This window comes from Nitrosospira multiformis, from assembly GCF_900110185.1.
Classification (GTDB): Bacteria; Pseudomonadota; Gammaproteobacteria; order Burkholderiales; family Nitrosomonadaceae; genus Nitrosospira; species Nitrosospira multiformis_A.
This window is the reverse complement of the sequence record NZ_FOCT01000007.1, coordinates 1-115,343: the sequence shown is the minus strand read 5'-3', so window position 1 is coordinate 115,343 and position 115,343 is coordinate 1. Positions and strand designations below refer to the sequence as shown.

The 115,343-nt window shown below is 53.8% G+C and carries 90 protein-coding genes (1 of these 90 running past the window's edge); 32 read left to right on the top strand and 58 right to left on the bottom strand.

Going from position 1 to position 115,343, the window contains the following annotated elements:
- Positions 1-523, bottom strand: partial view of a glucose-1-phosphate adenylyltransferase gene (glgC, locus tag BMY01_RS09685; RefSeq protein ID WP_074746654.1) — the 5' end (the start) only. It extends 755 nt beyond the left edge of the window; 523 of the gene's 1,278 nt are visible here — the first part of the coding sequence; its start codon is at positions 521-523; the stop codon falls past the left edge of the window.
- A 379-nt stretch (positions 524-902) separates the two neighbouring features.
- Between glgC and BMY01_RS09675 the strand changes: the two genes are divergently transcribed.
- From BMY01_RS09675 to glgA, 3 genes are all read left to right on the top strand, one after another.
- Positions 903-1,124, top strand: coding sequence for a hypothetical protein (locus BMY01_RS09675; protein WP_074746650.1), 222 nt, complete (start codon positions 903-905; stop codon positions 1,122-1,124).
- Positions 1,125-1,509: 385 nt separating this feature from the next.
- Complete coding sequence (glgB, locus tag BMY01_RS09670; RefSeq protein WP_074746648.1) at positions 1,510-3,750, top strand: 1,4-alpha-glucan branching protein GlgB; 2,241 nt, start codon at positions 1,510-1,512, stop codon at positions 3,748-3,750.
- 222 nt (positions 3,751-3,972) lie between these two features.
- Positions 3,973-5,463 (top strand): glycogen synthase GlgA, encoded by a 1,491-nt coding sequence (glgA, locus tag BMY01_RS09665; protein ID WP_074746645.1) that lies wholly within the window; start codon positions 3,973-3,975, stop codon positions 5,461-5,463.
- A gap of 77 nt (positions 5,464-5,540) precedes the next feature.
- Here glgA and glgP read toward each other — a convergent pair whose 3' ends face one another.
- A complete protein-coding gene (glgP, locus tag BMY01_RS09660) occupies positions 5,541-8,099 on the bottom strand; it encodes an alpha-glucan family phosphorylase (RefSeq protein WP_074746643.1) in 2,559 nt (852 codons plus the stop codon).
- An 81-nt stretch (positions 8,100-8,180) separates the two neighbouring features.
- Positions 8,181-8,735 (bottom strand): oligoribonuclease, encoded by a 555-nt coding sequence (gene orn, locus BMY01_RS09655; RefSeq protein WP_074746804.1) that lies wholly within the window; start codon positions 8,733-8,735, stop codon positions 8,181-8,183.
- A 107-nt stretch (positions 8,736-8,842) separates the two neighbouring features.
- Between orn and BMY01_RS09650 the strand changes: the two genes are divergently transcribed.
- The 3 genes from BMY01_RS09650 to rsgA are packed head-to-tail and all read left to right on the top strand — an operon-like array spanning position 8,843 to position 11,410.
- Entirely contained in the window at positions 8,843-10,099 is a 1,257-nt protein-coding gene (locus BMY01_RS09650) for a M48 family metallopeptidase (protein ID WP_074746641.1), read from the top strand.
- Positions 10,100-10,130: 31 nt separating this feature from the next.
- Entirely contained in the window at positions 10,131-10,472 is a 342-nt protein-coding gene (locus tag BMY01_RS09645; protein ID WP_074746639.1) for a 4a-hydroxytetrahydrobiopterin dehydratase, read from the top strand.
- Positions 10,469-11,410: a ribosome small subunit-dependent GTPase A gene (gene rsgA, locus BMY01_RS09640; protein ID WP_074746637.1), complete on the top strand. Its 942-nt coding sequence runs from the start codon at positions 10,469-10,471 to the stop codon at positions 11,408-11,410. The genes BMY01_RS09645 and rsgA overlap by 4 nt, the downstream gene beginning before the upstream one ends.
- A gap of 171 nt (positions 11,411-11,581) precedes the next feature.
- Here the strand turns inward: rsgA and BMY01_RS09635 are convergent, their stop codons facing one another.
- The 18 genes from BMY01_RS09635 to BMY01_RS09550 all read right to left on the bottom strand — a co-directional run bounded on the left by BMY01_RS09635 (position 11,582) and on the right by BMY01_RS09550 (position 33,153).
- The gene (locus tag BMY01_RS09635; RefSeq protein ID WP_074746636.1) at positions 11,582-13,243 is read right to left on the bottom strand and encodes a SulP family inorganic anion transporter; all 1,662 of its coding nucleotides are present in this window, start codon (positions 13,241-13,243) and stop codon (positions 11,582-11,584) included.
- Positions 13,244-13,898: 655 nt separating this feature from the next.
- Positions 13,899-15,791 carry a proton-conducting transporter transmembrane domain-containing protein gene (locus BMY01_RS09630; protein ID WP_074746634.1) on the bottom strand — a complete coding sequence of 631 codons (1,893 nt, stop codon included), beginning with the start codon at positions 15,789-15,791 and terminating at the stop codon, positions 13,899-13,901.
- Entirely contained in the window at positions 15,788-18,529 is a 2,742-nt protein-coding gene (locus BMY01_RS09625) for a YbcC family protein (RefSeq protein WP_074746631.1), read from the bottom strand. Before BMY01_RS09625 ends, BMY01_RS09630 begins: the two co-directional genes overlap by 4 nt.
- A 389-nt stretch (positions 18,530-18,918) precedes the next feature.
- Positions 18,919-20,235 (bottom strand): sensor histidine kinase, encoded by a 1,317-nt coding sequence (locus BMY01_RS09620; protein WP_254772687.1) that lies wholly within the window; start codon positions 20,233-20,235, stop codon positions 18,919-18,921.
- Positions 20,174-20,857 (bottom strand): response regulator transcription factor, encoded by a 684-nt coding sequence (locus BMY01_RS09615; protein WP_041352815.1) that lies wholly within the window; start codon positions 20,855-20,857, stop codon positions 20,174-20,176. The genes BMY01_RS09620 and BMY01_RS09615 overlap by 62 nt, the downstream gene beginning before the upstream one ends.
- Positions 20,858-20,929: 72 nt before the next feature.
- Complete coding sequence (gene hemE, locus BMY01_RS09610; protein ID WP_074746627.1) at positions 20,930-22,027, bottom strand: uroporphyrinogen decarboxylase; 1,098 nt, start codon at positions 22,025-22,027, stop codon at positions 20,930-20,932.
- Between the two features lie 187 nt (positions 22,028-22,214).
- Positions 22,215-23,336, bottom strand: a complete 1,122-nt coding sequence (locus BMY01_RS09605; protein WP_074746625.1) for a deoxyguanosinetriphosphate triphosphohydrolase — start codon at positions 23,334-23,336, stop codon at positions 22,215-22,217.
- Positions 23,329-24,429, bottom strand: coding sequence for a 3-dehydroquinate synthase (aroB, locus tag BMY01_RS09600; protein ID WP_074746623.1), 1,101 nt, complete (start codon positions 24,427-24,429; stop codon positions 23,329-23,331). The genes BMY01_RS09605 and aroB overlap by 8 nt, the downstream gene beginning before the upstream one ends.
- A 101-nt stretch (positions 24,430-24,530) precedes the next feature.
- Positions 24,531-24,944 carry a protoporphyrinogen oxidase HemJ gene (gene hemJ / locus BMY01_RS09595; RefSeq protein WP_074746802.1) on the bottom strand — a complete coding sequence of 138 codons (414 nt, stop codon included), beginning with the start codon at positions 24,942-24,944 and terminating at the stop codon, positions 24,531-24,533.
- Between the two features lie 234 nt (positions 24,945-25,178).
- Positions 25,179-25,739, bottom strand: coding sequence for a NifU family protein (locus BMY01_RS09590; RefSeq protein ID WP_074746800.1), 561 nt, complete (start codon positions 25,737-25,739; stop codon positions 25,179-25,181).
- A 19-nt stretch (positions 25,740-25,758) separates the two neighbouring features.
- Positions 25,759-26,241, bottom strand: a complete 483-nt coding sequence (gene sufU, locus BMY01_RS09585) for a Fe-S cluster assembly sulfur transfer protein SufU (protein WP_074708172.1) — start codon at positions 26,239-26,241, stop codon at positions 25,759-25,761.
- Complete coding sequence (locus BMY01_RS09580; protein WP_074746621.1) at positions 26,241-27,500, bottom strand: cysteine desulfurase; 1,260 nt, start codon at positions 27,498-27,500, stop codon at positions 26,241-26,243. The genes sufU and BMY01_RS09580 overlap by 1 nt, the downstream gene beginning before the upstream one ends.
- Positions 27,497-28,813, bottom strand: a complete 1,317-nt coding sequence (sufD, locus tag BMY01_RS09575) for a Fe-S cluster assembly protein SufD (protein ID WP_074746619.1) — start codon at positions 28,811-28,813, stop codon at positions 27,497-27,499. Before sufD ends, BMY01_RS09580 begins: the two co-directional genes overlap by 4 nt.
- Before the next feature lie 2 nt (positions 28,814-28,815).
- The gene (gene sufC, locus BMY01_RS09570; RefSeq protein WP_074746617.1) at positions 28,816-29,604 is read right to left on the bottom strand and encodes a Fe-S cluster assembly ATPase SufC; all 789 of its coding nucleotides are present in this window, start codon (positions 29,602-29,604) and stop codon (positions 28,816-28,818) included.
- On the bottom strand, positions 29,601-31,037 hold the full coding sequence (sufB, locus tag BMY01_RS09565; RefSeq protein ID WP_074746615.1) for a Fe-S cluster assembly protein SufB: 1,437 nt from the start codon (positions 31,035-31,037) through the stop codon (positions 29,601-29,603). Before sufB ends, sufC begins: the two co-directional genes overlap by 4 nt.
- Before the next feature lie 112 nt (positions 31,038-31,149).
- Positions 31,150-31,494, bottom strand: a complete 345-nt coding sequence (locus BMY01_RS09560; protein WP_074746613.1) for a HesB/IscA family protein — start codon at positions 31,492-31,494, stop codon at positions 31,150-31,152.
- A gap of 67 nt (positions 31,495-31,561) precedes the next feature.
- On the bottom strand, positions 31,562-32,080 hold the full coding sequence (locus tag BMY01_RS09555) for an Rrf2 family transcriptional regulator (protein ID WP_074746611.1): 519 nt from the start codon (positions 32,078-32,080) through the stop codon (positions 31,562-31,564).
- Positions 32,081-32,529: 449 nt separating this feature from the next.
- The gene (locus BMY01_RS09550) at positions 32,530-33,153 is read right to left on the bottom strand and encodes a TetR family transcriptional regulator (protein WP_074746798.1); all 624 of its coding nucleotides are present in this window, start codon (positions 33,151-33,153) and stop codon (positions 32,530-32,532) included.
- A gap of 95 nt (positions 33,154-33,248) precedes the next feature.
- Between BMY01_RS09550 and BMY01_RS09545 the strand changes: the two genes are divergently transcribed.
- The 5 genes from BMY01_RS09545 (at position 33,249) to BMY01_RS09525 (ending at position 43,601) form a co-directional block, all read left to right on the top strand.
- On the top strand, positions 33,249-34,496 hold the full coding sequence (locus tag BMY01_RS09545; protein WP_074746608.1) for an efflux RND transporter periplasmic adaptor subunit: 1,248 nt from the start codon (positions 33,249-33,251) through the stop codon (positions 34,494-34,496).
- Positions 34,497-34,530: 34 nt separating this feature from the next.
- Complete coding sequence (locus BMY01_RS09540) at positions 34,531-37,647, top strand: efflux RND transporter permease subunit (RefSeq protein ID WP_074746606.1); 3,117 nt, start codon at positions 34,531-34,533, stop codon at positions 37,645-37,647.
- On the top strand, positions 37,644-39,068 hold the full coding sequence (locus BMY01_RS09535; RefSeq protein ID WP_081353867.1) for an efflux transporter outer membrane subunit: 1,425 nt from the start codon (positions 37,644-37,646) through the stop codon (positions 39,066-39,068). Before BMY01_RS09540 ends, BMY01_RS09535 begins: the two co-directional genes overlap by 4 nt.
- Before the next feature lie 127 nt (positions 39,069-39,195).
- Positions 39,196-40,431 carry an efflux RND transporter periplasmic adaptor subunit gene (locus BMY01_RS09530; RefSeq protein WP_074746604.1) on the top strand — a complete coding sequence of 412 codons (1,236 nt, stop codon included), beginning with the start codon at positions 39,196-39,198 and terminating at the stop codon, positions 40,429-40,431.
- Positions 40,428-43,601, top strand: a complete 3,174-nt coding sequence (locus tag BMY01_RS09525; RefSeq protein WP_074746602.1) for a multidrug efflux RND transporter permease subunit — start codon at positions 40,428-40,430, stop codon at positions 43,599-43,601. Before BMY01_RS09530 ends, BMY01_RS09525 begins: the two co-directional genes overlap by 4 nt.
- A 52-nt stretch (positions 43,602-43,653) precedes the next feature.
- Here the strand turns inward: BMY01_RS09525 and BMY01_RS09520 are convergent, their stop codons facing one another.
- Entirely contained in the window at positions 43,654-44,583 is a 930-nt protein-coding gene (locus tag BMY01_RS09520; RefSeq protein WP_074746600.1) for a LysR family transcriptional regulator, read from the bottom strand.
- A gap of 142 nt (positions 44,584-44,725) precedes the next feature.
- On the opposite strand from BMY01_RS09520, the gene BMY01_RS09515 reads away from it, so the two are divergent.
- The 3 genes from BMY01_RS09515 (at position 44,726) to cbbX (ending at position 47,796) form a co-directional block, all read left to right on the top strand.
- Entirely contained in the window at positions 44,726-46,195 is a 1,470-nt protein-coding gene (locus tag BMY01_RS09515) for a ribulose-bisphosphate carboxylase large subunit (RefSeq protein ID WP_074746598.1), read from the top strand.
- A 23-nt stretch (positions 46,196-46,218) separates the two neighbouring features.
- Complete coding sequence (locus BMY01_RS09510) at positions 46,219-46,653, top strand: ribulose bisphosphate carboxylase small subunit (RefSeq protein WP_074746596.1); 435 nt, start codon at positions 46,219-46,221, stop codon at positions 46,651-46,653.
- Between the two features lie 180 nt (positions 46,654-46,833).
- The gene (gene cbbX, locus BMY01_RS09505) at positions 46,834-47,796 is read left to right on the top strand and encodes a CbbX protein (protein ID WP_074746593.1); all 963 of its coding nucleotides are present in this window, start codon (positions 46,834-46,836) and stop codon (positions 47,794-47,796) included.
- 114 nt (positions 47,797-47,910) lie between these two features.
- Here cbbX and BMY01_RS09500 read toward each other — a convergent pair whose 3' ends face one another.
- Entirely contained in the window at positions 47,911-48,165 is a 255-nt protein-coding gene (locus BMY01_RS09500; RefSeq protein WP_139176841.1) for a hypothetical protein, read from the bottom strand.
- Between the two features lie 49 nt (positions 48,166-48,214).
- On the opposite strand from BMY01_RS09500, the gene BMY01_RS09495 reads away from it, so the two are divergent.
- Together BMY01_RS09495 and asd are read left to right on the top strand one after the other, a co-directional pair.
- Positions 48,215-50,035: an ABCB family ABC transporter ATP-binding protein/permease gene (locus BMY01_RS09495; protein ID WP_074746588.1), complete on the top strand. Its 1,821-nt coding sequence runs from the start codon at positions 48,215-48,217 to the stop codon at positions 50,033-50,035.
- Positions 50,036-50,167: 132 nt separating this feature from the next.
- Complete coding sequence (gene asd / locus BMY01_RS09490) at positions 50,168-51,037, top strand: archaetidylserine decarboxylase (RefSeq protein ID WP_074746586.1); 870 nt, start codon at positions 50,168-50,170, stop codon at positions 51,035-51,037.
- 225 nt (positions 51,038-51,262) lie between these two features.
- Here the strand turns inward: asd and galU (BMY01_RS09485) are convergent, their stop codons facing one another.
- The 8 genes from galU (BMY01_RS09485) to BMY01_RS09445 form a co-directional block, all read right to left on the bottom strand.
- Positions 51,263-52,297, bottom strand: a complete 1,035-nt coding sequence (galU, locus tag BMY01_RS09485; RefSeq protein WP_074746584.1) for a UTP--glucose-1-phosphate uridylyltransferase GalU — start codon at positions 52,295-52,297, stop codon at positions 51,263-51,265.
- Between the two features lie 102 nt (positions 52,298-52,399).
- On the bottom strand, positions 52,400-53,944 hold the full coding sequence (locus BMY01_RS09480; protein WP_074746582.1) for a cytochrome B6: 1,545 nt from the start codon (positions 53,942-53,944) through the stop codon (positions 52,400-52,402).
- A gap of 208 nt (positions 53,945-54,152) precedes the next feature.
- Entirely contained in the window at positions 54,153-54,932 is a 780-nt protein-coding gene (locus tag BMY01_RS09475; protein ID WP_074746580.1) for a Crp/Fnr family transcriptional regulator, read from the bottom strand.
- Positions 54,933-55,315: 383 nt separating this feature from the next.
- Positions 55,316-55,720 (bottom strand): DUF4870 family protein, encoded by a 405-nt coding sequence (locus BMY01_RS09470; RefSeq protein ID WP_074746578.1) that lies wholly within the window; start codon positions 55,718-55,720, stop codon positions 55,316-55,318.
- Between the two features lie 190 nt (positions 55,721-55,910).
- Positions 55,911-56,699 (bottom strand): MlaA family lipoprotein, encoded by a 789-nt coding sequence (locus tag BMY01_RS09465; RefSeq protein WP_254772686.1) that lies wholly within the window; start codon positions 56,697-56,699, stop codon positions 55,911-55,913.
- A gap of 691 nt (positions 56,700-57,390) precedes the next feature.
- Complete coding sequence (locus tag BMY01_RS09455) at positions 57,391-58,548, bottom strand: cysteine desulfurase family protein (protein ID WP_074746574.1); 1,158 nt, start codon at positions 58,546-58,548, stop codon at positions 57,391-57,393.
- Positions 58,549-58,612: 64 nt separating this feature from the next.
- A complete protein-coding gene (gene iscR, locus BMY01_RS09450) occupies positions 58,613-59,086 on the bottom strand; it encodes a Fe-S cluster assembly transcriptional regulator IscR (protein WP_074746572.1) in 474 nt (157 codons plus the stop codon).
- Between the two features lie 296 nt (positions 59,087-59,382).
- Positions 59,383-60,210: an RNA methyltransferase gene (locus tag BMY01_RS09445; RefSeq protein WP_254772685.1), complete on the bottom strand. Its 828-nt coding sequence runs from the start codon at positions 60,208-60,210 to the stop codon at positions 59,383-59,385.
- 229 nt (positions 60,211-60,439) lie between these two features.
- On the opposite strand from BMY01_RS09445, the gene BMY01_RS09440 reads away from it, so the two are divergent.
- From BMY01_RS09440 to mutS, 3 genes are all read left to right on the top strand, one after another.
- Complete coding sequence (locus BMY01_RS09440; RefSeq protein ID WP_074746570.1) at positions 60,440-61,261, top strand: inositol monophosphatase family protein; 822 nt, start codon at positions 60,440-60,442, stop codon at positions 61,259-61,261.
- Between the two features lie 124 nt (positions 61,262-61,385).
- Positions 61,386-64,082 (top strand): MGH1-like glycoside hydrolase domain-containing protein, encoded by a 2,697-nt coding sequence (locus BMY01_RS09435; RefSeq protein WP_074746567.1) that lies wholly within the window; start codon positions 61,386-61,388, stop codon positions 64,080-64,082.
- 109 nt (positions 64,083-64,191) lie between these two features.
- A complete protein-coding gene (mutS, locus tag BMY01_RS09430) occupies positions 64,192-66,834 on the top strand; it encodes a DNA mismatch repair protein MutS (RefSeq protein WP_074746792.1) in 2,643 nt (880 codons plus the stop codon).
- 44 nt (positions 66,835-66,878) lie between these two features.
- On the opposite strand, the gene BMY01_RS09425 is transcribed toward mutS, so the two are convergent.
- From BMY01_RS09425 to rpsB, 13 genes are all read right to left on the bottom strand, one after another.
- Positions 66,879-67,373: an FKBP-type peptidyl-prolyl cis-trans isomerase gene (locus tag BMY01_RS09425; RefSeq protein ID WP_074746565.1), complete on the bottom strand. Its 495-nt coding sequence runs from the start codon at positions 67,371-67,373 to the stop codon at positions 66,879-66,881.
- 215 nt (positions 67,374-67,588) lie between these two features.
- Complete coding sequence (gene rnhB, locus BMY01_RS09420) at positions 67,589-68,188, bottom strand: ribonuclease HII (protein WP_074746563.1); 600 nt, start codon at positions 68,186-68,188, stop codon at positions 67,589-67,591.
- 31 nt (positions 68,189-68,219) lie between these two features.
- The gene (fabZ, locus tag BMY01_RS09415; RefSeq protein ID WP_074746561.1) at positions 68,220-68,660 is read right to left on the bottom strand and encodes a 3-hydroxyacyl-ACP dehydratase FabZ; all 441 of its coding nucleotides are present in this window, start codon (positions 68,658-68,660) and stop codon (positions 68,220-68,222) included.
- A gap of 112 nt (positions 68,661-68,772) precedes the next feature.
- Positions 68,773-69,300 carry an OmpH/Skp family outer membrane protein gene (locus tag BMY01_RS09410; protein ID WP_074746559.1) on the bottom strand — a complete coding sequence of 176 codons (528 nt, stop codon included), beginning with the start codon at positions 69,298-69,300 and terminating at the stop codon, positions 68,773-68,775.
- Positions 69,301-69,314: 14 nt separating this feature from the next.
- Positions 69,315-71,597, bottom strand: a complete 2,283-nt coding sequence (gene bamA / locus BMY01_RS09405) for an outer membrane protein assembly factor BamA (protein ID WP_074746557.1) — start codon at positions 71,595-71,597, stop codon at positions 69,315-69,317.
- Between the two features lie 3 nt (positions 71,598-71,600).
- Complete coding sequence (rseP, locus tag BMY01_RS09400; RefSeq protein ID WP_074746555.1) at positions 71,601-72,968, bottom strand: RIP metalloprotease RseP; 1,368 nt, start codon at positions 72,966-72,968, stop codon at positions 71,601-71,603.
- A 306-nt stretch (positions 72,969-73,274) separates the two neighbouring features.
- Complete coding sequence (ispC, locus tag BMY01_RS09395; protein ID WP_074746553.1) at positions 73,275-74,462, bottom strand: 1-deoxy-D-xylulose-5-phosphate reductoisomerase; 1,188 nt, start codon at positions 74,460-74,462, stop codon at positions 73,275-73,277.
- A gap of 2 nt (positions 74,463-74,464) precedes the next feature.
- Positions 74,465-75,277: a phosphatidate cytidylyltransferase gene (locus BMY01_RS09390; RefSeq protein ID WP_074746551.1), complete on the bottom strand. Its 813-nt coding sequence runs from the start codon at positions 75,275-75,277 to the stop codon at positions 74,465-74,467.
- A gap of 44 nt (positions 75,278-75,321) precedes the next feature.
- Positions 75,322-76,119: a polyprenyl diphosphate synthase gene (gene uppS, locus BMY01_RS09385; RefSeq protein WP_074746549.1), complete on the bottom strand. Its 798-nt coding sequence runs from the start codon at positions 76,117-76,119 to the stop codon at positions 75,322-75,324.
- A gap of 115 nt (positions 76,120-76,234) precedes the next feature.
- Positions 76,235-76,792 carry a ribosome recycling factor gene (gene frr / locus BMY01_RS09380; protein WP_074746547.1) on the bottom strand — a complete coding sequence of 186 codons (558 nt, stop codon included), beginning with the start codon at positions 76,790-76,792 and terminating at the stop codon, positions 76,235-76,237.
- 135 nt (positions 76,793-76,927) lie between these two features.
- A complete protein-coding gene (gene pyrH, locus BMY01_RS09375) occupies positions 76,928-77,644 on the bottom strand; it encodes a UMP kinase (protein WP_074708077.1) in 717 nt (238 codons plus the stop codon).
- A 14-nt stretch (positions 77,645-77,658) separates the two neighbouring features.
- Positions 77,659-78,567: a translation elongation factor Ts gene (gene tsf, locus BMY01_RS09370; protein WP_074746545.1), complete on the bottom strand. Its 909-nt coding sequence runs from the start codon at positions 78,565-78,567 to the stop codon at positions 77,659-77,661.
- Between the two features lie 83 nt (positions 78,568-78,650).
- Positions 78,651-79,397 carry a 30S ribosomal protein S2 gene (gene rpsB / locus BMY01_RS09365; protein WP_074746543.1) on the bottom strand — a complete coding sequence of 249 codons (747 nt, stop codon included), beginning with the start codon at positions 79,395-79,397 and terminating at the stop codon, positions 78,651-78,653.
- Positions 79,398-79,914: 517 nt separating this feature from the next.
- On the opposite strand from rpsB, the gene BMY01_RS09360 reads away from it, so the two are divergent.
- The 5 genes from BMY01_RS09360 (at position 79,915) to BMY01_RS09340 (ending at position 82,345) form a co-directional block, all read left to right on the top strand.
- Positions 79,915-80,340, top strand: coding sequence for a DUF883 family protein (locus BMY01_RS09360; protein WP_074746541.1), 426 nt, complete (start codon positions 79,915-79,917; stop codon positions 80,338-80,340).
- A 37-nt stretch (positions 80,341-80,377) separates the two neighbouring features.
- Positions 80,378-80,746, top strand: coding sequence for a hypothetical protein (locus BMY01_RS09355; RefSeq protein WP_074746539.1), 369 nt, complete (start codon positions 80,378-80,380; stop codon positions 80,744-80,746).
- The gene (locus BMY01_RS09350) at positions 80,743-81,090 is read left to right on the top strand and encodes a hypothetical protein (protein WP_074746537.1); all 348 of its coding nucleotides are present in this window, start codon (positions 80,743-80,745) and stop codon (positions 81,088-81,090) included. Before BMY01_RS09355 ends, BMY01_RS09350 begins: the two co-directional genes overlap by 4 nt.
- A gap of 274 nt (positions 81,091-81,364) precedes the next feature.
- Entirely contained in the window at positions 81,365-81,655 is a 291-nt protein-coding gene (locus tag BMY01_RS09345; RefSeq protein WP_175463240.1) for an EF-hand domain-containing protein, read from the top strand.
- Positions 81,656-81,757: 102 nt separating this feature from the next.
- Entirely contained in the window at positions 81,758-82,345 is a 588-nt protein-coding gene (locus BMY01_RS09340) for a shikimate kinase (protein ID WP_175463239.1), read from the top strand.
- 57 nt (positions 82,346-82,402) lie between these two features.
- Here BMY01_RS09340 and def read toward each other — a convergent pair whose 3' ends face one another.
- From def to smc, 7 genes are all read right to left on the bottom strand, one after another.
- On the bottom strand, positions 82,403-82,936 hold the full coding sequence (def, locus tag BMY01_RS09335) for a peptide deformylase (RefSeq protein WP_074746532.1): 534 nt from the start codon (positions 82,934-82,936) through the stop codon (positions 82,403-82,405).
- The gene (locus BMY01_RS09330) at positions 82,926-83,672 is read right to left on the bottom strand and encodes an S-methyl-5'-thioinosine phosphorylase (RefSeq protein WP_074746530.1); all 747 of its coding nucleotides are present in this window, start codon (positions 83,670-83,672) and stop codon (positions 82,926-82,928) included. Before BMY01_RS09330 ends, def begins: the two co-directional genes overlap by 11 nt.
- 16 nt (positions 83,673-83,688) lie before the next feature.
- Positions 83,689-84,234, bottom strand: a complete 546-nt coding sequence (locus BMY01_RS09325) for a hypoxanthine-guanine phosphoribosyltransferase (RefSeq protein WP_074746528.1) — start codon at positions 84,232-84,234, stop codon at positions 83,689-83,691.
- 64 nt (positions 84,235-84,298) lie between these two features.
- Positions 84,299-85,183, bottom strand: coding sequence for a UTP--glucose-1-phosphate uridylyltransferase GalU (gene galU, locus BMY01_RS09320; RefSeq protein ID WP_074746526.1), 885 nt, complete (start codon positions 85,181-85,183; stop codon positions 84,299-84,301).
- Between the two features lie 12 nt (positions 85,184-85,195).
- Positions 85,196-87,274 (bottom strand): NAD-dependent DNA ligase LigA, encoded by a 2,079-nt coding sequence (ligA, locus tag BMY01_RS09315; RefSeq protein ID WP_074746790.1) that lies wholly within the window; start codon positions 87,272-87,274, stop codon positions 85,196-85,198.
- Positions 87,275-87,303: 29 nt separating this feature from the next.
- Positions 87,304-88,629, bottom strand: a complete 1,326-nt coding sequence (locus tag BMY01_RS09310) for a cell division protein ZipA C-terminal FtsZ-binding domain-containing protein (RefSeq protein ID WP_074746523.1) — start codon at positions 88,627-88,629, stop codon at positions 87,304-87,306.
- Between the two features lie 7 nt (positions 88,630-88,636).
- Positions 88,637-92,203: a chromosome segregation protein SMC gene (gene smc / locus BMY01_RS09305; RefSeq protein ID WP_074746521.1), complete on the bottom strand. Its 3,567-nt coding sequence runs from the start codon at positions 92,201-92,203 to the stop codon at positions 88,637-88,639.
- 143 nt (positions 92,204-92,346) lie between these two features.
- Between smc and queF the strand changes: the two genes are divergently transcribed.
- Positions 92,347-92,766, top strand: coding sequence for a preQ(1) synthase (gene queF, locus BMY01_RS09300; RefSeq protein WP_074746519.1), 420 nt, complete (start codon positions 92,347-92,349; stop codon positions 92,764-92,766).
- A 380-nt stretch (positions 92,767-93,146) separates the two neighbouring features.
- Here queF and BMY01_RS17395 read toward each other — a convergent pair whose 3' ends face one another.
- On the bottom strand, positions 93,147-94,262 hold the full coding sequence (locus BMY01_RS17395; protein WP_074746517.1) for a PEP-CTERM sorting domain-containing protein: 1,116 nt from the start codon (positions 94,260-94,262) through the stop codon (positions 93,147-93,149).
- Between the two features lie 258 nt (positions 94,263-94,520).
- Complete coding sequence (locus tag BMY01_RS09290) at positions 94,521-94,844, bottom strand: SMR family transporter (protein WP_074746515.1); 324 nt, start codon at positions 94,842-94,844, stop codon at positions 94,521-94,523.
- Between the two features lie 342 nt (positions 94,845-95,186).
- Here BMY01_RS09290 and BMY01_RS09280 point away from each other — a divergent pair, with 342 nt between their 5' ends.
- The 4 genes from BMY01_RS09280 to BMY01_RS09265 all read left to right on the top strand — a co-directional run bounded on the left by BMY01_RS09280 (position 95,187) and on the right by BMY01_RS09265 (position 103,851).
- Positions 95,187-96,350 (top strand): DUF1207 domain-containing protein, encoded by a 1,164-nt coding sequence (locus BMY01_RS09280; RefSeq protein ID WP_081353870.1) that lies wholly within the window; start codon positions 95,187-95,189, stop codon positions 96,348-96,350.
- Between the two features lie 72 nt (positions 96,351-96,422).
- Positions 96,423-98,264, top strand: coding sequence for a single-stranded-DNA-specific exonuclease RecJ (gene recJ / locus BMY01_RS09275; RefSeq protein ID WP_074746511.1), 1,842 nt, complete (start codon positions 96,423-96,425; stop codon positions 98,262-98,264).
- 226 nt (positions 98,265-98,490) lie between these two features.
- Entirely contained in the window at positions 98,491-101,955 is a 3,465-nt protein-coding gene (gene mfd / locus BMY01_RS09270; protein WP_074746508.1) for a transcription-repair coupling factor, read from the top strand.
- A gap of 189 nt (positions 101,956-102,144) precedes the next feature.
- A complete protein-coding gene (locus BMY01_RS09265) occupies positions 102,145-103,851 on the top strand; it encodes a sensor domain-containing diguanylate cyclase (RefSeq protein ID WP_081353863.1) in 1,707 nt (568 codons plus the stop codon).
- A gap of 3 nt (positions 103,852-103,854) precedes the next feature.
- Here BMY01_RS09265 and BMY01_RS09260 read toward each other — a convergent pair whose 3' ends face one another.
- Positions 103,855-104,718, bottom strand: coding sequence for an SH3 domain-containing protein (locus BMY01_RS09260; RefSeq protein WP_074746506.1), 864 nt, complete (start codon positions 104,716-104,718; stop codon positions 103,855-103,857).
- Between the two features lie 505 nt (positions 104,719-105,223).
- On the opposite strand from BMY01_RS09260, the gene serB reads away from it, so the two are divergent.
- Positions 105,224-106,054, top strand: a complete 831-nt coding sequence (gene serB / locus BMY01_RS09255; RefSeq protein WP_074746784.1) for a phosphoserine phosphatase SerB — start codon at positions 105,224-105,226, stop codon at positions 106,052-106,054.
- A gap of 46 nt (positions 106,055-106,100) precedes the next feature.
- Here serB and BMY01_RS09250 read toward each other — a convergent pair whose 3' ends face one another.
- The 3 genes from BMY01_RS09250 to BMY01_RS09240 form a co-directional block, all read right to left on the bottom strand.
- The gene (locus BMY01_RS09250; protein WP_074746504.1) at positions 106,101-108,758 is read right to left on the bottom strand and encodes a TonB-dependent receptor; all 2,658 of its coding nucleotides are present in this window, start codon (positions 108,756-108,758) and stop codon (positions 106,101-106,103) included.
- A 120-nt stretch (positions 108,759-108,878) separates the two neighbouring features.
- Complete coding sequence (locus BMY01_RS09245; RefSeq protein WP_074746502.1) at positions 108,879-110,102, bottom strand: sialidase/neuraminidase family protein; 1,224 nt, start codon at positions 110,100-110,102, stop codon at positions 108,879-108,881.
- Between the two features lie 342 nt (positions 110,103-110,444).
- Complete coding sequence (locus tag BMY01_RS09240; protein ID WP_074746500.1) at positions 110,445-111,713, bottom strand: dicarboxylate/amino acid:cation symporter; 1,269 nt, start codon at positions 111,711-111,713, stop codon at positions 110,445-110,447.
- Between the two features lie 410 nt (positions 111,714-112,123).
- On the opposite strand from BMY01_RS09240, the gene BMY01_RS09235 reads away from it, so the two are divergent.
- The gene (locus BMY01_RS09235) at positions 112,124-112,945 is read left to right on the top strand and encodes an MraY family glycosyltransferase (protein ID WP_254772684.1); all 822 of its coding nucleotides are present in this window, start codon (positions 112,124-112,126) and stop codon (positions 112,943-112,945) included.
- Position 112,946: 1 nt separating this feature from the next.
- A complete protein-coding gene (locus tag BMY01_RS09230; RefSeq protein ID WP_074746498.1) occupies positions 112,947-114,959 on the top strand; it encodes a polysaccharide biosynthesis protein in 2,013 nt (670 codons plus the stop codon).
- A gap of 91 nt (positions 114,960-115,050) precedes the next feature.
- Here BMY01_RS09230 and BMY01_RS09225 read toward each other — a convergent pair.
- A partial coding sequence (locus tag BMY01_RS09225; protein WP_139176839.1) for an EAL domain-containing protein occupies positions 115,051-115,343 on the bottom strand: 293 nt, incomplete at its 5' end.

Sequence of the window (115,343 nt, the reverse complement as noted above, 5' to 3'; positions counted from 1 at the left end):
CGAAAGCACTCGCCTCCTCCAGAGGAAGATCGATACAGGCAATGGTCATCTCGGCGGATTTTGCAATGTGATCGGCCAGTAATTTGGCATAATCCATTTTGTAGACGTGATCGCCACCCAGGATCAGCACGTAATCTGGATTATGACTCCGCAGGATGTCGATATTCTGATATACGGCATCCGCTGTTCCCTGGTACCAGCTTTCTTCGGTTCTCTGTTGTGCCGGCAACAGTTCGATGAATTCCTGAAACCGTCCGTCAAGAAATCCCCATCCCTGCTGGATATGGCTGATCAGGCTTTGCGCCTTGTATTGCGTTGCGACACCAATGCGGCGAATACCGGAATTCACGCAATTTGAAAGAGGGAAATCGATGATGCGGAACTTCCCCCCGAAAGGAACCGCAGGTTTCGCCCGCCAGTCGGTCAACTGCCGCAGCCGGGTGCCGCGGCCGCCCGCCAGTATCATTGCTATCGAATTACGTGTGATCTGGCTATAAGAGCGCAAGTCAGCCGGCAATTTCATTCAGGACCTCCCTTGAATTGTCGCATGGGCGACTCTTTTACCATTATATTACTGCAGTTGCAGCAGTTTTCTGCAGCTAAATTGAAGGAAGCGCAGACGCCTTGTCTCGCCGGAGCTGTTTCTTCCCTGCCTGCTCCTCTTATGGGCTGCCCGCCCCAAGCCAAGCCTGAGGTTGCCAAAGTCATGGCGGAACGGGCTAAAATAGCGAAAAAAAATTATTGTGCGGGAACGCGCGATAAGCTGCTAGCGCGAGGATTTTGGACATCTCTCCGCTCCTAAAAATATCCCTCTTTCCCTCTTGGGAACAGGAACAATGTTCCTGTGTAGTGTGAATCATGCAGCAACCGATTAACCAAGCCAAATCAAGAGGAGAAGCAAAGTGGCCAAAAGCTACAAAATCATCTTCGCCAACAATCAGAAGTCGTTTGCAGTAAACGCGCTCGCCCTTGCGTGCGACGGCTCGTGGCGAGATGCAGTCCAGCGCTACAACGGTAAGCATGATCTGGCGTTTATCGACGTGGAAGAAGAGAACGCGGCACACCTGGAAGAAATGCTAGATCAGGACGACAATGTTCTCTCCTACTTATGTACTGATCATTAAAAAGAGACGATCCCAAATCCGGGAAGCCCGGCAATTGCTCGCACTGACGCAGTCCCGGTTTGGGAAACTCCTGCAGCCACGGAACGCACGGTATGCATATGGGGATAACGGGCAACGAAATGTGGCGCCAGCACGCAAGACCTGCTCCAGCCCATCATGACTGAGCGCAAACTTGAACATACTCTCTCTGCCCTTTGCCATATGACAGGCAATGTTGCGGTCGACCTTCCTGACGATGCCCCGCGAAAACTGCAGCGTTGCTTCCGGCTCCACCCTCTGCTCTCGCAGTTTCTTGGCAAAAATCTCGCGTCCATCGTGTAAATCGGTCCTGCTCGTATGCAGTTGCCGCCCTCGCTACCCGGACTATCCACGTTATAATCGATACATGCGAGCGTACCCTACAATACAGCGCCCCTCCATCAAGCGAGACCCTCGGCTGCATGCCCTGCTGGCCGGACGCCTGCACGATCCTTTCAGCTTCCTTGGCACCCATGCGGAACACGGGCATTGGGTCGTGCGCGCCTTCCATCCTCATGCTGCGAGCATCTGGATCAATACAGATGGCGGTTTCGAAAGCATGACAAGAGCCCATCCCGCGGGAGTTTTTGAATGGTGGGGACTTATACCGCTGCCGGGGCCTTATCAGCTACGCATCGAAGAGGCTTCCTTCGAAGCACCAGCATATGTATATGATACTTATGACGCCTATGCGTTCCCTCCACAAGTTTCGGAACATGACCTGTATCTGTTCAACGAGGGCCGCTTGCATCAGGCTTACAGTATGCTCGGTTCCCATTTGATGGAAATGGAAGGGGTTGCCGGAGTTCGTTTTTCCGTCTGGGCACCGAATGCGGAACGCGTCAGTGTGGTGGGAAGCTTTAACCGCTGGGATGGACGTATCCATCCCATGGTCTCCCATGGTCCGAGCGGAGTATGGGAATTGTTTATCCCCGGCGTGCCGACGGATTCATTTTATAAATATGAAATCCGGAATCGGAATACCGGCGCGATCCTTCTCAAAACGGATCCGTATGCGCGCCATTATGAAGTACGTCCTGGCACTGCTGCCCGTACCCCACCCGGCAGCAAGATGACGTGGGGCGACGCGCGGTGGATGGCCGAGCGCGCAGTATGGGATTGGCTTGCCACTCCGCTCAATATTTATGAAGTTCATGCCGGGTCATGGAAACGGCACGCGAATGGAAGTTTTTATTCATACCGGGAACTTGCCGATCACCTGATCCCGTATGTACGGGAAATGGGATACACGCATATCGAGTTGCTCCCTATTTCAGAGCATCCCCTGGATGAATCCTGGGGTTATCAGACGACGGGTTATTTTGCCGCAACCAGCCGCTACGGCACATCGGACGATCTGAAATTTTTCATCAACGCCTGTCATCAGGAGGGAATCGGCGTAATCCTGGATTGGGTTCCCGCACACTTTCCGCAGGATGCTTTCGCCCTAGCCCGATTCGATGGGAGTGCTCTATATGAACACGAGGATCCGCGCATGGGCCTGCATCAGGACTGGGGCACGCACATTTTCAACTACGGGCGCAATGAGGTGAAATCGTTTCTCCTTTCCAGCGCCCATTACTGGCTATCGGAATTTCATCTTGACGGGCTGCGTGTTGATGCTGTCGCTTCCATGCTCTATCTCGACTATTCGCGGCTTCCGGGCGAATGGCTGCCGAACAGATATGGTGGCAGGGAGAATCTGGAAGCCATCGATTTTCTGCGTGAACTGAATATCATGGTGCATCAGGAATTTCCGGGAGCACTGACACTTGCCGAGGAATCCACTGCATGGCCGGGTGTCTCCCGTCCGACTTACGTCGGCGGGCTGGGTTTTTCCATGAAGTGGAACATGGGCTGGATGAACGATACCTTGGTGTATATGCGCCATGACCCGGTCTACCGGCGTTTCCATCATGAGCAGTTGACGTTCGGCCAGTTATACGCATACAGCGAAAACTTTGTGCTGCCGTTCTCCCATGATGAAGTCGTTCACGGCAAAGGTTCGCTCCTGGGCAAGATGCCGGGAGATGCATGGCAACAATTCGCCAACCTGCGCCTGCTGTTTACCTATCAGATGACATATCCCGGGAAAAAACTCAATTTCATGGGGAATGAATTTGCCCAGGGACGGGAGTGGAATTCATCGCGCGAACTCGACTGGTATCAGTTGGGCGATGGCTGGCATCAGGGAGTAAAAATGGCAGTGCGTGACCTCAACCAACTGTACAGTGCCGTTGCCGCACTGCATCAACGTGATTTTGAGCCGGAGGGCTTTTCGTGGGTGGATTGTCATGATGCGGACAACTCCGTGATCAGTTATCTGCGTTTTGCACGGAACGGTTCGTTTGCTCTGGTGGTACTCAATTTTACGCCGGTTCCACGCAGCCGTTACCGCATCGGTGTGCCCGCGGCGGGGAGCTATCAGGAAATCTTCAACAGCGATTCTCGTTACTATGGCGGCAGCGATCTCGGTAACATGGGAAGTATCCGCACAACCGGCCAGCCTTCCATGGAACGAGCGGATTCAATTGTTATCACCCTGCCCCCGCTTGCTGGGCTCATTTTCGTTCATACTGATCTGCCTGCAACCAGCACCGATGGATAAGGGAGCAGGTTGATCCTCCGGAACAAGTCCATAGCCTTGGGAACCACTGAACAAATCTCTTCGCAGGCGCGACGGAGGCTTTGTTTAGGATTTCCCTGGTAATGCTGCGGCAATAATCAATAATGGTCCTCAGCATGCGGGCACCACATAGCGTTATGCCTATGCTCCCCGCCCAAGTTACTCCAGCTCCCATATGACAATGAACAGTAAACGGAAAAAGTCATGACTCCTGCACAATCATATCCGCACCTCGACGTTCTATTCATCACACCCGAGATTCACCCTCTTAACAAAACCGGAGGGCTGGGTGAAGTGAGCGCTGCCTTGCCCACTGCCTTGAGTGAGTTCGGAGTGAACGTGCGCATCCTCATTCCGGGTTATCCCCAAATACTCAACGGATTGAAAAACAAGCAGAAGGTAGCGGAGTTTGCCGCTCAATCCTCATTTCCGGCAGCGACACTGCTGTCGGCAAGGTTGCCATTTGGCGCCTCTGGCAATGTTCCCCTGTTCATTATTGATTGCCCGGAACTCTACTGGCGTGACGGAGGCCCCTACACCGACCCCCGGGGGCACAACTGGCCCGATAATGCGATACGCTTTGGTCTTCTCTCAAAAATCGGCGCCATTCTGGCATGCGACGCCAGTCCTCTGGACTGGCATCCGGACATTGTTCATTGCAATGACTGGCAAAGCGGGTTGGTACCTGCCTACCTCCATTTCCATAAGGGAGCAAAGGCAGCGTCTCTGATGGTGATTCATAACCTCGCTTTTCAAGGGGTATTTTCCCCCGAGACTGTATCTCAACTGGGGTTGCCTCAGTCGAGCTTCCATGTCCAAGGAGTGGAATATTATGGAGGCATGTCCTTCCTCAAAGCTGGGCTCTATTATTGCGACCATATCGTCACTGTAAGTCCTACTTATGCGAGGGAGATTCAGGTCCCGCCTCTTGGTTTTGGTATGGAAGGACTGCTCTCCCTGCGGCGCGAGCGCATCACGGGGATCGTGAACGGTATCTCCGATGAGTGGGATCCCATCAATGATCCCCATCTTGAGCAAAACTATTCGATGGATGATCTGTCCGGCAAAGTCATCAACAAGACAGTGCTGCAACAGCAACTAGGACTTACCGTCGATCCTGATGTTCCGCTGTTTGGCGCAGTGAGCCGCCTCACTTATCAGAAAGGCTATGATCTGCTTTTGCGGATCGTCACACAACTGATTGACATACCGGGGCAACTCGTTATTTTGGGGAGTGGCGAAGCGACGCTGGAGCAGGAACTGATGCGGATGGCAAGAAATCATCCCGGAAAAATGGCGGTACGTATCGGTTTTGACGAAAAACTGGCGCATCTGATAGAGGCAGGGGCTGACAGCTTCCTGATGCCATCAAGATTTGAACCCTGCGGCCTGAATCAGATGTACAGCCAGTGCTATGGCACTCCTCCCCTCGTTCATGGGACGGGCGGTTTGCTCGATACCGTTGTTGACTACACGCCGGAGAGCCTGGCTGATGGAACCGCCACGGGTTTCGTATTTCATGAACTGACGCCGGAGGCCTTTCTGGGCGCATTGGAGAGGGCTGTTGCGGCGTATCGTGACAAATCGGTATGGCGTCGTTTGATGCGAAACGGTATGGCACAGGATTTCAGCTGGCGTGCCAGCGCAGCCGACTACCGGAAAATCTACCTGTCGCTGCTCCACCGAAAACGATAGGCTCGAAGGCGAGCACAGTTTCTGCACGGCGACAGAGGCAGGTAGAGAAGAAGAAGACAGAGGCAGATGGAGGAAACCTACAGCCACACCATCATGCCCATTTCGAATGGATGGGTCAACAAAGCATGATATGGATAGACTCGGATATAGTAGTCCAGCTTGCCACACAAGTCGGGCGCATGATCCAACTCGAACAGGTGCTCGGCTGATTCTTCCTCGAGCCCGCTGAACTTGAAGCGGACATGCTTGAACGAGCATAACGTAGTCTTTTTCAATCGACGACAGATCAGCAGTTCGACCACCACATCTTCAGGGTGTAACCCGTTCAGCCTCACTGCGACACGAAAATCCACTGCCTCGCCGAAACTGATCTCCCTGAAAGGCGTATCCAGACGGCGAATCGTAACGCCTGCCCACGCCTTTCTTACGAACGCTTTCCACGCGGCGACTTTTTTTGCATTGCTGAAGTCATCGGCTGCATAAAGTGCGCCCTGCTTTTTTGCCGGCAGATAAAACTTCCTAGTGTATTCAGTTACCATGCGAGCGGCGTTGTAACGCGGCAGCAGCGACTTCATGGAGTTCTTGGCCATCTTTACCCAGCCCGAAGAGTAGCCCAGCTTATCGCGGGTATAGTAAAGGGGGACTACATGATCCTGCAGCGTTTCGTAAAAATCCTTGCTTTCCTCCTTGTCGCGACGCACGGGATCCATATTCTCGGGTCCCGGCTTGATAGCCCAGCCATTCTTTCCGTTATAGCCTTCTCCCCACCACCCGTCGAGGACGCTCAGGTTGATTGTCCCGTTTATACCTGCTTTCATACCGGAAGTTCCGCTTGCCTCCAATGGATACACGGGGCTGTTAATCCATACGTCCACCCCGGCCACCAGGCGGCGGGCAAGGCGGAGATCATAGTCTTCGACCAGGAGAATCTGGCCCTCGAATTCGGGCATTCGCGCAACTTCACTCACTCTCCGGATCAGATCCTGCCCAGGCACATCCGCAGGATGGGCCTTGCCGGAAAAGACGATCATCACCGGCCGTTCCTGATGAAGCATGATTCTGCGCAACCAATCGAGATCATCGAATAGCAGGGTTGCACGCTTATAGGTGGCGAAGCGCCGACCAAAACCGAGCGTCAAAATGTTCGGATTTATGGGATCTGAAAAGCGCAGAAGCCGGTCAAGATGTGCTTCCGATCCATGATTACGGGTATTCTGCGTCGTAAGGCGCGCACGGATGCCATAGAACATTTGGGATTTCAGCGTTTGGCGAACACTCCAGAATAGATGATCGGGAATGGTGTCGATGCGGGACCAGTATTCCGTATCGCACATGTTATTGCGCCACTCGTATCCCAGATAGCGGTCGAACAAGTCGGTCCATTCCTGGGCGAGGAACGTGGGAACGTGCACGCCATTCGTGATGTATGACACTGGATTTTCTTCTGGTTCGATCTGCGGCCACACATCCTTGCAGATGCGAGCAGACACATTCCCGTGGATCTTGCTTACACCATTCTGATAGCGCGAGCACCGTATGGCGAGATCGGTCATGTTGAAATCGTGACTGCCAGGGACACGGCCAAGCGCGATAAAGTCCTCACGAGTGATTTTGAGATCCTGGTAGAACGGCTCGAAATAGGTGCTGATCATGTCATCACTGAAATGATCATGCCCTGCCGGCACCGCCGTATGTGTCGTAAATACGGTACTTGCGGCTACAGCTTCCAGCGCTGCGGGAAAATCCAGGCCCTGCTGCACATGGCCACGAATGCGCTCCAGCATCATGAAAGCTGCGTGGCCTTCGTTGATGTGCCATATCGTCGGCTCGATGCCCATTTCCCGCAAAGCGCGTACCCCGCCAATGCCAAGCACGATCTCCTGCTCAATGCGCATCACCCTGTCTCCCCCATAGAGCTGATGCGTGATATCGCGATCGTCCACTGAATTTTCAGGCAGATCACTGTCCAGCAGATACAGGCTTACATGTCCTATTTTTGCCTGCCATACCTTTATCGCCACCCTGCGCTGCAGCAACTCCACACCTATCCGTACTTCGGATCCGTCCTTCCGCAAGACCGGGGCAACAGGCAAATCCGAAAAATCCGAATCAGTGTAAATGACCTGCTGATTCCCCTGATTATCGATCGTCTGGAAAAAATACCCCTGGCGATAAAGCAAGCCGATGCCAATCAAAGGCAGGCGCAAGTCGCTGGCTGCCTTGCAGTGATCGCCCGCCAGAATGCCAAGCCCTCCGGAATAAATCGGGAAACTTTCATGAAAACCGAATTCAAAACAGAAATAGGCGATCCTGTCGCTCGGGTTCAGGCTTGTATCAACGCCATTCCACAGTGTTTCCGAATGATAATAGTCATAAGCGGATACTATGCTGTTGTAATTAGCGAGGAAAACCTGATCTTCGGCTGCCTTGAGCAGCAAGGTTTCATCCACACGCTTGAGGAAAGCCTTCGGGTTATGTCCGACGGCGCCCCACAGGCTTGGATCAAGGCGTGAAAACAGCGAGCGTGTGGCGTGATCCCAGCTGTACCACAGATCGTTGGCAAGGTCTTCGAGACGTGCCAGCCGGGGGGGTATCTTCGGGGTGACAGCAATGGTAAACAAGGTGCCTTTCGACATGCTCAATCTTTCCTGAGAAGTTGAAAAATGAGGTACGGAAATAGCTTGCCTAGTCCCGGGATTTTTTTATATCGCCCCGGCTCATGGCTCTACTGTCTGCATGAAATGTTCACGGTAATATTTCAGCTCCGCAATGGAGTCGTATATATCCGACAGCGCTTCATGCTTGCACTGTTTCGTCACGCCGGCCAGAATTTCCGGTTTCCAGCGTTTTGCCAGTTCCTTCAAGGTGCTTACGTCGAGGTTCCGGTAATGGAAGTAGGCTTCCAGCCGCGGCATCCAGCGTGCCAGAAAACGCCGATCCTGGCAGATCGAATTGCCGCACATTGGCGAAACTCCGGCAGAAATATGTTCTTGAAGAAAAGCAATCATACGGACTTCCACTTCGGCTTCCGTCAGCCCGGATGCCCGCACCTTTTCCACCAGGCCCGATTTTGCATGCGTGGATTTGTTCCAGCTATCCATTCCCTCGAGCACCGATTCAGATTGCGACAAGACCAGCACCGGGGCTTCCGCAAGAACATCCAACTGTGAATCCGTTACGACCAGAGCGATTTCGAGTATGCGGTCCCTGTCCGGGCTGAGCCCGCTCATTTCCATATCGATCCAGATGAGGCGGCCATTGTCTTGTGTCATAATTGAATCGCCCTGAATTTTCGACATGTAATTGTGTCATATCACTATTGATCAGTCATCCTTCAACCGTAAATCCTGATTTGGGGCAGTACAACTCCCATTTGCACATGCCTATTTTCACTATCATTTTTCTTATCGTCCTAGCCGTCACTTCGCTTATGCGAATGTGGCTGGCGAAACGGCACATCGATCACGTCATTTCACATCGCGATCAGGTTCCGCAGGATTTTTCGTCACAGATATCATTGAAGGCGCACCAGAAAGCAGCTGACTATACTTGTGCAAAAACCCGTCTCGGATACGCCAGCATCCTGCTCGATGTTGTGCTGCTGTTGATACTCACCCTCGGAGGCGGGCTGAACGCTCTCCATACCGCTGTATCGAACTGGACGAGCGATCCATTGATGCAGGGGGTGGCGCTTATCGCAAGTGTTGTGTTCCTGGCGAGTGTAGTGGGCGTACCCCTGAGTTACTATCGCACCTTCGTGATAGAAGAGCAGTTCGGGTTCAACAAAATGAAGCCGCGCATGTTCTTCCTTGATCTGGCAAAACGGTTTACCCTGGGAATCGTGCTGGGCATGCCGCTGCTGCTTGCCGTCCTGTGGTTGATGGAAAGAATGGGTGAATACTGGTGGTTTTATGCCTGGCTGGCATGGATGATCTTCAACTTGCTGGTGCTGGCGATTTTCCCTACCTGGATCGCCCCTATCTTCAACAAATTCACTCCGCTGGACGATGTTTCCTTGAAGACGCGGATTGAAGAGCTGATGCGGAAATGCGGCTTCAAGTCCAGCGGTCTTTTCGTGATGGATGGATCGCGCCGTAGCAATCATGGCAACGCCTATTTCACAGGATTCGGCAAAACAAAAAGGATTGTTTTCTTCGATACCCTGCTGTCCCGGCTGGATGCACAGGAAATTGAAGCGGTGTTGGCGCACGAGTTAGGGCATTTCAGGCGTCACCATGTCATAAAGCGCATTGTCTGGACCTTCGCCATGAGTCTGTTGTTTCTCTGGGGGCTCGGCTACCTGATGCAACAGGATTGGTTTTACCAGGGATTGGGTGTATCGGTTGCGACAGTGCCCTCCACGGCAATGGCGTTGTTGTTGTTTTTCCTGATAATGCCTGTGTTCACTTTCCTGTTTCAGCCACTGGCGAGCCTGTATTCGCGCAAACACGAGTTTGAAGCGGATGAGTATGCCGCCCACAATGCTTCCGCAGCCGACCTCGTGCGCGCGCTTCTGAAACTTTATCGGGACAATGCATCGACACTCACGCCGGATCCTCTGCACTCGGCATTTTATGATTCGCACCCGCCCGCCGCGCTGAGGATAGCGCGGTTGAGAAGTCTGGCGCATAATTAACTTTGTTCTATATTGATCAGCAGGAGCACGAATGGATACCACTGTCAATGATCTCGCTACAAAACAATGCAAGCCTTGTGAAGGAGCGATGCCTCCTTTGTCACAAGAGGAAATAACTCAGCTGATGCGGCAGCTTGATGGCTGGAATTATCTTGGAAAAACGATTCGCAAGGAATTCAGCTTCAAGAACTACTATCAAACAATGGCATTCGTTAATGCTGTAGCATGGATATCCCACCGGGAGGACCATCATCCCGACATTACTGTCGGTTACAACAAATGTCAGGTGGAATACACAACCCATGCTATCGGTGGTTTGTCGGAGAATGACTTTATTTGCGCCGCGAAAATTGACACCCTTTTTCAAATTTGAGATCGCCTGGCCGCCCATCAGTTACCTCACCTCCTCTTCAGGGAGAAATCGTAGCGGCCTTCGGCAGGCATTTCCTCGTTAAAACCGCCGATGACTCGACGCTCACATGCGTGTTACGCGGAAAAAAGAGTGGGGCGGCATGCGGTGATCGGGTTGAAATCTATCAAACGGCCTCTGAGCAGGGGGTTATCGAAAGGATTTTACCGCGTAGCGCTCTTTTATACCGAAGTGATCTCTCCCGCGAAAAACTCATTGCAGCCAATGCCACCCAGGTAATCATTGTAGTGGCGCCAGTTCCAAGCTTCAGCGAGGAGCTGATAAATCGCTGCCTGGTTGCCGCCGAAAGCCAACGGCTCAGTGTTCTGATCGTACTCAACAAGACAGACCTGGTAGGGCCTAGCAGAGCTGCCTTTAACGGACTCTCACTCTATCGGGAGCTCGACTATACTCTGTTGCCCATTTGCGCCAGAAACGACGTAAAACCCCTGCTGCCCTATCTGGAAGACCATCTCAGCGTACTGGTGGGCCAGTCCGGTATGGGAAAATCTACCATCATCAATGCGCTTGTTCCTGACGCTGAGCGTGCCACTGCCGACATTTCCGCCACCCTCCACGCAGGTCGCCACACGACAACTCATGCGCGGCTCTACCATCTCGACCGAAATATCCGAATCATAGATTCTCCGGGAATTCAGCAGTTCGGCTTGCAGCATCTGAGCATTGAAGATATTGCCTGGGGATTCAGGGAATTCCGTCCCTACATCGGCAAATGCAAGTTCAATAATTGCCGCCATTCAGGCGAACCAGGGTGCGCATTGGCGGATGCGATGCGGGAGAACAAGGTTAGCGTACGCCGCATTGACCTCTACCATAAACTCATCACTTCGTTAAGCACGAATCGCATTCCGTCTTCTTCCTCCCGGACGAAAATCCAGTAGCGGTTATCAATCCGCTTACTTCCGTTCGATACAAGCGGGATGAAACAGGCACTGAGTATCATAAAAGCTGCGATACGTTCTTTTCCATAAGTCAAAAAAAAAGCACGATGGACCGGAGATACGGTCCATCGTGCTTCTATTACTTTTATTACGAAGCCTGCTGGTCAGGCATCACTCCCTCGACGCGCTACTATCAAGCGAGGGTGCGGTAGCGCTGACTTTTTCCTTCTTCGCCTTTCTTCCCGCGAGCGGATGGGCGGAGAAAGGTTGGAAGCGATCGAAGCCTGTTACCGTCACGGTACCACCGTTTTCGACATATTGCTCTTCGAAATGCTCCAGGAATTCCATGAAGGTATGATCGACCAGCGTTGCCTGGCTGAAATCAAGAACGACTTCCTTTTTTGGTTCAAACTTGGCCAGTACTTTCTTGAAACCGATCAGGTTGGAAAATATTGCGGCATCCTGAACGTTCATGGAGTACTGATTTCCCGTCTGCTTCAGTTGATAGCGCGCCGAGAAAAGGTTGCCAAGCGATGCGCCATTTACGATATGGAAGACGAATTTGACGAGAATACCTGCTCCGATACCCATCAACAGGTCGCTGGCGACTGTCACTGCAATCGTAACCAGGAAGATCGTCAACTGCTCGCTGCCAATCTTGTAGGTCTTGAAAAACTCGTGCGGCGAGGCCAGCCGGTAGCCTACGAAGATCAGCATGGCTGCCAGCGCGGCATTCGGAATCATCTCGATCACGGGGATCAGGAACAGCATCGAGACAAACAGGCAGAGGCCATGGAAGAAATTGGCCCAGCGCGTGCGTGCACCAAAACCGACGTTGGCTGAACTACGTGCCACTTCCGATATCATTGGGGATCCACCCACTACAGCGGCGAGTGTATTGCCGGCACCGACGGCGATCAAGTCCTTGTTGAAATTGGATTGCCGCCTCCAGGGATCCAGACTGTCAACTGCTTTGACGGTAAGACAGGACTCCAGACTTCCCACCAGCAGGAACATGATCACGTATTTCCAGAACGCCCCTGTTCCAATTTGCGAAAAATCGGCGTTAAAAGCAATTTCCTTCCAGAAATCACCGATATGCACAAGGATATGAGCGGGTTGCGTTCCCTTGAAATCCAGCGCGATAGCAGCGGGGATAGCTATCAGCAATACAACCATTGGAGCTGGAATTTTCTTTACTAAAGGGCTTTTTATCTTAGGCAATCCAAACAGGACGACCAGACTGAGTATCCCGACTATTGCCACAGGCACGTTTGGATTCATGATGGAATGGGGAATATGCGCGTAAAGCTTCACAGGTCCCATTCCCGCCAGGGTCGCCGGGTCTATTCCGAGAAGGATGTGCGCCTGCTTCGAAATAATGATAAGCCCGATCGCAGCCAGCATTCCATGCACCGCCGATAACGGGAAGAAATCGCTAAGCGAACCTGCCCTCATAAAGCCGATGACGACTTGCAGCGCGCCCGCGACGACCATGACGCCCAGGGCCATTTTCCACCCTTCCGGACCGCCGCCGACTTCGGCAACGCAGCCTGCGACAATGGTAATCAAGCCCGCTGCCGGGCCTTTGATGGTTAGTTGTGAACCGGCAAAGAACGCGACTACCAGCCCGCCGATCATGGCGGTAAGCACGCCCATTGCGGGTGGAAAATCACCAGCTTTGGCGATACCTAGACTAAGCGGCAGAGCCAGTAGGAAGACAAAGAATCCGGCCATAAAATCGTACCGGAAGTTCTCCAACATCCCCGACAGACCATCTTTCGGTACTGTCAGTTTAGCGGTAGAAGCAGTAGCTGCATTAGCTGAACTCATCAGTGATAACTCCTGTTAATTGGATTTTAATATCCTGAATAAAAAAGTCTCATATTTCCATTAATTTCCATTCGCCTGCCAGGTTTCTCAGCAGCAGGCTTATCCAGAGGGTTTGAAGAGCCTCATGCGCGGTATTTTTCGTCTATAAAACATGTGTGTTTTCATCTCAACCAAGTTTTCGTGTCCTGCGCCATACGTCTTCACATTTGTGATATAATTCATCCTTTATCCATCCCCTTTCAGAGGAGTTGCTCAAAGTACGGAATACCATCCCGCATTTCCCTCTTCCCCCTCTACACACCCCCGCATCTTTTTTCTTTCGAAGTGTGAGGCTTCGCATACTTTGTCTTTTATTGCCTCTGATGAGGCCTCATTACGTGCGCTGAAGTCGGTCAGAAATGAATTTGTCTACGCCTCTATTACTCCCTCGCGGAAGAGGGACACATCTTCCGAAACCTTCTGAGGCGTTCACTTATTATTCATTACTCGGGCACCTCCTTATTTCCTGATAACCCCCCCTTGTAGATACTTGTTAAGCGCCGGCTTTATTCCAGGATTTCTCTCGCATGGCTTCTGATTCCCTGGGTTTAAGCCGGCGCCTTTCATTTCATCAGATCTATCCGTGGACTCCCACTTTCATATCATGATTTCACGTTCACGAGTTTTTGAAGGGGACGGCATGGTAAGTCTTAACATGAGGTCCAAGATAAACCCGCGAATATATTCTCACCAGAGAGAGACCGACGATGATGAAACTCAGTGCGAGAATGAATGCAAATACGATCTGGTCCGTGTGAATATGGGTGAAGATCAGGTCTATTCCCAGGAACGATGGCGTAATAGGAAAACCCATCAGGCCCAGACACGCAAGCAGGAAAATGAAAGCCTGGGTAGGGTATTCATAGACATGACCCTGACCCTGAGGTTCCTTCAGATCCACCTTCCGCTCGAGTGATTTCAGTTGTGCCAGACACGCGTATCCCACAAGACCCGAAAGGAGGATGCCACTTATATAAATGACGATCTCCCGGGTCGTAACCTCGTCGTAAAACGAGATGGCGAGCGCGACCCAGAGATGATTCATGATGACGAAGTACCAGCTCAACTGGGGACTCATTCTTTCCGAGAAAGACTTCAGCACGACGATCAGGGCGATGAAGGCAAATAGTGTCGGCAGGAATTGCTGGACCCCGGCCGGTAAAGACTGTTCGTAGTACAGGCAGGCGAGGCCGACGAGGAAAAGTGTAGTAGCGATAACGAAACCGCCAGTTCCGGATAACACCAGGTTCAGCTTCCTGCCGATCCATTTCACGGGATCCCAGAAGAAGAAATACATGAACGAATCGAGGTTGAACTCCTTCACGCTCAGCATATAAGCCGCATACTCGATTTGCTTGGATGTGGAGTGCTTGTCGATGTATTCCCTTGGAACAAAGTTGTAGAACTGATCGCGGAGCAGGAAGGTCACGGCTGATGGCGAAACCAGAAGCTGATACGTCCGCAAGAATGCATTTCCTGCCAAATGGATCAAGGCAAGATCATAAAACCCTAACGCCACTTCCACGAAAATGATGCCGATCTGCGCCACCGAAGAGTAGGCGATCTGCGTCTTGATCGAGGACTGTACGCGTGAAATAAGGGTCGCGACTACGGCGGTCGCCACGCCAAGAAGAATCACAGGCGCTACCACAACGATCTGATTTTCCCAGAATGGGAACGTTCTCAGCAAAAGGAAGACACCCAGGTGAACCGAGAGCGATCCGTAAAAGATTGCACTCGACGGGGTCGGGCCCTCCATTGCTCTGGGCACCCAGGAAGAGAATGGAAGTTGACCCGATTTCACGGCGGCCGCCAGCAGGAGCATCAACCCGATCAAAATCCCCAATGTCGTGTTGCCCTCAAGAGTCTGTGCAACCAGTTCCGGATGCATGAGCTTGGAGAACGTAATGTTTTCATGCCACAGATGATGACTCATCCAGATGACCAGAATCAAACCCATATCCGCCACGCGAAACACCGTGAATACCTTGAGCGCATTTTTTACCGGCAGATACCGCTCCCTGTAGAACCCGATCAGGAGGAAGGACGTGATTCCCAGAACTTCCCAACCAATGAAGAGCGTCTCGAAATTACCGGAGAAAATGATGATGTTGTAGCCGATGAAAAAGAACAGGATGGTGTTGAAAAACCGCTTATAGCCCCTTTCGCGATGAAGGTACCATCTGGAGTAGACGGTAACCAGAAAGCAGAGAAAGGAACCGACGAACAGATAAACCGCGGTAATTTTGTCGAAATAGAATGAAATGAAAAACTTGTAACTTTCCGTGTTATACAGGATAAGCTCAATTGTCTCGAGCGTCGGGTATCCGCCGAACAGCCACAGGACCAGGAATATCCAGGCCAAAACCATGTGCGAACCGACAGTGGAGTAGGCTATCCAGGAAATGGCGTCCTCATTCTTTTTCGGCACGAGCATGGTGAGCGCAAACCCGATCAACGGGATGATTATGAATAACCCAAGCAGCGAGGTTAGCAGCGGCATCGTCATTTTTTCACTCTCTCCTTCTTCTCGATAAAGTAGACAGGTAAATTCTCTTGAACCGCATCCAGGGTTTCGATCGATTCCGCTTTCTTAGCCCGTTCCATCAATGCGCTCAGATCCGATACGGTTTCCAGATCGTTCAACAGGGGCTTGTAAATCTTAGAGAAACTACCGTCCTTGTACAGCCAGAGCTCACCGGTGTCCGGATGCACGACCACGCAGTGCACCCAGTAGTTTTCATAAAAGGAATAGTTTGCCGTCTGCGACTTGATCACCTTCAATGCCACATCGGGATAATGTTCGATGATGACCAGGAGACGGACGGGATCGTGAATCTCGATCATCTGGCTGGGAAGCCCTGTCCTCAAATCGCCGTCCGCGCCGTTGGCCACCCCGATCAGACCCATGACGTTGTGCGGCAGTTTCGTTCCGGCACCCATTTTGTGGTTGTCGGTCCGGGAGAAAAAATACTCGAGGTCGATACCGCCCATAACCAACGCAATGGGGCCCATGGACATGGTGAGGAACTTACCTTCGGGATCAGTGCGGTAGTCATAGGTGCTCGTGGACGCCCGCCTGTCCAGGAAGAGGTTTTCCGTAATGCTCCGTCTGCCGATAATACTTACCGCATTGGTCGCATGATTGAGCTCCGGCCGGGGTTCGAACAGCGAAACCGATCTCCTGCGAATTTCCTCGTGAATCTCCTTGGGACTCATTTTGGTATCAATGGATACCAATCTTCTGGACCGCTCCTTCGCGTGAAGATCGAGCGCTTCATTGATGACGAGCGTATTCCTCCTATGTTTTCCGGCGTTTTCCTCGGAGAGAATCTCTTCATCGAAGAAGGCGACTTCGTCACGCGTGGTGTCGTGCAGACCCGGGAGGAACTGGGTAGTGGGCGGAATAACGACGCCCCGCTCTTTGAGAGCCTCCCTTACCTTGGGATGGTTGGCCATGTAACAGAACGTCCGGGCATTCACCGATCCGGGTCGGCCACCGCATGCGCCACAGTCATAGGCGGTATAGTGAGGGTTGTTTACGCTGGACGCGCCGTGGCCAATCATGTAAACGATGGGAGCAAAGGTTTTATCTACCCCGTTTAAGCCCGTACTGGTCAGGACACCCTGAACGCGCTGGACCATCTCGTCAATCGTAAACCCGATCTGCAAACCGTTTTCCTTGTCGTTCGGGTCCTTGTTTTCGATGGTGAGCCTCGCGTCCTTGTCCACGTGGGAATAAGAGGAGGCCATGGCAGGCATCGCGCCTGGCTTGAATACATTCAAGGCTAATCTCAGGGCCGACACAAACCCGATGGTTTGGGAGATAAACCAGCCCTGGAAAAGCGAATGCGTGAGCTTGGAAAAATGTACTTCCTTCTTTATCTTCTGCTTATTACCGATTTCCTTGACGAGGAATTTGGGGAAGACCGGCGCGGGACAGCATTTCGTGTAAAACTTGCCGTTCTCGGGTTGATAATACAGTTCGACGTTAAAAAATCCGGCGGTGGTGAACGTTTCGCAATCCGGATCCAGTTGCTCGAGGTAACGGCGGAACGATGTCAACCGGTCATCGATGCAGAAGTACGTCTGGAAACTTCTGTTTTCGATCTTTCTTTCCCAGGTCTTGTCCTGCAAAGCTATTCCAGCCAACACCTGATCGTAGTACGTCCACTCAAAAGCATCGTGCCAAAGGGAAAAAACCGTATCGACCTCAGTCTCGGGCACATCGGCGAACAACGGTTCGGGCCGCTCTTCCAGAATGCGGGCAATGGGTTCCCAACTTTCTCCGAAATAGGAATCGAGCGCGTCAATCTCAAGCAAAAGCTCGAAGACAACCAGGTCATGAACGGTAATGTTCTTCGGGTTCAGGAGAGAGGCAGGCTGGGCCTCGACGGAAGCTACCATGCCCGACCAACCCGGGTGCGCAAACTGCTGGTCAAACAGATACTGCGCATAGAGGGTTTCATCCCCCACCAGGAGCTTCAGCAGATCCTCCATCTTGCAGTTTCCAGACACCAAAAGCTTTTTAGCTCTCTTCGTCTTGAAGAAACTGGTAAAGCTTTTTTCTTCCATTTCCTTCAAGGCCGCAAGAAAACCCTTGTGGCCTATTGGGAAACCCCATATTGAAATTCCCTGATCGAGGTAGCTGCACAGGATTCTGAACAGAAGCGGGTGAACCATCAGGTCCAGGTCAATAGGATAATGGCGCTTCCAGTTCGCTCTCAGTTTGCCTATTCGGGGGGAAACGGAATCGTCATATTCCTTCTCAAGCAGCCGCTGCATCCAATCCTCAAGATACTGTGCGCCCTTCTGCTCGGAAATGACCCGCTCAAGAATATCCTTGCGGATACGCCCGGCTTCGTACAGGTCTCTATATTCACGAAGTTGAAGAGAGGGAAAATATCCGAATATTTTTTTTGCGCGACGCGTTCCCTCATGGAAGGTATAGTTCTGGAACGCGTGTAATGTATTATGATGAATAAAGTCCTTCAGCGGAGCCTGCGAGGGCAGATAGTGCTGCAGGTCATGGAGCACTTCCTCTTCATTGAAGGAAGAAACGGAGGCTTCCTGCGCCTGGGCTCCAGTCCGCTCCCCGTGCAGCGTGCTGACATCCGCCCGTTTATCCGCGTGAGCCGGTGCGCTTACCGCGGCGGAAGCTGCAAACTGTTTTGGAGAATCCTTCACCAACTCGATCCTCTTTCCCTCTTTCTGAATATTTTCATCTTTGTCTATTGCTGCTGGCATAATTTTTACTCCTCTTCTTCGTGACGCCTTCTGACCTGTTGATAGGATTCCCTTTAACTAAAATAAACTCGATTCATTGACTTAAAATAACAGAGGAATTTACTCAGGTATTTACTCAGGTATCAAATTAACACACGCCTTGTGAAGAATTCGTGAAGATAAATACCCCGATAAACAGAGTTTAAACGAGCACCCTTATCGGATGAGGCAGGCATCCCGCCGGTCCGATCACTAAAAAGTGGCGTCTTCAGGAAGGAGAAAGGGGTGGAAATAGTCCGCAAAGCGCGGATTTTGCAGAAGATCGAATAGCGAGAACTGTAGAGCTTCCGCTATGTCGGGTAGTCAAGGGAAACCTGCAGGGAAATGCTTTTCTCCAGGAAAAACGAGGGTCAGGGAAATACAATATGGAAGGTCGCGCCTTGTCCCGGCATGCTTTCGACTTCTATGCTCCATCCATAGTAGTCGCAGATGCGCTTGACGATAGCAAGTCCTATGCCCAGGCCTTCACCTTGCGTTGAACCGCGGAAGAAGCGTTCATACAGGAGGGGTAGATAGGAAGGCTCAATACCTATACCGGAATCGGAAATCGAAAGACGATTGCCTTTGAAATTTACCCGTATGAAACCGCTATTGGTATATTGCACCGCATTGCGCAGCAGATTCACAAGGGCCGTGTGAATCGCCTGCCGATTCAGGGTCAGCATGGCTTTCGGTTCCACCGTGACTTCGAATGTAAGATGCTTTCGATAGATCTCCCCGCATATCGATTCTGCCGCATCGTAAACACACTCGGCCAGGTCCACGGGTTCCATTACCCCGAGCGACTGCTCGCGCGCAAGAAATAACAGGGCTTGCAACTGCTCGCCCATGCGGGTTGCGGCGCTTTCGATCATGCCGATGCGCATGCGCGCTCTTTCCGAGAGATTCGGTTCCGCGACCAGCAGTTCACAGCTTGTCAGGATAGTTGTAATCGGAGTGCGCAGCTCATGGCTTATATTGGCGGTAAACTCCTGTTCCCTGCGCAGCATGCGGGTTATGCGGCTTTGATAGTCATCCAGAGCGCGCGCGAGCTGCGCCACTTCTTCATCCTGCCCGGGCTGGGTAAGCGTTTCCCCCTGGATGTCACCCGGCGCGAGATGCCTCACCTGCTCGGCGAGATCAGTCACCTGCTTGACCAGCACTCCGGCCAGCAGATATCCCACCACGACTGCGACACCCACGACGGAAATGAGCGACAGGACGATGAGCAGTTTCAATTCCCGTTGCCGCGCTTCGTGCAGACCTATTTCATAGGCGACAAGAAACTTGACCCCGTCCACGTGATGGACCGCTACCCGGACTTCCTCCGGGCCGCGAAAAACCTTGTGCCGCCTGTAACTCAGCCCCTGCAGATAGGAAGGAAGGCGAGATTCTTCGGAGGGATCGTGTATGATATATTTTTCGAGATTGGAACCTTCCTGCGGCACGAAGTCCGCATGCTCGCGATAGCGCTGGAGCAGATAATCCATCTCGGTTTCGATGATCTGCTCGATATGAGCTTCTTCGATGTCATCGGAAGCGATATACAGGCTGACACCTAGCGTTCCGACAACGACTATACAGAATATCGCAAACGCGAGCGCAACACGAAGGCGAAGCCCACGCCTAATTACGGGCACGCGTGGAAAGCCGATAGCCGAGACCGTGAACGGTTTCGATTGGATCATAGCCACCTGCGCGCGTCAATGCGCGGCGAAGCTCGTGCATGTGACTGCGGAGGGTATCGCTGGTTTCCTGCACATCCCCCCATACTTCCGATTCGAGTTCCCTGCGGCTGAAAACGCGGCCAGGCTCACTCATGATGACTGCAAGCAAGCCAATGCATTTCGGCGGCAACTTGACGTTCGCGCCCGCGAAGCGGATTGTGAGGGTTTTCGGATCGAAGGAAAGATCCTCGGTTTCCAGCGTTCGACTGGTAACCTTGCCCTTTCGACGTTTGTGCATGGCAACCAGCCGCGCTTCAACTTCTTTCAAGGCGAAGGGTTTGACCAGATAATCATCCGCCCCGCAATCGAAACCTTTCAGCTTGTCTTCCAGCGTGTCGCGCGCTGTCAGCATCAGGACCGGGGTATCGAGATGCGCTTCCTGGCGAAGCTTCCGGCACAGTGTTATACCATCCGCACCCGGTAATCCCAGATCAAGCAAAATGCCATCAAACTGCTGTGTAACCGCAAGATGCAGCCCCGTGATCCCATCAGCCGCCGCATCGACACTGTGACCGCGGGCTTCGAGAAAGTCGTACAGATTACTGGCTATTGCCCGATCATCTTCAATAATAAGTATGCGCACGTGAAGAGTTCCAAACAATCAGACCTACAGAAATATCATGTAGATTCAATGTGAAAAAATTCTGTTTATCCGCTAACTGCCGAAACTGCTGCTTCCCTCTGCATCCGTACGATGAAATCTGCGGCTGAGGCTGTGAACCGCTTCGACCAGCGTAAGCGCATTTTCGGGCGGCGTAAACTGCGATATGCCATGTCCCAGGTTGAAGATGTGCCCACTGCCTTCGCCAAAACCCGCAAGAATCTGTTCCACTTCGGCAGCAATTACCCCCGGTTCAGCAAATAATACAGCAGGATCAAGGTTGCCCTGCAAGGCAACTTTGTGGCCCACGCGTCGCCGGGCGTCTGCGATATTCACGGTCCAGTCCAGTCCTACTGCATCACACCCGCTGTCTGCGATACTCTCGAGCCATAGCCCCCCGCCCTTGGTAAAAACAATGCTCGGAATACGTTCAGCCCCCTGATCCCGCTTCAATCCGGCCAGTACCTGGGTCATGTATCGCAGCGAAAACTGCTGATAAGCGGCATGGGAAAGCGCTCCACCCCAGGTATCAAAAATCATTACTACCTGCGCGCCGGACTCGATTTGAGCGTTCAGATAAGCGGTAACAGCCTGCGCATTGATATCGAGAATGTGATGCAACAGATCAGGGCGGCGGTACAGCATGGTTTTTATTTGTCGGAAATCTGTCCCGCCGGCCCCTTCCACCATATAGCAGGCAAGCGTAAACGGACTGCCGGAGAACCCGATCAGTGGAACCCGATTATCCAGAGTCTTGCGTATCTGCGAAACCGCGTCCATGACGTAGCGCAAATGAACAGCAGGATCTGGGACGGTAAGAGCCCGGATCTCCCACTCTTCGCGCAAGGGGCGCTCGAACCTGGGGCCCTCTCCTTCCGCAAAATATAATCCCAATCCCATCGCATCAGGAATCGTCAGAATATCCGAAAACAGGATGGCCGCATCCAAAGGAAATCGCGCGAGAGGTTGCATCGTAACTTCGGTGGCGAAGTCGGGATTCTTGCAGAGCGCGAGAAAATTGCCCGCACGAGCCCTCGTCTGATTATATTCGGAGAGATAGCGCCCGGCCTGCCGCATCAGCCAAACGGGCGTGTATTCAGTGGGCTGCCTCAGCAGTGCCTTGAGCAGAGTATCGTTCTTCAATCTCGTCATTCAGACCCGATCAATCGCAAAAATCAGTAAAACCGGATGCTCGATCTATCAATGGAGCTACCAGTGGAAATGGATGCCTTGGGGACTGTCGGGACCCCGGAACCGTTAGGTTCTCTTTCAACTCTCCATCTTACCATGAATGGCCGACGAGGTCATTCGCGAAAAGGGCAACGATAGGAACGATCTGTCAGCTTTCCTCGACAACGAAAAGACGCCGGTATTCACGAATGGCATAACGATCCGTCATGCCTGCGATATAGTCGGCGATGGCTTGATGCTTGTCCTGTTGAGATCTGGACTGGAATTCCGGGGGCAGCAACCGGATATCCGAACTGAATGCGTCAAAGAGCTGGCGGATGATGTGCCGTGCCTTTGCGCTCATGCGCGATACCTTGTAGTGCCGGTAAAGATGCTCCCGCAGGAACTTTTTGAGCTCCTGCTGCTCTTGTGCGATTTCCCTGCTGAATCCGATCAGGGGCGGGGCAATCCGGATTTCGTCCAGGGTGGCGGGACTTGCCTGCTCGATATTCACTGCGCTTTGTCTGATCAAATCTCCCGCCAGCGTATTGATCATGCGCCGTACCGTTTCATGGATCAGCCGCCTGCCCGAGATTTTCGGGTATTGCTGTCTGGCCATTGCCAAATGACGCGCAAATATGCCGACCTCCTCAAGTTGCTGCTGCATAATGAGGCCGGATCTCAAGCCGTCGTCCACGTCGTGATTGTTGTAAGCGATCTCATCAGCCAGATTGGCGACTTGCGCTTCCAGCGAAGGCCGATGATTCGTGAGGAAGCGCTCGCCAACGTCCCCCAGTTCCAGCGCATTTTTCTTCGAACAATGCTTGAGAATGCCTTCGCGGGTTTCAAAGCACAGATTCAACCCGTCAAATGCGCCGTAGTGCTCCTCCAGCACATCCACCACCCGCAGGGATTGCAGATTATGCTCAAAGCCGCCATATTCCTTCATGCACTCGTTCAGCGCGTCCTGCCCGGCATGACCGAAGGCGGTATGGCCAAGATCATGCGCCAGCGCGATGGCCTCAACCAGATCCTCGTTCAGGCACAAATTCCGGGCTACGGAACGGCCGATCTGCGCCACTTCGAGACTGTGCGTGAGGCGCGTGCGGAACAGGTCCCCTTCATGATTGACGAAAACCTGGGTCTTGTACTCAAGCCTGCGAAAAGCGGTGGAATGAATGATGCGATCGCGATCGCGCTGAAAAGGCGTGCGACCGGGAGAGGGCTCTTCGGCAATGCGGCGTCCGCGTGAGTTGGCAGGCGATACCGCATAGGATGCCAGCTCATGCATTAGCCGTACATTCCGTCAGAACTTCGGTCAGTATCGCGGACGGAACATCCGCATGCACCACCGCCCGGCCGATATTCTCGAGCAGTATGAAACGCATTTTCCCGCCTTGTACTTTCTTGTCCAGTCCCATCAGACGCAAATATTTTTCCGGACCGAGATTCGGGGCAATCACCGGCAGCCCGGCCTTCACATAGAGATTTCGGATTCGATCCACATCCCCCTCACCTATCATACCCATACGTCGTGATACCTCGGCTGCCAGCATCGTTCCCGCCGCCACTGCTTCCCCGTGAAGCCAGTTGCCGTAACCCATGGCATTCTCGATTGCATGTCCAAAAGTATGTCCCAGGTTCAGCAAGGCACGCATGCCGCTCTCGCGCTCATCTGCCTCCACAACTTCGGCTTTATGCTGACAACTCCTTTCTATTGCTTCTATAAGCCTCGAACTGTCACGTTCCAGCAGGGTCTCAACATAAGAGTCAATCCAGTCAAAGAATGCCGGATCGCGAATAAGGCCATACTTGATGACCTCGGCTATGCCGGCGCGCAGTTCCCTATCGGGCAACGTATCGAGCGTGGACGTATCCGCGATGACGGCCTGGGGTTGATAAAACGCCCCGATCATGTTTTTGCCCAGCGGATGGTTGATCCCGGTCTTACCGCCAACTGAGGAATCGACTTGTGCCAGAAGTGTGGTAGGTACCTGAATGAACGGCACACCTCGTAAATAGGTGGCGGCGGCGAAACCGGCCAGATCTCCCACAACTCCTCCGCCAAGGGCGATGACCGGTGTATTGCGTTCGCAGCGATGGGTCAGGAGAGCATCGAAAATGAGGTTGAGAGTTTCCCAGTTCTTGTATTCCTCACCGTCCGGAAGAACGATTGGAACTGAAACTATCCCATGAACTGAAAGATCCGCACGAAACTTGTCGAGATATAAAGGCCCGACCGTAGTATTTGTGACAATGGCCACCCGCTTCTGACCCAGGTAATCCAGGAGGAGTTCAGGCTGAGTCAGGGTATCTGCACCGATATGGATGGGATAACTGCGCGGGGCGGACGTAGAGACAAGATTAACAGTGACTGTTTGCATTATTGTGACGAGAAAGGAGGCGCAACCTGCCCGGAAACTTCGATAAACAGCGTCTAAGTGGTTCTTTTGGATAACCCTGGCAGCTTATCACTACGCTTTGCTCACCACGGTTTCACCACCACGAGTATCACGACAGCGATCAAGATGAGTACCGGGACTTCATTGAACCAGCGGTAATAAATATGGCCATGCCAGTTGCGGTCGCATTTGAAATCGGCCAGCAGTCTGCCGCAGTATCCGTGATACGCAATCAGCAATACCACCAGGGCGAGCTTCGCATGCAGCCAGGCTCCAGTAATGCCATAGCCCAGCCAGAGCCACAGGCCCAGGACGACCGCCAGCACCGCGCTCGGGGTCATGATCCCATAATAGAGCTTTCTTTCCATGATTTTGAACCGCTCTATGCCTGCCGAGTCCGTTGTCAGAGCGTGATAGACAAAGAGCCGTGGCAAATAAAAAAGCCCGGCGAACCAGGCCACGACAAAAACGATATGAAAAGATTTTACCCAGAGCATATGCTTTTCGAACGGAAACAACACATGCGTTCAGTTGCTATGAACTGAGCGCTGTGCAAAAAGCATACTATATACTGAAATATACTGAAGCGGACGACAGGTCGCTAACGCGGTGCCAGGAACATGAACACCGCTGAAAGACTCGAGAAGCGGAAAAGCTCCCCCGTGGAAGATGATTACAGTGGCATCAGTCTGAAGCCGGGTTCGTGAGCGTACCGGAGTATGCCGCAGATATCAGACCGCAACAACTTCCAGATCAGGCTCTATCGACCTCAGCATGTTCTGAATGCCCCGCAATGTGCCAGTAATCGAGCTCGGACAGGTGCCGCAAGCACCTTGGTAGTGAACACTCAGCCTGTTGCCTTCAAGGCCAAGCACGTGGAGATCGCCCCCATCATTCTGGAGATAGGGGCGGATCTCCTCATCGAGCATCTCATTGATCAGCTTGAGCCGCTGCTGGTCTTCAGGACTTAAATTTGCAATTTCCGCACTCGCGGCTGCAACTGTAGCGGCTGTCTGGGTATCTGCCGCCGGCGCGGCACGAATAGGATCTGCTACTTCGCGCGCCAGGTCCTGCCAGTCAGCCGCGCCATCCTGGGTCACTGTGATCCACCGGTCTACATAAAACACATTGGTGACGTGATCGATGTCAAACAGCGCTTCGGCAAGCGGATCGCCTTTCGCCTGCTCGGCATTGTCATACGAACGTGTTACCCCCCAGGTCAGCGGCTCCTTGAGGATGAATTTCAACGCATTTCGATTGGGGGTTCCCTCTATTTCAACTATCTTCGGCATTTTTGGTACCTTGAAAAGCTCAGGCATCTCCTATTGCGGCGTGCATGGGATCATCCTCCGCTTCGGTTGAGGTGGTGCTGACGGAATTGAGCGCTGCGTGAAGTGTGTGCCATGGGAGAATCGCGCATTTGACGCGGGTGGGCAGGTCACGTACGCCGGCAAATACGGTAAGCCTTCCCAGATGGTGAGGGTGGGCAAGATCCAGCGTGCCCGTGGCCATGTCACGGAATTCCTTGATCAGCATCTCTGCATCTGCAAGGCTCTTGCCTTTTACAACGGTGGTCATCATGGATGCAGATGCCTTGCAGATCGCACACGACTCACCATGGAACGCAATGCCTTCGATATGTTCCCCTTCAAGGTTCAGATCAATATCGAGATGATCGCCACACAGCGGATTGTGCCCAACCGCGTGGTGGCTTGCCTTGTCCAGCTTGCCGTAATTGCGGGGTTTCCTGTTGTGGTCGAGAATGACTTCTTGATAAAGAGATTTCGTAGTCATTAAATAAATATCTTTTGCACAGTACGAATACCAGCGATGAAAGTATCTACCTCAGCCATTGTATTATAAAACGCAAACGAAGCGCGTGTGGTGGCAGGCACCTTGAGGCGCAACATCACAGGTTGCACGCAGTGATGGCCGGTGCGAACGGCAACGCCTTCCTGATTCAAAAGCGTACCGACATCATGCGGATGCACCCCCGCCATCTCGAAAGACAGCACGGCGGTTTTTTTCGCTGCTGTGCCTATGATACGCACTTCGGGTATCTGGCGTATCTGTTCGGTTGCGTAGTTGAGCAATTCAACTTCGTACGCGGCGATGGCATCGATACCGATATTCGATAAATAGTCGACGGCAGCGCCAAGTCCGATAGCGGCTGCAATGGGGGGAGTTCCTGCTTCGAATTTGTGGGGAATGGAATTGTAGGTGGTTCTTTCGAACGTCACCGACAGAATCATGTCGCCGCCCCCTTTGAACGGCTGCATGCGCTCCAGAAGTTCCGCTTTTCCGTACAGAATACCGATGCCTGTCGGACCACACATCTTGTGTCCCGAAAATGCATAGAAATCGCAGTCGAGATCCTGGACATCCACTTTCATATGCGGCGCCGCCTGGGCGCCATCCACCAGCACCGGAACACCGCGGGCATGCGCGAAAGCGATCATTTCCCTGACCGGGTTGACTGTCCCCAAAGCATTCGATACGTGCATCACACCGACAAACTTCGTGCGCTCGTTGAAAAGCTTCTCGTATTCATCAATGAGAAGTTCACCGGCATCGTTGATGGGCACGACACGTACCCTTGCCCCTTTTTCTTCCGCCAGCATCTGCCACGGAACGATATTCGAATGATGTTCCAAGGTGGTCAGGATGATTTCATCACCGGCACCGATGAATTTGCGTCCATACCCGTGCATCACGAGGTTGATGGAATCTGTCGTTCCGCTGGTGAAGATTACCTCTCTGTCTTCACGCGCGTTGATGAAGCGCTGCAATTTACGGCGCGCCACCTCATATTCTGCCGTCGCAGTCTCGGATAAATAATGCACTCCGCGATTGATATTTGCGTGCTGGCTTGTCTGGTAACGCACCAGGCGATCGATCACCGGCTGCGGCATCTGGCTGGAGGCTGCATTATCGAGGTAGACCAGCGGCTTTCCTTCGACCTGAAGCTTCAGAATCGGAAAATCGGCACGCACACGTGCGACGTCAAGCGTCGAATCAATCCGAGGTTGCAGCGTGGAATCTATGATTTTCATGGCTCAGTTTTCTTGGTTTGTTCCAGCACTGTCCGTTCAAGCCGGTATTTGAGCGATGCGATGGGAATGCGATCGATGATCTCGGCACCAAACGCATACGTCAGCAGATTTCGCGCCGCAGTTCCGGACAGGCCGCGGCTCTTGAGATAAAACAACTCCTCGCTATCGAGTTGACCCACTGTTGCTCCATGTGCGCACTTCACATCATCCGCAAAAATTTCGAGCTGCGGCTTGGTATCGATACGTGCCTTCGCATTCAACAAGAGGTTGCGGCTGGATTGCGCGGAATCCGTATTCTGGGCACCCGGGCGAACCATGATCTTGCCATTGAACACGGCGTGCGCGCTACCGTCAGCAATGCATTTATGCAACTGACGACTGGTACAGTTCGGTCTGGCATGATCTATGGAACTGTGTGTATCGGCAAGCTGTCGGCCATTGATCAATGCCAGCCCGTCGATAGCGCACTCAGCGCCCTCGGCATCGAGCACTGTATTCAGATCGTAACGTGAAATCCTCGCCCCGAGCGCTACGCTCACAGAGCGGTAGCAGCTGGCATGTGCTAGCGAAACAGCACAATTCCCGATATGAAATGCTTCGGGGCTGTCGCGCTGCACCCGGATGTGACTGATCTGGGCATTATCTCCCACAGCGATCTCGGTCACGGCATTGGTCACATAGATTGCGTCATTCAGGCTGACATAATCCTCGAGGATGGTAACTTCGCTTCCCGCTTCAGCGATGAAAAGACAACGCGGATGGCTTGCCACTTCCGGTTGCGTTGCAATGAGCAACACGTGTACAGGTGTATCGATCGCTGCACCCCGCGGTACGATGACCAACGCACCATCGTGCAGGAATGCGGTATTAAGCGCCGCGAACAGATTATCTTCGAAGCGCGCATACTGACCCAGATGCGGCTCTATTGCCTCTGCATTCGCTGTTATCGCTGATGACAGATTGGTGACGATCAAGCCGCGGGTTCCGAGGCGTTCTGCCGGCGTAGAAAGTTGCGGCATGTATTTGCCATCGACAAATACGAGCCTGATAGCAGCTTCCGCGAGGGAAAAATGCTCAATATCAGCGGCCTGCAGCGCCGGTGCAGCAAGAGCAGGCTGGAACGATTGGCGAACGAGTGGCGAAAGGTCAGTAAAACGCCACTCCTCATCACGTGTGGTGGGCAGCTTCAACCTTCCCGCATGGTCGACTGCATTTGCCCGCAGTTGGTTAAACCAGGCGAGAGGGCTGGGCGGCAGCCGCGGTTGTCCTCGAAGCAGGCTTTCGAGATAACTGTTGCTATTCACGAGACTCATGCTCATGCGCTTGCGGGGACACGCCGCTCAACCCCTACCCAGTCATAACCTCGCGTTTCGAGATCGAGCGCAAGCTCTTTGCCGCCCGTTTTAACGATGCGTCCGCCGCGCATTACATGCACGTAATCCGGTTCGATATAGTTGAGCATGCGCTGATAATGGGTTACCAGAATGATTGCGTTGTCCTTGTTTGCAAGTTTGTTTACCCCATTGGTAACGATTCGGAGGGCATCGATGTCGAGACCGGAATCCGTCTCATCCAGGATAGCCAGTCGTGGCTCCAGCAGCGCCATCTGCAATATCTCGTTGCGCTTCTTCTCACCGCCCGAAAAACCTTCGTTGACGCCGCGATCCAGGAAATTGGGATTCATTTCCAGCAATTTCATTTTCTCGCGCACGAAATCCTCGAACTCCAGCGGATCGAGTTCGTCCTTTCCACGCTGCGACTGCAGGGTATTGTAGGCAAGGCGCAGGAAATGGCTGTTGGAAACACCGGGTATCTCGATCGGATACTGAAAGGCAAGAAATACGCCTGCACGCGCCCGTTCTTCCGGTTCTAAATCGAACAGATTCTGCCCTTCAAACAATACCGATCCTCCGGTAACCTGATAGGCGCTGTGCCCGGCAAGCACCTTGGCAAAGGTGCTCTTGCCCGAGCCGTTCGTTCCCATGATGGCGTGCACCTCACCACTTTTAACGATGAGGTCAACGCCTTCGAGTATCTCTACACCCTCGACTGCCGCTCGCAGTCCGCTTACTTCCAGAATCGTTTTGCTGTCCTGATGAATCATCCAACACTTCCCTCCAGCTTGAATCCAAGCAGTTTTGTCGCTTCGACCGCAAATTCCATCGGCAGTTGCTGAAATACATCTTTGCAGAAGCCGTTGATAATCATGGAAACCGCTTCCTCATTGCCGATGCCGCGCTGTGCAAAGTAGAACAATTGATCTTCGCCGATTTTTGACGTTGATGCTTCATGCTCGACCTTGGCATTCTGGTTGCGCACCTGAATGTAGGGAAAGGTATGCGCTCCGCATTGGTCTCCAATCAGCATCGAATCGCATTGTGAATAATTGCGTGCGCCGCTGGCAGTGGGAGCAATCCTGACCAGTCCGCGGTAGCTGTTATTGGAATGCCCGGCTGAAATACCCTTGCTGACGATGGTGCTGCGGGTGTTTTTCCCGATATGGATCATCTTGGTGCCGGTATCTGCCTGCTGATAGTTGTTGGTTACCGCTACCGAATAAAATTCGCCCACGGAATTTTCCCCCTGCAGGATGCATGACGGATATTTCCAGGTTATGGCTGACCCCGTTTCGACCTGCGTCCACGAGATACGCGAATTGGCGCCTTTTGCCAGCCCCCGCTTGGTTACGAAATTATATATGCCGCCCACCCCCTTCTCGTCGCCCGCATACCAGTTCTGCACCGTCGAATATTTGATATCGGCGTTGTCGAGTGCGATCAGTTCGACCACCGCGGCATGCAGTTGATTGGTATCAAACCTTGGAGCTGTGCATCCTTCGAGATACGACACGGACGACCCTTCCTCGGCAACGATCAGAGTGCGCTCGAATTGTCCGGACTCTTCCGTATTGATGCGGAAGTAGGTCGACAGATCCATGGGGCACTTGACGCCTTTCGGGATGAAGCAGAAGGTGCCGTCCGTAAAAACGGCTGAGTTGAGCGCCGCATAGTAGTTGTCACCCACGGGCACCACCGTACCGAGATACTGCTTCACCAGTTCAGGATGAGCATGCACGGCTTCGGAAATGGAGCAGAAAATGATTCCGACCTCCGCGAGCTTCTGCTTGTAGGTGGTGGCCACGGATACGCTGTCAAAAATCACGTCCACCGCCACGCCGGCCAGGGCCGCGCGTTCATGCATGGGCACCCCGAGTTTCTCGAAAGTGCGAAGCAACTCAGGATCGACCTCATCCATGCTGTTGAGCTTCTTTTTCGGCTTGGGCGCAGCGTAGTAGCTGATCGCCTGAAAATCGATCTGCGGATACTTGACATTGGGCCATTTCGGCTCTTCCATCTTGAGCCATTGCTGATAGGCTTTGAGCCTAAAGTCGAGAAGCCACGCAGGTTCGTTTTTCTTGGTCGAAATGAGCCTGATAATATCTTCGTTAAGGCCTTTTGGCGCGACATCCGACTCGATTTCGGTAACGAAACCGTGTTTGTATGGCTGATTGACCAGATTCTGTAGTACTGCACTCATGAGATTCGCTCCATATCGGAATGTCTTTTCTTTTAATAATTAATAGAGGACAACTCCTTTGCTACGAATACTGCCGCTCCTGTTATCCGGTTTCCGGCACCCACTTCCAGGGCTAGACCTTGGCCGGCTCTTCTTTCACACTGAAGCTTTCACCACAGCCGCAGGTATTATCCACGTTGGGATTCTCAAACCTGAATGATTCGTTCAGTCCTTCTCTGACAAAGTCAATTCGTGAACCATCAAGAAATGGCAGAAAGTCGACATCAACCACTACATGAGCGTTACAGGACTCGAACATTCGATCACTCTCGCGCAGCTCATCTGCATAAGCGTAGGTATAGGCGAATCCGGAACACCCCACCTTCTTGACCCCGACCCGCAGAGCCAATCCCTTGCCCCGCTTCGCAAGCTGCTTCTGGATCTGTTTCGCCGCGTTTTCAGTCAGTGTTATTGCCATCGCCGTTCTCCGTCTACCCCATGCGATTATGACAACGAAAGTAAGCGTTCGGCATTCAGAATTGAAGTCAGGCAGAAACTGCAGTGCGGCTCCGGTCGGATACGACCTTTTCAGGCGCAACCTTCCGCATATCCAGCATCTGCACTACACCCGCCTCTCTTGCCTTCCGCCTTTCCTCTCTTTCCCTCTGCTCATCGACCAGTTGTTTCAGCGTGACAGCCCCAAGATGGTCGAAAATCAGTTCGTTGAGCTTTGTCCACAAGTCGTGCGTCATGCATTTCCTGTCGTTGTGGCAATTCTCCTTTCCATTGCATTGGGTTGAATCGATAGGCTCGTCAACCGCGAGAATGATCTCGGCAACCGACACTTGCCCCATGTCTTTCGCAAGGCAATAACCGCCACCCGGACCTCTTACACTATCGACAAGTCCGCGGGAACGCAGTTTGGCGAACAATTGCTCAAGATAAGATAGCGAAATTTGCTGGCGCTGGCTGATTTCCGCAAGTGTCACAGGACGCGTCTGACGTTGCAGCGCAAGATCGAGCAACGCCGTTACTGCAAACCGTCCTTTGGTTGTTAGCCTCATGATGAACTCCTCTTTGCTCTCGATGGATTCACGGATTACGATTAAGTAGATAGGTTCAGAAATATCTCAGTCAGCAGAAGTTCATTCAATAGATGACTGATTTAGTCAACTATAAGATACCTGATTGATTTAGTCAACTATATGGACATCATTTCTGAAGATATACAATCTGGAAATGAATCCTCTATCGATATCAAATCGGTATCGATAGAATCAACGGCGGGAGGAAGCAAAAGAAAATCATCGGCAATGGATGTCACTCGTGCAAATTTGATCACTCCCGTGGACAGGGTTGAACTGACAGCAGCCGTCCTGAACAAACGGAGCAGGAGCAACTTGAATGCAGTAGCAGGGTTCCGCAGTGAACGCGTCGTATCGTATTGTCCCGCGAAGTCGGACCTACCGAGACGACTTTATTCCATTCGATTCGGGGATAGCGAACAGTCCGCTCAGAGGGGGATGCGGCGCAGTCTCATATGCGCCTCTACCAGTTCAATTGCCTGGTGCCGGAACTGATTTCCCTCCGTATCCTTCACCCACATGTGCAGCAGCCCAATAAAGAACAGATGGGTATCAATGGCCAGTTGCACGGGGTCGTGAGATGAATGCAGTAATTCCTGAACCCTAGCGCGTTCGTAAACCAGCTTCAGCTTCTCGGAAATGTGGGCGCAGTTGAATAAAATCTGCTGCAAGACCATGGCGAATTCATCCACGTACTCGCACTTGATCATCATGATTTCATATATTTGGCGAGTCTCCTTGCTATCCATCAGAACCTGGATCGTGCCGCACAGAAAATTTTCGATACAGGCGAGAGGATCGTCCACGCCTTCAATCAGCAAAGTATCGTCCATGCGATCGATGAGAGGCAGGAATACCTGCTCGCGCATAGCCTGAATCAGATCGATTTTATTGTTGAAATGCCAGTAGATCGCTCCCCTTGTAACGCCAGCCTCGCGCGCGATATGCTCCATGGTGGTGCGGGCGACCCCTCGCTCCAGAAAAACCTGACGCGCCGCATCCATAAGGCGTTGCCGTGTCAATTCCGCATTTTCCTTGGTTTTTCGGACCATGTATGAATCGCTATTTACAACTGTGAAGGTTGGTTTATAATTTACATACATACACGTATGTATGCAAGTTCCAAATTTAGCTGCACGGAGCATGGATGACAGCCACGCAGGATTATAAAAGCAAACCCGGCAGCTCGTTAATGTGCAGCCAAATAAAAACAAAAACGCGCAGCCTCCTGCACGCCGCCGCGCGGCTTGCCGTAAGCGTTGCTGCAAGCATCGTCCTGAGCGTTATGGTGTCAGGCTGTGACAAGAAGCCGGAAACGCCCCCTCATCCACCTGCCCTTCCCGTAAGCGTAATCGAGGTTCAGCCTACCAGCGTACCGATCAGTGCCGAAGCGGTGGCCCAAACCGAAGGCGCCAAGGAGGTCGAAATACGTCCCCGGGTGGGGGGTATTCTGCTCAAACGCCTGTATGAGGAAGGTGCAGAGGTAAAAGCCGGTCAACCTCTGTTTCTGATTGATCCTGTACCTTACCGATATGCGCTTGCGCAGGCGAAGGCGCAACTGGCAGAACAGAAAGCCCGCATCATTCAGACCGAGCGCGAAGAAAAGCGCCTGAAAGACCTGCTGGATACGCAGGCAATCAGCCAGCGCGAGTATGATAACGCGGTCTCCGATAATGCGATTGCGCACGCCGCCTTCCAGCAGGCCGAAGTGCGCGTGCGCGATGCGGAACTCAGTCTCTCCTATACCTCTGTAACCGCCCCGGTCAATGGCATTTCAGGCCGCTTCCAGTTTTCGGAAGGCGCACTGGTGGAAGCCAACAGCAGCCTTTTGACCACGCTGGTGCAATTGTCGCCGATCTGGGTGCGTTTCAGCCTGTCGAATAACGAACTGATGCAGCTCGGCGGTCCCCTGAACGAGAAAAAGGTAAAACAAGTGACCTTGATATTGCCGGACGGCTCGGAATACGAAAAGAAAGGGGAGTTGAATTTCGCCGCCAGCCAGATCGACCCGCTGCTGGGCACGCAGCAACTGCGCGCCACGTTCGAAAATGCGGAACAGCAATTGCTGCCGGGGCAGTTTGTCAGGGCGAAAGTGGTCGTTGGCCAGCGTGACGGTGTATTCCTCGTCCCGCAGAATGCAATACAAACGTCTGACCGCGGTCAGTCAGTGTATGTGATCAACGAGAAAAACGAAGCGACTCCGCAGCCAGTGGTTACCGGGAAGTGGATGGGTACGGACTGGGTAATTCTTGACGGACTCAAAGCCGGCGATAAAGTCATTGTCGATAACATCATCAAGCTTCGCCCCGGCTCACCCGTTACCCCTCACGCGGCCGGAGAAGCGCCGGGAACACCTCCTGCCCAGTCTGATTCCGGTTCCGGCAAACCCGCTTGAGCAAAAAACCGGGCGGAAAACCCCCGGATAAATCATGACCAGATTTTTTATTCTGCGACCAATATTTGCGTCGGTTATCTCCATTATCATCGTCCTTGCCGGACTCGCCGCCGCATTGCAGCTCCCCATTGCGCAATATCCGGAGATCGCGCCGCCTACAGTGCTGATAACCGCGACCTATCCCGGCGCCAGCGCTGAAACCTTGACCAAAACAGTGGCCGCTCCCATCGAAGAGCAATTGAGTGGTGTCCAGGACCTTTTGTATTTCAGCTCAAGCGCCGACTCCAGCGGAACGCTGACCATTACTGCAACGTTCGAGGTCGGCACGGACGTTGATCAGGCTACTTTCAATATCAGTAACCGCGTAAACGTCGCGCTACCACGACTGCCGGATGAAGTGCGCCGCACCGGCCTGAAAATCGAGAAGCGCTCCAACGACATCCTGATAGTTTTCATGCTGATCTCGACCGAGAAAGGCAAATATGATCCGCTCTATCTCAGCAACTATGCCACCCTCAACATAATGGACGAGCTGAGGCGTACGGATGGAGTGGGCGATGCAACTGTCTTTGGCGGCCAGGATTATTCCATGCGCATCTGGCTGCATCCCGACCGCATGGCCCAACTGGGCGTGACCACCACGGACATCACTGCCGCTATCCAGGCACAGAACGCGCAATATGCTGCCGGCAAGATCGGTCAGGAACCGGCTCCGCCTGATCAGCAACTGATTTACACCGTAAATGCAAGAGGTCGGCTGATAACACCTGAACAGTTCGGCGATATCATTTTGCGGGCGGATGGTCCGCGCGGAGTCCTCTACCTCAAGGATGTCGCCCGTATTGAGCTGGGAGCGCAAAGCTATGATGTTCGCACGGCCTTGAATGGTCAGCCCGGCGCCGGCATTCCCGTCTTCCTGCAACCCGGTGCGAATGCGCTCGACACGAAAAACGCGCTGGTCGCCAAAATGGAAGAGCTGAAGAAACACTTTCCGGAGGGAATGGACTACGTGGTGCCGTACGATACCAGTCTGTTCGTCAAAGCTTCGATGTGGGAGGTGGTCAAGACGCTCGGCGAAGCGATGGCGCTCGTTCTGCTGGTTGTTTATCTATTCCTGCAAAGCTGGCGCGCCACGCTGATTCCCATTATTGCCGTGCCCATTTCCCTCGTGGGCACTTTTGCCGGATTGTGGGTATTCGGCTTCTCCATCAACACCCTTACGCTTTTCGCCATGGTGCTTTCCATCGGCATCGTGGTGGATGATGCAATCGTCGTATTGGAAAATATCGAGCGGCTGATGGACGAAGAGAAGCTGCCGCCACTGAAAGCTGCCATTCGCTCCATGGAACAGGTTGCAAGCGCGGTGGTTGCGATTGTCCTGGTACTGTGCGCCGTATTTGTGCCGGTTGCATTCATGGGGGGAATCGCAGGCGAACTGTATCGCCAGTTCGCAGTCACCGTCGCCGTGGCGGTCACCATTTCCGGCCTGGTGGCACTGACCTTGACGCCTGCCTTGTGCGCTATTCTGCTCAAGCATACCCACGGTGAATCCCGGTTCTTTCTTGCGTTCAACAGCGGTTTTCAGCGGGTGACGAATTTTTATATCCGCATGGTCAATATCACGCTGCGGCATAAGGTTATCGGTGCCTTCGTATTCCTAAGTATCATTGTCTTATCGGCCTATCTGTTCAAAACAGTACCGGAGAGTTTCGTGCCGCCGGAAGATCAGGGCTATGTCGTCACCGCAACCATTCTGCCGGATGGCGCCACCCTGGCCAGAACGACAAAAACGGCGGAATCGGTGCGAGCGGGGATTGCGGATGATCCAGCCGTGGCCCATCAATTCGTTGTAAACGGCTTCGATCTGATCGGTGGCGGAAATAAAACCAGTTCTGCTACCATGTTCGTCGCATTCAAGGACTGGTCGGAGCGGAAGGCAACAGCGGAGGATATCATCCAGAAGCTGATGGGTATCGGAATGCAGCAGCCGGATGGAATCGCGATCTCCTTCAACCCGCCCGCCATCCGCGGTCTGGGAACCGCAGGCGGCTTCGAAGTCTATGTGCAAAGCCGTGGGGGCGCTAATCCGGTTCAATTATCCACAGTGGTGAACAACCTTATCGCTGCACTGAACCAGGAACCGAGGCTGGCTGGCATCAATACCTTTTTCCGTCCCACCGTGCCGCAATTCTTCGTTGAAGTGGATGAGGAAAAAGCGATTTCTCAGCAAGTGAGAATCGCGGACATTTACGCCACGCTGCAAAGTACGATGGGTTCGCTGTATATCAACGATTTCAATTACTCCGGTCGTACCTACCGGGTGCAAATGCAGGCAGAACCGCAATACCGGATGCATCCCGAAGATCTCGGCAGGGTGTATGTACGCTCACAATCCGGCGCGATGGTCCCCATGTCCGCCCTCAGCAAACTCAGCACGATTGTGGGCGCGGAGCAGCTCGAGCGCTACAACGGCCTCCTTGCCGCAAAGATTCTGGGAGGCGGTGCGCCTGGTGTGAGTTCAGGCGACGCTATCCGGCTGGTAGAGGAGATTGCGGCAAAAAATTTGCCGGATGACTACCAGATTGCGTGGACGGGACAGGCTTATCAGGAAAAGCGGACCGGCTCAGCCGCAATTTTTGCCTTCAGCTTCGCAATCATAATGGTATTTCTCATTCTTGCTGCCCAGTTCGAGACCTGGGCCTTGCCGCTCGCCGTTATCATGGCGGTACCTTTTGCTCTTGCGGGCGCCCTGCTTGCCGTTTTGACCCGAGGCATGCCGAACGATATCTATTTTCAGATCGGCCTGATCACGCTCATCGGCCTCGCTGCAAAAAATGCCATTCTGATCGTCGAGTTTGCTACGCAGAAAATGGCTGAAGGTCTGCCTGTGGCACAGGCAGCGATCGAGGCTGCGCGTTTGCGTTTCCGGCCCATCGTCATGACGTCCATGGCTTTTGTGCTGGGTATCGTGCCACTACTGATCGCCACGGGGGCAGGTGCTGCCGCGCGTCGCTCCATGGGGACCGGCGTGTTTGGGGGAATGCTGCTTGCCACTTTTGTTGCAACGATATTTATTCCCTTGTTTTTTACGTGGCTTTCGCGCAAAAATAAAGGTAGGCCAGTCGAAAACCTGTCCCAGGAAACATCATGAGAAACATCGTGGCGAGCCGTTGTGGCATGAGAGAGCGCCTGCGGAGCAGGATGGGATTGTTGCTCTCGACTCTGCTCCTTGCATCCTGTGCAATGGGACCTGACTATATTCGCCCTCATGTCGAAACATCCGAAAAGTTTCGCTTGGCGCAAACGGAGGGGCAATCCATTGCGAACCTGTCCTGGTGGGAATTGCTGCATGATAATCAACTGCAACAGCTCATCCGTCTCGCATTGGCCCAGAACAAGGACCTTAAGCAGGCGGTAGCAAGTGTTGAAGAGCTGGAGGCGCGCCTTGCTACTGCACGCATGGATTTCCTTCCCAAGATGGACGCAAATGCCAATGCACCTGTTTTCGGAACCCTTGGGGGATTCAAGTTCCCTGGATTTCCCACGCCTTACAGCTATTTCGGTCAGACAACCCTGAATTGGGAGATCGATATCTGGGGTCGCATCCGCCGTTCGAACGAAGCTGCCCTGGCTGACTTGATGGCGCGGGAAGAAAACCGGCGCGCTGTGGTCCTGACCCTGGTAAGTTCGGTAGCGCAGGCGTATTTCGATCTCCTGCAATTCGATATGCAGATGGATATTGCGCGCAATGCCCTGCACTCATGGGAGGAGTCGGTGGCACTTGCGCAAGCCCAACTGCGGGGAGGAGTCATTTCCAGGCTTGACCTCGACCAGTTCCAGGCTGAGCGCGCGAATGCGGCCACCCGGGTGGCAGAACTGCAACGGCTGACTGCCCAGAAGGAAAACGAACTGAGTGTATTGCTGGGGAGAAATCCGGTTTCGATAGAGCGCGGACGCTCCCTCACGGAGCAGTTGCTGGCGCCAGAAGTGCCAGCCGGACTTCCTTCCGAACTGTTGCAGCGACGCCCCGATATCCTGCAGGCGGAACAAACCCTTGCAGCGGCAACTGCCCGGATTGGCGCAGCCAAGGCGGCGCGATTTCCCAAGCTCAATATTACCGGTTTCCTGGGCGTGGCAAGTCCGGCGCTGTCCAATCTCCTCCTTTCAGGGAGCGAATTCGGGGTAGGCGGACTGGGTTTGGCTGTTCCATTAATCAACGCGCAGGCTCTGGGAATGGAACAGCGTGCCGCGGAAGCACAAGCCAGGCAGATGCTTGCCCAGTACGAACAAACCATCCTGCTCGCATTCAGGGAAGTCGAGGATGCCCTGGTGGCGGTAAGCACCGCCAACGAACAGCGCAAGGCGCAGGAACAGCAGGTAGAGGCACTGCGCTCGGCTCTGTATATCGCCGATCTGCGCTACAAAGGGGGTATTACCAGTTACGTGGATGTGCTACTGGCCAAACGGAATCTGTTCGATGCAGAATTCGCGCTTGCGGCGACGCGCCGCCTCCATCTGATATCCGTGGTCCAGCTATACAAAGCGCTCGGTGGCGGATGGACGCCGGTCTGACAACATAGGAATCAGTCCGGCAGATCTGAAAACTGATCTACCATAAAAATACTGCTTATCATCACCCTCACTTAACCAGGGGATCGCTACTCCTCGGTTTTCAGGGCAGCCCGCAGGAGACGCGTACATGAATCTGTCCCACCCATCGTCCCCTTTCAATCGCCCATCTGCCGCCGCTGTCATCGCTATAGGCGCAGCCCTTATCCTGACCTCTTTCTCCGGCTGCAAAAAAACGCCGCCTGTTCCGGCCCCAGCTGTCCCCGAAGTGGAAGTAATTACCGTCACCACGCAGACTGTTCCCGACGAGCCTGAGTTTATTGGGCAAACCCAGGCTTTTCGTCCCGTCGAGATTCGCCCGCAGGTGACGGGAATAATCAAGAAAGTTTTTTTTACCGAGGGGACGAATGTCAAGAAGGGCAACAAGCTTTACCTGATCGATCCGGTGCCCTTCGAGGCGGCCTATTTCAGCGGAAAGGCGAGAGTCGCGCAGGCCCAGGCCCGCCTCGTTCAGGCAGAGCAGGAAGAGGCGCGCGTAAAACCCTTGCTGGAGGAACAGGCTGTCAGCCGCAAGAGTGTCGATGATGCAGTCGCGGAAACGCTGGCAGCCAAAGCAGGACTGGAGGCGGCGCAAAGCGACCTGATCAGGGCAAAATTCGATCTGGACAATACGATCATCACAGCCCCGGTCAACGGACGGATAGGACGCAGCCATTTCTATGAGGGGCGCCTGGTATCCGCCCAGACAACTCTGCTGACCACCATCGACCAACTCGATCCCATGTACGTCAATGTCAATGTTCCCGAGAGCTATCTTCTCAGAAGGCGGCGTGAGCTGGCGGAGAAGAAAGTGCAAAGGCCGGATATTTTCCAGTTACGGGGAGTGATCACCTTTTCCGATGGGAGCGTGTATCCGGAGGAAGGCGTGCTCGATTTCTCCGACGTATCCATACGACCGGAAACTGGTACGCTGGAGGGAAGATTCACGTTTCCGAATCCGGAGGGAAGCTTTTCTCCCGGGCAATCCTATTTTTATCCAGGGCAATTTGTTCATGTCCGTGTCAAGGGTTATATCCGGACAGATGCGATCCTGGTTCCGCAACGGGCTGTGCAACTGGGACCCCAGGGTTCCTTCGTCTATGTCGTCGATGCCGAGAGCAAGGCGCAGTCTCGACCCGTCACGGCGAGTTCCTGGCATGGCAAGGACTGGTTGATCGAAAACGGTCTTCGCCCAGGCGAGCAAGTGGTCGTGGAAGGATTACACCGGATCCAGCCTGGAAACCCGGTGAAGGCCATACCGTACAAGGAGGATCATCCCACGAGTCACGGCGAGCCCGAGAGTGAAACAGGCCGGAAATCGTCATGAACTCCCGCTTTTTTATTGATCGTCCAATTTTCGCCTCCGTCCTATCCATCATTATTGTCGTGGTGGGGCTCGTTGCGCTGAGAAGCCTGCCGATCGCGCAGTTTCCGCAAATCACACCCCCCATGGTGCAGATCGACGCCGATTACCCGGGAGCGAGCGCGGAAGTTGTTGCGGAATCTGTCGCCCGCCCAATCGAGGTCCAGCTTCCTGGGATCGATAATCTTCTTTATTACGAATCCACCAGCACGAACGATGGGCATATGACCATGAAGCTCACGTTCGAGATCGGAACAGACGTGGATATCGCGCAGGTGCAGACGCAGAATCGGCAACGCCTTGCCGAACCGCAACTTCCGGATGAAGTCGTGCGCCAGGGTATAACCGTGAAAAAAACATCGCCTGATCTTTTGGCGGTCATTGCCCTGAGTTCTTCCGATCCGCGGCACGATACCATTTACCTCTCGAATTATGCCCTGCTGCGGGTTCTTGACAACGTCAAGCGTCTTCCGGGCGTAGGGGATGCCATTATCTTCGGTAGCCAGAATTACTCCATGCGGCTAATCCTGGATCCGGTCCGCATGGCGCAACTGGACCTCACCCCCACCGATATCGCGGCGGTGGTACGCGAGCAGAACCGGGATTTTCCCGCTGGCAGGGTAGGACGGGAGCCTTCGCCGAAGGGAACGGAGCTTACCATCCCGGTCATTACCCAGGGCCGCATGAGCGAAGTGAAGGAATTCGAGGATATGATCGTAAGGGCGTATCCCGATGGTTCCATGGTGCGAATGCGGGATGTAGCGAGAGTGGAATTGGGTGCGCAATCGTATGATCTCGAAGGAAGATGGAACGGAAAGCCCAATACCTTTCTTCTGACCTTTCTTGCCCCCGGCGCCAACGCGCTCGATACGGTTCACCGGGTGCGCCAGGAAATGGACAAGCTTGCGCGCAGTTTCCCAGCCGGTGTCTCCTACGACATACCCTATGACACTACTATATTCATCGATGTTTCCATCAAGGAAGTCCTGAAGACGCTGGTCGAAGCAACGCTCCTTGTCATACTGGTCGTTTTTGTTTTTCTGCAAAGCTGGAGGGCAACGATCATTCCAGCGGTCGCGGTTCCTATTTCACTGATCGGAACCCTGGCCGGGATGGCAGCGCTTGGGTTTTCAATCAATACCCTGACTCTGTTCGGCATGGTGCTTGCCATCGGGATCGTGGTGGATGATGCGATCGTCGTAGTGGAAAATGTCGAGCGACATATGCGGGAGGGGTTAGCGCCCAAAGAGGCGGCCAGGATCGCCATGGATGAAGTAGCGGGCCCCGTCATTGCCATCGTCCTGGTGCTGGGCGCGGTGTTTGTTCCAGTCGCTTTTCTGGGTGGAATCACGGGCGAATTATATAAACAGTTTGCAATTACCATTGCCCTGTCCGTTGCGTTATCGGGCTTCGTCGCGCTTACCCTGAGCCCCGCGCTCTGTGCGCTTATTCTCAAACCGGGACATGGTGAGCCCGCAAAGTACTGGAAGCTGTTCAACCGGTCGTTTGACTGGATGCAGGCACGCTATACAACCGGCGTTGGAATGGTATTGAAACGCTCCCTAATCGCCCTTTGCGTTTTCGCCGTGCTGGTATTCGTCCTCATTGGCCTGTTCAGAACGATCCCCGGCAGTTTTCTCCCGGAAGAAGATCAGGGTTATTTCATTACCGTTGTCCAGTTGCCGGACGGAGCCTCCAAGGAACGCACGATAGACGTATTGCGCAAGATCGAACAATACTTCCTGTCGATTCCCGCGATACACTCAACGGATGCGCTGGCTGGGCAAAACTTCGTGTTCGGCACGCGGGGGGCGAATCAGGCGACGATGTTCGTCCCGCTGCAGTCATGGGACACGCGCAAGAGTGATGACGCACATGTCAGCGGCCTTATCGCATCCGCCTTCCAGGAGTTTGCCAAGATACCGGAAGCACTGATTCTTGCCTTCAATGCCCCATCCATCAGAGGTCTGGGTTCCACTGGAGGTTTTTCCCTACAAGTGCAGGATCCGAGCGGGGGCGATTTCAAAGAGTTTGCCGAGATTACCCAGAAATTCGTCGCCAAGGCTGTGGAACATCCTGCTATCGCTGCTGCCAGCACCAATTTTCGCGTAAGCGCCCCCCGGCTTTACGCCCGCGTTGACCGGGAACGGGCCAAAGCTCTGGGCGTGCCGATTTCCGAAGTCTTCGACAGCATGCAGGCTTATTTCGGCAACCTTTATGTCAACGACTTCGTGAAATATGGCCGCATCTATCGTGTCCAGACGGAAGCACTGCCTGAGTACCGATCAAGGCCGGAGGATATCGAGAAAATTTACGTGCGTGCGCGGAACGACAAGGGCCACGTCATGATTCCACTGAATTCGGTGATCACCACCGAATTCACCAGTGGACCCGACCCCGTCACCCACTTCAACGGATTCAATTCCGCACTCGTGCTGGGCGGTGCTGCCCCCGGCTATAGTTCGGGGCAAGCCCTCGATGCGCTGGAACAGATCGCAGATGAGATATTGACGCCAAAAGGTTATACGATCGACTGGAGCGGAATATCCTTTCAGGAACGCCAGGCAGGAGGGAAATCGGTTCTGGTATTCGCCTTCGCCTTGCTCATGGTCTTTCTGGTGCTGGCCGCCCTCTACGAGAGCTGGTCAGTTCCGCTCGCAGTGATTCTTGCAATCCCGTTCGGAATTTTAGGCGCATTACTGGCTATCTGGGTTCGTGAATTGACCAACGACATCTATTTCCAGATCGGGCTGGTGACATTGATCGGATTGTCCGCGAAGAATGCGATCCTGATTGTGGAATTCGCCAATCAGCGATATGCAAACGGAGAGCCTCTGCTCGATGCGGCGATGGAGGCCGCACGGCTTCGTTTCCGTCCCATTATCATGACCTCCATGGCTTTTATCCTGGGTGTGTTTCCGCTGGTGATCGCTTCCGGCGCGGGTGCCGCCAGCCGGAATTCCATCGGAACGGGTGTTTTCGGGGGAATGCTGGCTGCGACCTTTCTTGCCATCTTTTTCGTACCTCTCTTTTTCGTAGTGATAAGAAAAATGACATATCGGCGCAGGCAGCCAGAAGTTGGAGCGTCCCCTACCACGTCGGGTAACCCTCCTTCCACCGTCGAAAACGAGTGAACACGCGAACCGGCATATTGGAATATATGCACCGGCAGTCTTCGTTTTTGAATCAGGCTTCGGCTTCGGTCGCCCTATTGTGCGACATCAATCCGCGGGCCTCTTTCAGCAGAAATTCCTTGAATGCCTGCGCAACGCTGGAGAGCCGCTTGTGCTTTCGATGAACGATATGCCAGTAGCGCATGATGGGAAAATCCTCGACGTCGAGAATCTTCAGTCGTTTTGTTTCCAGTTCCAGTTCCACCGTGTGCAGCGAGGTGATGCCCAGACCCATACCCGCCTGGACGGCCTGTTTGACCGCCTCGCTGGTGTCCGTTTCCATTCCCTTGCTGAGCGAAATATGGTGCGATGCGAAAAAACGCTCCATCGCGCCGCGTGTACCGGAACCCGGCTCTCGTACCAGGAATGTTTCCTGCTCCAGCCGCTTGACGGGAATCTTCCGCATTCTGCACAACGGATGATCCGGCGCCGCAATGACCACCAGAGGATTCTCCATGAAAGATTCGGCCGCAATATCCAGGTCTTCAGGCGGTTGACCCATGATGGCCAGATCGATCACATTGTCGGACAATTGCTTGAGAACGGTTTCGCGATTGGAAACATTGAGGCTGACGGTAATGTCCGGGTAGCGCTGACAGAACTTGGCCAACAGATGCGGGGCAAAATAGTTGGCGGTACTGACCACTGAAATATTGAGCCTGCCTCGTTCCAGTCCTTTCAGTTCATCGAGGGCCAGCTCCATATCTGACAGTTGCTGAGAGATGGCCCGACTGTAATGATAAAGTTCGCGCCCCGCATCGGTCAGGTAGATTTTTTTGCCCATCTGCTCAAACAACGGAAGTTCAACGGTGTCTTCCAGCTGCTTGATCTGCATGGAAACTGCCGGCTGGGTAAGATGTAGACTCTCTGCCGCACGGGAAAAACTCAGATGACGGGCAACCGATTCAAAAACCTTTAATTGCCGCAGCGTGATATGCAGCATCTTGCCTCATGGTTCCTGGAAGAGTAAAAACATATAAGTAAAATTTTATCATAACAATCAAAACACGTGACTGTTATTTATAGTAATATCCATTACAATTCTTTTCGTAGCACCTTTATCTACCCTTATGAGGAGAACTGCCATGAGTGAAGCAATCACCGGCGCCGAGCGATACAAATCCGGCGTAATCCCCTACAAGAAAATGGGTTACTGGGAGCCTGACTATGTGCCCAAGGATACCGACATTATCGCCATGTTCCGTATCACGCCCCAAGCAGGAGTGGAACCCGAGGAAGCTGCAGCGGCTGTAGCTGGTGAATCTTCCACCGCGACCTGGACGGTTGTATGGACCGACCGGCTGACCGCGTGCGAATTGTATCGCGCGAAAGCCTATCGTACCGACCCCGTGCCCAATACTGGCGAAGGCACCAAGACGGAACAGCAGTATTTCGCCTATATCGCCTATGATCTCGATTTGTTCGAGCCGGGCTCCATTGCCAACCTGACGGCCTCCATCATCGGCAACGTGTTCGGTTTCAAGGCTGTGAAAGCGTTGCGTCTGGAAGACATGCGTATTCCGGTCGCTTATCTGAAGACTTTCCAGGGTCCCGCAACCGGTATCATCGTGGAGCGCGAGCGTCTCGACAAATTCGGCCGGCCGCTGCTCGGCGCCACCACCAAGCCGAAACTGGGTCTTTCCGGCCGCAACTATGGCCGCGTGGTATACGAAGGACTCAAGGGTGGTCTCGACTTCATGAAAGATGACGAGAACATCAACTCACAACCCTTCATGCACTGGCGCGACCGCTTCCTGTACTGTATGGAAGCAGTCAACAAGGCTTCTGCCGCCACCGGCGAAGTCAAGGGCCACTACCTGAACGTCACCGCGGGCACTATGGAAGAGATGTACGAGCGCGCGGAATTCGCCAAGTCGCTCGGTTCTGTCATCATCATGATCGACCTCGTGATCGGTTACACCGCCATTCAGTCGATGGCGAAGTGGGCACGCAAGAACGACATGATTCTGCACCTGCACCGCGCCGGCAACTCCACCTACTCCCGCCAGAAGAACCATGGCATGAATTTCCGTGTCATCTGCAAGTGGATGCGGATGGCCGGGGTAGACCATATCCATGCGGGCACTGTCGTGGGCAAACTGGAAGGCGATCCGCTCATGATCAAGGGCTTCTACGACACCCTGCGCGACCGTCATACACCGGTAAGCCTGGAGCATGGACTGTTCTTCGAGCAGGACTGGGCTTCGCTGAACAAGGTCATGCCAGTTGCTTCGGGCGGTATCCACGCCGGCCAGATGCACCAGTTGCTGGATTACCTCGGCGAAGACGTGATACTGCAGTTTGGTGGCGGCACCATCGGACACCCGCAGGGCATTCAGGCTGGCGCTGTCGCCAACCGCGTGGCGCTGGAGGCAATGATCATGGCGCGCAACGAGGGTCGCGACTATGTGAAGGAAGGCCCCCAGATTCTGGAAGAAGCCGCCAAGTGGTGCACGCCGCTCAAGCTGGCGCTGGATACATGGAAGGACATCACCTTCAACTACGAGTCCACCGACACCGCCGACTTCGTGCCGAGCGAAACGGCCAGCGTTTAATCGTATCAAGGAGAAACCATATTATGATGACCAATTTTCAAAACCGTCTCACGCAAGGGCAATTTTCTTTTCTGCCCCCGCTGACGGACAAGCAGATTTCGGCGCAGATCAAATACGCGCTGAAAAACAACTGGGCCATCGGGATTGAATATACCGATGACCCGCATCCCCGCAACACGTATTGGGAAATGTTCGGCAACCCGATGTTCGACCTGAAGGACCCCGCAGGTATCCTGCAGGAGATCAACGATTGCCGCAAGACCTATCCGAACCACTACATCCGTGTCACGGCTTTCGACTCGTCGCGCGGTGTGGAAAGCCCGGCGATGTCCTACATCGTCAACCGGCCGAAGAACGAGCCTGGTTTTGGCCTGGTGCGTCAGGAAGTGGATGGCCGGCAAGTCCGCTATACCATCCATTCCTACGCAACGGAAAAACCGGAAGCCGAGCGGTACTGATGACTTCCTCCCCTTCCCCAGAAGGGGAGAGCCAATTTCGGACAAGACGGCGGGCGCTTTAACCGGCCCGCTGCCTCAACCGATCTGATTTCCCTGATAATTCCATGTAAGGCCACTTTCCGGTAAACCAATAACCGAGGTACGGGTCCTAATATTTTATTTCCTTTTGGTGGATCAAACGTGACAACACAACTGAAAGAAATTCCCTCTTCCGATACCGGTTCCATCGATCTGGAAGCCGAGTTTCAAGCATCCAACATCAAGGAAGTACTGGATAAGCTTGATCGCGAGCTGATCGGTTTGAAACCGGTGAAAACCCGCATCCGCGAAACCGCCGCCCTGTTGCTGGTGGACCGTGTCCGCAAGAAACTGGATCTCACTGCCGGTGCGCCCAGCCTGCACATGTCGTTCACCGGCAATCCGGGCACCGGAAAAACCACGGTGGCGCAGCGTATGTCCGAGATCCTGCACCGCCTGGGCTATGTGCGTGAAGGGCATCTTGTTTCCGTTACCCGCGACGATCTGGTAGGTCAATATATCGGTCATACTGCCCCCAAGACCAAGGAAGTTATAAAAAAGGCCATGGGCGGCGTGCTGTTCATCGACGAGGCCTATTACCTCTACAAACCCGAGAATGAACGCGATTATGGGGCTGAGTCGATCGAAATCCTGCTGCAGGTGATGGAAAACAACCGGGAGGATTTGGTTGTCATCCTTGCCGGTTACAAGGACCGCATGGACAAATTCTTCCGCAGCAATCCCGGCATGCGATCGCGGATAGCTCACCACATCGATTTTCCCGACTATTCTCCGGATGAACTGGTGGCTATCGCCAAGCTTATGCTGGCATCACAGAATTACCGTTTCAGTGCAGAAGCGGAAAAGGCTTTTGGCGAATACATCCGCTTGAGGATGAAAATGGAGCATTTTGCCAATGCACGTTCCGTACGCAATGCCCTCGATCGCGCAAGACTGCGTCAAGCCAACCGTTTGTTCGAAGGAGCAAAGAAAAACCTGTCACGCACCGATCTGATCACCATCGAAGCGGAGGATATCCGGGCAAGCCGTGTATTCCTGGAAGGCGCTGTTGATCTGGATGGAGATGAAGGCGCAAGCCGGGAATTATCCGAAGAATCGACATAAGCTGCTTCCATGGGTCAGCAGGTATTGCAATACCTGCCAACTTACCGTTGCAGCATCCATCGAACAAGGCGCCCGATTGGGCGCCTTTTTTATCAGCTTATCTGAACCCTGCTCCTACCTGATCCGGTATTTCACCAAACCGGCCTCGAGAATTATAGAAAGTGGTATGAACACGGGTATTTGCTCAACCAGCGCTGAAATCCGGTTTGTATCATCGGCCTTCACGCGCGCCGAAAAGTGTTTTGCAGCATCTTTGCGTCTCTGCTTCGCGCTAATATAGGCCTTGAGGCCTGGCCCCTGCCTTGCAGGATACACAATCCATTCTCGAAACACCCCGCCATTATCCCGTGATCCGGCGATATCAACCAAGGGCGCGTTATACTCCTTCTGAACTACCGTCATTACCTGGAATTCAACGATGCGCCCTACCCGTCTGGAAAAGCCGCCCACTAACCGGAACGACTGGAAGACCATCCGTACGCTGCTGCCCTACTTATGGGAATTTAAAGGCAGGGTAATGGCGGCAGTGGCATTGATGTTCATGGCCAAGCTTGCCAATGTGGCAATACCGCTGGTACTGAAGGAAATTATCGACGCGCTTGACCGTCCCCGCGCCCTGCTGGTCTTGCCGGTTCTGTTGCTGTTAGCGTATGGCCTCCTGCGTTTCTGCAGCACACTCTTCGGAGAGTTGCGTGATGCCGTGTTCGCCAAGGTAACCCAGCGCGCCATTCGCCGCGTCGCAATCAAGGTGTTCAGCCATTTGCATGCGCTGTCGCTGCGCTTTCACCTGCAAAGGCAGACGGGAGGAATGTCGCGGGATATTGAGCGGGGAACCCGCGGTATTTCGTTTCTCCTCAATTTCATGCTGTTCAACATCCTCCCGACTCTGCTGGAAATCAGTCTGGTTGCGATCATCCTTATCTCCGGGTACAGCATCTGGTTTTCCGTGATCATCCTTGGCACGCTGGCGGCCTACATTGCGCTCACGCTCATCGTGACCGAGTGGCGAATGATTTTTCGGAGAACCATGAATGACATGGATTCAAAAGCCAACACTCAGGCGATTGATAGCCTTCTGAACTACGAAACAGTCAAGTATTTCGGCAATGAATCCTGGGAAGCGCGGCGCTACGACGAGCACATGCAAAAATGGGAAATTGCGGCGGTTCGTAACCAGACTTCTTTGGCCGTACTCAACTCGGGACAGAGCGCCATCATAGCAATAGGAATAACTGCCCTGCTGTGGCTTGCCGCCGACGGCGTGATTCAGGGTTCCATGTCGTTGGGAGACCTGGTGCTCGTCAATGCTTACATGCTCCAACTCTATATGCCACTGCATTTTCTTGGATTCGTTTACCGGGAAATCAAGCATTCTCTGGCGGACATGGAAAAGATGTTCAATTTACTGGCGGAGAATGAAGAGATCCAGGATAAACCAAGTGCAGCAATCCTTATTGCCGGAAACGCACCCGTACGCTTCGAAGCGGTAAATTTCAGTTATGAACCGAACCGCCAGATTCTGTTTGATGTCAGCTTCGATATTCCCGCAGGCTCCAGCGTCGCAGTGGTGGGTCATAGTGGATCAGGCAAGTCCACCCTCGCACGGTTACTCTTTCGCTTTTACGATGTCAGCAGCGGGCGCATCCTGATAAATGGACAGGATATCAGGGATGTTTCCCAGAGCAGCCTGAGAGCGGCGATAGGTATCGTTCCGCAAGACAGCGTCCTGTTCAACGATACCATTTATTACAATATTTCCTACGGCAACCCTGAGGCGAGCCCGGAAGAGGTATTTGAAGCCGCAAGATCCGCTCATCTTCATGATTTCATCGAGAGTCTGCCGGACAAGTACCAGACGGTCGTGGGGGAAAGAGGGCTGAAACTTTCCGGCGGTGAAAAGCAGCGGGTAGCGATAGCTCGTGCGGTCTTGAAAAATCCCGGAATCCTTATCTTCGATGAGGCCACCTCTGCTCTGGATTCAAAGTCGGAAAAAAGCATTCAGGGGGAGATGCGCCGTATCGCTGCCACTCGCACCACGCTGACGATTGCCCACCGTTTATCCACTATCGTCGATTCCGATCAGATTCTGGTGATGGATCATGGTCGCATCGTCGAGCGCGGTACTCACCGGGAACTCCTGTCGATGAATGGGGCCTATACTTATATGTGGGAACTGCAGCAACAGGAAGAACAAACCAGACTTCAACTTGTAAGCGGCGGCCTGGGACACAGGCTATAATAGGAGATTCGCATCCAGGGCGGAAAGGATATTGTGACATCTGGTTGACGCGAATCTGGAGTAAAAATCGACTCACGAAGATTGATCGCTTAATACACTATAATAGCCTCTATTTCTATCTCAAAAATTGCCATGCAGACAGCTTCTCTTTCTGTATTTCCTCAGTACTTATTGCCTAAACATGCGCTGACACTGCTGGCTGGACGTATTGCCAATGCCGATGCCGGCAATCTCACCACGCTTCTTATCCGCTGGTTTGTTTGGCGCTACGGGGTGAATATGAATGAAGCGGTTAACCCGGATATTCGCAGCTATCGAACCTTCAACGAGTTTTTTACCCGCCCGCTGCTTCTGGAAAGCCGTCCGATATCTGACGCGGATTATGTTTGTCCAGCCGACGGTGTCGTAAGCCAGCTCGGTGTCATTTCCGGCGACCAGATATTTCAAGCCAAGGGACATAATTATTCCACTGTCGCCCTGCTGGGAGGGGATACCCGGCTGGCGGAAAAATTCTATGGGGGCAACTTTGCCACACTGTATCTGAGCCCGAGGGATTATCACCGGGTCCACATGCTTGTAGATGCACGTGTGAGCCGAATGATCTATGTTCCGGGAGATCTATTCTCCGTGAACGCGAAAACGGTCCGCGGCGTCCCGGGGTTGTTTGCCCGCAACGAGCGGGTGATTTGCATATTTGAATCGGAATTCGGACCATTTGCTTTAGTGCTGGTGGGCGCCACTATTGTCGGAAGTGTGGCCACCGTATGGCATGGAGTGGTCAACCCGCGAGACTCGGAAGGGACGCGCGATGTGCGCGAGTGGCGGTATGATTCCACGGACCTGGTGCTCAAAAAAGGGGATGAAATGGGGAGATTCCAATTGGGATCCACAGTGGTAATGTTATTCCCGAAAAACGAAATAGTGTTTAATCCCACTTGGGCTCCCGGCCGCACCATACGGTTCGGGGAAACGATGGCGGCCAAAGCTGATCCAGTCAAATAAAGAGAAAAGAGAAGAACGTTCCTCATTTCCCTCGTGCTCTCAGAGACGGGAGGCAGGTTGCAGGCGGGCTGAAAGAAGTGCTCTAAGAAGATACAGGAAGTGATGAGCCTCCTTGATCTCTATGGCGACCTGCACGACTTGAAATGAACTGACCGAGCCACGAATAGGCTCGGTCAGCCTTTAACTGAAGAATATAAAGAGACCATCACCCCATCAGGCGATCCATCATGCCTGAGCCGCCTTCAATACGGGTTCGTCCGTAACGGTTGCAGCGGGCTCCGAATAATATTGAACCTTCTGGGCAAGCTCCTGCCCTACCCTTAATAACGTTTCCCTGAATTCCTCCGCCACTTCCGGATGCTGTAAACCATAGGCAATGGTTGCTTCCAGGAAGCCTGCCTTGCTGCCGCAATCATAATGCTTCCCCTGATAACGATAGGCCAGGACAGATTCCATCTTGAGAAGACGGGAGATCCCGTCAGTAAGCTGAATTTCCCCTCCTGTTCCCGGGTCGAGATTGCTGATGCAGTCAAAGATGGCGGGTGACAGAACGTAACGACCTACGATAGCCATCGTGGATGGCGCAGCTTCAGGAGAAGGCTTTTCCACTACCCCTCTGATTTTCAGCGTATCGCTCTCTGCATCTGCATCAAAAGCATCCACAATTCCATACCGCCGCGTCTGTTCGCGAGTAACCTGGCGCACCGCTATGAGGCTGCTTTGGACTTGTTCATACTGGGACACCATCTGTGCGAGCACAGGAGGAGCTCCATCGATCAAATCGTCCGGAAGCAGTACGGCAAACGGTTCGTTGCCCACGAGATGTCGTGCGCAGTAAATTGCATGCCCCAAACCCCGCGGCTCCTCCTGCCGGACAAAGCTGAAATGAACGCCACCTGGCGTCAACTGTCGTAGCATTTTCAGCGAAGCGTGTTTTCCCTGCGAGGCCAATTCGCTTTCCAGTTCCACGGCCCGGTGCAGATGATCTTCAATGGCGCGCTTGCTCCGATGGGTAATGAAAATGATTTCTTCGATACCTGCCGCAGCCGCTTCTTCCACCGCATACTGGATCAACGGCTTGTCCACAATAGGCAGCATTTCTTTGGCCACTGCCTTGGTCGCGGGCAGGAAGCGGGTGCCAAGTCCGGCTACGGGAAACACAGCCTTGCGCACCGCTCGCGGGGATTTGCGAACAGCGGGTCCAGCAGTCAACGGAAGCACATCTTTTCGGTTCATTACAGGTGTGGCAGTAATGCTCATGAGTGATCTCCCCTAAAACTTCATTTATATCATCTATATATATACACTGATGACGTTACAAAAGTGCGAAACTCGAAAGATATGCTCCCTTGGGAGCATCAATTACAGTTGGCGCATATACGCGACCAGGTCGGCCTTCTCCTCATCCGTGAGCTTGAGCCCCAGTACCAGATTGAAAAACTCGACTGTATCTTCAAGGGTCAGCAAACGGCCATCATGCAGGTAAGGGGGACTGTCCTTGATACCCCGCAGTGTGAAAGTCTTTATCGGTCCATCCCCCGGTTCATTCAGGAAGCGTTCGAGCTTCAGATCATGCATCTGATGATCCAGGAATGTGGGAGGCTGGTGGCAGCTTGCGCATTGCCCCTTTCCGAAGAAGAGTTTCTCCCCGCGCATTTCCTTTTCCGTGGCTTTGGCTGGATCAAGTCTTCCGTCACTCTTGAGTTTTGGCGCGGGCGGAAAATCGAACATGTTCTGAAGCTGTGCCATATGACTTACATGAATCCGGTCAAATACGGGAAAGCCTTTTTTCATTGCACGGATCGGATCGCCATTGAAATAAGCGGTACGGAATTCGAACTCTGTGAAGTCTTCCACTGAACGCAGGCTACGTTTCGAACCGTGTATCTGCTGGTTATACATACCGCGCAGGCTTACCGTGTCGAGACGGAATCGGCGTTCTTCCGGCCGGATATCGGGACTCAGATGAAATTGCCCTGTCGTGTGGCCGTTGATGTGGCAATCGAGGCACGTCACCCCCAGGCTCGGTTCGGTACTTTTACGATCGTCCGTCGGATTGAATTCTTCCTGAGGCAGTGGCGTGAGTAACATCTGCAACCCGTTGAGCTGGACGGGGGTCAAGATGTCCTTGAATAAACGATGAAAATTATTGATGGAAACCACCTCTCCGCGCGACACATCCCCTAACTCAGGCCGATTCTGGAGGAATATCGCTGGTGGAAACTCCGGCAAGAATGCTTCAGGTAAATCGAAATCGACATCAAACCTTTGCAGCCGAGGAAACATATCGATCTGCATTTGGGGAAACACTTGACCACCGGTGGATTGCTTGGGATGCGGAAGGGCTGGATACGGAAATGCGTTTTTGCTCTTTATCTCTTCAGGCGCCATTCCGGCGAGTCTTTGCCAAGTCATGCCCGACGATAGGCGTGCGGTGGGGCCCACTGCCAGCGGCTTTCCGCGCGACATTTTTGCCTCCTTATCCAGCCGAGGCTTCAAATCATATCGCCGCTGTAGCAATTCACGCTGCGTTTGCATTACCTTTGGGCGCTCAGCCACATCTGCTTTCATGATTTCCTCAAAAGTTTGCATCGGCTTTTTGGCGTTGAACGGATCCCGGGAAAAATCAAATCCCAGAACCTTTCCGTTGTCAGGCTGATTCCCAAAAGCTTGTGAGGAGGGCATTGCATTCTTTGCATCAAAAATATTGGAACGATCATGTTCGTCTTTTTTCTGCTCCGGCCGGGTGACAGAGACGCGGCGAGGTGTCTGGGCATCTTCAACCGCATCATGCGGAGCTTGATTTGCGGAATGCTTCGCACGATCGTCCTGACTCAAGGCGCCATTCATTCCCGCACTCAAGCTGAGGAATCCTGCACTCAGAATAAGGATATTCATATTTTTCATTGTCGATCTTCCTTTCTTGACTGCGGGCAGCACGCGCTTATTCCCGCATTCTCTTGTCCGGATTTCCCATATTCAGCTAAACGGTTGAAATACTGTCATGTCCAGGAAAACAACTCTGTTCGAAACCGCACACACGATCATGCGGCCAACCCAGGTCGGGGGGCAGTACTCAGTACTTCTGGCAGGAGGCGTCGGACAATGCCCTGGCTTACTCGGCTGACTGAAAAAACCGCTTGAATCTTGGAGGAGACAACTCGGAAGAATGGACAGCATGCGAAGCATAAAACGCTGCCAGACACTCGTATTCTTTTTTTACGACTTCATACTGCTCGCCCGCGCTTGCCTCCAGTTGCTGGCGGTCTGCAACTGCAAGATGTCCCCGGCGGCAGCGAATCGCACCGGCTGCCTGAAGCTTGTGCGCTGCAACCGTTACACTTTCGCGACGTACGCCCAGCATGATTCCCGCCTGCTCGTGGGTTATATGAAGCTCATTTCCCGGCAGACGATCCAGACTCATCAATAAAAGATAACTCAACTGCTGATCAACCGTATGGTACCGATTGGAAACGGCTACCTGTTCGGTTTGGACCATCAGAGCATGGGCAAAGCGCAGGACGAATTGCCTCAGTTCGTCGCCCAGCTCAAACTCATCCCTTACGAAGCTGGTTTTAATGCGATAACCCTTACCGGTGCTCAGCACCAGGACGCGAGCAGAATAGTTTTCGCCACCCAGCAGCGCCGAAACACCGACCAACCCCTCGTTTCCGATGAGTCCGGTTTGTGTACACGCTCCGCTTGCCGTCTCATACAGACGTGCAACTACAGAGTTTGTTGGGAAATACACATATTTGAAAGGAAGACCAGGCTCATAGATGACTTGACCGGCTGGCATGGGCACATGCTCAAGAAGAGGCAGCAAGCGGGTGTAGCTCCCGGGAGGCAGCGCTGCGAGAATCTTGTTCTGCTTGGGACTGTGCGGTGGAAGCATGATGAACTTCAATATAGGTCTGGCATCGGAAAATGTAGCCGGTACATGTCGCCCATAACGCTTGTCGTTTTACAGCAGTATTAGCAGATTCCTAGGCCGGAGCTTATTCCTTTACAACTCTGTCCCTCTCCGGGCATAAGAAAGTCTTCAATTTTCATTCTTCAATTTCAGGACATCTACCTCTGCTACCCAGAGAATCAGAATGCTAGATATTAGCGAGTGCAATTACCGAATTCTGTACGGTGGCACACATAAAACGTCCGAAGTCCTATTGAGAAGACCAGCAAAGAAAGATGACAGAAATGGAAACGAACCGGGCAAGGGGAAAGAACCGGACAGGCGAACACAAAAGCCGGGACGATTGGATTGGCTGAAGTATGCGCTTACATCGGCATGGGCCTGCCCTCCGTCAATGCAAGCCAGCCTCGAATGAGGCGGTACGCTACCCAGAGTCCCGTGCCCACGATGAGAATGTACGCAAGCACGATGCCGATGATGGTCGCAAACAATATGGCTGCAATTACCAGCCAAAGCAAGGTGTACCAGAAAGTGCGTATCTGCCAGCCGAAATGGGAATCAAGCCAGGTGCCGCGCACATCGCTCCGCTTCGCGTAGTTGAGAATCACAGCGATGATCGAGGGCCAGCCGGTAAGAAAGGCCGTAATGATGAATGCCGGTCCCAGGATTCCCATCAGGACGCTGAAACCATGCAACAGATAGACGAGATGAGTGAGATGAAGCAGTCCAGCAGAAACAGGACGTTCCATTCTTCGGTCGAACTCGCTCATGGTTGACGCTCCTCGCGCTTTTACGGGTAAGGAAGATGGGAGGACAATACATCCTGCTCAGCCTCACGTTTGCAGGATTGCAAGGGATACGCCACCGGAGCACTACTCCGTCAGGCAGAAAAACGTACGGCTCGCATGCCTCGAACTCATGCGCCATTCCGTTCGAATGCAACAGGCGACTAATAGGGCGCTATTTAACCGCAGGCTCCTCCTCCGCGGGATCGTCATAAATCTCGGGAGGGGGATTTCCGTCGTAAATTAAATGCTTGCGCTGCTGCAAGTAAGCGTCGCGTACGAACAGATAAGGCTCCAGTGCTGCTTCATCACGGATTTTCATCGGGCCGGACAACCTTGCCCGCTTGTCAATGACACCCAAAACGGAAAGCGGCACCGTGACGGGAGCACCGATCACATAAGTTCCGATATAGAAAAGGACATTCGTAAATAGAGCGACTGGATATGAGGCAACATCGCGATTGCTGCTAGGCCCAAGCAAGGGAACAAAAAGGTAAGTGTTTGCATTCACCCCCCACACCCCCAGTGTTTGTCCAAAATCTTCATCGTGCTGGGTGAAGCCCATGGAAGAAGCCGGATCAAAGAGCCCGGCGATACCAATGGTGGAATTGACGACGAAGCGCAAACCGTCACGAAATCCCTGGCGTACCTTGCCTTGTAGGAAATCATTCAGGACGACGTTCGGGTACTGGATATTGTCATAAAAATTCCCGACCGAGCGCTGCACCGGGACGGGGACGTGGTCAATATAAACCTCCGCCACCGGTTCAATGAGTTTCCGGTCGATCACGTCGGTAAAAGTGTAAAACTTGCGATTGATACCCTCAAATGGGTCGATCGGATCCGTATAGTCTGTGTTCTGATCGTTGGGCGCTGTCGATCCCTGCGTGCGGGTAGTAGCACATCCTGTGACGAGCATTGTGCCGGCAAGCAGCAAGAGGACAGTGATACGGTTATATGTCACGGATTTATTTTATGAATGAAAATGACAAAAAGGATACGGATCAATGAAACATGGCGAGGCATCTAACGCAAAGTATAAACATAAATCGTTCTGATGGCAGATAAAAAAGACGGGCCCGGGAATGGGCTGGAAGACCCTACAAAAAAATTTACGGAAGAGGCTACTGTCCGGAATAAAATTGGTGACAGAGGGTGCACGGGCAAAAGGCAGCCGTTTTGTAGCAGGAACAGAATCCCTTGAGCAAAACCTTGATCATCATTTCCGCGGAAGCGGAAATCCATCGATTTATCATATCATTGCATAAAAAATCGGGATGCCCGCTTTGGCAGGCATGACGACATCTTGACATGGGACAAGGTGCCGGAATTTCTCGCTCCGGTGTTCGGGGATGAGGAGTCCAGGATGTAATCCTGGAAGAACTGAAAGAAGGTGGCAAATAAAGTTTCGATCCGTTAAATCAGTGACAGAAATCTTTCAGGACCTTGGCTGCTAATTTCCAGCCAGCAGCAGGAAGAGAGTGGAAGTAGGAAGAGAAACGGATGGGGAAATACTGTGAGGAGAGATTCGTAAAAGCTTTTTAACGCTTTATACTCGATGCATCCAGCCACTCAAATGCGGACGATTTGTATAACCTCTTTAACCTCTACTAACCATGCGAGGGCTCTCTCCTCACGGGGATCAAGCGAAACAGTCAGATCGAAAGTGCGCTCATCTGCTCCAGTTCCCCCACGATAGCACTGAGAGCGCGAAGGAAATCAGCAACCTGCTCCGAAGAATTGGAGGCGCCCAGGCTTACCCGCACAGCGCAACGAGTCAAGGTGGGATCCACCCCCATCGCTTCCAGCACATGGCTTCGGCCGGGGTTGACGCTGGAACAGGCCGCGCCGCTTGCCACCGCGAAACCCGCCTTATCGAGACGTACTACCAGAGTATCTCCTTCGATACCCGGTAGCGCAAAATAGCAGGTGTTGGGCAGACGGGAAGCGCCGAGACCAAAAACAGTCCCGCCCATCTCCAGCAGGCCCCGCTCCAGTTGCTGGCGCAATGCCGAGATATGCGTGGTATGTTCCGCTATTCGTCTCTTGACTAACTCACAGGCCACGCCAAATCCCACAATTGCGGGAACGTTTTCGGTACCCGAACGCAATCCGCCTTCATGCCCCCCGCCGTAGATGAGAGGTTTGAGCAGGAGTCGCTTATCCATGATAAGCGCCGCGGCGCCCTTGGGACCGTAAATTTTGTGGGACGACAGTGTCAGGACATGTACATTGAGCGAGGCAAAATCGACAGGTATCTTGCCAAACGCCTGTACTGCGTCCGTGTGAATCCAGGCACCTCGCGCGCGGGCCTTCTCCGCCACCATCGAAACATCCTGAATCACGCCTGTTTCGTTGTTTGCCAGCATGACTGAAACCAGTCCCGACTGTTGATGCGACAGTGCCTCGTCAAGATCGGCCGGGTCCAGTCGTCCCTGATTATCGACTGCCAGCCGACGCAGATTCCAGCTTCCGCGCGAAGCACGCGCCAATTCCTGCGCAGTTTTCATCACGCAGGGATGCTCAATCGCGCTTATCGCAATCTGTCCCGGCTTCATGTAACCCGCGGCGCCCTGAATGAACAGGTTATTGGCTTCCGATCCGCCGCTGGTGAAAACCACCTGCGACGGCTGCACCCCCACTGCATCCGCCACCTGCTCCCGCGCGCGATCAACCGCCCGGCGAGCTGCAATGCCAGGAGCATGCCGGCTGGAGGGATTGCCGTACTCCTCCTGGAAATACGGCAACATGATATCAAGCGCGGTTTTATCGACAGCAGTCGTAGCGTTATGGTCGAAATAGGCGTAAGTCATCGCCCGGATCCTTCAAACTCGTCGAAATGGAAAATCGGACTTGAAACCACCAGGCTGCTACCGTTCAAGCAGGAACTGTACGATGTTGCGAGGAGGAGCAGACTCTCACATCCTGCAAGACAGCAATATCCTTCACCTTGGGATTTGATACGAGCTGCTCCAGTGTAACCAGCGCCAGGTAATCGCGTATCCGCGCATTCAGGTTCGCCCATAGATCGTGGGTCATGCAGCGCTGATCATTGTGGCAGTTTTCCTTGCCTCCGCATTGAGTGGCGTCGATAGGCTCATCCACGGCCAGAATAATGTCTACTACAGATACCTCGTTCATCGGTTTGGTCAGGTGGTAGCCACCGCCAGGGCCGCGCACACTGCCTACCAGCTTGCTGCGCCGCAGCTTTCCGAACAACTGCTCAAGATAAGACAATGAAATTTTCTGACGTTCACTGATACCCGCCAATGTAACCGGCCCGTCCGCGCTGTGCAACGCAAGATCGATCATTGCCGTTACTGCAAAACGGCCCTTGGTTGTTAACCGCATTTTCTGCTCCCGAATAGAAATTGACACTGAGTGAAACCACAAAATAATCGGCGACAAATCCCGCAGAGTTGCCGGAACAAAGCGTTCAGAACAAATCTTCCTGATTCAATTCAACGAAAGCGCCCGTCGCGCACCCATCCTGAATGCAGATGCTCCCTCCGAACGCCTTTCTCACGTAAACAATTCCAATACCCGACAACATTGATCAAGTATATAAATCCCCTTTGTCATGGTCAACTATTTTGTCCGGCTACTTTCGTTTAAACCTGACTGCCGTCAACTCTTCCCGTCATCATTCAATTTCGTTCGCATCCGGGAGCATCAGAGGTATCAGGAACATCAGGGGCATCAGGAGTAAGCGGGAAAGCAGCAGCCTTCGCCTGCATCCGCTTCTCACAGGCGCTCAGTATCCCTCGTAATATATTGAGCTCCTCCTTTTCCAGCCGCGCGCGGGCAAACAGCCTTCGCATGCGCTGCATCAGCCGTTTCGGCTCCTGTGGATCGAGAAAACCGCTACTGATCGCGACTTGCTCCAGGTGGGCGTAAAGCAACTCGATTTCATCGAACGTGGCCGCCATCCCGCCGCCACGCAGGGTCGACGAAGCAGGCGTGGTTTCCACCAAACCCATGCAGGCCGTGCGTAATTCGTACGCCATGACCTGCACAGCGCTGGCAAGATTGAGAGATGAATATTCCGGGTTGGCTGGAATATGGATGATAATCTGGCACTTGCTGACTTCAAGCGTGGTAAGTCCGGACATTTCCGTACCGAACACCAGCGCAACGAAATCCTTTTGCGCAAGATCGAGCAGTTTGGCCGCACCCTGCCGGCCATCAAAAACTTCATGGGAGAGATCGCGTTGTCGGGCCGTTACTGCCGCTGCCAGAACAGTACCGCTGAGCGCTTCATCGAGCGTGTCGCAGACTTTTGCCTTATGGAGAATATCCAATGCGCCGGTGGCCCGTCTTTCAGCTTCCTTGTCAGGGAAAAACCTGGGATTCACAAGATAGAGCGAATCCAGCCCCATGGTCTTCATTGCCCGGGCCGCTCCCCCGATGTTACCGGGATGGGTGGTATGGCTCAGGATAATTCGGACTTTATCGAGCAGATGGAGGGGATTCACACTTAATCCGGATAGCCCATCAAAGACTCCACTAGAGATGGCCTCCTGAGGCTGTGCGAGCGTAGCAGTCAGTTTGTAGCCATTTCACCGCCCGCTCGGATTCATGGAGCAGGCTGCGGGTTTTTCCCGATTGATAGAATCGTCTCGCCACCTGCCCCGTCATCATCTCGCGTCCTGATGGATTATCTGGGTTAAAATCCACGATTCACTTTATTTTGAATTCCGACAAATGCATCCCATGCTCACCATCGCGGTAAGGGCCGCGCGCCGCGCAGGCAGCATCATCAATCGTGCTGCACAGAACCTGGATTTACTGAATGTCTCGCGCAAGGCGCACAACGATTTTGTCAGCGAAGTAGACGGCGCCGCAGAAGACGCGGTTATCGAGACGCTGCTCGATGCCTATCCCAGCCATTCCATTCTAGCAGAAGAAAGCGGCGCTCAAGGTGATCCTAGCAAGTCTGAATATCAGTGGATCATCGACCCCCTGGACGGTACCACCAATTTTCTTCATGGTTTCCCGCATTACTCGGTTTCGATCGCATTGATGCATAAAAGCGTTTTGTCGCAGGCAGTGGTCTACAACCCGGCCGCCAACGAATTATTCACCGCAAGCCGGGGAGCAGGCGCCTATCTAAATGACCATCGCTTGCGCGTGAGCAAGCGCAGCAAGCTTGGCGACTGCCTGATCGGCACAGGCTTCCCGTTTCGCGAATTCACGCATGCCGAGGCCTATCTTGCCATGTTCAAGGATATCATGCCCCGGGTGGCGGGGATCCGACGCCCCGGTTCCGCCGCCCTCGACCTCGCCTACGTCGCGGCAGGACGATACGATGGCTTCTGGGAGTTTGGGCTGTCAGCCTGGGATATGGCGGCTGGCTGCCTGCTCATTACCGAGGCGGGCGGACTGGTGGGAGACATGGAAGGCAACGATACCTATCTGCAAAGCGGCAATGTGGTTGCGGGTAATCCGAAAGTCTTCGGCCAACTGTTGCAGGTTATTGCCCCGCACCTGACACCGGAACTGAAGACGACTCAAGGCGCGGGATGATGCGTGCGGGGACGTCCGTGAAAAGACGGAAGCAGTAATCTCCGTTTTCCTGGGGCGACCCGTCGCTGTCAATCCTGGCAGGCAGCCCGAGGAAGGTGTGTGAAACAACCGGAGAAATAACATCATGTCCATCTCCCCGGATGCCGAACGGCAGCGATTGGAAAACCAGCGGCAAGGCCGGGAAGCCTGGCGTCTATGGGGACCTTACCTCTCAGAACGCGCATGGGGCACCGTGCGGGAGGACTACGGTCCGGATGGAACGCCCTGGGAATATTTCGACCATGACCAGGCACGTTCGCGTGCTTACCGCTGGAATGAGGACGGGCTGGGCGGTATCTCGGACGAAGCGCAGCATCTCTGTTTTTCACTGGCGCTCTGGAACGGCAAGGATGCCATCCTCAAGGAGCGCGCCTTCGGTCTCACCGGACACCAGGGTAATCGGGGAGAAGATGTAAAGGAATGCTATTTCTACCTCGACGCAACGCCTTCTCACGCGTGGCTTCATTACCTCTATAAATACCCGCAATCCCCATTCCCCTATACGCAGCTGATCGAGGAAAATGCCCGGCGTTCGCGTGGGGAGTCACCGTTCAACCTGATTGACAGCGGCGCTTTCTCGGAAGACCAGTATTGGGATGTGGAAGTCTTCTACGCCAAGGCGTCCCCTCATGAACTGCACATCCGTATAGTTGCGAGCAACCGTGGGAAAGAGGAAGCTTTACTGTGGCTGCTGCCGCAATTGTGGTTTCGCAATTACTGGTCCTGGTCCGGAAAAGATGAGGTAAAACCTCTCCTGCACGCCATCTCCGCGCCCCAGAATGCTGCCTGGGCGGTGATGGCAGAGCATCCCGCACTGCGACACTACTATCTCTATGGCCGACAGCAAGCCGATCTTCTCTATACGGAGAATGAAACCAACAATACCAGGTTATGGGGAGTACCCACTGCCGGACCTTATGTCAAAGATGCCTTTCACCGTTATCTCGTGCAGGGTGAGCAATCCGCTGTAAATCCCACGAAAAAGGGAACAAAATTCGGCGCAGCGCATAAACTCGCAATCCCGCCCGGCAAGACAGGCATGATCGAGCTAGTGCTCACGGCGGAGCCCTATCTTCAGCCATTCGAAAATCAGGACAGGATTTTTGCGCAGCGCCGCGCCGAAGCAGATGCTTTTTTCCACACGTTCCTGACAGACGAGGCGCCCGCCGAGGATCAGCGCATCCTGCGGCAAGCACTGGCGGGCATGATATGGACCAAGCAGTTCTATCACTACGACGTCTCCGACTGGCTGAAAGGGGACCAGGCAACACCGCCCGCATCAAGGCAGCAGGTGCGCAACCACGCGTGGCCCCACCTCAAGGCGAGCCATGTCATTTCCATGCCGGACACGTGGGAGTATCCCTGGTTTGCCGCCTGGGACCTCGCATTTCACTGCGCGACGCTGGCGCTCATCGACGTGGATTTTGCCAAGGAACAGATCGAACTGCTGCTGAATGAAAACTACCTGCATCCCAACGGGCAAATCCCCGCATATGAATGGACATTTAGCGATGCGAATCCGCCGGTGCAAGCAATGGGCGCGCTCAAGGTATTCCGGGCCGAGCGGGTGCAGCGCGGCAGGGGTGATATCGGTTTCCTCAAACGCGTGCTGCACAAGCTTTTGCTGAATCATACCTGGTGGATCAATCTCAAGGATTCAACAGGCACGAATGTATTCGAGGGAGGATTCCTCGGACTGGACAATATCTCGGTATACAATCGCTCCGAGCCGCTCCCGCCAGGTTACACACTCAAACAGGCTGATGCGACCGGCTGGATGGCGATGTTTTCCCTGCAATTGACTGTCATGGCACTGGAAATTGCGGTGGAAGACGCAGCCTATGAGAATATCGCTGTCCAATCCTATAGCCAGTTCCTGGCAATTGCCAATACGATTGCCGGACATACCGGAGCGGGCGTTTCCCTGTGGGACGACACCGACGGCTTCTTCAAGGATCTCGTCGTAGAGCCGGATGGAAGCACGCACCGCATCGACGTTTTCTCCTGGGTGGGCATCATTCCGCTGTTTGCGTGTGAGGTCGTGGATGCTCGGCTGCTTGCAAACTGCAAACGTTTCACCGCACTGCTATGGGAACACAAGGGCGGCATGTTCGATGGGAGCGTAATATGCGCCTGCCCCATCGATACCAACGAGCGGGGTGAGCATCTGCTCTCCCTGGTGACCCCTGCGATGTTCGTCAAGATATTGCCCCGGATTTTTGATGAAGAAGAGTTCTTTTCACCCCATGGGGTGCGCAGCGTCTCCAAGCGGCATGCCACGCAAGGGAGTCCTGGTCATATCCCGGGCATCGGCAATGCTGTCATCCGTTATGTTCCCGGCGAATCCGACTCCCCTCTTTTCGGCGGTAACTCGAACTGGCGTGGGCCGGTGTGGATGCAGACCAACTATCTGCTGATTCAGACTATCGAAAAGATGCACCGTTACCTGGGGGATGCCTTTACTTTTCCTGCGCCCTGCCTGAATCATTGCGAAATCGACCTCAAATCCGCTGCCAATACGCTGACGGAACGGCTGGTGGATATTTTCCGCCGTGATGAATCCGGCCTGATCCCGGCCTTCCCCGAAAAGAGTCCGCATCAGACCGATCCTCACTGGCGCGACCTGCTGCTGTTCCATGAGTATTTTCACGGTGAAACCGGGCAGGGTTTAGGCGCCGCTCACCAGACCGGCTGGACCGGCCTGGTAGCGAACCTGGTGATGCGGCGATGTCGGAAGGGGATTCCGGAGTTTTGGAAGCAACAGGGCTCGGCGAAGACTTAGTATGGTTAAATGGTTACTTCACAAAGAAATAAATGAATGTCTCAATCCAGTAAAGCAACTTTCAACCGATCCCACAGTATTTGAAGCGGTATTGAATAACCATACCCCCATGATGCAGCAATACCTGCGCATCAAGGCGCAGCATCCGGACATGCTGATGTTTTACCGGATGGGGGATTTCTACGAGCTGTTCTTTGACGATGCAGAAAAGGCGGCGAAGCTGCTCGACATCACCCTGACCCGCCGCGGCAGCTCCGCGGGAGAGCCAATCAAGATGGCGGGTGTGCCTTACCATGCGGCGGAGCAGTATCTGGCAAAGCTCGTCAAGCTTGGCGAATCGGTTGTCATTTGCGAACAGGTGGGCGATTCCGCCACTTCGAAAGGACCGGTAGAACGCCAGGTGACACGCATCATCACCCCCGGCACCCTGACCGATACTGCGCTCCTGGAGGACAAGCGCGACAGCGCCCTGCTTGCCTTGCTCGTGCATGAATCCACCCTGGGGTTGGCGTGGCTGAATCTTGCAGCAGGGCAATTTTCTGTAATGGAAACTTCGGTGAACAATCTCACAGCCGAACTCGAGCGCCTGAAGCCTGCCGAGGTTCTTTTACCGGAATCGCTGAATCTTGCCGGCATCAACGACAGGGTAATGCAGGAGAAGTTATGCGTGAAGCATTTGCCGGCATGGCAGTTCGATACCGGCGCGGCTGTGCGCAATCTCTCCCGGCAGTTCGGTACCCATGACCTTTCTGGTTTCGGCTGCGAGGATCTGGATGTTTCTCTCGGCGCCGCAAGCGCGTTGCTGGATTATGCCCGGCTGACGCAGGGTGCCAGCATAGGTCATATCAAGGGGTTGCGGGTTGAGCGAGAGGATACTTATCTGCGCATGGACGCTGCCACCCGCCGCAACCTGGAGATCTCCGAAACCATACGAGGCGAGGTGGCGCCCACTTTATTGTCCCTGCTGGATACCTGTTCGACCAACATGGGCAGTCGGCTGCTGCGCCACTGGCTGCATCATCCGCTTCGCGACCGCGGGCTAATCCAGAATCGGCTCGACGGTGTATCTTTTTTGATGGGGGAAGCAGGATCAGGCCCCTACCTTTCGGTGCGTGACTGCTTGAAGCGCGTGACGGATATCGAGCGCATTACTGCTCGTATCGCACTGAAATCGGCACGGCCACGGGACTTATCCGGGCTGCGCGAGAGCCTGAAACGGCTGCCCGCAGTCAACAACGCCGTTGCCGGTACTGCCACTACAAGCAGTGACAGCAGTGACAGCAGTGACGTAAGCGCGCATGTCGCGGCGCTCATCCACTCGATGGCGCCAGACAATGCTCTCGTTGCGCTGCTGGAGAAATCGCTGAAGGAAGAACCGGAGGTGATGCTGCGTACCGGGGGCGTGATTGCCGATGGCTACGATGCCGAGTTGGATGAACTGCGTGCGATACACAACAATTGCGATGAATTCCTGCTGCAACTCGAAACCCGGGAAAAGACCCGTACCGGTATTGCGAACCTCAAGGTGGAATACAACCGTCTGCACGGTTTTTACATTGAAATCACGCATGTGCACACCGAGAAAATCCCCGACGACTATCGGCGCAGGCAGACACTGAAGAATGCCGAGCGTTATATTACGCCTGAGCTCAAAGCTTTCGAGGAAAAGGCGCTTTCTGCGCAGAGCCGGGCACTGGAGCGGGAGAAACTGCTGTATGGCGAGCTGCTGGATATGCTCTCGCAGTATATCGACCATCTGCAGCAGGTTGCGTGCAGCGTGGCCGAACTGGATGTCCTTGCGACCTTTGCCGAACGCGCGCTGGCACTTGACTACACCCTGCCCCTTTTTACCAGTGATAGTGTTATCGAAATTCAGGCAGGGCGGCATCCGGTAGTTGAAAAACAAGTGGACAGCTTCATCGCCAATGATGTCCAGCTTGGCGTCTGCGTGGGTGGCAGGCGGCAGATGCTCGTCGTTACCGGGCCCAACATGGGCGGGAAGTCTACCTACATGCGCCAGGTTGCCCTGATTGCGCTGCTCGCCCATTGCGGAAGTTTTGTTCCCGCGAGAAGCGCGCTTATTGGACCGCTCGATCAGCTTTTCACGCGGATCGGCGCATCCGATGATCTCGCAGGAGGGCGCTCCACCTTCATGATGGAAATGACCGAGGCGGCGAATATCCTGCACAACGCCACCGCACAAAGCCTGGTGCTGATGGACGAAGTAGGCCGGGGAACCTCTACGTTCGATGGACTGGCGCTCGCTTTCGCAATCGCTCGTTATCTGCTGGAAAAGAACCGGAGCTACACGCTATTCGCCACACATTATTTCGAATTGACGCGACTTGCGGAGGAGTTCGCACAGGTTGCCAATGTGCACCTCCGCGCAGTGGAGCACAAACATCATATCGTGTTCCTGCACGCCGTCAACGAGGGGCCGGCCAGCCAGAGCTACGGTCTCCAGGTGGCGGCATTGGCCGGGGTGCCTGATCCGGTAATAAGAACAGCGAGAAGATATCTGCTGAAACTTGAGCAGGAAGCGTTGAGCAATCAGCCGCAAGGAGACTTGTTCTCCAGGGACGACCTCTTCTGGAACCAGGACAGGATGCCGGAAGGTTCCGTTGACAAAAATGACAGCGCGTCGGAGCATCCCGTACTTGCACTGTTACGCACTATCGTTCCCGACGATTTGAGCCCGAAACAGGCCCTGGAGAAGCTCTACGCCTTGAAGAAGGCAGCAGAGAAAGAATAGCTTCGACTTATATCTCTAACGGTGAGCTCCCCCGGGCTCACGTCTTAATGCTCATGCCCGTGGCCATGACCATGCGGACCGTGAGCGTGGCCATGAGCCAACTCTTCTGCAGTAGCGGGACGCACATCGGTTACTTCGCATTCAAATCGAACCGACTGCCCTGCCAGAGGATGATTGCCGTCCACTACGACCTTGTCTTCGGCAATGTCTGTCACTGTATATATCCGAACATTGTCCGACTCTTCCTCGCCCCCTTCGAACTTCATGCCCACCACGACATCCTCGGGAAAGCGGCTGCGTGACTCGACCCGCACGAGATCGCTGTCATATTCGCCAAAAGCATCCTCCGGTTCCATCACGACCAGGCAACGGTACCCTGCTTCCTTGTGAGTCAGTTCCTCTTCCACCTTCGGAAACATTTCATCATGGTAACCACCGTGGAGGTAGCTTACAGGAAAATTGGATTTCTCCAGAATTTCACCGGTTGAATCAGACAAAATATAATTGAGCGATACCACGGTGCCTTTTTCAATTCGCATATCGTTGAGCCTGCAAGTTAGGTTATCAGGAATTTCCTCAGGAAATGATAAAAATGCTAAGAGTCATGCGCTCGATGCCTTCATCGAGAATCATTCATTATTGCATTCGCAGTCCTTAAATGGAATATAGCTTTTTTGCGGGGCAGGCGGTCAGGCGGAATGGAAATTGCCGGAAGCAGGAGCCTGGCGGAAGCCTGATTCAGGGCAGGATTTATTCATGATTCCGGGTCTTTTTCATTTGTCATGAGTTCTCTTACCGGCGCAAAACTGCGGCGGTGCACAATGGAAACGCCGTGAATTTTCAGTGCGGCAAGATGCTGCTCCGTGGAATATCCTTTGTGCTGATCGAAGCCATAACGGGGAAAACGCCGGTGTAACGCCATCATCTCGGCATCGCGAGCGGTCTTGGCAAGAATCGAGGCAGCGGAAATTTCCGGCACCAGGCTGTCGCCCCTCACGATGGTAGTCACCGGGAATTTCAAGCGGGGACTGTGGTTCCCATCCACTAATACCCGCGCTGGCGTCACCTGCAATTTTCCGATCGCGCGTTTCATCGCCAGCAGGCTTGCTTGCAGTATATTCAGCCGGTCTATTTCCCTGACGGATGCGAACCCGATAGCCCAGGCAATCGAATGCGCCTTTATGGCAAGGGTCAGGCTGTTGCGCTTTCCCTCGGTAAGCGTTTTCGAATCCGCCAGCCCATCTATAGGAGATGCCGGATCGAGTATCACGCAGGCAGCGAACACCGGTCCTGCCAGCGGCCCCCTGCCTGCCTCATCCACACCGCAGACCCAATGGTATTCATTGCTGCACATGGATCAACTCCGCCGCTCTTCCGTAGGTATTTCAGGTCTCTCTTGGCCTGACGGTACACATCAGTTCGGCTTCGGCAGCAACGCGGCCGTCCACTTCCGCTCGTGCCGCATATTTCCAGATTCCGATCCTCTCCTTCAGAACTGTAGCCTTGAGTATTAATTGATCGCCCGGTTCCACCGGCCGCTTGAAACGCGCATTATCGATGCCGACGAAATAATAGATGGAATTCTCGTCGGCTTCCACATTGGCTGTTTTGAGTGTCAGAAGAGCAGCAGCCTGCGCCAGCGCTTCGATCACCAATACCCCGGGCATGACGGGATGATGAGGAAAGTGTCCTGTAAAAAAAGGTTCGTTGATCGTTACATTCTTGAGCGCGGTGAGACTCTTTCCCGGTTCGAAAGCGAGAACGCGATCGACTAGGAGCAAGGGGTAACGGTGAGGAAGGTATTTCAGAATTTCATGGATATCCATTAGCGCGATGTTTTCCGGGGTTCTTGATAAGAAGTGAATAAAGGATGATCATCAGAGGATTGAGACGATCCGGAGGAGAGACGGACTTGCCCGTTGCACCTGCCCGGCAGAGCTACTTGTCGGCCAGCGCTTTGAGTACCTTGTCAGTAATATCGATTCGCGGGCTTCGGTAGACGAGATCGCGCAGGGGCAATATGAGGTCGTACTTCTCGGTCTCGGCAATGATTTGAATGGCCTTGGTGGCGGTCAACTGAAGCGCCGCAACCTCATCGTTCTGGCGCAGGCTCAGATCTTCGCGCAACTGCCGTTGCCCGCGCTGGTATTCCCGGTTAAGCGCAGCCAGGTCGCGCTCCTTGCTGCGGCGTTCCGCTTCCGGCATGCGCTTTCCTTCTTTTTCCAGCAAATCCTGAAGCTCCTTCGCCTGTATCGCGAGTTTCTTGAGCTCCTGGTCCCGCGGGAGGAATTCCTTTTCTATTTTTCTAAGCGCTCTGACGGCGGGCGTGGATTCAGCCAGAATGCGCTCCGTGTCGACAACCCCGATCTTGATATCTTCTGCCAGCGCGCTTGCGGTTCCGTAGATAGATGCGACCAGAATGGACGTTACGGCGATTAAAGTTCGTCCCAGTATCTTGTGTTTCAATTTTATCTCCGGATCTAGAATTGTTGCCCAAACTGAAACTGAAAACGCTGTATGTTATCGCCGGGCTGGCTGTTCAAGGGCTGGGCCACGCTGATTTTGAGCGGTCCCATAGGGGATATCCAGGTAACGGCGACGCCGGCAGAATAGCGCAAGCCCTCCTGCTCCGGTCTTACCCCGCCAGGTCCCCAGACCGTGCCGCCATCCAGAAACGCGCTCAGGCGTACCGTGCGGTCATTCCTCATGCCGGGCATCGGAAACAGAACCTCGATATTACCTACCGCACGTTTGTTGCCTCCGAGGGTTCTGTTGGTTGCGTCCCTGGGACCCAGCGAACTGATGTTATAACCCCGCACGGAGGTATTGCCGCCCGCGAAGAAATTCTTGAAAAAGGGAAGCTCTTTACCGGAATAGCCATCCCCATATCCAAGTTCTCCATTCAACATCAGCGTAAATATCTCAGTGATGGGGAAATACCAGCGAAGGTCATAACTCAATTTGTAATAAGTGAGGTCTCCTCCCGGCAGACCCACCTCGGCGAACACGCGCTGCGTGGTTCCCGAAGTTGTCCAGATTGCACTGTCACGGCCATCCCGCCTCCAGCTGAGCGTTGCAGGTATGTTGATCGTGGTCCGCCCGAATTTGTTCACGAAATCGATATTACGCTGCGGGCTGTCAGGCCCAAGATCGATCGTGGTTTGTTCCGCCCCCAGCCCTCCCATGATGCTGTCATTTTCATTGATGGGAATGCCGAAACGCAGACCTGCGCCCAGCGTGTCGGTATTGAAGTTCATCACGGAGGACAGGGTACGCGTGTTGAGCACCCGCTTATAGAGATCGAGTCCTGCCGTGACACCATCCTTGGTGAAATAGGGGTCGGTATAGGACAATGAATAGGTCTTGTTGACGCTACCCGTATTCACCATGAGATTGACGAACTTGCCGGTACCGAATATATTGTCCTGCGCAACAGACCCGCTCAGTATCAGTCCCTCCATGTTGGAATAGCCCGCACCGAACATCACGGCGCCTGTCGGCTTTTCCTTGACTTCGACATTCACATCGATCTGGTCCGTGGTACCGGGAACCGCCGGGGTTTCAACATTGACGGCGGTAAAATAATTCAATCTGTCGACCCGCGTCTTGGAGCGGTTTATCTTGCTGGTTGAATACCAGCCCCCTTCGAACTGGCGCATTTCCCGCCGTATCACTTCATCCCGGGTTCGGGAGTTGCCGGTAATATTGATGCGTCTGACATAGACGCGACGACCGGGATCGATAAAAAAAGTGAACGCCACCTGCTGTTTTTCCTTGTCCAACTGAGGAGAGGCGTTGACATTGGCGAATGCGTAGCCGTCGTCGCCGAGCCGGTCAGTGATGAGCTTGATGGACTCCGTCAGTTTCTCGCGGGAAAACGTATCTCCCGCCGAGAGTTGTATGAGCTTGCGCAGTTCCTCTTCCGGAACCAGCAGTTCACCGGCGAGCTTGATTTCGGAAACATCATATTTGGGACCCTCGACGATATTTACCGTAATGTAAATATCCTGCATGTCGGGGGTGATCGATACCTGCGTCGATTCTATGCTGAATTCGAGGTAGCCGCGATTCAGGTAATAGGAACGGAGCGATTCGAGATCGCCTCCGAGCTTCTGCTTGGAATACTGGTCTTCCTTGGTGAGCCAGGTCAAAAGGCCAGGGGTCCGCAGTGAGAATGCACTCAACAGATCCTTTTCCTTGAAAGCTTTATTTCCAACGATATTGATCTTGCGGATCTTGGCGGTTCTGCCTTCGTCTACATGGAAGGTAATGCCCACCCGGTTTCGTTCAAGTGGGGTTGTGGTTGTGGTGATTTTCACGGCATATTTGCCGCGCGCCATATATTGCTGCTTGAGTTCCTGTTCGGCCTTTTCCAGTGTCGAGCGATCGAAAATGCGGGATTCCGCCAAGCCTGCCTGTTTCAGGCCCTCCTTGAGCTTGTCTTTCTCAAACTCCTTGGCGCCGACAATGGTGATCTGAGCAATCGCCGGCCGCTCCTCTATCACCACGATCAGGACACCGTTCTCGGATTCGAGCCGCACGTCCTTGAAAAAACCGGTGGCATACAGTGCCTTTATCGCCGCCGCAGCCTTTTCATCGTCGAGCACATCCCCGACCTTCACCGGCAGGTAACTGAACACGGTTCCGGCCTCGGTGCGCTGTATGCCTTCCACCCGGATGTCCTTGACTTCGAAGGGCTCGCGTGCCCATGAAGCCGAAGCGCACAAAGCAGAAACAAGCGCGACCAGATACCTGACTTTCATGCTTTAACCGGGGATGAGGCGGTTTATGTCGTTATAAATGGCAAAAGCCATCAGGGCAAACAAGAGTGCCATCCCCACCTGCTGACCGATTTCCATCGCTTTCGCGGAGAGCGGACTGCCCTTGACGATTTCGATGACATAATACATTAAATGCCCTCCATCCAATACGGGAATGGGCAGCAGGTTCAATACTCCCAAACTGACACTGATCAGGGCGAGAAAACCCAGATAAGGGGAAAGACCCATCTGGGCAGATTTTCCTGCATAGTCGGCAATAGTGATGGGGCCACTTACATTCTTCCAGGACACCTCACCTGCCAGCATTTTTCCGAACATTTGCAAGGTGAACTTCGAAGTTTCCCAGGTTTTGTTTATCGCCTTGGCAAAAGCGCTGCCCAAGGGATAGCGCACTTCGATCAACAGCTTTTCGATCTCATCGGAATCAATCCGCGGCGCAATTCCAATTTTCCCGATTTTTTCTCCATTCTCTGTGACGCTGTCGGGAACAACCTCCTTGTCGATCACGGCACCATCACGCCGGATTTCCAGCATGAGCGATGATCCCGGCCGGTCTCGCACCTGTTGCACCAGGTCTTGCCACAGGGAAATTTTTCGCCCGTTTACTGCCAGGATCTCATCGCCCGGCAGCAATCCGGCGCGGCTTCCGGCACTATCGGGTATCACCTGCGAAATGACGGGTTTAACCTCCGGCTGATAACTGCTGAGGCCAATTTTCTTTAAAAACTCCCCGTCCAGATCATCCGCCTGGATGCTGCTCAAATCCAGCCTCCGCAGTCCGGTCTGACCATGGATGTCAGTCACTTCCACGGCAAGTGAAGGAGGCCGGTCCACGGCATGGGACAATAGAAGCCAGCGCGCATCCTGCCAGGTTTCGACCGGCTCTCCCTCGATTCGCCTCAGGGTGTCGCCCTGCTCCAAGCCGGCAAATGCCGCCGGAGTCGCGGGAGCAACAGGTCCGAGAACAGGCTTCATCGCACTGATGCCCAGCATGAACAACAGCCAGTAAAGGACGATCGCCAGCAGAAAATTCGCGACCGGCCCGGCTGCGACGATAGCAAACCGCTGCAAAACCGGCTGGCGGTTGAATGAGCGTGACAACTCCTCTGGGGCAACCGTTCCTTCACGTTCATCGAGCATCTTCACATAGCCGCCAAGAGGAAAGGCGGCGATAACCCATTCGGTCTGGTCTTTTCCTACCTGCTTCCGCATCAGCGGGTGACCGAAACCGATGGAGAAACGCAATACTTTTACTCCACACCAGCGAGCGACGAGGTAATGGCCGAATTCATGAAACACGATCAGCAGGCCGAGAGCAACGACGAAAGCGGCAATTGTGAAAAGGAATGTCATGCTTCTACAGGTCTACGTTCCAGCAGACTCTCTGTTACGAGGAAGTAAAAGAAGTCTTCCATCTTCGCATGGATGAAATGGAAGTCGCAATTGGGACTGATGGGGCTTGCGCAAGCGGCGGAACCGATAGAACTGGCCCCGCAAACGGATCCGACGCTCCGCGGGCTCCTATCTGCCCTAGTACCCGCATAAGCGCTACCGGAACCAGCCAACTGTCCGGCTCCCTTGGATGAATGAGAAGCTTTCCTCAGAACGGGTGGATAAACCGTTGTCCGACCTGCCGGAAAGGCCAATGGTTGTGACACTTTACGCCAGGCACGTCAGCCATTCTTGAGCCGCTTCGCGCGCCATGCCGTCTGCCGCCAGCACATCATCCAGAGTCGCGATGTCCCTGCGGCCAATTGTCTGCATGACATCCTCGATCATGGCGGGAATGGACGTGAATGGCATTAGACATTTGAGAAAGGAATCCACCGCCACTTCATTGGCGGCATTCAGCACAGCCGGAGCGCTTCCTCCGCTTGCCAGCGCCTGATATGCCAGCCGCAGGCAGGGAAAGCGTTCAAAATCGGGGGCCTCGAAATCCAGTCGGGCAACCTTGAACATATCCAGGGGGTTGACTCCCGTCTCGATCCGTTCAGGGAAGCCGAGTGCGTGGGCAATGGGAGTACGCATATCAGGATTGCCCAGTTGTGCCAATACCGAGCCATCCACATACTCGACCATGGAATGAATGATGCTCTGCGGGTGAATGACGACCTCTATTTGCTCGGGCGAGGCTTCGAACAACCAGTGCGCTTCGATGACTTCGAGCCCCTTGTTCATCATGGTAGCGGAATCGACCGAAATCTTCTGCCCCATTACCCAATTGGGATGAGCACACGCTTGCCCGGGGGTTACATTTTCCAAGGCGGACAACGGCATCTGGCGAAAGGGCCCGCCTGATGCGGTCAGCAGAATGCGACGCACGCCCACCGCGCGCAGATCGCCGCTGAAGTGCTGCGGCAGGGACTGAAAAATGGCATTGTGTTCGCTATCGATCGGGAGCAGCGTGGCATGATTTTCCTTGACCACGTCCGTGAATATGCGCCCCGCCATCACCATTGTTTCCTTGTTGGCAAGCAATACCCGCTTGCCCGTCGCAGCCGCTGCAAATGTCGGACGTATCCCGGCCGCGCCCACGATCGCAGCCATGACTGTATCCACGTCCGGCAGCGAAGCGACCTTTTCCAGCGAATCCACTCCCCAAAGCACTTCAGTGGCAAGGCCAGCCCGGCGGACTTCCACTTGCAGCCGTTCCGCGCTGGTCTCATCCAGCAGCACCGCATAGCGCGGCTCAAAACGCCGGCATTGTTCCAGAATTTTCTGGACGCTCTTGTTCGCGGTAAGGGCCACGACGCGAAAGCGGTCGGGGTGACGCGCCACTACATCCAGCGTGCTTACGCCGATGCTTCCTGTGGAACCCAGAATGGTGAGATGACGAACAGCGATCATGATCAGGTATGTAGCAGGAGAAGTGCCAGAGCCGCAATGGGCAGGGTTGAAGTCAGTGCATCGATCCTGTCAAGTATACCACCGTGGCCAGGCAAAATAGTGCCGCTGTCCTTGAGCCCGGCGTGACGCTTCATCAGCGATTCAAATAAATCGCCCACGATTCCCAGCGCGGCAAGAAACAGCAGCAGCGGGATCAATAACGTGGCAGGAATCGCGTCCTCGCCGTAACTCCAGATAAGCGCATAAACCAGTACCGCAACAAGGGCTCCAGCCACCCCCTCCCAGGTTTTGCCGGGACTGATGCTCGGCGCGAGTTTGTTTTTTCCCCAGGTGCGTCCGGAAAAATACGCGGCTGTATCGGATAGCCAGATGGTGCCCAAGAAACCGAGCAGGAGGAGCGGATCGATTGCGCGCAGCTGGTATAACGCAAGGCAGGTGGGCAACAGCACCAGCCAGCCGATAAACGCCAGCAGGACGACACTCCCGACAGGACGCTTCGATTTCAGGAAAATCGTCGCGCCGAAGATCCAGAATATCAGCGACGCAACGTAAACCCCCAGGAATGAGTGCGTATAGGGATCAGCAGCAACCGCCTCGCTCAATCCATACAGGAGCTCGCTTGCCAGCAGTACCGTCAATAAAAGATAAGCGATGGTATGGTTGAGAGAGAACCTGGCAAGCCGGGTCCATTCCAGCGAGCCGGCGGTTGTCAGCGCAAGCAGTAACACCATCCAGAAGATGGAAGATAGATAGAATAACGCCGCCAGAAAGACGGATAGCATAATGACGGCGGTAAGAATCCGTGCCCGGAGCATAGTTGAGACGATCAGTAAAAAGCACGGATCGGAACGCGTGGAAGCTATGCCGTCGCTTTCGCGGCGACTTCTCTGCCTCCACGCAAGGATGACGCTGCCTGAAGCTGCTCGCTGGTTCGTCCAAATCGGCGCTCGCGTTGCTGATAGGACTGGATGGCGAGATCCAGGGCGCGCGCATCAAAATCCGGCCACAATGTGTCGGTAAAATAGAGTTCGGTGTATGCCAGTTGCCAGAGAAGGAAGTTGCTGATGCGCTTTTCGCCTCCCGTACGAATGAATAGATCGGGTTCCGGCGCATGGTTGAGGGCGAAATACTGCATCAGGTCTTTTTCATCGAAAGTCGTCGCCAGGTGGGGACATTCGGCGACCATTTTTCGAACAGCTTGCATGATATCCCACCGTCCGCCGTAATTGGCCGCGATAGTAAGCGTAAACCGTTCATTGGCAGCCGTAAGCGCCTCGCCGTTGCGTATGAACTCGACTATCTTCGGTTCGAATTTCGATAGATCTCCGATTACCTTGAAGCGGATACCGTTCTCGTGCAGCTTGGATACCTCCTGCTCCAGCACGTTTATGAACAACTGCATCAGGAACGCGACTTCTTCAGGTGGCCTGCGCCAGTTTTCGCTGCTGAAGGCAAATAATGTCAGGTATTTGACACCTCGCTCCATGCAGGCCCGGATTGCGGAGCGTACTGTCTCCACCCCACGCTTGTGGCCTGCCATGCGCGGCATGAATCGTTTTTTTGCCCAACGTCCATTGCCATCCATGATAATGGCGACGTGCTGGGGAATTTCCCCAGTTTCAGGTATTTCCCGGGTCGAACTGACGATGGCTGGCATGGAGAATACGGTTGAGATTCAAAGTTGAAATCAAGGGTATTTTTATTTCAGGTCCGGCTATTCCAGAACAGGCAAGCGGAAACATATGCTTTCACTTCCCGCAATATTACTCCATTTATACGGCCATCAGTTCGGCTTCTTTGGCCTGGAGGAGCTTGTCTATATCCGCAATATAGCGATCGGTAAGTTTCTGGATATCATCCTGCCCCCTGCGTTCTTCATCTTCGGCAATCTTTTTTTCCTTGAGCAAGTCCTTCAGGTGCGCATTTGCGTCCCGGCGAATGTTTCGCATTGCCACGCGTGCCGCTTCCCCCTCATGCTTTACCACCTTGGTGAGATCGCGCCTCCGTTCCTCGGTAAGCGGCGGCATGGGTACGCGGATCAATTCACCTACGGTCGCGGGATTCAACCCCAGGTCTGAATTGCGGATAGCTTTTTCTATCGCCCCCAGCATCTTTTTTTCCCATGGCGCTACGGTAATGGTGCGGGCATCCGCAAGGTTGATGTTTGCTACCTGGTTGATTGCTGTGGGATTCCCGTAATAATCCACGGTGACGTGATCCAGCAGACCTGTATGGGCACGTCCGGTTCGTATCTTGCCCAGATCCAGTTTCAATGCTTCCAGGCTTTTCTGCATTTTCTGCTCGGCGGATTTTTTTATCTCGGCAATCATGGTAGTTAGAAATGACGTAAATGATATATAACCCGGGACATCCCTGTTTCGGCGTCCATGCCGCGGCACGATGCCGACAATTCAAGCTGTAGCCCCCTATAGTCCGGCCAGATAGCCAAGGTAGCCAGAAAGCACTCAGACCTCCACCAACGTACCCTCTTCCTCACCCATGACCACCCGTTTCAATGCCTCCGCCTTGAAGATACTGAAGACTTTGAGCGGAAGCTTCTGGTCGCGGCACAACGTCAGCGCCGTGGCGTCCATCACCTTGAGATTCTCGGCAATGGCAGTATCGAACGACAGTCTCTGGTAGCGTTCTGCATCCGGATTTATTTTGGGATCGGTGGTATATACGCCATCGACCTTGGTGGCCTTGAGCACGATATCCACGTTCATCTCCATTCCCCGCAGAGCCGCTGCTGTATCGGTCGTAAAAAATGGATTACCCGTGCCGGCGGCAAAAATGACTACTTTGCCCTCCTCCAGGTAGCGTATTGCCTTGCCCCGAATATACGGTTCCACCACCTGATCGATGCGGAGGGCGGATTGCACCCTGCTCACCAGCCCGGCCCGTCGCATCGCATCCTGTAACGCCAGCGCGTTCATGACGGTAGCCAGCATCCCCATATAGTCCGCGGTGGCCCGGTCCATGCCTTCCGCGGAGGAGGTCATCCCCCGGAAAATATTGCCACCGCCTATCACTACCGCAACCTCGACACCCAGCTGATTCACTTCGGCTATCTCGGCCACGATTCGTTCGATTACATCCCGGTTGATGCCATAACTATCGTCACCCATGAGAGCTTCGCCCGAGAGCTTCAGCAGGATGCGCTTATAAGCGGGTATGGTCATGAGCAATCCGGCGGCTAAGACGCTTTTTCCTGTTTGGCCTGACCCACTTGTGCCATGACTTCGGCAGCAAAATCGCCAGATTTCTTTTCTATCCCTTCCCCAACGATATACAAGGTAAAACCGTTGACCTGGGCAGATTTTTCTGCGAGCAGTTGTTTCACCGTCTGATCGGGATTTTTGACAAACGGCTGCCCCAGAAGCGTTATCTCGGCGAGATATTTGGCAATACGGCCATCGACCATGCGCGCAACGATATCGGCTGGCTTCCCGCTCTCCGCTGCCTGGGCGGTATATATCTGGCGTTCACGCTCCAGCAGCTCCGGAGAAACCTGCTCGCTTGACACGCACACCGGCTTGCTGGCGGCGATATGCATCGCGAGGTCCTTGCCCAAGGCCTGATCGCCACCCGTATAATCGACCATGACGCCTATTTTTGCACCGTGCAGATAGGAAGCAAGACGATCCTGCGAACCGGTTACTTGATGGCGCGCAAAACGGCGTATGCTGATATTTTCGCCCAGCTTCATTACCAGCGCTTTCCGGAACTCCTCCACGCTTTCACCGTTTGACAACCTGGCATCTGCGAGCGCTTCGTTGTCCGCTATGCTTTCCGTTGTCAGCAATTCTGCAAGACTGTGCGCAAAGCTGATGAAGTCTTCGTTCCTTGCGACAAAATCGGTTTCGCAGTTGACTTCCACCAGCGCACCGCTCTTGCCGTCACGCGCGATATGGGCCGCTACCATCCCTTCCGCTGCAGTCCGTCCGGCTGCCTTGCTCGCCTTGGCGCCACTCTTGATCCGCAGAAGGTCTTCTGCGGCTTTCATGTCTCCGTCGGTTTCAGTTAAGGCCTTCTTACACTCCATCATGCCGAGACCAGTCATCTCGCGCAATTCCTTCACCATTTGTGCGGTGATTTCCGCCATATTCGCTCCAGATAATTTTCAAAAAAGAAGCGCTGGATGTGCGCGCCCCCGACACGAATTCACGTGCCCCACTCCGACGAAATTTATCCCTGTTCGCCAGCCAGTGCCTCATCCGCTTCCTCGAAATCGCCTTGTACAATTTCCTGGATGGCCTGATTCCGGCCTTCCAGAATGGCGTCCGCAACACCGCGGGCGTAAAGGCGAATTGCCTGGCTGGAATCGTCGTTGCCAGGAATGACATAATCCACGCCGGCCGGACTATGGTTACTGTCCACAATACCGACAATAGGAATACCAAGCTTCCTGGCCTCGGTTATCGCCCCTTTCTGATAGCCGACATCAATGACGAACATGGCATCGGGCAAACTCTTCATGTCCTTGATGCCTCCCAGACTGCGATTGAGTTTTTCCAGTTCCCGCTGCAGATCCAATGCTTCTTTCTTGGAAAGCTTGTCAAGCGTTCCATCCTCCATCATCGTTTCCATATCATGGAGTCTTTTAACGGATTGCTTGATCGTCTTGAAATTGGTGAGCATTCCACCGAGCCAGCGTTGGTCGACGAAGGGCGCCCCGCAGCGCATCGCTTCCTCGCGCACGATATCCCGTGCCTGGCGCTTGGTTCCGACAAATAAAATCGTGCCCTTGTTGGCCGCCAAGTGACGCACGTAATTCATCGCTTCCTGGTACATCACCAGCGTTTTTTCCAGATTGATGATGTGTATCTTGTTGCGATGGCCAAAAATATAGGGCGCCATCTTGGGACTCCAGAAGCGGGTTTGATGCCCGAAATGAACGCCCGCCTCCAGCATTTGCCGCATCGTTACTGACATAAAATTTCCTCCTTAAGGGTTGAGCCTCCATCCGCCATAGTCGCTCCCCTTCAATGCAGAAGCACCCTTTTCGAAACAGGCAGATGTGTGAATTTGAACTGACGTTTAACTTGGCCGTCCCATCCGGATGCAGTAATGAACGCTGCCGCAGCAAGTGTAGCGGCGCGAAACAGTACCCGCGGGAAAAATGGCAGCAGGACGCAGTCTTGCAAACAAACCTGACTCTGCAAAACTGGGCGAGACCGAGTTAACTATAGATTATACCATTCCTGAATTGATTCACTCAATTGAACTTGTGCAACGCCAAGTACGGATACAGTGGTCCACTAGTCACAGAAAAGGAGCCCCCCTGGCGAAGGGGAACCGAGAAGAATCTGTGGATTGGAACCTACGGATGTGCTATGTGTGTCAACGAACAGACCGGCAGCTGCAACTGCCGGAAACTGGCACCTGACGCGTACTGAACAAGTACCGCCTATCTTTCAATGAAACCAATTAAAAGTAAAAGGAGAAGAACATGGCACAGGATAACTCAAAGGATACCTCAAAGAATGCGACGAGCGATACTCGGGAAGCTGCGGAAAATATGACTCAGCACGCGGGCGATGCGGCCCGGCGTGTAGGTCGGGCAGCGCAATCGGCAGGTCAGGAAGTCGGATCGGTGGCAAGGGACGAATTTGCAAAGCTGAGAGCTGACCTGGATGATCTCATTTCCCGCATTCCCAATCTGTCAGACGTTGATCTGGAAGAAGCCAAGGAAAAACTGATGGCAAAAATTGCTGATACCCGCGCGGCTGCTCACGACCTGGCGGAGGACGCCCAAGAGCAATTCGACTATGCCGTCGAGTGCTCGAAGGAGTGTATACGTGAACACCCTCTTCAATCGGTTGGCTACGCGGCTGGGATCGGCCTGATAATCGGCCTGTTGCTGGCCCGTCGCTAAGCTACGCGTTCCGCCACTTAGCCCGAGATGAACCGCCATGTTTGAGACCATTAAAAAAGCGAAAGAAATTGGAGTTCTCATCCTGGAACGCCTCAGCGAATACATTGAGCTGATAAAAATATCCGTGGAGATTCAGGGAAGGAACTTCAAGCGACGGCTGATCGGCTACGTCGTGATAACGTTTCTCTCCGTCCTGAGTCTTGTCTTCGCAGGAGTTGCCGTTATCGTTACTTTCTGGGACACCCCCTATCGCGTGGTCTCAGCCTGGGGGGTTGTCGCTTTCTATGCCTTGACTGCCTTTGTAGTTTATTTCGCAACCCCCGGTCAGACAGATTCTGTTTCAGCTTTTGATACCGTGCGTGATGAACTACAGCAGGATATCAAGCTGATGAAGGATATCGTATGAGCACCTCGCTGGAATATGAAAAAAAGGCGCTGTTGGAGCGGATGCATGCCAGCCGCAGGGAATATCGATCCAGGTATGGACACGAGGATGAGCAGACGCAGGTGGCGGGCGATGATGTTTTTCCGCGCAGCCGGACATTCAGGTTCATAGCGCGCCACCCCTACTCTATCTCGCTGGGTCTGTTAGCCGTGTTGTCGGCAGTACCCTCCAGATCATTGAGCAAAGCGGTAAAAAGCGGCATTGCCCTGTCCTCCGGCGTCTTGGGCAGCAGCGCGAGAACGCTGGTGATGCGTGAGGTTCTGCCGGCGGTTATAAGGTCGCTGAATTCCCGGCGGCGGATGTAACTTCGAGTGTAGGAGTAATAAAAGTACCGGTACTTAAAAAGCATAGGAAAAAATTGGTCATGGAGAAAGGTTTTCCAATTTTCTCGGGAGAATTATGATGGGAAAATATTTTATCGCCTGGCTTCTGGGTGTACCTGCGTTTGTTTTGATCATCGTTTACTTTCTGATGAATTAGGTGAGGAATCCCGATCCATACGGCCGAGCGGAGTTTTCTGTTTCCTCCGCCCCTGCCTACATGCAACCGCAACCCCAACCGCAATGCAGTGGAGCTGACTTGAAAAATCGCTATATATCAGGAAGCCTCAGCATCCCGTTGATCATCGTTGCTTTCGGCCTGCCGACGCCGGTTCTCGCGGAAGTTTCCCCGGAACGAAAACCGGATGCGCGCGGGGTTATCACGCCTCCCTGGGAACTGTACGACGCCGACGAGGATGGGTACATAACCATGAAGGAGGCCGCGGTGCAGAAAATGTCTCCCCAGGTTTTCCACAGTCTCGATATCGACCGGGATGGCAGATTGAACAGGAATGAGTTCACCAAAGCACCTCCCATCCGGGAGAAGTGAGTAGCGGTCTTTTGAATATTCCTGTGAAAAATCGGGCGGAGTACTGAAAACTCGGGGTAGTGGAATAGGTGCAACACTTATATTTCCGCTACAATTCCCCCAATGATTTCAACAGATGCAGTTGCTCCCGCAGTTGATGCGAAAGGGGAGGCTGACGATCGCGCAGCCACCGGAAACATCTTCCTGGTCGGGATGATGGGTGCCGGAAAAACGACGGTGGGCAGACTCCTCTCCCATTTCCTGGAAAAAACCTTTTACGATTCGGATCGGGAAATACAGAAACGAACGGGTGTCAGTATTCCCACGATCTTCGAGATCGAAGGAGAAGCAGGCTTTCGCAGGCGCGAAACCGAGATACTGTCCGAACTCATGAATGCAAGGAATATCATTCTGGCCACGGGAGGTGGAGCCGTATTGAGTGGAGTAAACCGGACAATGCTGAAGCACGGCGGCACCGTGATATATCTGCGAGCGTCCATCGACGACCTGTGGCGCCGCACCCGGCATGACAAGAACCGTCCGCTGCTGCAGACTTCCGACCCCCGCGCGAGACTGGCTGAACTGTTTGTGCAGCGTGACCCGTTATATCGGGAGACGGCGCATATCGTGGTTGAGAGCGGGAAACGAAGCCCCCGGCATCTGGCTCAATCGCTGGCACAACAACTGACGATCTCATCCCGCACCGGATAAAATCAAAACCGTTGGAAGTTCTGTTCGTCGTTTCCCTTTCCACCGGCTGGAAAACCGCTACTCGGCTAAGGGTGGTCTGTCCGGGAACAGCACATCGGTAAAACCGAACGTGCGAAAATCGGTAATCCGCATCGGGTAGAGAATCCCCTGCAAGTGGTCGCATTCGTGTTGCACCACCCGGGCGTGAAACCCCTCCACCGTCCGGTCTATGGGATTACCATATTGATCCGAACCCTCATAACGTATTCTGGCATACCGGGGAACCATCCCGCGCATGCCGGGAACGCTCAGGCAGCCTTCCCAATCCTGCTCCATATATTCCGTGAGGGGGGTCAGTACCGGATTTACCAATACCGTGTAGGGTACCTCCTCCGCATCCGGATAGCGAGAATTACGCTTCACCCCGAAAATGACAACCTGCAGGCCGATCCCGATCTGCGGCGCAGCCAAGCCGGCACCCTCCAGCGCCTCCATCGTATCATGCATGTCTCGAAGCAATGCTTCGAACTCGGGCGTGCTGAAATTCTTCACCTTCCGAGCCACTTCCAGTAAGCGGGGATCCCCCATTTTGAGGACAGGTTTAATCGGCATCGAGCGTTACCACCCATTCGAGAATATTTCTGACCCTGACCATCGTTTTCTCCAGAACGGCATGCGCTTCATCCAGACGGATGAGATGAGCACTGCTTTTACGGCCGGCCGCGTAATTTGCGACTACTGCCATGGTTGCATAGCACAGGCCCAACTCCTTGGCAAGGGCGGCCTCAGGCATACCAGTCATTCCAACCATGTCAACTCCATCCCGCTCCAGCCGGTTGACTTCAGCTGCGGTTTCAAGTCGCGGCCCCTGGGTCGCCCCATAAACCCCTCCGTCAAGCACCTTTTCGCCGGCACGTCCTGCTGCTTCCAGGAGACGCTTGCGAGTCAAAGGACAGTAGGGCTCGGTGAAATCGATGTAGGTCACTGACCGGCCGTTGCCATCGTAATAGGTATACTTGCGACCATAAGTATAGTCGATGATCTGGTCGGGAATCACTACCGTGCCCGGTGCGAGATCAGGACGGATTCCACCTACCGAAGTAACCGCTATCACCCTCGTCAGATTCACCGACTGCAATGCCCACAAATTGGCGCGGTAATTCACCTCGTGAGGGGGAATCGTATGGCCGTATCCATGACGCGCCAGAAAAACGACAGTATTGTTACGTATCTTGCCAAAAGTCAGAGGACCTGATGGTTCCCCATAAGGAGTCGTTACAACTTTCTGATGGGAAATTTCAAGGCACTCAAGCTGGGCCATTCCAGTCCCGCCAATAATTGCAAGCATATTTCTGGATTTTACCTCACTCTTTCAAGGCATAGATGGCGGGCAAATTTCGCCATGCCCCATGGATATCCATGCCGAAGCCGAAGACGTAGCGGTTCGGAACCACAAGACCCACAAAATCCGCACTGACCGGCTTGGGGCTGGCAATATCCTTTTCGGCAAAAACGGCGCTATAAAATGCTGCTGCGCCGTGGCTCATCACCCATTCACGTATGGCGGCGAGCGTAATTCCCTGGTCAAGGATATCATCCACCACCAGTACGACCCGGTCTTGCACATTCTCGCCCGGTGAGACTTTCCAGTCGATCCTGCCACCGTGCGTCTTTTCAGCGTAACGGCTGACATGAAGATAGTCGAAATTAAGCGGGAATTGCAGCAGGGGAAGCAGTTGCCCGGTAAACACGACCGCACCCCCCATGATGCTCAACACCAGAGGATAACGATGTGCCAGGACAGCCGTAATATCGGCTGCCATACGCCTGACGGTTTCCACTACAACATCGGCAGGAAATATTTGCTCTGCTTCTCTCAGAATTTTCTGTGCATCCTGGTATGGGAGCATCGGCAGGGGTAATCTGATGAAGAATAAGGAACAGGAAAAATTCCGTCGGGCAGCAGATAGATGGCTAGACGCTGGTATGCCCAGTGCATCTGGCGTCGAGATACGCCGCAAACTCACGCCCGACCTCCGGATGCTGGAGCGCCAGCGCAATCGTTGCCTTGAGGTATCCTATCTTGCTCCCGCAATCGTAACGCGTTCCGTGGAATTCATAGGCCAGCGCCCGCTCTTCCCGCAAAAGCGAGGCGATTCCATCGGTCAGCTGAATCTCCCCTCCGGCGCCCGGTTGCACCCTTTCCAGGTGCTCGAAGATTTTCGGGGTCAAAATATAACGTCCGACGACACCCAGCCTAGAGGGAGCATTCTTCGGGTCAGGTTTTTCCACGATGCCCGTAATGGGATGCAAGCCGTTCATTCCGGGCCCGCATTTCACAATGCCATAATTGACGGTGTCTTCAGGCTCGACATTCTGTACGGCCAGAATGGAGCAACCGTTCTCCTCGTACACCTTGCCCAACTGCCGCATAATCGGCTCGTCTCCCACGAGCAAGTCGTCTGCCAGCAGCACGGCAAAAGGATCATTTCCTACCGCGGGACGCGCGCAAAGGATAGCGTGCCCTAACCCGAGTGCTTCCGATTGCCGGATGTAAATACAATGAATATTTTTAGGCAGAATGCTGCGCAGCATTTCCAGCGTTTCATTTTTGCCACGGGCCTCCAACTCGCTTTCCATTTCGTACGCTTTGTCGAAATGGTCTTCAATGGCGCGCTTGTGACGGCCTGTTATGAAAATCATCTCCGTGATACCCGCTGCGATCGCCTCTTCGACCGCGTACTGAATCAGCGGCTTGTCTACAATCGGCATCATTTCCTTGGGACTTGCCTTCGTCGCGGGGAGAAAACGCGTGCCCATTCCTGCCACCGGAAAAACTGCTTTACGTATTTTCGGCATTAAACCACCCGTTCAGGAATCCGTTTGCGTCGAATTGTTATCTGCTTGTGACGCCTGCAATAAACATATCAATTCCGCTTCGTCGAGAAGCGCCACTCCCAATTCAAGCGCTTTGTCATATTTGCTGCCCGCATCCGCGCCTGCGACGACGTAATCGGTTTTTTTGGACACGCTGCCGGCAATCTTTCCTCCCATCGCCTCAATTTTCTCCCTGGCCTCCTCCCGGCTCATGGTCGGCAGGGTTCCCGTCAGTACAAAGATCCTGCCGGCAATTTTGCTGCTTGCGGCGCCTGCTTCCGGATGTGCAGAACCGGCTGCATGGTCTGTTGCCTGTATTCCCGCATCTTCTTTCCAGCGGATTCCCGCGGCGCGCAGTTGCTCTATAACCTCACGATTGTGCCTTTCGCCAAAAAAATCGGCAATGCTTTGGGCGACGACAGGTCCCACATCCGATACCTGCTGCAAAGTTTCCACATCTGCGCCCATCAGGGAGTCGAGTCCTCCGAAATGGCGGGCCAAGTCCCTCGCAGTGGCCTCGCCCACGTTGCGAATACCTAGGGAATAGATGAATCGGGCCAGGGTCGTGTTTTTGCTTTTTTCAATTTCATTGATAATATTTCCCGCCGATTTGTCCCCCATCCGATCCAGTGCGGCGAGCGCGGCCAGTCCCAGCTTATACAAATCTGCGGGGGTTCGAATGATGGCATTGTCCACCAGGTGATCCACCAGCTTATCGCCCAGTCCGTGGATGTTCATGGCACGACGCGAGGCAAAATGCAGAATTGCCTGTTTCCGTTGAGCGGGGCAAAACAATCCGCCCGTGCAGCGGGTCAAGGTTTCTCCGGGCAGGCGAATCGTCCTGGAGCCGCACACCGGACAGTGCTCAGGCATCACAAAAGGTTTCGCGTTCGACGGCCGGCTTTCCTTCTGAACTGCGACCACTTCCGGAATGACATCTCCTGCTCGCCTTACCGTTACCCGATCACCGATCATGACGTCCTTGCGCCGGATCTCATCTTCGTTATGCAGGGTCGCATTGGTGACGGTCGCGCCTCCGACGAATACGGGCCTGAGGCGCGCCACCGGAGTCAGTGCTCCCGTTCTGCCCACCTGCACATCGATTCCAAGCAACTCGGTCGTTGCCTCCTGCGCTGGAAACTTATGGGCGAGCGCGAATCGGGGGGCGCGCGATACAAAACCGAGTTTTTCCTGATACTCCAATTCGTTGACCTTGTATACCGTACCATCGATGTCATAAGGTAATTGTTCGCGCAATCCATTTATTTCATGATGATACTCCAACAAACCGGCAACGCCCGTGACCGTCCTGCGTTCACGCATTACCGGAAAACGCAGTGACGAGAGATAGTCAAGCAAGTGGCTGTGGGTATCATGGGGAACATTTCCCCCTTCGCAGACACCGATACCATATGCGAAGAACCTCAGGTTGCGATTGGCAGTAATGCGGGGATCGAGTTGCCGCAAAGAACCTGCGGCAGCATTGCGCGGGTTTATAAAGGTCTTTTCGTTCTTTTCACGCTGCTGTCGATTCAATCGCTCGAAATCCGCTTTCAACATCAATACCTCACCCCGGACCTCCAGAAATGCAGGAACTTCGGCGCCCCCATCTCCCACCCTCAGGCCAAGAGGAATGCTGCGAATGGTTTTCAGGTTTAGGGTCACATCCTCTCCAATGTAGCCATCTCCGCGGGTGGCTCCCGAGACAAGCATGCCGTTTTCATAGCAGAGGCTTATGGCCAGACCATCGAATTTCGGCTCTACCGCATACTCGACGTGCGCGATGCCGAGGGCTTGGCGCACACGCCGATCGAATGCCTCTACCTCACCCTCGGTGAATGCATTGTTCAGGGAAAGCATCGGCGTACGGTGAACGACCTGGGGAAACGCTTTGAGGGAAGGAATACCAACGCGCTGAGTAGGGGAATCGGGCGTTATGAGTTGCGGATGACGTTGCTCAAGCTCCTCCAGTTCGCGGAACAGCTTGTCGAAGTCCGCATCGGGAATCGTCGGAGTGTCCAGCTCGTAATAACGGATATTATGTAGTTCGATTGCATCGCGCAATTCCCGCATATGGCGCGATATCTCGCTCAGGCATTCACTCACGCAAACAGCCTCAGCGCTATCTGGCCCCCCGGTGGGATATTGCGCGATATCATCACGGATTGAATGCTGCTCAATTGTTGCTTGATTTTCCGGATACCGCTGTCACTCAATGGTACGCGGTTGTCATCCACCATGAAGCCCCCGAGCGCTTCAGAGAAAGTTTCAGCCAGATGCACCATCTGATTGAAAATGCGTTCACCATTGGCAACCCGCGGCACATCAAGAAAAAGCGTGATGCCACGAGTGGTGAGGGTTCGAATACTGTCGGGAAGAAAAGGAGGTGGCTCATAATTGCCCAGGGAAAACAAAACAACGTTGTTTTCGTCCCGGTAATGAAACATCCCCTCGTTCCCCAGTTTGAAGCCGCATGCTTCCGCCATGACGCGGATCTTGGCGCCGGTAAAAACGCTGTTATCCCTGCTGATGATATTGATGCCGGCCATGACATCCACCTGGGTACAGAATTCATCGAGCATCAGGGCCCGGCTGTAGCTCTTATGTATGTCGGGGCAACGGGCAGTTGCATTGACGCGGGCCGCAAAATTTTCCGCCATGTCACGAAATTCACCCAGGCTCACTTCGCTCACAGGTCCTGCGCGATCAGCCAGTTGCAGACTACCCTTCAGACTGACGTAGCTCGCCCTGCCCTCCCGGCCACGTGTATCCGTCGCGATTTCTTCCCAGGATGCATCTGCTTCCTGCTTCCCCATCCACCGCACCGGCTTGCTGAAATCAAATTTACGATCCAGTACTTCCGCCAGGGTTAAGTCCGCGAACGGTGTCTCACGGGCGATCTCTACCACATAATCCACTGCGTCGGAGACATTGTCCTCTTCGACCGGCCTTTCCTCATTACCTGACGGGGCGGCAGGTATACTTAATCTTTCGTGAACAACGACTCCTTCGTGGCGGGAATCTTCATCGACCGGTCTACGGGCAGGCACACTAAATGAAGCCGGTCCTTTAAACCAGGTGCGCTCAACCGCTTTCCCGGCCTTCGGCCTGGATGGAGGATGGAGGGCTGGATTGACGTTCGCTTTCTGGGCCGGTTCGGCTACTTCCGGGAAAGCACTTGAATGCGTACTGGGTTCGGCTTCAGGATCGTGCGGTTCAGCGCCGGTGCTGAGGCGAGGTTCTATTCTTTCCTCTCCTTTGGCGGATACACCCGCTCCCAGGAGTATATCCTCGTGCTCCCGGCTGAATGCCTGCTCTGCTTTCCGACGGTAGCGGCGTTGCTGCGTCCAGTTAAAAACGATTACGCCGAGCACCACGACGATGCCAATGCCGATCAGGCTGATTTGCAATTCACTTAGATTGCCCATGGTCGCTTCACGTTGCCAAAGCTGTATTGCCCAGTCTTACAGCCTCCTCCATTTCTACCGCCACCACGCGCGATACACCTTTCTCCTGCATGGTAACCCCTATTAATTGCTGCGCCATTTCCATGGTTATTTTATTATGACTGATAAATACAAACTGGGTTTGACGCGACATCTTCCGCACAAGATTGCAGAAACGTTCAGTATTGCTGTCGTCCAGGGGAGCGTCCACCTCATCCAGCATACAAAAGGGCGCCGGGTTGAGTTGAAATAGAGAGAATACAAACGCCAGCGCGGTCAGCGCCTTTTCGCCACCGGATAACAAATGAATCGAACTGTTTTTCTTGCCAGGCGGTTGAGCGACAATCTGTACGCCCGCATCCAGGATTTCTTCCCCCCTCAGCATCAGCTTCGCATGCCCCCCCCCGAATATGGTGGGGAACATGTCGCCCAGATGAGCATTGACCTTCTCGACCGTTTCGAGCAGCCGCTCGCGGGTTTCACGATCTATGCGCCGTATTGCATTCCTGAGTGTTTCCGACGCCTCTTCCAGGTCCTGCGCCTGTGAATCGAGATAGGTCTTTCGAGTCTGGCAAGACTGCAATTCCTCGAGCGCGGCGGTATTGACCGACCCCAACGCGGTGATGTCGCCACGCAGCCGGTTCACCTCGCTCTGCAATGCGGCAGGACGTGTCTTTCCCAGAGAGTTTATCAATTCTTCTTCAGGAATTTCGCATCCCTGCAGTTGTTCGCCAAACTGATTCTCGGTAATTCGCGCCTCCTGCTCCTTGAGACGCATAAGGTTGATAGCCTCCCGCAACGGATGCAATTTTTGTTCGGAAGCCATTCGCTCCTGCTCTATCTGCCGCAATTCCGTAGCCAGGCCTTCGAGGGCATTACGCGCCTCCGCCAGTTTCTGTTCACGCTGCTCACGCAACGTCAGCCGTTCCTCCAGCATTCCGACCAACTGGCCTTCATCGAAACTGTCTTGCTCGACTTGCAATTTTTCCAGGTGAGCTTTGAGTTCACCCACGCTGCGCTCAATTCCCTCGATAGCATTTTCCGCTTCAGCAATTTTATGCTCACAGGTTTTTTCATGAAAGACAGCTTCCTGCATTTCCCTTGATGCATTCTGAGCCAGACGGCGTTGACTAATGAGCGACTCTTCAGCGGCATCTCGCGCGAGTTGTTCCGTTCGTACCTGCTCCTGCAGGAATTTGATCCGCACGCCATGCTCGGCAAGCCTTGCTTCGGCACCGCACTGACGGGAAACCTCTGCCTCTGCATGTTGCTCGATTTCCGCCAGATCGCTATCGATCTGTTTGCGCCTCTGCTCGCTGCGTTCGACCGTCTGTGTCAGCTTCAATGCCTGCATCTGCACATTATGGTGCAATTGCTGAAGCTGTTCATTCTCATGCCGCAGACTGGACAGAGATGACTCCAGATCGTAACACGTGTCTCCTGCGGTATCGAGCGCCGACTGCTCGACATCGAGCTTCGCTCTCAGCGCCTCCATTTCCACTTCAATCTGCCCGATCTCCCGCTGCCGTGCAAGCACGCCATGCAACTGCGAGTCAGGGGAGTAAAAGGTGAGGCTATGACAGGTAACCACACAACCTTCCCGTGTCACCAGCATTTCCCCCGGCGAGAGCAGGTTTCGCCGGGAGAGCCCTGCTTCAAGGCTATCAATCGCAAATATACCGCTCAGCCATTCATCCACTACAGATTTTACGCTCGTATCGCTGCAGGTCAGATAGGACCGCAATGCGACTCCTGCTTCCCCGTCTCTGGCAGGGTTGTCGACCCCCTCTTCAGCCTCTGCTACCTTTCCAGCCTTTTGTTGCAGCCTCGTCCCTGCCGGCTCGAACAGCGCACACTTCCCTGGCGGAGGATTAGCCCACTCGAGCGCCACCTCCAACTTCGCCACGCGTGTACCGTTCAAACGTTCGCGCAGGACAGCTTCAAGCGCGTCTTCCCACCCCTTCTCTATCTGTATGCCTTGCCACAACCGCGGTAGAGAATCGAGCCGATGCCTTACAAACCAGGTATTCAGTCCTTCACTGCTTTCAAGACGTCCCTGCAGGCGCTGTAACGCGCTCAGCCGCGCCTCAGCCTGTACAACCTGCTGTTCCAGCGCCTGCACGTTGCGCGCAAACTCGCGTTTGACTTCCTCGGCGTCAAGCAGCAGATTTTCTGTTTGCGCAAACTCCTCCTGCTTTTGTTTCAGATCGTGAGCAATCGCTTCCGCCTCGCGGGTCAGATCCGATAACTCCTCGATCTTTGATTCAGGCAAGGCGGCGTACTCAACCAGCAATCGCTTGCGGCGTATTTCGAGCTGCTGAAGTGCTTCTTCGGCATGGGCGCGATGACTCTTTTCGAGCTGCTCCGACTGCTCCGCCAGCAGCAGGTCACGCTGCACCTCGGCAAGCTTTTCCTGGCGCGTGCGAAAAGCGGTCTCGGCCAGCGGCAATTTTTCATTCTCCACCGTGGCTTTCTGTTTGCTCGCCTCGCTGTCCAACCGCGCCTGTTCGTACTCTTCGCGCCAGCGATTCAAGCTGTCCACCGAAGTATCAGCCTGCGTGGCATAATGCTCAAGCTGGTGCGTCGTTGCGACAATCTGCTGCGCGACGCGCTGGTAATTTTCCCGCACGTGCTGTATCTGCTGTTCAGTGTACGCCACTTCGGCATTGACTGCATACAGCTCGCCCTGAGCATTATGCAAAAGATCGCTCGCCGCAAAATGATCCGCGCGCTTTTCCTCAAGCTGCTTTTCGGCCCTGCGCAACGCCGCCGCCTCGGCTTCGAGGGTGGTTTGCAGCGATTGAATTTCCTTTTCCGCCAGTGCGCGTTGCGACGCGGCTTCCTGTTTGCGGGCAAACCACAGTAGATTTTGCGCCTTGTCCAATCGACTCTGCAAGTCCTCGAACCGGCGGGCTGTTTCCGCCTGCTGCCCAAGACGCACTAGTTGCTTTTCCAACTCCTGGCAAATATCGTTTACGCGCAGAAGGTTTTCGCGGGTATCCGCCAGGCGCGATTCCGTCTCACGCCGCCGCTCCCGGTATTTGGAAATACCGGCTGCTTCCTCCAGAAATACACGAAGCTCCTCCGGCTTGGCTTCGATGATGCGGGAAATCATTCCCTGCTCGATGATGGCGTAGCCGCGTCCCCCCAATCCGGTGCCAAGAAAAATATCGGCAATATCGCGGCGCCGCACATGAATATTATTGATGTAGTATGTGGATTCTCCGTCGCGCCTCAGTACGCGCTTGATGCAAATCTCCGCATAACTCGACCACTGCCCTGCTGCCTTGCCAAGGCTGTTGTCAAACGCCAACTCCACACTGGCCCTGCCCACAGGCTTGCGGGTCGTGGAGCCGTTAAAAATGACGTCCTGCATCGATTCACCGCGTAACGCGGAGGCTCTTGATTCCCCCAGAACCCAGCGGACAGCGTCGATGACATTGGATTTCCCGCACCCATTGGGGCCCACGACCCCCACCAGATCCCCTGGAAGGGGAATTTCCGTAGGATCAACAAAGGATTTGAAACCGGCGAGTTTGATGTGGGAGAGACGCAATTTGTCGTTTGCAAGCAGTTATAATGTGCAGCCGCAGAAGGTAACCTCCTGGATGAAGCTTCCGGTTCGGGAACATTTCGAATCATCCTGGGAAAAGCCTCCCAAGGGAGCTCATTCTAACCGATTTTGACAGAGATAAGAGAATGCCCAGCCACCCCGATAAAAACCTGGAAACCTTCCCCAATCCAACTCAGGAACGGGACTACCATATCCATATGGAAATTCCCGAGTTTACCTGCTTGTGCCCCAAAACCGGCCAGCCCGATTTCGCGACCCTGATTCTTGATTATATTCCTGACAAGAAGTGCGTCGAACTTAAAAGCCTCAAGCTCTATATCTGGTCTTTCCGTGACGAAAACGCTTTCCACGAAGCGGTAACAAACCGGATTGTCGATGACTTGGCCACCGCCCTCGAGCCCCGTTATCTACGTCTCACGGCTAAATTCTACGTGCGTGGCGGCATTTTCACCACGGTCGTTGCAGACCACCGTCAATCCGGCTGGACTCCCTTGCCCTCCGTAGACCTCTTCCGTTTCGATAGCCAACCCTCCACGCGCGGATGAGCCTGCCATCCGCGGCAGATGCAACCCTGTTCAACAGGTGACACCCGCCCGCCATGCCGGCCGGCAATCCACCTGAAGAAACATGCAGATGAAATAATCTGAAATAATCGCTGACGCCCTGTCGGGAGGTTGCACGAATGGCAAATATCGCCAGCACTGATGAGGTTTGAATGATGAAAGAAACGTTCTAGCCGATTTTATCCCGGCTAATCGGAATTCGACCTGGCATCAGAAAGCAGATTGACACCTTTTCGGCTTCCATGCCAGGTAAAAAGGATGAACCACAGCGACGGCATGGAAAAAGGGCGGAAAATCTCACGCGAAATAATCGCGTCTGCGGCAATATATGCTGCACCTCCTTTTATAGATTCCGGGCAGATTCAGTCGACAATCTTGCCCTGATTTCTACGCACGGCGCACAGCGCAGCCAGACCCAGTGCGAGAAGCGCTAGTGTAGCAGGTTCAGGGAGGAGCATTACTTCCGTTACTTCGCTTGGGGGCGGACCTTCCCCTTCCTCCGGGTTGTTCCAGTTCCCGGTATCGCCATTCCCGCCACTTCCGCCCTCTCCTCCGGTTCCTCCTCCCCCATTGCTGCCTTCGCCCGTTCCACCATTCTCATTACCCTGGTTGGACCCGGTCCCTTCGGTTCCGCCTGCATCGCCTTCACTGCCATTATCCGGGTCAGAATTATGACTGGCCGGCGGAGACATGCCGCCCCCATTGCCATTCTCGCCTGTACCTGGAGTGGCAGCGTTAGGGCCTCCCCCTGCTCCACCTCCCCCACCGCCCCCTCCCCCGATATAGGCGCCATCACCGGCATTGCTGTCGCGGGCATTTTTATTTCGAGCGATGATGGCGTTGGAGCCTCCCCCAGCCCTGCTCCCATTTCTATTCGCATTACCGCTTCCATCCGAACCACCCCCGAAGCCAATGCAGTCGCCATCCCTTAGCTCCAGCCTGTTTCTCCGAACCTCGCGCAGTTGCGCGCATACGTGCGGCGTATTTCTTGCCCGAGCTGCGTTGCCACTATTAGAATGGGGAGTAAACGGTGTAGTTTGTGAGTTGCCTGCGACGGGCTGCTGCCACTGTGCCTGCATGAACAGATCCGGAAGGGCGAGCATGTTTACCAGCCCTGCCTCATCATTGGTGAAACCTGCAATATTGATGCCGAAAGCTTCATCCCCTCTGAGCAGAGTGAGATATAAACCGGTTGATGGAGAAGCAAAATTTTCGAACGGGGAAAACATATCGAAATATCCTGAAGCCAACGGCAGAAGGAAGTTCGGCGACCCTTTCCAGGATGGATGACTTGAATGTTCCCCTGTACCCGCAGTACCATCCGCTTCCCCCCTGACCCAGGAAATATGATATTCGAATTGCGGGGCGGCAGATGCGACGGATTCGGACTGAAATAACGCGATCGCGTACGCATTTGCCCAAAGCGTAATCCCCGCACACATGCTCAACTGCCAGACAATTTTCCTGATACTCATCATTCGATCTCCGATCCCAAGTCCATTCTCACAATGCCCGGTTCGGTCTCGTATTCCGTTATTGCCGATTGGAGAGGCCGTAACAAGCCGGACGGGCAGGTGAATCGAATCGTAGCAACTCCCACTGCCAAAACAATTGGACATTGGTACACCGGGTGAAGAAAGCGGCGATAAAATGGACGAACGGGGAAATGGAGAATTAGGGTCTGTATTTCTTTCCGGAGTTTCCTGCGGGATTTCCTTCCCGGACCAGAATATCCATCAGTGAATGGTGGATCTGGAAAATACGTTCAGGATAACCACGCCGGCAACAATGAGCGCGAGACCCAGGATAGCGGGACCATCGAGCGCTTGCCCGAGAAAGAGCCAGGCGACAAGCGATATGAGGACGATGCCGGCGCCGGACCAGATAGCGTATGCGATTCCCACAGACAGGGTGCGCAAGGCAAGGGAGAGAAAGAAGAAAGCAACAGCATAGCCCGCCACGACAACTACTGATGGCCAGAACTGCGTGAAACCATTACTCGATTTCAGGGCTGAGGTTGCCACCACCTCACTGACAATTGCAACAGACAGGAAAACCATTGCATACCGGGCATCCTCAAGCTATTTCAAAAAAGCGCAATGAGGACAATCCATCTCAATGCGCGATGTGTGCGCAATCAAACCGACTTGTCAGGAGTTCTCCACTAGCATTCCACGGTCCTCGCGGTTCGCGGACTTCTCCAGCGAGCGCGGAGTCTACGGGCGGCAACACGAACACTATTTTAAAATGGAACCCGAAGTCTTTTTACTTCCCGGTCTTTTAGCACATTATTTCTTATACACCGCTCTGGCGGGCAAAGAGCCCGTCGCGAAGCACACAAAGCAGCAGAAAGGCTAAATGTCACATTCTGTTCTCGATTGAATATCAAAAAAGGGGAAACCGTGCGTTATCTGAATATCATCGCAGTCATGTTGTTTTTTACCTCAACTGTCCATGCTGCGGTAATGGAGGATGCCTATATCGCCGGTTACGCGGCAGGTGTCCTGAAACATGGTTTTGGAATGGAGATTCCGACTCTGGTGGTGAAAGATGGCATCATTACCATAAGCGAGGATAAACTGAAGTCCGAGAACCGTGCGCAGGTTGTTCAGGCACTGTCGAAAATCCCGGGCGTGGCCGGGGTCGCCATAGCGGAAGAAAGTGTCAGCAGGACTGCGGAGCGCGAGGCATTCAAGCCTATTCAACACCCTTCCGCCACCTCTCGGGAGTCTGGAGCGGCAACGACCGAGACCGAAGCAGGCGTACCCGCGGCGGGTCCCACCGTTCTGGCAACCGGAATGCTGCCCGAAGGACATTTGTTCAAGCCTTTACTGGCCGATCCGCGCTGGGCGCATTTCTCCGCCGCATATCGCAACTATGTCGGAAACAATATTGACGGAAATAACAATGCCGCTGTCAGCTTTGGTGAAACCATTCCCTTCTATCGCGCGAATTTCGGACAATCCACTGTACAGTGGGAAGCAGGTCTTCAAGCTGCCGTCTTCAGCGATTTCAATCTCGGCGCGCCTTCGGCCGATCTCATCAATAGCGATTTCATAGCATCCGCTTATGGAAGCGTGCGGGCAGGCCACTTTTCTGCTTTCGGTCGTATCTATCATCAAAGCTCTCATCTTGGAGACGAACTGTTGCTGCGCAGGTTAACCACCCTGGAGCGGATCAACCTTAGCTATGAGGGAGCCGATCTCAGGCTGTCGTATGAGCTCCCGTACGGGCTGAGGGTTTACGGCGGCGGAGGGGGGATCTTTCACAAGGAACCTTCGAACATCAAGCCCTGGTCCATACAATATGGCGTCGAGTTTCGCAGCCCATGGCGTATCGCGTTTTTACCGCTGCGACCGATCGTGGCGGTTGACCTCAAGAACCATCAGCAGAACGACTGGAATGCCGATGTATCCGCGCGGGCAGGCGTTCAGCTGGATCACTTCCGGGCATTCGGCCGCAACCTTCAGTTCCTGGTTGAATATTTTCACGGAAACTCCCCGACGGGCCAGTTTTTCAGGCAGCGGGTGGACTATCTCGGTATTGGAGCGCACTATCATTTCTGACCGGCTCATTACTGTAAAAAAATCGGAAAGTGTAAAGCGTTATACTGCGCGTGTCTGAGCTTCTATCCTGACATGCCCAATATCATCATCCGCAATTACCCTCACCAGACTTTTGATACACTGATCCGGCACGGTTTCCACCCCGTCCTGGCCCGTGTCTATTCTGCACGCGGTATCGAAGAGCCAGGCCAGCTTGAGATCGATTGGTCCCGGCTGATCCCCTTTGCACGCCTGAAGAATGCAACGGCAATGGCGCAATTTCTGGCCACGGCGATTGCACTCCGCAAGCGCCTGCTGATCGTAGCCGATTATGATTCGGATGGTGCCACGGCTTGTGCCGTAGGAATACGCGCTTTGAGGAAATTCGGCGCCCAGGTCGACTACCTCGTCCCCAATCGCTTCGAGTACGGCTATGGTCTTACCCCGGAGATCGTACGAGTGGCTGCCGCCGGCGTTCCTCGCCCGGATATTCTGATTACGGTCGATAATGGCATCGCCAGCGTGGAAGGCGTTGCCGAGGCTAGTCGCCTCGGAATGCAGGTTCTCGTCACTGATCATCATCTTCCAGGCGATACGCTGCCTGAGGCGGTCTTCATCGTCAATCCCAATCAGCCTGGCTGTGATTTTCCCAGCAAACACCTCTCCGGTGTGGGCGTCATGTTCTATGTCATGCTCGCGTTGCGGGCCGAGTTGCGGGCAAAAGGCATGTTTGCGTCTCCGCAGCAGGAACCAAACCTGGGAAGCCTGCTGGATCTGGTTGCGCTAGGCACCGTGGCGGATGTTGTGAAGCTCGACGACAACAATCGGCTCCTGGTACAGCAGGGTTTGAAACGCATTCGCAAGGGAAGCGGATGCGCGGGCATCAATGCTCTGATCAACATCGCCTGCCGGAATTTCAGGCAAACCTCCGCCTACGAGTTGGGTTTCATGATTGGACCGAGACTGAACGCGGCAGGACGGCTGGACGATATGTCCCTGGGCATCGAGTGCCTCATTACCGATGACCCCTCGCGCGCTGCCCAGCTTGCGCTGCAACTGGACACATTCAATCGCAAGCGGCAGGAAATTGAATCCGACATGCGGGATAGTGCGCTGAACATGCTGGAGAATATCTTTTCTGGTAGGAGTGGTTTGCAGGACCCGTCCACCCTGCGGCCATCGGATATGCCCCAGGGGTCAGGCGTATTCCACTCAAATGATTCCGCGCAAGACGCGACGAACACCTATGCCTTGACCCTGTTCGATTCTGGCTGGCACCAAGGGGTAATCGGCATACTGGCGTCGCGCATAAAGGATAAATTTCATCGCCCGGTTATCACATTTGCACCGGGAGGCCAGGATGAGCTGAAAGGGTCGGGGCGGTCCATACCGGGCTTCCACTTGAGAGATGCGCTGGATCTGGTTTCCAAACGCTGTCCTGGGCTTTTGCTTAAATTCGGGGGTCACTCCGCGGCAGCTGGTCTGACCATTCGTACATGCGATTTCGAAAAATTCCGTGACGCCTTCGAGCAAACTGCCAGGGAATTGCTGGGGCCGGCGGATCTCAAACGAGTCATCGAAACCGACGGGGATCTGGATGAATCCGAAATAACTCTGGAACTGGCGGAACAACTGGTGCGGCAGGTATGGGGACAGGGATTCCCGCAACCTGCATTTCGCAGCCGCTTTCATGTGGAAGATCAGCGGGTCGTCGGACAAAAACACCTTAAATTAAAATTAAGAAAGGCGCGGTCCGAAACCGGAACCTGCCCGCCGGAGAAATCAGTCTTTCTTTATGACGCCATACTGTTCCTCCACGACGGCCCTCTTCCCGCGGTAATAGATGCCGTTTATCGGTTACAGGTAAATGACTTCAAGGGTGACGTTTCCCTGCAATTTGTCCTGGAGCATTGGTCAGAAGCAACCATGATGTAATCACGAATCCTCGCTCATTTCGTACGCCCGCGTTTACCCAGAATATCCGCTCCATGACTGACATATAATATTCGACCGGCTAGCATGATGCCGCGAGCCGGTCGAATCCCGTTGGGAGATTGTCCAGTTCCTGTTTAATTACAATCCATCAACTTTTCGCACCCGGCGTTCACCTATTGTTACCTGCTGTCATTTATTAAAACCACCTGACTCAAATTAAAACAGAATGGCGTTCAAGCTGACCATTCCCTCATCCGGATCGACTATTCGCCACGGTCACTTTGACGGATCTTCCGACTCGCTTGCCCTCGCCCAACTGGCGCTGGAAGCGAAAGCAAAGCCCGTTGCCGTTATTACGGCAAGCGCTTTGGCCGCCCAAAGACTGCTGGAGGAAATACCTTTTTTTGCACCGGAGCTGAGAACCCGGCTGCTGCCGGATTGGGAAACGTTGCCCTACGATACTTTCTCGCCGCATCAGGACCTCGTTTCCGAAAGACTGGCAACGCTCTACCAACTCATGAATGGCGCCTGCGACATATTGATTGTTCCTGTCACCACGGCCCTGTACCGCATGCCACCGCCCGAGTACCTGGCGGCACACACTTTCTTTCTCGCTCGCGGCGAAACCCTGGACCTGAACGGGTTGCGCAGCCAAATGACCCTGGCTGGCTACAGCCATGTGACCCAGGTACTTTCACCGGGGGAATACAGCGTACGTGGTGGGCTGATCGACCTGTTTCCGATGGGAAGCCCGCTGCCCTATAGGATCGACCTGCTCGATAACGAAATCGAAACCATCCGCACCTTTGACGTCGATACCCAGAGAAGCGTTTATCCGGTCACCGAGATACGATTACTGCCGGCGCGCGAGTTTCCTCTCGATGAAGAAGGCCGTACCCGCTTTCGAGGCAGATTCCGTGAAAAATTCGAGGGAGATCCCTCCAGGAGCCTCATTTACAAGGATATCAGCAAGGGTGGCACTCCCGCGGGTATCGAGTACTATTTGCCTCTTTTTTTTGAGCATACTGCCACACTGTTCGATTATTTGCCGCAAACAGCGCTGTTGTGCCTGCATCATGAACTTTATCAAACGGTAGAGAGTTTCTGGCATGACACTCAGGCGCGCTATCAGCTTCTGCGGGGCGATAGCGACCGGCCGCTGCTGAAACCCGCAGAGTTGTTCCTTACCACGGAAGCATTCTTCGGCGCGTTGAAACCCTACCCGCGCATTGAGATTCCGTCGGAAGAACTGGCGACGAAAACCGGTGGAGTCGAGGTGCAAGGTTTCAGCATTCCTTTGCCCCCGCTCCAGGTCGACCGTCGCGCCGTGAATCCGGCGGAAAAACTTTCTGCCTTTATTGCTGAATTCGAATCCTCCGGAGGGGGAAGAACGTTGCTCCTTGCCGAAAGTCTGGGCAGGCGTGAGTTGATTGCCGATCATTTGAAGCAATACAGGCTCAATCCGGACATATGCGACAACTATGCGCAATTTCGCGCAGGCACTAAACCCTTCGTACTCGGTGTGGGGCCGTTGCACAATGGTTTCATATACCCGGAGAAAGGAATAGCCTTTGTAACCGAGAGCGAGCTCTATGCCAGACACCTGCACGGCCGGGGTGAACGGGATTCGCGCAAAACCAGCGCGGCCGATGCCGTTCTGCGCGACCTGTCCGAGATCAAGGCGGGCGATCCGGTCGTACATGAACAACACGGCATAGGCCGTTATCTCGGGCTCGTCAGCATGGATCTGGGAGAAGGCGAAACGGAGTTTCTGTCGCTGGAATACGCCGGCGGCGACAAGTTGTACGTACCCGTCTCGCAACTGCATCTTATCGGACGATACAGCGGCGCTTCACCGGAATCCGCCCCCCTGCATAAACTGGGCAGCGGCCAGTGGGATAAGGCAAAGCGCAAGGCGATGCAGCAGGTACGCGATACCGCGGCGGAACTGCTCAACATCTATGCCCAGCGTGCCGCCCGTGTTGGCCACGCATTTCGGCTGAAAGAGCAGGATTACGAGGCCTTCGTCGAAGGTTTCGGATTCGAGGAAACGCCGGATCAGGCGACCGCCATCGCTGCGGTAATCGACGACCTGACCTCTGCCCGCCCCATGGACAGGCTCATCTGCGGAGATGTGGGTTTTGGCAAAACGGAAGTGGCGCTAAGGGCGGCTTTTGTCGCTGTCGCGGATGGCAGGCAGGTCGCGGTACTGGTTCCTACCACGCTGCTGGCGGAACAGCATTTCCAGAATTTTTCGGATCGTTTCGGTCTGATTGCGGAAGAATGGCCGGTTAAAATTGCCGAGCTGTCACGTTTCCGTTCAGGCAAGGAGCAGGCCCAGGCGCTGGCGGGCCTCGCGGACGGGCAGATAGACATCGTGATCGGTACACATAAGCTGATCCAGAAAGGCGTCAGATTCAAAAACCTGGGACTGGTCATTATCGACGAGGAGCACCGTTTTGGTGTGCGCCACAAGGAACAGTTGAAAAGCCTTCGCTCCGAAGTGGATGTCCTGACGCTTACCGCCACGCCTATTCCACGCACACTGGCCTTGTCATTGGAGGGATTGCGCGATTTCTCCGTCATTGCAACGGCGCCGCAACGGCGGCTGGCCATCAAAACCTTTGTAAACCGTTTTTCCGAAGGAATCATTCGCGAAGCCTGCCTGCGGGAATTGAAGCGGGGGGGGCAGATATATTTTTTACATAACGAGGTGAGTACCATCCAGACGATGCATGACAAGCTCGCCCGCCTGCTGCCCGAAGCGCGAATAGGCATCGCCCATGGACAAATGCGGGAACGCGAGCTGGAACATGTGATGAAAGATTTCTACCAGCAGCGGTTTAATCTGCTGCTCTGTACAACCATCATCGAAACCGGCATCGATGTACCCACTGCCAATACCATTATCATCCATCGGGCGGATAAATTCGGGCTGGCGCAACTGCATCAATTGCGTGGGCGGGTAGGACGCTCCCATCATCAGGCGTACGCCTACCTGCTGGTACCGGAGGAGGAGGCATTGGGGACTCAGGCCAGGAAGCGCCTGGAGGCTATTCAGTCCATGGAAGAACTCGGGGCCGGCTTCTACCTCGCCATGCACGATCTCGAGATTCGCGGCGCTGGCGAAGTTCTTGGGGAATCCCAAAGCGGCGAGATGCAGGAAATCGGCTTCAGCCTCTACGCCAGCATGTTGGATGCGGCCGTGCGATCACTGAAGGAAGGCAAAGAGCCCGACATGCAACACCCCCTGGGGGTTGCCACGGAAATCAACTTGCATGTTCCCGCGTTGCTGCCTGAAGATTATTGCAGTGATATACATGAGCGGCTGATCCTGTACAAACGCATGGCCAATTGCACCAGCGATGAGCAACTGGATGAAATGCAGATTGAATTGACGGATCGCTTCGGCCTATTACCGGATCCGGTCAAGGCATTGCTCGATTGCCACCGTTTACGTATCGCTGCAGCGCCGCTGGGAATCATTCGTGTTGAGGCAAGCAGCGAATCCATTCAGGTTCAATTTACGCCCAATCCCCCCGTGGATGCGGCAAGGATTGTCGCCCTTCTTCAGCGCAGCCGCGACTACCAGCTTTCCGGACCTGATCGATTGAAAATAAAAACGTGTATCGCGGAGGCGAGAGAACGGGTCAGGCGGATAATGGACTTGTTTACCGAATTGAGCACATAAGATAGGGCGGAAAGTGACGCATTCTCAGTAGATGGAGGCGGGAACGGGGTATATAGAATTGCGCGTCGTTCCCGGGGACATTGATTTAGCCATCTGCAGCCCTCATTTCAATCGCTGTTTTTCGGAATAATTCTGCTGAATTTTTGACAGTATTTGTCCATTAAGTAACCTTTATCGGAACTCCGTCCAATGGCGCTTCTAAAGAGCATTAAAAGCAAACTCGTGGTGTTCGCCACCATGACTACGCTGATCCCGTGGCTGGCGCTCGGATTAAAGAGTATTAAGAGCAAACTCGTAGTGTTCGCCACCATCGCTACGCTGATCCCGTCGCTGGGGCTCGGATTATTGACATTCAGGCAGAGTGAAGCGCAGATCAACGCCAACGTCACGCGCGAGCTTCGCGCGCTCACGGATTATGCGGGCCGGGAAATAGAATTCTGGCTCGACAAGCGCGCGCATGAAGCGCACGTTGCCGCCGCATCCGGGGCTGTCATCGAGGCATTGTCCGCATCTTATCAGCGCCGCGCGGATATGTCGGCCAAATATCCGGGAGCCCTCGCGCGTTACCTGCAGTCTGTTCAGGGAAAACTCGATGCGATAATGGAATTGACCGTGATGAACGCATCCGGAAAAATTATCGCCAGCAGCGCCGAAAAACCCGCGGGAGCAACACTCCCCGATGAGTGGCCGCAAAACTCGGTCACGGAAGGTCTTGTGATCGCACCCCCTCACTGGAACGAGCAGTACAGCACTGCGACACTCAGCGTCGCGGTTCCGGTATTGTCATATGACAACGTATTGATGGGTGCCCTGGTAGCCGTGCTTGACCTGCGCAACCTGCAGCCCCATTTGAAGAGTTCTTCGACATCACCGCCGGGCGAGGTATTTCTGCTGGATCCGAATGGTCGTGTTCTCATCGGCACCCTGCCGGGAGAAACTATAGTGCAACTCGATGCCTCCTCGTTGCGGGATCTTCTCGCACGACCCGGCGAATCCCTGTTTTTCGAGGGATTGACACGCCGTGAAGTAATTGGTCTGGCCGATGTATCCCGTGAATTTCCCCTTACCATTCTGGCGGAGCGCGACCGAGCCGCCGTCTATGGCGACTGGATCGAACTGCGTAATATGCTCCTGATACTGGTCGGCACGCTGGTTCTAATCGTAGCCGCGGCGGCATTCCAGATGGGGCGCTCGATCGTCGTGCCGTTGCAACGTCTTATGCGTGCGGCGGATCGGATCGCAGATGGCGACCTGGAAGTGCGGCTCTCCGCAACGCGAAATGACGAGATCGGTCACCTCACGAAGGTATTTGATCAGATGGCAGACAGATTGCGCCGGAACCACGCCGAAATCATGGCTGCGCATGAAGCCATGCAGCAACAAAACCGGATGCTTGAAAAACTCTCGATTACCGATAGCCTCACCGGCCTCTATAATCGCAACAAGCTCGATGCCATCCTGGCCGATCAACTCGCGCGATTCAGACGCACGCAACGGCCCTTTGCCCTGCTAATGCTGGATATCGACCACTTCAAGACACTCAATGACACATACGGCCATATTACCGGCGACAAAATCCTGGCCAAGGTTGCGCAAATCCTTCTCCAGTCAATCCGCAGTATTGATTATGCAGCGCGCTACGGTGGCGATGAATTTGTCATCATCCTGGTCGAAACCTACATCGATCAGGTTGTCAAAACCGCTGAGCGCATCCGCGCCCATGTGGAAAACCTGACCTACCCGGCCGGAAAATCGATGATATCAATCACGGTAAGTATCGGCGCCGTGGAGTGCCGACCCGACGACAGCACAACGACAGCAGTATTCTCCCGCGCCGACAATGCACTTTACGAAGCCAAGCGCGCCGGCCGCAATCGGGCATACTTCTCCCGCTAAATCCTATTTGACAACCATATCGATTCCTTTGGCCACCTGCGCCTCCACCAGCGTACTTAATATCCATCCCGATCGGCCATCTGCGGTAAGAATTTGCAACCACTCTCCTCTATAGGCCTCTGCCGTCATTGCTGACTCTTTTTTCAGCACTCCCAGAATCGGGGCCCTCAACCCTGGCTTTTCACGCAGATTACTGTTGGCACTGGCGCGCAGGGAAATGGGCACCTGGAAGAGGACAGTGACCTGATGCGCGTCCGGAACCTTGCGCGTACGGTTGTTCTTCATCATGTTGATGAATTCACGCGCCTGCGAGGCGTAATCCATTGCAGCGGCATAATTGTCCCCCTCATATGCGGAAACCGCCGCGTCCAGCAACCGCTGCGCCTGGTTCTGCAGAATCAGTTCGGAACCCGTAATAGAGGAAGATTTCAGGTTTTCCATAACCATTTCAACCTCTGCAATGGTAGAGGCAGCGGCAGGGCGGGTGGCCAGCCGCCTGAGCCTAACTTGAGCATGCGCGGCGCGGTTGCTGGTTTCCTGCAACGCCTTCTGCTGATCCTGCTGCCGCACTTCCTGACTGCGAATATAGGCCTCTTTCTCTGCCAGCAGCTTCTGCAAGCGTTGAATTTCCTGCTGCTGTGCCTCCCTTTCCGCACGCAGATTACTGCAGCCGAATTCAAACTGTGCCATTTCACGGGCAAGGGGGAAATTTCCTGTAGGCTCGGGTGCGGGTGAATGCACTTTCTGGATATGGCTGCACGCGGCAATATTCATACCAATAAGCACGAATACGGCTTGAGCGGATATTTTCTCCAGCCACATTTTCAGATATCTGTAAAGTCTGAGGGCCTGTCTGAGTAATTGCACGATTTTTCAACTCCGATTCTTATATAGAAATACTTTGGATGATTATTATTACCCGACGTCAGGCGCACGTCTGAAAGAACCGATTGTGCGATCCCGGTTAACATACTCAATGATCGCTCGGAACTGGAAGAAGCTGATATTGGAAGAAGCTGATATCAGAATTAGGATTATATAGCCCTGTAAAGCACGCTTCTTCGAGAATGAGGCCGGATTCACATCATTATTCGAGAGATGGCGAGCGGATTTAGATGAAGAGAGGATTACATATGGAAGTTACTGGAGATTAATGGCAAAATGCTAAGTTTATAAAAATATCCGCTTCCGCTAAAAACACTCGCTTCTTTCAACATTGCAGCGGTAACTCCATTGCTTACCGCCACCCGCATAAGGAGCAATGCTCTAACTGCTCCACGCCCCTTCGCAGGAAACGCCAATGCGGCACAGAGTTTCTTCGGCTTTCCTTGCACGGCTGTCGGACATTCTTGACAATATTGGAACAATAAACATGAACCTCATCATACAAGGACTCGAAATCCAGAACAGCGATTTAAGGGAACTGGCGAAACTGGTCGACGCAAACCATGTCGAACGTATCACCGGGCAAGCCTTCCGGCTTAAAAATGCAGCCCGGCGGGAAGAGGTGGCCGCATATTGTGCTGAAGCGGAACTTGATTTTGCTTTCGTCGACCCATCGGCTCGGCTATCCGATTTTGGCCTGGTTGCGATGGATATGGATTCGACCCTGCTCGCGATCGAATCCATTGATGAGATCGCGGATATGCAGGGCGTAAAGGCGCAGGTCGCGGAAATCACCCAGAGGACCATGCGTGGGGAAATCGTCTTTGCAGAAAGCCTGCGGCTCCGAACGGCATTGCTGGAGGGACTGGATGAAGACGCTCTGCAGCGGGTATATGACGAACGGGTTCGATTGAGCCCCGGAGCGGAAAAGATGCTGCAACGCATGAAATCCGCCGGTCTCAAAACCATGGTCATTTCCGGTGGTTTCACTTTTTTTACTGACAGAGTAAAAACCAGGCTGGATCTCGATTATGCTGCGGCCAATCGTTTTGAGGTCTCAAACGGCAAACTGACAGGCAAGGTGTTGGGAGATATCATCGGGGCGACCGGAAAAGGGGAAGTGCTGAAAAAAGTGCGCGAAGAACTGGGACTGAAGCGGGAGCAGGTCATTGCTATCGGCGATGGTGCCAATGATCTCAAAATGATGGAGGAGGCAGGGGTCAGCATTGCTTATCATGCAAAACCTGTGGTACAGGCGAAAGCTACTTACGCGCTCAACCATGTCGGGCTCGATGGCGTAGTCAATCTGTTCCTGTGAATGATGCGAGGAGTAGCCGGAACCGGTCCAATTCCAGCCGATCTCCCTAATAACTGAACGCAGCCTCGACTAGGTATGTACGTTGCGGATAGGGATGAAACACCCAAGCCTTATCGTTGTTGAGGTTGCTGATGCCAAATGAAAAGCGGCTTTTCAGACCGTTCTGGAACTTGTGGCGATAGCTGGTCTTGAAGTCCATGAAGAAAAAATCGCTCTGGGAACCGAATACGTTGTTTACATGATCCCGGTTGTCGGGATCGTTGAACGAGTCGCTCGTATATCGGCCTGAGAGAGAGATATCCCATGCCTCAGTCATATGATAAGTGCCGAAAAAATTGGCTCGCCAGTGCGGCAAGCGGATGATCTGCTTACCGGTTAGATTAAAGTCAGCGGGTACGCCGGTAGATGTAGTGAAATCCACGATCGGTCCTTTTTCCACTTTCGCATTCATCCAGGTGCCGTTGAACATGAAATCAAATTTCGAGTCCAGAATCCGCCTTTGATCGTAGATCAGTTCCACTCCGGTCGTGCTGACCTCCCCGATATTCTGAAATGCACTGGTAGTAATTACGCCCGAGACAGTTCTAACCTGTTGGATAGCATCCTTTATATCGTCGCGAAAGGCGTTCACCCGGATGTAACCCTTCGGTAATCGATATTCGACCATGAAGTTGTGGTGCACACCATTTTCGGGCTTGAGATCCGCATTGGCGATAAGAATACTGGTGGGCGATCTAACCGATTGAAACATCTCCGCTATAACGGGGAATCGATGAGCTCTACCAAACGAGTATCGGATTTTCCACGGCCCAGGCTCATAACCTAGTGAAACTTTGGGGGAAACAGCAAATTCATTGCGATTCGGTAGCTGTGTACTTGTAGGGTTGCGTGTTATTGGGTCAATACCTCCTACAATTCCATTCATGGCTGACCACCATTCCCAGCGCGCGCCTACTGTAACATCCCAAAGCGGCAAGAATCGAATGGCAGATTGACCAAAGAATGCGTGTGTTGAAGTTTGTCCGTCGTTGTTGCGATCAGGTTGCAACGCCCCACGAGCAAGGGTAGCGTAATCCGTGAGGGAATATTGCCGAAAGCTGAGATGGTAATGATCAAAGTGATATCCTCCCAATAACGATATCTTTTCGTTACCTAGCAGGGCGGGGGTAGCCAGCTTGAGATCATAATTCAGCCAGTTGAATTTGCGGAAATCCTGCAGCTGTCCGGCCCCGCTATTGGCCGGATCACCCTGATTGAAAAAGGCTGAGGCCCGGATATCCTTCAAGACATCGAAATAACTGATGGTCGTATCGATATTCCAGTCGGGGGTCAGGGCGCCGCGAAGCGACAAACCCAGATTCAGCGTCTCGCGTTTGTCCTGGCTCCCGCCGAAACCGCTCTGCACCACATCGAAGCGAGTTCCATCCAGTGACGCATCGCCCAAGGCGTTCTCAGGGTTAGCACAGGGAGTACCGGGCGCGCAGGCGGGAGCAGGACCACCCCAGAACAGATTCCCGTTCGCATCGCGCAAATAATTGCGCGGACGATTCTGATTGCGAGTTCGATCTTCATACGCCACTGTAAAGAGCGCCTGAAGGTCGGAAGTAATGTCATACCCGAATTTACCCTTGAACAGATGAGTATTCACCTTTTCAGGTCCGGTATCGCCATAAATGACGCTGGGCGTCCCGCGCGTATCCGGGGTTCGAATGCCACCGCTTACCGAAGTTCCTCCGGGAGTATCGAATAATCCGGTGTTGTCGATGAAATAAGACTGCGGATGGCTCTGCGCTTCCAGCCGGTTGTAGGCAAGAAATACCGTAAACTTGTCCTGAATCCGATTACCGTACGAGACATACTGCCGGTCGCCTATGAACGTCCCTTTGTCCGGCCCATAAATCTTGAACGGCTGAATGAAAAGACTGCTCTCGACGTAGAATTCCTGCTTGTGCGGCATACGAGTTTTTATGTTGACGACGCCGCCAATCGAGTTGCCGCTGTACTCGGCCGAAAAGGGGCCATACACGACATCGACGGAATCGATCTCGTTCGGTCCTACCAGCGACCAGCGCGGCGCACCGTTGTAAGATGCCTGCAGGAAGTTGTGCAAAGGCAAACCGTCGGCATAAACCATGTTGCGCGCAGTCGAAAACATGTCCGCACCGCGAATGCCCAGAACGCCGTTGGGATCGCCCACGTAGCGCTGGCGGATTTGCAGGCTGGGCATGTACTTGAGCACTTCTTCCGTAGTCTGTGCATTCTGCCGCTCGATCTGAGCCCGCGTCACGCGTGTCGAGGGGGAAGTAAAGTGCGTATCCCGCTCCGTCTCGCCAGTGACAACCATTTCCTTGAAGACGGTTTCTTTTTGAACCACTGGCGTATCATCTTTCTTCCCCTTGCTGCCCTTGTTCTCCTTATCCTCTCTATCTTTATCCGGTTTGCCGCTGCCACCGGTTTCATCGATCTGCGGTTGATCGGGTGTCGTTGCGGCTGTCGTTTCCGCCACCAGCGTTCCCGAACGTGTCTCACTTTCCACTGGTGAAACGGGTGCTTCTGCCTGCGTCAGGTTCATGGATGAACTATTGACCGGTAGACGAGCCGGGATGCTTTTCTGGGAAAACTGTTTTGGCTGCTCTATCTCTTGAATCGCCCACGTTGACGGGACGCAAAGCAGACCTACCAGAGCAAAAGGAATCCGTTTCATGACCTGAATTATCTTTCTCGATTGATTTTATTATTGATAAGCACAGCCATGCCGGATGCTTGCACTCGTTTTCCGCGCCACGCATCCGCCGCTCATTGTCTATCCAGAAGGGAATTTAGGCTAACCGGAATATCGGGCGGTCACCCGCTCGATCGGTAAAACACGCAGACCTTCCTTTGCGGTATTCCAGACGATCAGAACTTTCCTGTTATCGATCAGCGGCACAGGGTAGTCGGTCGCGCCAGCGGATTCCATCAAGCGCATCGGCTCACTCCAGGATTCGCCACTATCATTCGAGTACATCATCTTTGCGGAATAAGCGTTTCCATCGAATTCGCGCCAGGTAAGAATGACGGTTTCTCCATCAGCAACCACTGAAGCATGATTTGCCTGCGCATTCACGTTGCCTATCGGCTTGGGTTTCGATTCCCAATTGCCATCGATCCGCTTATAGAACAATCCCTGGTCTGCCGTGCCATTTGTGAACCAGACGAGATGTAACTGCCCTCTTCGGTCCGTCGCAAGGCTTCCTCCATTGTGCGGACACGCATCGATCTGCCATTCGTCACGATTTACCCTTTTTATGCCGCCCTTATCGAGATTGACCACGGCAAAATCACGGGTATTGGCGCCAAAAATATTCCGCAGTAAAACGACGGGTCCGTCCCTGCTCCAGGTAAGCGCCGTCCGACAGCATTCGCACGTGTGCTCCTGGATTCTTCGATTCCGGCCAAAACTCTCGCCATTGTTGAACGATTGCGTGGTATAGAGCGATACACCCCGGTACTCTTCTCCTTTTTCCCTTGCTGCATCCCGATCCCTCGCATCCAGCCAGGCAACCATCACCCTCCCATCCCCGTCGATTGCCAGAGAGTCGAAGCGGTGACTGGTTACGCGACCATCGTCATTGAGGGTAATGGGTTTTGAAAACGTCCGGCCCGAGTCGGTTGAACGTGAAAACCTCACATTGCCGGAATATTTCTGTGGAAGAACCTGCGTCCAGGTTACAAGTACGCTACCGTCACGCGCAATCTCGATCTTAGGACGGTTCTCGCCATCGATGGATATGCTTTCCGGTTCAGGTGTTACGACTACGGGTTCGGAAAAACTGCTCCCCCCGTCTTCCGACCAGGAAACCAGCAAGCGCTGGTCGACAACTTTCGCCAGCCATAATCGCCCATCCTGATCCAGGGTCACTCCCACCGCCAGCGCAGTCTTGGCGGATTTTGCGGAATGCATTGCCGGATGATGATGGGTTTCACCGGTCGAATGCGGCTCTGCTGCACCCGCAGCTGCGGAAACAAGCGCCAGAAAAAATCCGGCAAAACCGGGGATGGAAAACATCGAGTTCCTCATGGAATAGCGACACAAGAATAATCGATTTCGGAAAGGGTGGGAATGTGACAAATTGTCGCACCTGAAGAGCTTCGATCATTTTCGAAATGAAGGCCTTGCAACCTCCGCTACAGGTGTTGCCAGCAAAATCGGGAATGATCGGAGTCACGCGATGAAGAGGCGTAATCCACGCAACCTATGTAAAGAACTTCGGTGAAAAACATCGCGAAGAAGACCGGTAAAGCCATATTGAGCTGACATCGGGCGTCTGGGTGTCACCACAGTCCAATCTGTCCTCCGAGAAAGTAGCCGGGAAACCCGCCACCCCCTCTTCGAGCCTCTTAATACCTCTTACCCTTCGGAATCGCTTCTGGAACCCCGCATGGACTCCCTCCTCACCCATTTCTGCACGACGAGACTCCCCACCATGTCCCCCTCGACATTGACCGCGGTGCGGAATGTATCCAGTAAGCGGTCAACAGGCAGCAGAATGGCGATAGCCTCCGCCGGCAAGCCGACCGATTGCAGCACGACCACCATGGTGACCATTCCCGCGCTGGGTATGCCCGGCGCCCCCATGGCAGCCAGCATCGCAGTCAAAAACACGATCATCTGCTGTGCGAGATTAAGTTCTATCCCGATGAGGTTGGCAACGAACAATGCTGCCACGGCTTCGTACAAAGCAGTGCCATCCATATTCAACGTTGCACCCAACGGAATGACAAATCCGGCAATGTCGCGTTTGACGTGCAGGTGCTGTTCCACGCAGCGTAACGTGACGGGTAAGGTAGCTGAGCTGGAGCTGGTCGCAAAAGCTGTTATCAGTGCTTCGCGGCCACCGCGCCAGAATTTGAACGGCGTCATTCCCGTGACCAGATAAAGAATCAGCGGAAGCACTACTATTCCGTGCAGCAGAGTGGCTCCAATCACCACCATGATGAACTCTACCAACGTGGCAAGCAAAGCCACGTCCTGTGTGGCAGCGAGTTTTACCAGCAGCCCCATGATGCCGAGCGGAGCAAGGCGCATGATCCAGCCAACCAGCATCAGCATCAGCTCCAGCAGCTCCTGCAGCAGTATGAGGATGTTGGCGTAGCGCTCCCCGCCCACCACCATTGCAATGCCCAGCAAGAGCGCGAAAACGACCACTGCGAGCACATTCCCCTGAGCCAGGGCTGTCATGGGGTTCTGAAACAGCGAATGAAGCAGTTGCGCAATAAATTCCGTTAAAGGCATCTGCCCGGCCTGAAACTTCTGCATGTCATCCTGGAACATTGCAAGCTGCAATCCTTCTCCGGGACGGACAATGTTGGCGGCGCTCAAACCCAGCAGAACAGCCAGCGCCATCGAAAGCAGAAAGAAACCAAGGGTTGCTTTCCATACCTTATGCATCTGCTGGTGCACCCGCAAGTTGGCCACGCCCACTGCGATCGATGTGAACACGAGCGGAATGAGCACCATTTTCAGCAGGTCGATAAACAGTGTTCCAAGCAACTCGGCGCCATATAATCCGGCCTGGAAAGTGGCCGACTCTTCATCGAGCAGGGATAAACCCAGGCCCAGGAAGAGGCCGGCGAATACCCCCCACAATATTTGCGTATTGAGCGAGATTTTTTTCATTAATGTTTTTTACGATTTGCGCTGCTATGTGCGAACTCGTACAGACATTTTCAGAATCTTCTCCCGACAATGTCGAACCTGATCCGGGGCTGGAAGCGGACTGTGCAGAGCAAATGAGGTGCTAGCGAGGGAGGATCGAAAATCGTTATTATTGACCCCATTCTCCCCGAGCGAGGGACTGGCATGGACTGAAGTATGCACGCATGCGTCTCATAAGTCATCAAGGCTATAATCCGATCATGAATTCCGGCTCCTCGATTTCATATCTGATCCCCCCATTCATAGCGTTTGCCGTGTCGCTAGGGACAATTTCGTATCTGATCAAAGGGAATGTTCTCAAAATCCTGGACCAGCCGAACTCCCGATCGCTGCATACTCGTCCCGTTCCCCGCACAGGAGGCCTGGGGCTGATGTCTGGGATTTTCGTCTCGTGGACGTTTCTGCCGGTAAAACCACCGGTGTCGATATGGATTGCGGTTGTGCTGCTGGTAACGGTATCTTTCGCCGATGATGTCCGCAGTCTGCCCGTATGGCCAAGGCTTGCCATCTATACGGCCCTCGGAACCTGGGTTTCTGCCGTGACCCTTGCTGCCGCTCACGGCTGGATTGTCGCCCTGGCAGCCGCACTTGGCATTACCTGGATGCTCAACCTCTATAATTTCATGGATGGTTCGGATGGACTGGCAGGCGGCATGACGCTGATCGGTTTCAGTTGCTATGGAGCGACAGCATGGATTTCCGGAAACGAGACCTTTGCAATTGCCAACTTCTGCATTGCCGCAGCAGCAGCGGCTTTTCTGTTGTTTAACTTTCATCCCGCGCGCATTTTCATGGGAGACGCGGGCTCGATTCCGCTCGGGTTCCTTGCTGCGGCATTAGGTATGATGGGATGGATGAAGGGCTGCTGGCCCGCGTGGTTTCCCTTGCTCGTATTTTCGCCGTTTATCGTCGATGCTTCCGTCACCCTGATAAAACGCGGACTGCGAGGCGAAAAAATCTGGCGGGCGCATCGCGAGCATTATTACCAGCGCCTGGTGCGAAGCGGCCTGGGTCATCGCAATACGGCTCTGATCGGCTACGTTCTGATGTCAGCCACAGCCATCAGCGCCTTCTGGACGACTCGGCAACACACGACTGTTCAGTTCGGAATGGTGATTACGTGGATCGGAATTTATCTGATCATGATGCGCCTTTGCGATCGCCGTCTGGGGCATGGCACAGACGGTTCATAGCATGCCAGCACCCAAACTCAACATAAGAACAGTTATTGCATTCGGGCATGATGTTGTAGCTGCCGCCGTCGCCTGGTCACTGGCTTATCTGTTCCGCTTCAATTTCGAGATACCCTTCGTTTATCTGGCATCTTTAGAAGAGATCCTGCCTTGGGTGGTCCCGATACACGCGGCGGCCTTCTTATTCTTTGGGCTGTATCGTGGACTCTGGCATTACGCAAGCCTGCCTGATCTCCGGCGCATCCTGTTTGCCGTATCCGCCTCGGCCGCAGCCGTCCCATTGGTGCTATACATGTTGCAGATACTGGTCGGTGTCCCCAGAACGGTGCTGATACTGGCTCCCATCCTGCTGCTGTTCATCATGGGAAGCAGTCGTCTCGCTTACCGGTTCTGGAAAGAACACCGGCTCTACGGCCGCAGTAAAACGGGCGGCAATCTCGTCCTGGTGATAGGAGCAAGTGATGCTGCTGTCGGGCTGGTAAAAGAGCTGGCGCGCAATGTGGAATGGCGAGTCGCAGGTTTCCTTGACGACGATCCGGCTAAGCGGGGGCTGATGCTGCACGGATTCAAAGTACTGGGCCGCATCAACGATCTGCCGGGGATAGCCCGGAAACTGGGTGTTGCGCATGCCATTATCGCCCTCACCTCCTCTGCTTCAGATCGCCGCAAATCCTATCGCACCCACTCTGATCGCCGCCGTCCCGACCGCCTCCTGCGCGACCGCCGTCGAGCCTTGCAACTGTGCGCGACGGCAGGGGTAAAGGCCTTGATCGTCCCTTCCTATAACGACCTGGTGAGCGGCAACATCAAGGTGTCACAAATCCGGACGGTCGAGCCGGAAGATTTGCTGGGGCGGGATCCCGTTGTGCTGGATAACGATGGACTGCACGATTTACTGACGGGAAAAACGGTATTGGTTACAGGCGCGGGTGGTTCGATCGGATCGGAGTTATGCCGGCAGATCGCTAAATTTACACCGGCTCAACTGGTGCTGTTTGAATTGAATGAATTTGCGCTGTACAGCATAGAACAGGAATTCCAGGCCGATTTTCCAGAGATTCCCATGATATTCGCCATTGGCGATGTCAAGGATGAAGCGCGATTATCACAAGTATTCCTGCAATACCGGCCGGCTATCGTGTTTCATGCGGCCGCCTACAAACATGTGCCCCTGATGGAACAGGAAAATGCATGGCAGGCTGTGCTGAACAACGTGCGTGGAACCTATGTCCTGGCGCAAACCGCCATCCAGTACGGGGTGGAGAAATTCGTCCTGATTTCGACCGATAAGGCCGTCAACCCGACCAATGTCATGGGTGCGAGCAAACGCTTGGCTGAAATGGTATGTCAGGCGTTACAGCAGTCGATTGCATCTCCTGACAGTCCTGCCGAAAACGCCTCCGGCAAAATTGTTCTGGGCAGCAGGCTCGAAAGGAGGCAGGAGCCACGATTCGTCATGGTGCGTTTCGGTAATGTGCTGGGCAGCGCGGGCAGCGTAATTCCCAAGTTCAGGGAGCAGATTGAAAAAGGGGGGCCGATAACGGTAACACACTCGGAAATCACCCGTTATTTCATGTCCATACCTGAAGCAGCGCAGTTGGTTCTACAGGCGGGTTTGATGGGCGGAAAGCGGCGTGGAGGCGAAATTTTCGTGCTGGATATGGGCGAACCGATCAAAATCGCCGATCTTGCACGAGATCTGATTCGTCTTTCCGGATTGAGCGAGGATGAAATAAAAATTGTTTACAATGGCTTGCGTCCTGGTGAAAAACTCTACGAAGAACTGTTGGCTGATGACGAAAATACGCTTCCCACACCTCACCCCAAATTGCGTATCGCGCAAGCGCGGCAGGTAGACAAAAAATGGCTGACGGCTCTGCTGGCATGGCTTGAGGAGCATCCGGTTCTGAGCGACGAAGAGGTCAAGCGGGAACTGCCCAGATGGGTTCCGGAATACTCGAGTGCGGAATCAATTATCCCCGTTTCCCAGGTTCGCCAGTCCCGTATCGCATAGGCGTTGCTTCTTGTTGCATTGCCTTTGCAGCTTTTGACACAAATGCTGAGTGGCGGTTGGAATGCCTGCGATTGCGCCGTTGTGCGAGCACCTAAAAACCTGGCTTCCTGCCTTTTAGCCAGGCTTCAAAATCATTTGGCATCATGGGCCTTGCATATAGATAACCTTGGCTTTCCGCGCAATTGATGTCTTGAAGAAAGCGGGCTTGCGCTTCCGTCTCTACACCTTCCGCCATTACACGTAAGCCAAGGCTGCGCCCCATTGCCACAGTGGCGCAAATAATAGCTTTGGCATCAGTGTCCTCGGGGAGATCACGAACGAAGCTTTGATCTATTTTTAGCCGGTCGATGGCAAATTGCCGCAAATAGGACAAACTGGAATAGC

What these genes read in the sequence shown, in the direction of transcription:
- glgB (WP_074746648.1), top strand. Translation starts at nt 1,510, where the DNA reads ATGCGAGCGTACCCTACAATACAGCGCCCCTCCATCAAGCGAGACCCT.
- glgA (WP_074746645.1), top strand. Translation starts at nt 3,973, where the DNA reads ATGACTCCTGCACAATCATATCCGCACCTCGACGTTCTATTCATCACA.
- glgP (WP_074746643.1), bottom strand. Translation starts at nt 8,099, where the DNA reads ATGTCGAAAGGCACCTTGTTTACCATTGCTGTCACCCCGAAGATACCC.
- orn (WP_074746804.1), bottom strand. Translation starts at nt 8,735, where the DNA reads ATGACACAAGACAATGGCCGCCTCATCTGGATCGATATGGAAATGAGC.
- BMY01_RS09650 (WP_074746641.1), top strand. Translation starts at nt 8,843, where the DNA reads ATGCCTATTTTCACTATCATTTTTCTTATCGTCCTAGCCGTCACTTCG.
- BMY01_RS09645 (WP_074746639.1), top strand. Translation starts at nt 10,131, where the DNA reads ATGGATACCACTGTCAATGATCTCGCTACAAAACAATGCAAGCCTTGT.
- BMY01_RS09635 (WP_074746636.1), bottom strand. Translation starts at nt 13,243, where the DNA reads ATGAGTTCAGCTAATGCAGCTACTGCTTCTACCGCTAAACTGACAGTA.
- BMY01_RS09630 (WP_074746634.1), bottom strand. Translation starts at nt 15,791, where the DNA reads ATGACGATGCCGCTGCTAACCTCGCTGCTTGGGTTATTCATAATCATC.
- BMY01_RS09625 (WP_074746631.1), bottom strand. Translation starts at nt 18,529, where the DNA reads ATGCCAGCAGCAATAGACAAAGATGAAAATATTCAGAAAGAGGGAAAG.
- BMY01_RS09620 (WP_254772687.1), bottom strand. Translation starts at nt 20,235, where the DNA reads ATGATCCAATCGAAACCGTTCACGGTCTCGGCTATCGGCTTTCCACGC.
- hemE (WP_074746627.1), bottom strand. Translation starts at nt 22,027, where the DNA reads ATGACGAGATTGAAGAACGATACTCTGCTCAAGGCACTGCTGAGGCAG.
- BMY01_RS09605 (WP_074746625.1), bottom strand. Translation starts at nt 23,336, where the DNA reads ATGCATGAGCTGGCATCCTATGCGGTATCGCCTGCCAACTCACGCGGA.
- aroB (WP_074746623.1), bottom strand. Translation starts at nt 24,429, where the DNA reads ATGCAAACAGTCACTGTTAATCTTGTCTCTACGTCCGCCCCGCGCAGT.
- hemJ (WP_074746802.1), bottom strand. Translation starts at nt 24,944, where the DNA reads ATGCTCTGGGTAAAATCTTTTCATATCGTTTTTGTCGTGGCCTGGTTC.
- BMY01_RS09590 (WP_074746800.1), bottom strand. Translation starts at nt 25,739, where the DNA reads ATGCCGAAGATAGTTGAAATAGAGGGAACCCCCAATCGAAATGCGTTG.
- sufU (WP_074708172.1), bottom strand. Translation starts at nt 26,241, where the DNA reads ATGACTACGAAATCTCTTTATCAAGAAGTCATTCTCGACCACAACAGG.
- BMY01_RS09580 (WP_074746621.1), bottom strand. Translation starts at nt 27,500, where the DNA reads ATGAAAATCATAGATTCCACGCTGCAACCTCGGATTGATTCGACGCTT.
- sufD (WP_074746619.1), bottom strand. Translation starts at nt 28,813, where the DNA reads ATGAGTCTCGTGAATAGCAACAGTTATCTCGAAAGCCTGCTTCGAGGA.
- sufC (WP_074746617.1), bottom strand. Translation starts at nt 29,604, where the DNA reads ATGATTCATCAGGACAGCAAAACGATTCTGGAAGTAAGCGGACTGCGA.
- sufB (WP_074746615.1), bottom strand. Translation starts at nt 31,037, where the DNA reads ATGAGTGCAGTACTACAGAATCTGGTCAATCAGCCATACAAACACGGT.
- BMY01_RS09560 (WP_074746613.1), bottom strand. Translation starts at nt 31,494, where the DNA reads ATGGCAATAACACTGACTGAAAACGCGGCGAAACAGATCCAGAAGCAG.
- BMY01_RS09555 (WP_074746611.1), bottom strand. Translation starts at nt 32,080, where the DNA reads ATGAGGCTAACAACCAAAGGACGGTTTGCAGTAACGGCGTTGCTCGAT.
- BMY01_RS09550 (WP_074746798.1), bottom strand. Translation starts at nt 33,153, where the DNA reads ATGGTCCGAAAAACCAAGGAAAATGCGGAATTGACACGGCAACGCCTT.
- BMY01_RS09545 (WP_074746608.1), top strand. Translation starts at nt 33,249, where the DNA reads ATGACAGCCACGCAGGATTATAAAAGCAAACCCGGCAGCTCGTTAATG.
- BMY01_RS09540 (WP_074746606.1), top strand. Translation starts at nt 34,531, where the DNA reads ATGACCAGATTTTTTATTCTGCGACCAATATTTGCGTCGGTTATCTCC.
- BMY01_RS09535 (WP_081353867.1), top strand. Translation starts at nt 37,644, where the DNA reads ATGAGAAACATCGTGGCGAGCCGTTGTGGCATGAGAGAGCGCCTGCGG.
- BMY01_RS09530 (WP_074746604.1), top strand. Translation starts at nt 39,196, where the DNA reads ATGAATCTGTCCCACCCATCGTCCCCTTTCAATCGCCCATCTGCCGCC.
- BMY01_RS09525 (WP_074746602.1), top strand. Translation starts at nt 40,428, where the DNA reads ATGAACTCCCGCTTTTTTATTGATCGTCCAATTTTCGCCTCCGTCCTA.
- BMY01_RS09520 (WP_074746600.1), bottom strand. Translation starts at nt 44,583, where the DNA reads ATGCTGCATATCACGCTGCGGCAATTAAAGGTTTTTGAATCGGTTGCC.
- BMY01_RS09515 (WP_074746598.1), top strand. Translation starts at nt 44,726, where the DNA reads ATGAGTGAAGCAATCACCGGCGCCGAGCGATACAAATCCGGCGTAATC.
- BMY01_RS09510 (WP_074746596.1), top strand. Translation starts at nt 46,219, where the DNA reads ATGATGACCAATTTTCAAAACCGTCTCACGCAAGGGCAATTTTCTTTT.
- BMY01_RS09495 (WP_074746588.1), top strand. Translation starts at nt 48,215, where the DNA reads ATGCGCCCTACCCGTCTGGAAAAGCCGCCCACTAACCGGAACGACTGG.
- asd (WP_074746586.1), top strand. Translation starts at nt 50,168, where the DNA reads ATGCAGACAGCTTCTCTTTCTGTATTTCCTCAGTACTTATTGCCTAAA.
- galU (WP_074746584.1), bottom strand. Translation starts at nt 52,297, where the DNA reads ATGAGCATTACTGCCACACCTGTAATGAACCGAAAAGATGTGCTTCCG.
- BMY01_RS09480 (WP_074746582.1), bottom strand. Translation starts at nt 53,944, where the DNA reads ATGAAAAATATGAATATCCTTATTCTGAGTGCAGGATTCCTCAGCTTG.
- BMY01_RS09475 (WP_074746580.1), bottom strand. Translation starts at nt 54,932, where the DNA reads ATGCTTCCACCGCACAGTCCCAAGCAGAACAAGATTCTCGCAGCGCTG.
- BMY01_RS09470 (WP_074746578.1), bottom strand. Translation starts at nt 55,720, where the DNA reads ATGAGCGAGTTCGACCGAAGAATGGAACGTCCTGTTTCTGCTGGACTG.
- BMY01_RS09455 (WP_074746574.1), bottom strand. Translation starts at nt 58,548, where the DNA reads ATGACTTACGCCTATTTCGACCATAACGCTACGACTGCTGTCGATAAA.
- iscR (WP_074746572.1), bottom strand. Translation starts at nt 59,086, where the DNA reads ATGCGGTTAACAACCAAGGGCCGTTTTGCAGTAACGGCAATGATCGAT.
- BMY01_RS09440 (WP_074746570.1), top strand. Translation starts at nt 60,440, where the DNA reads ATGCATCCCATGCTCACCATCGCGGTAAGGGCCGCGCGCCGCGCAGGC.
- BMY01_RS09435 (WP_074746567.1), top strand. Translation starts at nt 61,386, where the DNA reads ATGTCCATCTCCCCGGATGCCGAACGGCAGCGATTGGAAAACCAGCGG.
- mutS (WP_074746792.1), top strand. Translation starts at nt 64,192, where the DNA reads ATGATGCAGCAATACCTGCGCATCAAGGCGCAGCATCCGGACATGCTG.
- BMY01_RS09425 (WP_074746565.1), bottom strand. Translation starts at nt 67,373, where the DNA reads ATGCGAATTGAAAAAGGCACCGTGGTATCGCTCAATTATATTTTGTCT.
- rnhB (WP_074746563.1), bottom strand. Translation starts at nt 68,188, where the DNA reads ATGTGCAGCAATGAATACCATTGGGTCTGCGGTGTGGATGAGGCAGGC.
- fabZ (WP_074746561.1), bottom strand. Translation starts at nt 68,660, where the DNA reads ATGGATATCCATGAAATTCTGAAATACCTTCCTCACCGTTACCCCTTG.
- bamA (WP_074746557.1), bottom strand. Translation starts at nt 71,597, where the DNA reads ATGAAAGTCAGGTATCTGGTCGCGCTTGTTTCTGCTTTGTGCGCTTCG.
- rseP (WP_074746555.1), bottom strand. Translation starts at nt 72,968, where the DNA reads ATGACATTCCTTTTCACAATTGCCGCTTTCGTCGTTGCTCTCGGCCTG.
- ispC (WP_074746553.1), bottom strand. Translation starts at nt 74,462, where the DNA reads ATGATCGCTGTTCGTCATCTCACCATTCTGGGTTCCACAGGAAGCATC.
- BMY01_RS09390 (WP_074746551.1), bottom strand. Translation starts at nt 75,277, where the DNA reads ATGCTCCGGGCACGGATTCTTACCGCCGTCATTATGCTATCCGTCTTT.
- uppS (WP_074746549.1), bottom strand. Translation starts at nt 76,119, where the DNA reads ATGCCAGCCATCGTCAGTTCGACCCGGGAAATACCTGAAACTGGGGAA.
- frr (WP_074746547.1), bottom strand. Translation starts at nt 76,792, where the DNA reads ATGATTGCCGAGATAAAAAAATCCGCCGAGCAGAAAATGCAGAAAAGC.
- pyrH (WP_074708077.1), bottom strand. Translation starts at nt 77,644, where the DNA reads ATGACCATACCCGCTTATAAGCGCATCCTGCTGAAGCTCTCGGGCGAA.
- tsf (WP_074746545.1), bottom strand. Translation starts at nt 78,567, where the DNA reads ATGGCGGAAATCACCGCACAAATGGTGAAGGAATTGCGCGAGATGACT.
- rpsB (WP_074746543.1), bottom strand. Translation starts at nt 79,397, where the DNA reads ATGTCAGTAACGATGCGGCAAATGCTGGAGGCGGGCGTTCATTTCGGG.
- BMY01_RS09360 (WP_074746541.1), top strand. Translation starts at nt 79,915, where the DNA reads ATGGCACAGGATAACTCAAAGGATACCTCAAAGAATGCGACGAGCGAT.
- BMY01_RS09355 (WP_074746539.1), top strand. Translation starts at nt 80,378, where the DNA reads ATGTTTGAGACCATTAAAAAAGCGAAAGAAATTGGAGTTCTCATCCTG.
- BMY01_RS09350 (WP_074746537.1), top strand. Translation starts at nt 80,743, where the DNA reads ATGAGCACCTCGCTGGAATATGAAAAAAAGGCGCTGTTGGAGCGGATG.
- BMY01_RS09340 (WP_175463239.1), top strand. Translation starts at nt 81,758, where the DNA reads ATGATTTCAACAGATGCAGTTGCTCCCGCAGTTGATGCGAAAGGGGAG.
- def (WP_074746532.1), bottom strand. Translation starts at nt 82,936, where the DNA reads ATGCCGATTAAACCTGTCCTCAAAATGGGGGATCCCCGCTTACTGGAA.
- BMY01_RS09330 (WP_074746530.1), bottom strand. Translation starts at nt 83,672, where the DNA reads ATGCTTGCAATTATTGGCGGGACTGGAATGGCCCAGCTTGAGTGCCTT.
- BMY01_RS09325 (WP_074746528.1), bottom strand. Translation starts at nt 84,234, where the DNA reads ATGCTCCCATACCAGGATGCACAGAAAATTCTGAGAGAAGCAGAGCAA.
- galU (WP_074746526.1), bottom strand. Translation starts at nt 85,183, where the DNA reads ATGCCGAAAATACGTAAAGCAGTTTTTCCGGTGGCAGGAATGGGCACG.
- ligA (WP_074746790.1), bottom strand. Translation starts at nt 87,274, where the DNA reads ATGCGGGAATTGCGCGATGCAATCGAACTACATAATATCCGTTATTAC.
- BMY01_RS09310 (WP_074746523.1), bottom strand. Translation starts at nt 88,629, where the DNA reads ATGGGCAATCTAAGTGAATTGCAAATCAGCCTGATCGGCATTGGCATC.
- queF (WP_074746519.1), top strand. Translation starts at nt 92,347, where the DNA reads ATGCCCAGCCACCCCGATAAAAACCTGGAAACCTTCCCCAATCCAACT.
- BMY01_RS17395 (WP_074746517.1), bottom strand. Translation starts at nt 94,262, where the DNA reads ATGATGAGTATCAGGAAAATTGTCTGGCAGTTGAGCATGTGTGCGGGG.
- BMY01_RS09290 (WP_074746515.1), bottom strand. Translation starts at nt 94,844, where the DNA reads ATGGTTTTCCTGTCTGTTGCAATTGTCAGTGAGGTGGTGGCAACCTCA.
- recJ (WP_074746511.1), top strand. Translation starts at nt 96,423, where the DNA reads ATGCCCAATATCATCATCCGCAATTACCCTCACCAGACTTTTGATACA.
- mfd (WP_074746508.1), top strand. Translation starts at nt 98,491, where the DNA reads ATGGCGTTCAAGCTGACCATTCCCTCATCCGGATCGACTATTCGCCAC.
- BMY01_RS09265 (WP_081353863.1), top strand. Translation starts at nt 102,145, where the DNA reads ATGGCGCTTCTAAAGAGCATTAAAAGCAAACTCGTGGTGTTCGCCACC.
- serB (WP_074746784.1), top strand. Translation starts at nt 105,224, where the DNA reads ATGAACCTCATCATACAAGGACTCGAAATCCAGAACAGCGATTTAAGG.
- BMY01_RS09250 (WP_074746504.1), bottom strand. Translation starts at nt 108,758, where the DNA reads ATGAAACGGATTCCTTTTGCTCTGGTAGGTCTGCTTTGCGTCCCGTCA.
- BMY01_RS09245 (WP_074746502.1), bottom strand. Translation starts at nt 110,102, where the DNA reads ATGTTTTCCATCCCCGGTTTTGCCGGATTTTTTCTGGCGCTTGTTTCC.
- BMY01_RS09240 (WP_074746500.1), bottom strand. Translation starts at nt 111,713, where the DNA reads ATGAAAAAAATCTCGCTCAATACGCAAATATTGTGGGGGGTATTCGCC.
- BMY01_RS09235 (WP_254772684.1), top strand. Translation starts at nt 112,124, where the DNA reads ATGTCTGGGATTTTCGTCTCGTGGACGTTTCTGCCGGTAAAACCACCG.
- BMY01_RS09230 (WP_074746498.1), top strand. Translation starts at nt 112,947, where the DNA reads ATGCCAGCACCCAAACTCAACATAAGAACAGTTATTGCATTCGGGCAT.